The following is a 100,121-nucleotide window of genomic DNA, read 5'->3' on the forward strand; positions in this document are numbered from 1 at the left end:
ATCGCCTGCTACCAGATAATTTAGCTTGGCCGATATGCTGCTTAATATCTTACCCCCGTTTTGTTCTATGATGTCTTTTAACTCATCTCTTGACCGCTCAAAAGTACCTGATATGATAAAGGTTTTGCCTGATAATGCTTCGCTGGCTAATACAACTTCTTTCTGCTCGCTTACAAATTGTAGGCCGGCAGCTTTTAGTTTTTCTATTTCTTCACGATGTTTTTCGTTGCCGAAATATTCTATAAGGCTATGGGCAATGCGTTCACCAATTTCTTCAGCGACAATTAACTCATCTAATGTGGCGGCAACCAGGTTGTCAATGTTTTTAAAATGATGGGTTAGCTTTTTAGCAACGGTTTCGCCAATGTAGCGGATGCCTAAACCAAACAGCACTTTCTCGAAAGGCATTTGTTTTGACTTTTCAATGCCATCCAGCATGTTGTTAATGGATTTTTCGCCGAAACGGCCCATCAACTTTAGCTCATCGGCATGCTCATATAGTGTGTATAAATCGCTTATATGCCTGATGAATCCTTTTTGGTAAAGTGTTTCTATGGTTTCATCGCCCAAGCCATCAATATTCATGGCTTTGCGGCCTATAAAGTGTTGCATCTTGCCGGTGATCTGTGGCGGGCAACCTTCGTCATTAGGGCAATAAAACGCAGCTTCGCCTTCCTGGCGCTTTAATGGGGTGCCGCAAGCAGGGCATTGGGTTATATAATCAATAGTAGCTGCCGATGGGTTGCGTTTCTCCAGGTTCACCTCGATGATCTTCGGGATAATCTCGCCGCCTTTTTCAACAAACACCCAATCGCCTTCGTGCAGGTCAAGTCGCAGCATTTCGTTAGCGTTATGTAGGGTAGCACGTTTTACGGTAGTACCTGCAAGTAGTACAGGTTTTAAATTAGCAACCGGGGTTACGGCACCCGTACGGCCTACCTGGTAGGTAACGGCCAACAACTCGGTTTGTACCTGCTCTGCTTTAAATTTATAGGATATGGCCCAACGAGGCGATTTGGCGGTAAAGCCCAACTCTTGCTGTTGGCCATAGCTGTTTACTTTAATTACTATGCCATCAATATCATAACTTAAACCGAAACGCTTTTTATCCCACTCGGCAATAAAGGCCAGTACACCCTCTATATCGCTGCAAAGGCGGCTATGCTCATTAACATGAAAGCCCCAATTTTTAATGGCTTCCAGGCTTTCCCAATGGGTTTTAAATAAGGTGCGTTCTGTATATAATCCGTATAAAAAGCAATCTAAGGGGCGCTTAGCAACCTCGCCCGAGTCTTGCAGCTTTATAGTGCCTGATGCAAAATTGCGCGGGTTAGCGTATGGCGGTTCGCCGTTCTCTACACGTTCTTCGTTTAGCCGTTCAAAGGCTTTAAGGTGCATAAAAACCTCGCCGCGTATCTCAAACTCTTCCGGATAACCGCCGCCTTTTAATTGCTTGGGGATGCTTTGTATGGTGCGTACGTTGGTGGTCACTTCATCGCCTTGTGTACCATCGCCACGGGTAACGGCGCGGGCCAATTTGCCATGTTCATAAGTCAGGCTCATGGACAGGCCATCAAACTTTAGCTCGCACACATACTCAAAATTATCGCCTATGGCCTTGCGTATGCGTTGGTCAAAATCCAGCAGGTCCTGCTCATTATAGGTATTACCTAACGATAGCATGGGCCAGCGATGCTTAACCGTTTTAAACTCCTTGGTAATAAAACCGCCTACCTTTTGCGTGGGCGAGTCAGCATCCAGAAACTCCGGGAACTGTTTTTCGAGCGCTGCAAGGGCCTCTAGTTTTTTATCAAATTCAAAATCAGATATAGCGGGCATAGCCAGTACATAGTAATTATAGCTGTGCTGTTTTAGCTCTTCCGATAGGGTTTCTATTTGTTTTTTTGCTTCTGCCGATGACATGCAACGAAGATAATAAATTACTTGCGCACGTTTTTTAGGAATAAAAAAATTAAACTTTTTTGTTCCAGGGCTGTCTTTACATTAATAATTAACAAATACCATTATGAAAACATTAAGGAGAATTTTATTTGCATCAGCAGCCTTAGTACTGTTTGCTACTGCCGAAAGCAGTGCCCAGGTTTATGTGAGAACCCGTATGGTGCATCACCGTACTGTAACAACCACCCGCCCAGCACAACCATCGCCAGACCATGTTTGGGTTGAAGGCGAATGGACCCCAAGAGGCCGTACTTATGTTGAAAACCAAGGCCGTTGGGAACGCGCACCACGCCCGCATGCCGTATGGACAGCAGGCCATTGGGACCGCCGCCCACGAGGTTATGTTTGGGTATCAGGCCGCTGGAATTAATATCATTTAATTTTGAAGTGTCCGTCCGTGACTGGGGCCTTAGGCTTAGGTACAGGCGGACACTTTTTTATGTGCGGATGTGCATATATGCAGATGGTATTCATAGCCGTGCCTGATTGTGTGATTCCCTCCTAGCGGAGCAACTTTTAATGATTTCAATAGGCTTGAAATATGCGGTCATGCTGCTGACGTGTTCTCGATTGTGCAACACTTTCATTTTAATAAAGAAACGTATTAAATTTTTTGGAGAGAAGGATTAAACTTTTTTACTTTGAGCCTATCTTTGATTTACATTTATACAGCCCTATTATTAAATTATGAAAAAGCTAAAAATAATTTTAATTGCAGCTACCGCGTTAACGTTATTTGCAACTAACAGCAATGCGCAGGTAGTAGTAAAGAAACGATTGGTTGATCGCTATTCATTGTCTTATCGCCCGCCCCGCCCATCGGACAAGTATTTTTGGGTTGAGAGTGAATGGGTGCCGCAAGGAAAGTCTTATGTTGAAGTGCCGGCACATTGGGCCATCGCCCCGCATCCGCACGCGTTATGGGTGCCAGGCGAATGGAGACCCCATAAAGGTGGCTATGTTTGGTTACCTGGTATGTGGAGATAGTTTAACCTAATTTATGGAAGTGTCCGTCTGGTACAAAGCTTATAGCTTTGAACGGACGGACGCCCTGTTTTTAGCATTATAAAATCGTTTTATAATCGTATTATTGCTATAATGAAACGATTATTTACCAACCTTACCTTCCAGGTTATCCTGGCAATTATACTGGGTATTATTGTGGGGCTTTACTTTAAGCCTTTTGCACCTACAGCGCAGATGATTAGCAAAGTGTTTATCAGTTTGATAACGATGCTGATAGCGCCTATTATCTTCTTCACCATTGTACTGGGTATTGCCGGTATGAGTGATATGAAAAAGGTGGGCCGGGTAGGCGGTAAGGCGCTGCTTTACTTTGAGATTGTTACCACCTTTGCCCTTATTATAGGTGTAACCGTTGCCAATATTGTTAAACCCGGCGAGGGCTTTGTAAGCACCGTAAAGGCAGATACCAGCAAACTGGAGGTGTATCAAAAGGCTGCATCCGAGATGCATTGGGGCGATTTTTTGGCGCACATTGTACCATCGAACGCGTTTGCTGCTTTTGCCGCAGGCGATATCTTGCAGATCCTATTCTTCGCAATATTATTTGGTTTTGGGTTAAGCAAAATGGGCGACTCGGGCAAAGTAGCGATAGACCTTTTTGAAAAGCTATCTAAAGTGTTTTTTAACATGATGCACATCGTGATGAAGGTGGCCCCAATAGGCGCTTTCGGCGGGATGGCTTATACCATAAGTACTTACGGCATTAAAACGCTGCAACCGCTGGCTTTGCTGATGGCATCGGTTTATATTACCATGTTCCTGTTTATATTTGTGATATTGAATATTATTTGCCGCATTTATAAATTCAGTTTATGGCAGTATTTAAAACACGTTAAGGAAGAAATACTGATCGTGCTGGGTACTTCATCGTCAGAGTCGGCCCTGCCGGGGATGATGGAAAAGCTGGAGAAATTTGGCTGCTCCAAGTCGGTAGTGGGGTTGGTTATTCCGGCGGGATATTCGTTTAACCTCGATGGTACGACAATATATCTGTCTATGTCGGTAATATTTTTGGCGCAGGTGTTTCATATCCCGTTAACGCTGGCGCAGCAGTTAGGCATCATCGGCATATTAATGATAACCAGCAAAGGCGCGGCAGGGGTAACCGGCAGCGGCTTTATTGTGCTGACATCGACCCTTGCCGCCATAAAAGTTATCCCGGTAGAGGGTGTGGCGATATTGTTAGGGGTAGATAGGTTTATGTCGGAAGCGCGGGCCATCACCAATGTAATTGGTAACGGCGCGGCCACCATCGTCATCGCCAAAAGTGAAAAAGAATTTGATGAGGTGAAGTATCAAACGGCTATTGCAAGGTAGCGTCCGATTGTTTCAAGATGTGTCGGTTCTTTGGCGGACGAATACCGCAGTATTTATCGCGTCATTCCTCGTTTTAATAGAGCTGTATTCCTAGCGGCCATCATCCACCCGCTCAATCGCCGCGGGAAGGCCTTGTTCTTTTCCTTGATGAAAAGAACCGAAAATCAAGTCAGACGATAGGCTTCTTTGCGCTCGAGGCCTTTGCCAGGCAAAGCACGCAGAATCACGGGCTGCAATATTTTTGCCCTGCTTCGCTCGCACAAAGGCAACGCTTCAGCAAAAAGTTGCTATGCCCTTCCCTCGCGCAAGGCCAACATATTCTGCCTGCTTTCACCCGAAGCTTTTCGTCTGACGATTGGGGACAAAACCGAGATCTCGGTATTAGTGGTCAATAAAAAAGAGCAGTGGCCTGTCAGCCCACGCGGCCGGGAGTATGGCCTGCGCGGTGGCAGCGATTGGGCTGACTTGATCTTTTGGTTACTTTTGGATCAAAGCCAAAAGTAACAGCCCTTCCCGCGGCGATTGAGCGGGTGGATTTACACATTGTGCATGCTGTTTGTAAAAATGCACGAACAGCTATATCACACCACCAACAATGCACCACTTTGTAAATTTTTCATCATAACACAAAAAATTCATCCATCAAGACGTTAGCGGGTGGAAAATAATTTTAGCTTTGCGATATAAAAGAAAATCAAACTAATGAGTGTTCTCGTAAATAAAGATTCTAAAGTTATAGTTCAGGGTTTTACAGGTAATGAAGGTAGCTACCACGCATCGCAGATGATAGAGTATGGTACCCAGCTTGTTGGCGGTGTTACACCGGGTAAAGGTGGCCAAACGCATTTAGATCGCCCGGTATTTAATACCGTTGCCGATGCTGTTGCAAAAACCGGTGCCAATGTATCTATCATCTTCGTTCCGCCAGCCTTTGCTGCCGATGCGATAATGGAAGCTGCCGAAGCCGGTATTAAAGTTATTGTATGTATCACCGAAGGTATCCCAACAAAGGATATGATAGCGGTTAAAGAATATTTGACAGATAAAGATAGCCGCTTGATAGGCCCTAACTGCCCCGGCATTATTACTGCCGACGAAAGCAAGAATGGCATTATGCCGGGCTTTATCTTTAAAAAAGGTAATGTAGGTGTGGTTTCAAAATCGGGCACGTTAACTTATGAAGCGGTTGACCAGGTTGTTAAAGCCGGTTTAGGCATCACCACCGCCATAGGTATTGGTGGCGACCCCATCATTGGTACTCCAACCAAAGAAGCGGTTGAGCTGTTAATGAATGATCCGGATACACACGGTATCATCATGATAGGCGAGATAGGCGGCGGCATGGAAGCCGAAGCTGCGCTTTGGATAAAAGCAAACGGTACTAAACCGGTTGTTGGCTTTATAGCAGGTCAGACAGCGCCTCCGGGTCGCCGTATGGGCCACGCGGGTGCAATTGTTGGCGGTGCCGATGATACTGCTGCCGCGAAAATGAAGATAATGCGTGAGTGTGGTATTCGTGTTGTAGAGTCGCCTGCCGAAATTGGTGCTGCTATGGCAGAGGAATTGGCCAAATTAGCGTAAAGCTGAAAGACTAAAGCGGAAAGCTTGTATGTATTAAAATCCTGGTCAGCTTGGCCGGGATTTTTTGTTGTAAGATAAGCGCATAGGCTGTCATGCTGAGGCACTCGAAGCATGAGCGTAAAGGCCCTCGCTCACACTTCGAGTGCCTCAGTGTGACAGCCTTTTGCTTTAGTCAAACCTATGTAAACATCCATTTTAAAAACAAATCGTCCGACTGTTTTGTCGTATATTGTATAGGTAGCGGACGGACATTTATCAATCACTCATTCGCTCAATCACACATTCACTCATTAAAAAGATGGAATACAATCAATTAACGCCCGATGAAGAATGGGTAATATTACATAAAGGCACCGAGCGCCCATTTACCGGCGAATTATTAAATAACAAGGCCGAAGGTTTATACGTTTGCAAACGCTGCGATACGCCGTTGTATACGTCAGAAACTAAATTCGAGTCGCATTGCGGTTGGCCAAGTTTTGATGATGAAATACCGGGAGCAGTAAAGCGCGTACCTGACGCGGATGGCCGCCGTGTAGAAATTGTTTGCGCCAATTGCGGCGCCCACCTTGGGCACGTTTTCGAGGGCGAATATTTAACCCCCAAAAACACCCGCCACTGCGTTAATTCTTTGTCGATGAAATTTGTTCCAAAAGCATAACAAATTTTTTGCCGATAAATTTAATTATTCATTAATAGAGATTTAACATGCTATTAATCACCGATTTCTAATCTCCACAAATAATTTGTTTATAACTTATGCATGATGTGTAAAACTATCACTAACATCTAAAATACGCAACGCATATCTTTGGATTATAAGTTCTTTAAAGCTATCTAAATTATCGGTGATCCTTGCCGATAAAGAAAGAGAAACCATCTGCCAACTAAGCTTGTCGGATGGGCTGATATACACTGTTAAAGAGTCAAAAGAGGGATTTGTGGGGGTGAATGTTTAGAGTAGTTTAAGGTGATAAATTTAGTTTGTCATTTTTTAACAACAACTGCTCGGCGGCATTGTCGGCTAAAATTACCAGGGTTAGGTTAAAGAAAAATTAAGAGGTTGAACATTAAAATATAGCAAAGCGCATGGCAGAAGAAACAGAATTATTATTAAGAGAAAACAAGGATCGTTTTGTTATTCTACCTATTAAGTATCCCGAAATTTGGGAGATGTATAAAAAATGCGAAGCAAGTTTCTGGACCGCTGAAGAAATTGACCTTTCTGATGATTTAAAACATTGGGAAGCAATGAACAGTGGCGAAAAACATTTCGTATCGCACATCCTGGCATTTTTTGCCGCCAGCGATGGTATTGTGAACGAAAACCTGGCCGTGAATTTTATGAGCGAGGTACAATTGCCTGAGGCACGTTGCTTTTACGGTTTCCAGATTATGATGGAGAATATCCACTCTGAAACTTATGCTTTACTGATAGATACTTATATTAAGGACCCTACCGAAAAAGACCGTTTGTTTCACGCTATTGATACCGTACCATGTGTAGGTAAAAAGGCAGAGTGGGCCTTACGCTGGATAAACAACGGATCGTTCGCCGAGCGTTTAATTGCTTTCGCGGCGGTTGAGGGAATTTTCTTCTCAGGTAGTTTCTGCTCTATCTTCTGGTTAAAGAAACGTGGCTTAATGCCGGGCTTAACCTTTAGCAATGAATTAATATCTCGTGACGAAGGTATGCACTGCGAGTTTGCTTGTTTGTTGTATAGAATGTTAGATAACAAGCTATCAAAAGAAGCAGCTACAGCAATCATTACCGATGCGGTTGAAATTGAAAAAGAATTTATCAGCGATGCGTTACCGGTTAGTTTGATAGGTATGAACGCTAAGCTAATGAGCCAGTATATTGAGTTTGTAGCTGATCGGTGGTTGGGCGAATTAGGTTATGATAAAGTATACGGTGCAAGCAATCCGTTTGACTTTATGGAGATGATATCGCTGCAAGGCAAAACCAACTTCTTCGAGAAAAGGGTAGGCGATTATCAAAAAAGCGGTGTGTTAAATAATAACGGCGGCGACAACAAATCGTTCTCGTTAGACGAAGATTTTTAAAATAGTATCAAGTAATTAGTATCAAGTAGTGAGATTACTTAGATATTAAAAAATAGAGAGTAATAATTAATAATGGTTAGTGTCTTGCTACTAGATACTTGATACTAACTACTAATCATTAAATGCCAAGATTATGTTTGTAATTAAAAGAGATGGTAAGCAAGAGTCAGTTAAGTTTGACAAAATAACCGCACGGATTGAGAAACTGTGCTATGGTTTAAATCCCGCGTTGGTTGACCCGGTTGATGTAGCCAAAAAAGTAATTGAAGGCTTATTTGATGGCGTAACCACATCAGAGCTGGATAACCTTGCTGCAGAAACGGCGGCATCCTTAACTACCAAACACCCTGATTACGCGTTACTGGCATCGCGTATTGCAGTATCAAACTTGCATAAAAATACCATCAAATCATTCTCGGAAACAATGAAGTTGTTATACTACTATGTTGACAATAAGAATGGTAAAAACGCATCGTTATTAGCTGATGATGTTTGGCAAATAATTGAGAAAAACGCTGAAGAACTGGATAGCAGCATTATTTATGACCGCGACTTTGGTTTTGATTACTTCGGCTTTAAAACCCTGGAAAAATCATACCTTTTAAAACTGGATGGTAAAATAGCCGAGCGCCCGCAGCATTTATTTATGCGTGTATCAATTGGTATCCATAAAGAAGATATTGCAAGCGCTATAAAAACTTATAACTTAATGAGCGAGCGTTGGTTTACCCATGCTACACCAACGTTATTTAACGCGGGTACGCCAAAACCACAAATGTCGTCATGCTTTTTGTTAACCATGAAAGATGATAGTATAGACGGGATCTATGATACTTTAAAACAAACTGCTAAAATTTCGCAAAGCGCAGGCGGTATTGGCTTAAGCATCCACAATGTGCGTGCAACAGGTTCATACATCAGCGGTACTAACGGTACCAGCAACGGTATTATCCCAATGCTGCGTGTGTTTAATGATACTGCCCGTTATGTAGATCAGGGTGGTGGCAAACGTAAGGGTGCCTTCGCTATCTACCTGGAGCCTTGGCATGCAGATATCTTTGAATTTTTGGACCTGCGTAAAAACCATGGTAAAGAAGAAATGCGCGCACGCGATTTGTTCTATGCCCTTTGGGTAAGCGATTTGTTTATGCAACGCGTTGAGGCTAACGAGGACTGGAGCTTATTTTGCCCGCATGAAGCACCAGGTTTAGCAGATTGCCATGGTAAAGAATTTGAAAAACTATACAAACGTTACGAGAAAGAAGGCCGCGCCCGTAAGGTGATAAAAGCACAAGAACTTTGGTTTGCTGTATTGGATGCCCAGGTAGAAACCGGTACCCCTTACTTGTTATATAAAGATGCGGCCAACGCTAAATCAAACCAGCAAAACTTAGGTACTATCAAGAGTTCAAACTTATGTACCGAGATTTTAGAGTATACCTCTGCTGATGAAATAGCTGTTTGTAACCTGGCGTCATTAGCCTTGCCACGTTATGTACGTGAAGGTGCTTTTGATCACGAGAAATTATACGAAGTGACTTATCAGGCTACCTTAAACCTGAACAAGATCATCGATAATAACTACTACCCGGTTAAAGAGGCCGAGTATTCAAACTTGCGCCACCGCCCTATTGGTTTAGGTGTACAAGGTTTGGCTGATGCTTTCATATTATTGCGTATGCCGTTTGAAAGCCCTGAAGCTAAACAACTAAACATAGAGATCTTCGAAACCATCTACTTCGCTGCCATGACCGCGTCTAAAGACTTGGCTATTGCTGAAGGAGCTTACGAAACCTTTAAAGGTTCTCCATTATCAAAAGGACAATTCCAGTTTGATTTGTGGAAAGTAAAACCTACAAGCGGCCGTTGGGATTGGGAAAACCTGCGCTTAGATGTAATGAACCATGGTGTGCGTAACTCGTTATTAGTAGCGCCAATGCCAACTGCGTCAACTTCACAGATCCTGGGTAACAACGAGTGCTTTGAACCATATACCTCAAACATCTACACCCGCCGTGTATTAAGTGGCGAGTTTGTGATTGTAAACAAACACTTGCTGCGCGATTTAGTAAACCTTGGTTTATGGGATGGTAGCATGAAAGATAAGATCATCACTGCAAATGGTTCTGTTCAGGATATCGCCGAAATCCCACAAGAACTGAAGGACCTGTATAAAACTGTTTGGGAGATCAAGATGCGCGATATCATTGATATGGCTGCTGATCGTGGTGCTTACATTTGCCAATCGCAATCGCTTAACTTGTTCATTAATTCGCCAAATGCTTCTAAACTGACTTCAATGCACTTCTACGCATGGAAGAAAGGTTTAAAAACAGGTATGTACTACCTGCGTACACAAGCAGCATCGCAAGCGGTTAAATTTACAGTCGAAAATCAAGGCGGTAAAAATATGGAAGCAGTAATACCAGAAATAGTTAACCAGGTAGCAGACGAAATACCTGCCGGCCCATCTTGCTCAATGGAAGAAGGCTGCGTGACTTGCTCGGCGTAATTTAATCGATAGACCATAGTAAGACCATAGTTCTTGTCAAAAGAAGAAATTCAACTGACAATGGCTATGGTCTTTTTGCGTTATATTTGTTATAATGTCACCATGGACTATCGACTATGGTCCATGGACTATAAATGACCAAACACGAAATAATATCATGCGACCGTTGCGGAACCGACATTGAATGTAAAGCAAACGCTTACACCAAATGCCAATGCAGCGTGGTGCAGTTGAGTTTAAACGAGGTGCAATACATCAGTGAGAATTATGAGGGGTGTATGTGCGCGGCGTGTTTGCTGGAATTGCAGGAGGAGTATAGGGAAGTGATGGGGATAAACGGATAGGCAATTGTTTTGTTAAAAGATTGAATATTAATTATCTTTGATTTATGACAACAATAACCATAAAAGTTCCCGGTAATACTAAGGCGAAATTATCCGCTTTCGTTAAGGAGTTGGGTGGAGAGATCATTTCTGTAACTTCAAATAAATCATCAAAAAAAGCCAAACTTTTAGATGAAATAAAAGCCGGGTTAAAAGAAGTAAAAGATATAAGGGACGGGAAAGCAAAGTCGTACACCATGTCTGATCTTTTGAATGGAGAATAAAGTTCGGTTAACGGCTTTCTTCTTGAAAAAAGCCAAGCGCCTTGTGAAAAAATACCACACGCTGCAAAATAGCTTAAAGCAACTGGAGCAAACACTTATCCTAAATCCTAAAATAGGGGATAGTTATGGTTCAAATATCTACAAAGTAAGACTTGCCGACCAATCCAAAGGAAAAGGCAAAAGTGGAGGTTTCAGGGTTATTACCTATGTAATTGAAGAAACTACCAAATCAACAAATATTTATCTGATAACTATATTCGATAAGTCAGAAGAATCATCGATTGATAAGGCGGACATCAAACAAATATTAGTATCTGAAGGATTGTTGTAAATATATTATGTCAACCTTTTCTTTAAAACTACATTGCGATTTTGATCACCACTATTCTGTAATAATACAGGATGATGGCCGCGTTGCTTATGCTTATTTGTATGAAGGAGAAGATATCATCGGTGATGTTTGGCTATATAACCAACAACAAGCCCCGGCTATCTCTTTTTGGAGAATAGAAGATATGCCGTTTTTAAATCCAACCGAATACCTGTCAAAAGATGCCTCAATAAAACCAATACAAGACGAGAGTGAAGTTAGGTGCGAATGGACAGAATCGTTAAATGATGGGTTGATAGAGGTTGGTATTTATATAAGGGATAAATTCATCGCGTCGATTGCTTCCGGTTCCAAACCGGGGTGGTCGGTATTGGTGGCTAAAGATGGACCGTTGGCGTATGTATATTAACCCTATAAAAGCAAGGCTGTCACCCTGAGGCACTCGAAGGGTGAGCGTAAAGGCCTTTGCCCTCATGCTTCGAGTGCCTCAGCATGACACCCCTTTGTTTGGGTAAAAAAAGCCGCACGAATTTCTCCGTACGGCTTTCTATTAAACTGAAATTATTAACTAACAGGCTGCCTGCTAAAAATTTCGCGGGCAGCTTTGGCGGCGTCAACCATGTTTTGCAGGGCGACTTTAGTTTCTGGCCATTTACGGGTTTTTAGGCCGCAATCCGGGTTAACCCAGATGTTGCCTACAGGTAACAGGTCGGCAGCTTTTTCAAGCAAGCTCACCATCTCCTCAACAGTAGGCACACGTGGCGAGTGGATATCATAAACACCCGGGCCTATTTCGGCAGGATATTTAAAATCAGCAAAGGCTTCTAACAATTCCATTTGTGAACGAGATGTTTCAATGGTGATCACATCGGCATCCATATCGGCAATGTGCTTGATTATGTCGTTAAACTCGCTGTAGCACATGTGGGTATGGATCTGCGTTTCGTCTTTAACGCCTGCGGCCGAGATCCGGAACGCTTTAACAGCCCAATCAAGGTAAGTCGCCCAATCCGCTTTGCGTAAAGGTAAACCCTCGCGTATAGCGGGTTCATCAATTTGTATCACTTTAATGCCTGCCTGCTCCAATGCAACCACCTCATCGCGTATAGCCAAAGCTATCTGGTTGGTAGTAACAGAGCGCGGCTGATCATCGCGCACAAAACTCCACTGCAATATAGTAACCGGTCCGGTTAACATACCTTTCATTAACTTATTAGTATTGGCTTGTGCAAAACTGGTCCACTTAACGGTCATATCTGTCGGGCGGCTTACATCACCATAAATAACCGGCGGCTTAACGCAACGGCTGCCATAGCTTTGTACCCAACCATTTTTGGTAAACAGAAACCCGTCCAGTAATTCGCCAAAATATTCCACCATATCATTACGCTCAAACTCGCCGTGTACCAACACATCCAGGCCAATTTCTTCCTGCCAGCGGATGGCATCGATGGTGGCTTTGGCTATTTCGGTATCATATTGATCCTGGTCAAGTTCACCTTTTTTCAGTTTGGCACGTAGCTGGCGGATATCATCCGTTTGCGGGAAAGACCCAATGGTAGTTGTAGGGAAGAGTGGCAGCCCAAAAGTTTGCTGCTGTATTTTCTGTCTTTCGGCAAATTTGCTAAGGCGATCAGCATCCGCATCGGTAATAGCGGCGGTGCGTTGTTTAACATCCTGCTTATGGATAAGTTGGGATACATTCCGACTTGATATAGCTTTTAAATTTTCCAGTAGCAAGTCATTATTACCCTCAATTATCAGGGCCAACTCATTAACCTCATTTAGTTTCTGTCTGGCAAAAGCCATCCAGTTTTTAATTTCGGGGTTTATGGCGGTTTCCAGGTCAAGATCAAAAGGTGTATGCAGTAAGGAGCAGCTTGGCGCTATCATCACCCTATCGCTGCCAATAGCGGCTATGACGTTTTTGATATAGCCGATGGAACGTACATAATCATTCTTCCAAATATTGCGGCCATCAACCACCCCTAATGACAGGATCAAATTATCAGGCACCAAACTCAATACTTTATCCAATTGCTGCGGCGCTCGCACCAAGTCAATATGCAAGGCGTTTATAGGTAGACTAAGTGCCAGCGGCGTATTTTCATGCAAACTCTCGAAGTAAGTTGCCACCATCAGGTTTAACCCGCCAGTAGCTTTTCTTATTTCTTTATAAGCATAAGTGTAGGCATCCTTTTCTTTTTGTGTAAGATCAAGCGCCAGGAAAGGCTCATCTAATTGCACCCATTCGGCACCGTAACTTTTTAGTTTCTTTAGGATCTCGATGTAAACCGGTACCAGGTTTTTAATGAGATCGATCTTTTCAAATCCTTGCTCTTTTTCCTTTCCCAATAATAAGTACGATACGGGACCGATTAGAACCGTTTTTGGATTGCTGCCGATAGCCTTTTTAGCCAGGTTAAATTCCTCAAACACTTTGTCAGAGAATACCCTGAACTGCTGATTTGCGGTAAACTCCGGCACAATGTAATGGTAATTGGTATCAAACCATTTGGTCATTTCCATAGCGGTAATGTCCAGGCCGTCTTTTTGGTAACCGCGGGCCATGGCAAAATACAGGTCGATCTCGCTATTATCCGGATTTTTACTTAGTACCTGCGTGTACCGCTGCGGGATAACACCTAACATCAGTGAGGTATCCAGCACCTGGTCATAATAGCTAAAATCATTGCAGGGGATAAGGTCGATGCCGGCCTCTTGCTGCAGTCGCCAGTTTTGCTCGCGGATGGCGCGGGCGGCTGCAAATAATTCTTGTTTACCGGTTTTTCCGGACCAGTATTGTTCACTGGCTTTTTTGAGTTCACGATTGGCGCCCACACGTGGGTAGCCGAGATTGTTTTTGAGCATACGCATAAAACTTTTTTGGTTAAACATTAATTTGACTTAATGCTCCTTACGGTTTTCGGTATGCTTTCGTGGAAATGGTAATAAAAGACACGCGCAGAAAAATATACGGACATACAACACCCATAAAAATTCCTTTTTGTGCTCTGACTACTGCTTCAAAACGCGAAAGCATTGTCTTAAACAAATGGCAAGTATCCTGGCTTGTAACGTTGGTGCCGTCCTTCTCATCCGCGTTTGGCGGATAATGGACATTTTGGAGTTAAGGCATCAACCTATATATGTTACTTACAGTTGCGCGACAGCCCGTGATTTACACACGGTTCCTTTTTAATCCCGGTCATCATAACCGGGAACCTATCTGTTGAAATAAAGTAAAGAACTTGGGGCAAATATAGAGAAGTTAATATCAAAACAACATATATAATATGCTATGCCTTTAAAATAAGGAAGATAGATCTTGCATAAAATGACAGATAAATTTTATATTTGATTGCTCAATACCTATTAACGGCATCAAGTAAAACCGACAAACCTTGCAATTGATATGAATACTCCACTTACTTTTTTTAAAAATCTGTTCCTGGCAACCGGCGTTATCTGGTTTTTCAGTGCATTGGCAATCATTATTTTAAACCTTAATTTTGGGCCAAGAGAAATAGTGTTTACGCTGATCATTCCGTTGGCTTATGCTGTGGTGAAATTGTTTGACAGGGTGAAAGGGTAGCAAATATTTGGTAACAAATGGGGCTATCGGAGACGCAGATAGTTTCCCTAAATATACCTCGCCTGCATTGCAAGATTTAATCTTAATTTTGAGGAATAATGGCGTCCGCAGAAAATAATTATATCCTGGTAATAAATGGTAAACCTGAGGGGCCGTTTACCATTGATGGACTCAAACAGCGCCGGATAAAACCCGGTGATTTTGTGCGAACCGATGCCATGAACGATTACAAAGAGGCTCATGAAGTTGCAGAGCTGCGCCAATTGTTTGGTTTTAAGGAACAGGTGTTTCTGCAATACTTTGCCGCTTTTGATCAGCGCGCGACAGCCGCTGTGTTGGATTGGTTTTTTGTTTCGGCAGTGTGTGTTATTCCAGCGTTCCTGGTATCGATATTTATTACCGACAGGACGATCGGGCTTGGCCTTGCCGCTAGCCTGCTGATAATTATACCCGTAATGAATTTGATCTACCACATTATTATGGAAGGATCAGCAAAACAGGCTACTTTCGGCAAGCAGATATTAAAAATAAAGGTTTGCGATATGCAGGGCAAACCCATAAGCCGCAGCCATGCTGTCGGTAGGAACTTCGCCAAAGTATTTTCTATACTGACCTTATTTATCGGCTACTTGTACGCTTTTTTCAATAAACAGCAGCAATGTTTACACGATAAAATAGCGGGGACGTTGGTGATAAAGGATAGGTTGTAAAACATCCAACTAAGTTTATAACTTAGACTTAAATTATAAACCAATGAAATACCTGTACCTGATCTGCGCGCTGTTTGTCGCTACTACCACAAAAGCCCAATCTGCCAAAGACACGCTTTTACTTGCCGACCCAACCATATTTTATGAGGACGGACAATATTATCTGTACGGAACAAGCAGTAACAAAGGTTTCCCGGTTTATCAATCGTCTGACCTGGTGAATTGGCACGGCCCGACAGGAAAAGGAGAAGACGGCCATGCATTATTAATGGGCGATAGCTACGGAACGTCAAAGTTTTGGGCGCCGCAGATATTTAAAAATAAAGGCAAATATTACATGGCATACGCCGCAAATGAAGATGTAGCGATAGCCGAAAGCGACAGTCCGCTAGGCCCTTTCAAGCAAAAAACTATTAAAGCTGTATCAGGGCCCGTGCACCAGATAGATCCTTATATTTTTAAAGATACTGACGGTAAATTGTACTTGTATTTTGTACGGTTGCAAAAAGGTAACCGGGTATTTGTCGCGCCGCTAAAAGACGACCTGTCTGACATTGATACGGCCAGCGCTAAAGAGTGCGTTAACTCAAGCCTGCCCTGGGAAACTACGGCACATACCAAATGGCCTGTTTGCGAAGGCCCGACAGTTATTAAACATAAGGGCTTGTACTACCTGCTTTATTCAAGCAATGATTATCAGAATATAGATTACGCTATAGGCTATGCAACTGCAACCTCACCAATGGGGCCGTGGACAAAGAATCCAACCAACCCAATCATCGACCGCCATTTGGTAGGATTTAACGGCACCGGCCATGGCGATGTATTTACCGGCAAGGGTGGGCAATTGTATTACGTTATGCATACTCACTACAGCAACACCAAGGTGCAGCGGCGTAAAACGGCCATTATCAAACTATCCTTTACCAAAGATAAACCTGCGGCTTTAGTAGCTGATAAAGACAGTTTCCGGTTCCTGGTTAAATAATTAGGCGCTTAAAATTGCCGCGGCATAGTCACGGCATTTTAAAACTTCCTTAACATCGTCTGATCCGGCTGGGATCTTATACTCCAGCTCTATGGTCGCAGGGAACTTGTAGTGGTTCTTTTTCATCAGCAACAGTACATCTTTTATTGGGGTATCGCCTTGTCCCCACTCTGTATTGGGGCCGTTGTTAACTTTACGGTCTTTGATGTGCATGCTGGTTATGCGGGCATGGTTCTTTTCAATAAACTCAACAGTATTGGTGTTGTTGCCGGCTATATAATGGCCAATGTCCAGGTTAATACAGTTGTAATCAGATTGGCTCATGGCGGTATCCCACAAAGTAGGCGTGGCCTGGGTATGCGCATGGTAACCTACACGCATTTTATGTTTGGTAGCTATATCGCCAATGCGTTTGGTTTGGGCATCGCTTTCGGGCATTTCGCAATTGCAGTGGCTTGCACCCAATGCTTTGGCGGCGTTAAAAGCATATTCTATCTCTTCGTCAGTATTGTTAACGCCGAAAACTACGGGTTTGTAAGCATAAATGGGAACGCCCGCGTCTTTATATTTTTTGCCAATCTCTTTAAAAATATCCATTGATACCGTAGCGCGCCATTGGGCCATTGCTTTGCCAAAGTCAGCACCCGACTGTCCCGCCACACGTTTTGGCGCACCTGCACTTAACTCTGTCGCATCACCTCTTAGCTCAACACCGCTGATGTTGTCTTGTATACAATATTGCAGCATATCTTCGGCAGTAACATTTTTCATGTGGCCGTAAGAGTAGGTGGTTACACCTATCAGCACACCACCAACCAGCGAATTTGGTTTATCGGCCCCGCTAAAAAAAGATTTTGCGAAAGATGTTTTAGGCAGGATCAATGTCCCGGCGGCTGCAACTGCGCTGCTGCCAATAAACCGGCGGCGCGATAGGTGATTTGTGTTCATGATGCTTTGTTATAAATGGTTAGGCCAAATTAATAAAATTTAATAAGATATGCTATTTGCTGTAGTGATATTGTTACTTGTATAGTCATGTTGGGTGACAATGACCACAGGCTGACATGGTTAGTTTGGTTCTGTTTCCAGGAAAGCTCTTAGTTCATTGTCCAACTCATTTAAATAACTTTCTTTGTATTCAATGTCTAATAATTGTACAATTAGATGGGCTGTATTAACAATTAATATAAATGTTTTTTCATAATAGGGAAAATCAATAGACAGCTCGCTCAATGTTATTCGGTGTGTTTGACCACTAAAATGCTGGAATTGTGAAAAATACTTAAATATTTGTAATAGCATTTCATGGGTTGCAAATCCTGCCATTTTGATTCTTTCGATCTTTGCGGATTCTCCAATAAGTTTATTGGTTTGTTTTAAATTAGAGATTAAGATAGGATTACTGGTTGACCTTAATAATCGGTTGTTTTTTATCTTTCCACTGGGTATGTCGAATAATGAAGAATAATCTTTTTGTATTTGCTCTAATTGTTCCTCTAAATTGAAAGAATTATCAAGATTGTGTTCTTCATTTTCAGCGCATTCAGATTTTACAATTGTTATTATAGCATCAATAAAGTCTCTTTCAAGTATATCTATTTCGTTTTTTAATGTTTTTTGTTCTATGTCATTTATGTCTATGAAACTATGTAAGTAAAGAATGTTAATAATATCATCAATTATAGATCTGTAAATTACATTTATGGTAACTTTATATCTAACATCCTCAATTAATTTTAATATTAAGTCGTTAAGTGATTCTAGGTTTAATCGTATTTTGATCAATAACTGAGCAAAAACCCAATAATTATTTCCTTGATCGCGATGATGAATTTTAGGGAGAAAATCTTTTAAGATGTTTAAGGTTTTAGCCTGAAAATCATATAGGCGAAAAATATTATTATGACTTATCATTTTTTTACCTAGTAGTGCATCAGAATTATAATTAAATAAAACTTCTGGTTTTGTACTAATTAAAACAGACCATAATAGATTTTTATGTACTACGTCAATCATTTTAAATCTAGCTAATCGCAAATGTTTAAAATGCCAATCTAAAGGTTTATGACAATCAATATAATTGTTAAAAGCCCACGACTTTAGTTCTATTTCAAAAGGAATAATATTAGGTGATTTTTGAATCAGATTTTGAATTTCTTTATCATATATTCTAAAAATATCAATCGTGATATCTGAGAAAAGGAATACGCCGTTTGATTTTAATAAATCATACACTTGTCTATATAAACTTAATTTTTCATGCACATACCTAAGTAGATCAAAAGCGATCACCATTTCGAAACTATTTTCGTCAAAATCGAGATTGTCAATTTCTTTCAAATGGTAATAAATATTGGTCTTGGCTTTAAATATCTGCTGAAGAATATTTAATATATTTTGATCAAAGTCCACAATGTGAATTTGTGATTTTGGAAAGTTATTTAAAACATCGTTTACTATATTTTCATCATTGCTAACCACAAGCAAAATTCTATTTGGTGTGAAATTATCGGGTAAATATGTTATCAATTGCTTAAATATTTCGCTACCATTAGGCAACGAATCATTTATAACGTCATGAAACATTAACTCCAACTCATCTGATGATGGCTCATTAATCATTTTGTAATTTACGCATTATCTGTTTATTAAATGGAAATTCCTATTCCACCGCTGTCTGAAGTTTTTAACTTCAAACCACTACGCCTGTTAGTGCTCAATTTTTTTCAGACAGTAAAGGATAGTATCACCCAATATAAAATATACATTCGTTTTATTATCCGGTATCCTAAAGCCGAAACCAATTATAATATGAGAAATAAAACCTGTATACTGCTTTTAGCAATTGTTAGTTGTTTGGTTAGTGGCAATGCTATCGCGCAAAACACTAAATCATCAACCACCAAAAAATATGATGTCGCGGCATTTTTATACCCGGCTTACGCCAATGACGACCCGCGCCTACGTCCGTTTTGGCCCGCAGGCAACGGCGAATGGGAAACCGTAACCACTATGCAGCAACGTTTCCCCGGCCATTACTGGAACCGCAAACCCGTTTGGGGGCCTGTAAATGAAGCCGACCCAACTATAATGGATATGGAAATTAACGCGGCCACTAAACACGGGGTAAACGTTTTTATTTTCGACTGGTATTGGTATGATGGCCGTCCGTTTATGGAGACAACGTTGGATCATGGTTTCCTGAAAGCCGACAACGTAAACAAAATGAAGTTTTACCTGATGTGGGCCAACCATGACGTATTGAACCTTTGGGACACCCGCCTGAATAAGTATAACGAAAACAATGTGATCTGGACCGGCAGGGTAAGCCGAGATGAGTTTGAAAAGATCTGTAAACGCAATATTGAAAAGTATTTTAAACTGCCGCAATATTATAAGATAGACGGCAAGCCGGTATTTATGATCTATGATGTTCCGCAATTAATTGCAGGGCTGGGTGGGATAGAGCAAACCGTAGCCGCGCTAAAATGGTTTAAAGAAGAAACTAAACGCGCGGGTTTCCCGGGGTTAGAGTTGCAGTTAACCATGTGGTCGCAAAATACCAATTACAGTGGGTTTGATGGCAGTAAAGCTAAAAACCCCGAGAATGCCTTTGTTAAAAAACTGGGCTTTACCAGCGCCACGCATTACCAGTTTGTGCATTTTATGAATCCCAATGATGACTATATGAACATCATGGAAAAGGTGAAAAAAGAATGGGCCCGAATTGATACCGCGTACCAACTAACCTATTATCCGCATGTTAGTATTGGCTGGGATAATAGTCCGCGTACCGGCCAAAGCCCGGTTATGAAAAACAATACACCTGCAAACTTTGCCAAGGCTCTGCAAATGGCTAAAGATTATGTAGACGCGCACCCAAAACAGGCCCCGCTTATCACCATAAACAGCTGGAACGAGTGGACCGAAACCAGTTACCTGGAACCTGATAATGTGAATGGTTACGGGTATTTGGAAGCGGTTAAGAAGGTGTTTGGGGGTGATAAGTAAATCAATCTTTTTTGTCATTCTGAGCGGTAGCGAAGAATCTTGTAAAACTGATCTGTATGCGCCAAGCAGTGGCTACCTTTCGGGCATATAAGATTCTTCGCTATACTCAGAATGACAAGTGATTAAGGTCTTTTCCGCTTTCATTAACTTTTCATCCTAATTTCTTATCTTCGCTGCCCGATACGGATTGTATAAAAGTTTATGAAATTATTAGAAGGAAAAACCGCGTTAATAACCGGAGCGTCAAAAGGAATTGGACGCAAGATTGCCGAGAAGTTTGCCGAGCATGGCGCTAATGTGGCTTTTACTTATTTATCGTCTGTTGAAAAAGGACTGGCCCTGGAGCAGGAACTGCAAAGCTTTGGCACACAGGTTAAAGGCTACCAAAGCGATGCCTCTAAATTTGACGAAGCGGATAAACTGATCAATGATATTATTGCCGATTTTGGCACCTTACATATCGTAGTAAATAACGCCGGTATTACCAAAGATGGTTTGCTGATGCGTATGACCGAACAGCAGTGGGACGATGTTTTAGAGGTTAACCTAAAATCTGTTTTCAACATAACCAAAGCGGCATCAAAAATTATGATGAAAAACCGCGATGGCGTGTTCATTAACATGAGCTCGGTTGTTGGGGTAAATGGTAACGCGGGGCAGTCAAATTATTCGGCATCAAAAGCCGGTATCATCGGTTTCTCTAAATCAATAGCTAAAGAGTTAGGCTCGCGTAATATCCGTACCAACGTTATCGCGCCGGGCTTTATCCGTACAGAAATGACCGAGGTTTTAGACCCTAAAGTGGTTGAAGGCTGGGCAGCATCTATCCCGCTTAAACGTGCCGGCGAAACTGAAGACGTAGCTAACGCCTGTGTTTTCTTAGCATCTGATATGGCAACTTACATCACTGGCCAGGTTATCCCGGTTGATGGTGGAATGTTGTAGTTAGTGATTAGAGGTTGGTGATTAGTGATTAGTTAAAGAGGGGTGTCATGCAGAGGCTCTCGAAGCATGCGGGCAAAGGCCTTGCTAAAACATATTTAAAACAGCATATTTGGTATACAGATATGCTGTTTTTTTATGGGAAGATTTTTACTTTTTATTGGTGCGATAATATTATTGGGGTGCCATGATCCTAAAAAGGATTATCCAATCCCCAATAAAAAAGATATTAATGAAATTGTAAGAACGGTTATCTCACAGCAAACTGTTGTAACCAGGTTTGATTCAACGGGAATGGCTATAACAGGAAAGCCTGGTAATACCCATTTTAATTCGTTGGATAATTTTCCCTTAAATATCGATTTAAGTAGGCCTTGGAGTGCGGATGATCTATTGCTTAACCGTATTGACGGTGAAAACCTTTTTAACCAGTTAAGGAATGCTGGCTTTATGAAAGCGGATTCATTATATATTCTTTTTCAATGTCATCTTCCAAAGGGGATAAAAATTGACACTATAAAAATGCCAAACACTACATTTACCAGCGAGGCTAAAATAAACATTATAAAAAAGAGAGGTAAAAGAGAGCATTTTTACTGCTATTATTATCAAATGTCAAGACCCTTGTTTTCTTTAGATCAAAAACAAGCTTATGTAATGTTAGATAGTTATTACAATTATATGGCGGCACAAGGCTATGCTTTTTCTTTAAAGAAGATAAATGGAAAGTGGAAAATTATTTGGCAAGGTATAACATGGATGAGCTAACGCTTATCAACATTATTACACTAAACATTCACAATATTTTTGCATTTTGCAATGACAACGTAAAACGTATTACGTAACACGTTCAACCTATTAAAATGCTGTTATTTTCAATTACCTGGGGGGCTGTTTCTGGATGGTGGACGTTGGTTTGCCTGCTGTTAGGCGTGCTGTATGCCTGGTTAATGTACCGGCAGCCAACCAACCTGGCCGATAAATTTAGGTACGTGCTTTCTGCTTTTAGGGGTATCGCGGTATTTTTAATAGCGTTGCTGCTGGTGTCGCCGTTGGTGCGGTCTACCAATTATCAGCCGCAAAAACCGTTGATTTTAATAGCGCAGGATAATTCTGCATCTGTAAAACTATTCCCGGCTAAATCGACTTTAAAAGTCTCCCCTACCGGGGGAGATTTAGAGGGGGCTGGGGCTTTTGTCGATGAACTAGGCAAGCTTAAACAGCAACTGGGCGATGGCTACGATGTGCAGGAATTTAATTTCGGGCATGATGTAGCTAATGGATTATCAAAAACATTTAACGCCAAGCAAACCAATATAGCCGCTGCACTGCGCCAGTTAAATGACCGATTTGTTAACCAAAATATAGGTGCCGTAGTATTGGCAACTGACGGCATGTACAACCAGGGCGCCGACCCGCAATACGAAGCGCGTAACTTTAAAACCAACATCTACACCATAGCTCTGGGAGATACCATTGCTAAACGCGACTTGCTGATAGGCAATGTAAACTATAACAAAACCGCGTTGTTAGGTAATGATTTCGAGATAGAGATATTGGCCCAGGCCTGGCAAAGCAAAGGCGAAACCATGCACCTAAGCATTACCGAAGATGGCCGCCAGGTAAACTCACAGATTATCCCGGTGAGCAATGATGCTTTTAAAAAGATACTAACAGTTAAATTAAATGCCGATAAAAAAGGTATCCATAAATTTAATATCAGCATAACGCCAGTTAAGAATGAACTGTCTACCCAAAACAACTCGGAGACTATTTATGTAGAGGTGCTGGATGCCAAACAAAAGCTATTGTTGTTATATGATGGCCCGCATCCGGATATCAGCGTGATAAAACAGGCTATTGAGGCTAATAAAAATTACGAGTTAAAGACCAGCCTGATGTCGGACATGGGCACTTTAAAACTGAGCGATTATAGCTTAATTATACTGCACCAGCCATCACCGGCAACTTTTACCGCGTTGAAGGATCTGGTAACCAAAGGCAAAACACCAATATGGTATATGCTGGGCGCCCAGGCTGATGTTTTAAACTTTAATATGGTACAAAAACTAACCCGCATAAGTGCCGCCAGATTAGAGATGCAGGAAGTATTTGCGCAGCCGGTGCCTGATTTTTCATCATTTATCTTATCAGATTCCACCCAACAAAAAATAGCTAAGATGCCGCCCTTGCTGGCGCCATTTGGCAGTTATACCTCATCGGCAACAAACGGTGTTTTGTTTAAACAGAAGATAGGCGCGGTGCCGACAAGTTATCCGTTACTTTTATTTGGTGATGACGCGGGCAGGCGCATTGGTGTTTTTACCGGCGAGGGCCTATGGCGCTGGCAACTGGCCGAGTTTGAAATTTATGGCAATCACCATGCTTTAGAAGAATTATTTAGCCAGAGCGTACAATACCTTACCGCCAATGCCAACAGGCAGCGCTTTAGGGCTTACCCGTCAAAAAATATTTTTGATGAGGGCGAGAACGTACTGCTAAATGCCGAGCTATATAACGATGCACTGGAACTGGTTAATACACCCGATGTACGTATAGAACTTAAAAATACCGGGGGCAAAAACTACAGCTTCTTAGCTACCCGCAACGGACAAAGTTACCAACTGGATGCAGGTACACTGCCAGTAGGCGAATACACTTATGCGGCCACCACCAAACTGGGTGCCCGCCTGTTTAATGCCAATGGGCAATTAACGGTAAAGCCGCTTAACCTGGAGATCCGCCAAAGTGCGGCTAATCACCAACTATTAAGAAACCTGGCTAAGCAAAGTGGTGGCGAAATGCTACAGCCATCGCAGATCAATCGTTTGGCTGATCTGATCCGCAAGAACGAGAATGTTAAAACCCTGGTATACGAAGACAAACATTACAGCGACATGATAGATGTTAAATGGATCTTTGCGCTGATAGTGGTTTTACTGGGTGTCGAGTGGTTTTTGCGCAAGCGCGAGGGTGAGGTGTAATTTAGCGGCAACGATTGCATAGTTTTAATCGGATATATTTTATAGTTACGCCTGATACGGGTAATTTTAAATACCAATTAAAAATAAATTCATGAGCAATATCGTAAACCTTAATGGCGGTAATTCGCGTTTTTTTAAAGCCTTAATTTTACTTTTTTTAATAGCTGGGTTTGGCGTTCATGCCAAAGCACAACAGATGCTTGCTGCAACTAAACAAGCCGCCCCCGAAATATTACCCGGTAAGGGCCCGGCCGAATTTGATTTCTTTTATGCAGGGGAGGCTAAACATCGTAAGATGTACATTGTGCGCAACAGTAAGATCACCTGGTCGTACATTGATACTTTAGGCAAAGGCGAAATTAGCGATGCGGTTTTAATGAAGAACGGCAATGTGCTTTTTGCACATCAGTTTGGTGTTACGCTCATCGACAAGAACAAAAACGTGCTTTGGAACTATGACGCCCCAAAAAACCACGAAACCCATACCGCCCAACCAATAGGAAATGACCATGTAGTTTTCATCCAGAATGGCGATACTGCCAAACTGTTTGTGATGAATGTTAAAACCAATAAAATAGAGAAGCAGTTTAACCTGCAAACCAGGGGCAACGGCATCCACGGACAATTTCGCCATGCAAGGTTAACGCCTGATGGTACTATCCTGGTAGCGCATATGGACTTGGGCAAAGTGCGTGAATATGATGTTGATGGCAAACAACTGCTATCTATAGATGTGCCGGGCGTATGGTCGGTTGAGCCATTAAAGAACAACAATATATTGGTATCGGGACACGAAGGTCATCGCACATCATACGTACGGGAACTAAACCGCAAAGGCGATGTTGTTTGGGAGTACATGATGAGCGATATGCCCGATTACAGCTTCCCCGAGCCGCAAATAGCTACCCGGCTGGCCAACGGTAATACCATAGTTAACAATTGGTTTAACCAATGGGACAGCAAACTCGACCCAAAAAACTTACAGGTACAAGCAATAGAAATTACGCCCGATAAAAAAGTGATCTGGGCCCTGCGCTCATGGGCTGACCCGATGAACCTTGGTCCATCAACCACCATACAATTGTTAAATGATGCCAATGCGATAACAGAGAAAGTGCATTTTGGAGATATAAAGTAATATGCAAGACTTACGAAGTTTTAAAAACTTCGTAAGTCTTGTTCCGCAAAACACATTAACTTGCATCATGAAAAAACTGCTAAATGTTTTTATAGCATTAATTATTATTTGCAATCACTCTTTTGCGCAAAATCGCAATACTACACTAGAGGCTCGGATAAGTTATTTGGAGGAGATAAAAAATGACTCTGAATATAAAGGCCTAAATCCTTCAAAAGGATTTGCTATATCATTTATAAATAATTCTGATCAGGATATATTTATTCCTTATTTTTTAAAATTGATCCACAATAAAAGCGATATGGGGATATTTATTTCTTATTACAGGAAGGAATCGGGCGGGTATAAATTAATTCCGAGACCCTTTTCAACAGGGGATGACATAGCAGGTCTGCCAATGCTTTTAGATACATTCAATCAAAAAAACAGAACAGCCGAAAAGAAATTATTTGCGGAAATAAAGAAATATAACAAAGCCAAAAGTATAGTGAACATGGATAATATTTTAGAAAACTATAGCTCGAGGGCCTTGTTTTTAAAAGCGCATAAAGAAAGAGAATACTATATGCCAATGGAAATTTCGCCTTACGTTAGTAATATGCCGGGACGGTATAAAGTGGCTTTTGAACCCATGTTAGCTATGCCGGTTAAGGACGAATTCCCTGAATTTATTATGGGTTACAAAAAATTTATCCCCACCGCTATTAAATCCAACCCGGTTTACATTCATTTTGAACCGATGCGCAGGCCGCAAGACTAATTTAATTAACCAGGTATATGAAAGATGGTATATCTTACTTTAAATTAAAAAGCTAATTTTTTAGATATTTAACTAAACATTTCTATTTTTGTAGCAATAAAAAAATAAGCATTATGAACCCAACGCAAGAAGCAAATTCAGAACGTCATTACATATTATTAGTTATCGCTATAATTATAGGTTTGGTTGGCGTTTATTTACGCTTTGCAGATTTTAGGCATGCCTCGGCTGTAGCTAACGTTATATTGGCAATTGGTGTCGGTGTAGGGCTTAAAGCGGTGTTTACTATAGTTAAATAATACAACCTCAGTATATAAAAAAAGCGTCCCGATAAAATCGGGACGCTTTTTTTATGCCTTATGCTAACGGTCGTTTCGGGGCCGGTATTTAGAGTCGTTTAGTATCTTCTGGGCATCGTTATTTATCATTAACTCGGGCAAAGTAATATCAGGGTGCTTATCCATATATTCTTTTACAATTTGCCACCCTGTCCATGAGCCTATTTTAGGGGCAGATTCTCTACCAAACTGCGGTGTAAACGGGGCCTCACTTACATAGGTTTGAATTTTCTGGTAATCGGTTTCATACAATAAGTTCTGCTCCAGCAGGTAGGCCCAAATGGTCGATTTAAAATCTGTACACCATTTTAATTGCTGGGTAGTGTAGCCAATCTTGGTCGAATCGGGTACATCAGGTAATATCTGGTCCATAAAATAAAGTATCTTACCAGTATACACCATTTTTGCCAATAATGTTTTATCATTATCACTTTCGGGGAACATATCTTCGCGTGCTATCCCCTCAATAACACGTGGGGTAATATTATCAGGCGTAAACCGCTTGGATATATAGTGTGGAAATGCTTCAATCAATGCGGGGTAAAACCGCGAGTCGGCGCCTAAAAACAAGTCAAGCCCTATACCAAAATATCCGTCACCAACAGATGTCTGCGCTTTAAATCCCGAGAAATAGGCGTACACCTTAGGTAATTTTTTCTTCGGATAGTAATACTTGATCCGTCTGAAGGCATCGGTAAGCTCGGCGTTTTGTTTATCCATAGCGCCCGGGTATATCGAATCCACATCATGTTTAACATCTAAGTAAGGGCGACCCTTAAATACGGGCCTCAGTACGTTAAAATAAGCCGTATCGCTGGTGCTGCCGGCTTGTAGTATCTGTTCGGTATAGTCGCGGTAAAAGCTGCCGTACTTTTTTTGCATAAACGCGGCTTGCTGTAGCATGGGTTTTGTACGTAAACCGTCAAAATCGTGATCGAAGCGTTCTATCTTAACATCAATCGGTATATTGCTAACATCAATTTTTTTATTGCGGCCGCAAGCTGTAAGGAATAGGCCGATAATAAAAATGAAATAAATTTGTTTGAACTTGTAGAAGGTTGGTATCATTTTTATACTTTCAACAAAAATAACAAATTAGAAAGCACAAAGCTAAAAGACTAAAGCTAAAAGCCGCTTTTGGCTTTAGTCTTTTAGCTTTGTGCTTATATTAAATAATTTATTCTAATGAAAATAGCATTAGCGCAGCTTAACTATCACGTTGGTAACTTTGAGTCTAACACGGCACACATTATCCAACATATACAAAAAGCCCGGCAAAATGGCGCCGACCTGGTTGTATTTGCCGAGCTATGTGTTTGCGGGTATCCCGCGCGCGATTTTTTAGAGTTTAGCGAGTTTATTAATCAATGCGATATAGCGGCCCAAAAAATTGCTGCCGAGTGTACCGATATTGCCTGTATAATTGGCTTACCTATCCCCAATCATAAAACAGAAGGTAAGGAACTAAACAACTCGGCTTATTTTATTGAGAACGGCAAAGTTAAGGGTATAGTAAACAAAGCGCTGTTGCCTAACTATGATATATTTGACGAGTACCGCTATTTTGAACCATCAACCGAGTTTAGCTGTATTGAGTTTAAAGGCAAACGCATTGCGCTAACCATCTGCGAGGATTTGTGGAACACCATTGAGAACCCGCTATACATTACCCGCCCGATGGATACGCTGATAAAGCAAAACCCCGATGTGATGATAAACATTGCCGCATCGCCATTTGCTTATAACCATGACGAGGAGCGTATTGCTATTTTAAAAGATAATGCCGCCCGTTATAACCTGCCGTTGTTTTATGTTAACCACGTAGGCGCGCAGACAGAGCTGATATTTGATGGCGGATCATTAGTGTTTGATAAAACAGGCAATTTGGTTGATGAACTGCCTTATTTTGAAGAAAGCATAACTTATTATACTTTGGACGATAAAGGCGAAGTTTCTTTCGACCACCAATCGACCCTTAAAAAAGAAAGAGAAAGTGATATAGCGCAAATACACCAGGCATTAATTTTAGGCATAAGAGATTATTTCCATAAATCAGGATTTAGCCGGGCGATACTGGGATTGTCAGGCGGTATTGATTCGGCTGTGGTATGCGCTTTAGCTGCCGAAGCACTGGGTGCCGAAAATGTAATGGCTGTCTTACTGCCGTCTAAATTCTCCAGCGATCACTCTTTAAAAGACGCCGAGGACCTGGTAAACAACCTGGGTTGCATGAGCGAAACCATCGCCATAAAAAATATTACAGAATCGTTCGAGAAAGCTTTAAGCCCACAATTTAAAGACCTGCCATTTAACATTGCCGAAGAAAATATACAATCGCGCAGCCGCGCCATTTTGTTGATGGCGATGTGTAATAAGTTTGGTTTTATTTTGTTAAACACATCCAACAAAAGTGAGGCCGCCGTAGGCTACGGGACTTTATATGGCGATATGTGCGGCGGAATATCTGTTATTGGCGATGTTTATAAAACACAGGTTTTTGAGCTGGCGCGACATATTAACCGCGAACGCGAGATCATCCCCGAAAATTCTATCATCAAACCACCATCAGCCGAGTTAAGGCCCGGACAAAAAGACTCCGACTCATTACCTGAGTACGACATACTGGATAAAATATTAGCCCAATACATTGAGTATCGCTGCTCGGCAAACGAGATCATTAAAATGGGATATGATGAAGCTACGGTTCACCGGGCAATAAAGCTAATCAATCTGGCTGAGCATAAACGCTACCAAACACCGCCAATTTTGCGTGTATCGCCAAAAGCATTTGGCATGGGACGAAGGATGCCTATTGTTGGGAAATATTTGCAGTAGACCCCTCTAAACGGCGAAGCCCTCATTAACACCAAAATAATATTCGTTAATAATCTCCCCCGAAGGGAGACTTCAAAATAAAAAGGCTTCACACTTTGCGTTAGCCTCTTTTATTAATGCACCACCAACCTCATTAGTCTAGTACTTGTCCATCTTCTTAAAATTTTCAAATAAACAAGGAACTCAATAACAATTTATTAATAAAGAGTTAATCAAAACAACTTCGTAACCTTTGCGTTACATTGGTCATATAACAACATATAATTAATTATTACTATGAAAAATCACCTAATATTATTTGCAGCCGTTTTTTGCTTAGCAACTAACGCCTGCAAAAAGGACAATTCAGCGTTACTCCTTATCTGAGCAAGTCAGTCAACAGTGTAACGGTAACCACAGGGGCTGTACGGGATATGGGCACTGTTACAATTACCCAATAAAAATTCTTTTTAACTAATATTATTAAATAATTCAAAATGAAAAAACTCATCATTCTTTCCCTTTTTACATTAATCACAGTATTTACTTTTTCTTGTAAAAAGGACGACAAATCTCATACGGTAAAATATACTATTCAAGGTACGGCCAAATCAACTGTTACCTATACCGATCAATCCGGGAACGTCCAAACGGTGACCAATGCCGATGCTAGCTGGACTACCAGCTTCACTTCAACTAATCATGGATTAGTCCTTAAATTGACTGTGGTCAGTGCTGATGCCAGTAATGTGGGTGGCAAGATCTTCATTGATGATAATCAAGTTGCTCAAAGCAACGGAAACGCAAACAATATTGCTATTTCGGCGACACTGCCATAGAGTCTGATCTTACAAACAAAAAAGGCTTCTCATTTTGAGAAGCCTTTTTTGTTTGTTTTTAAAGCCCTCCCCTTCGGAGAGGGTGGGGAGGGCTGCTTATTTCCCAAACAACTCCGCTAACTTATCATCCAGATCACTGCCTCGCAGGTTTTTGGCAATTATTTTTCCATCAGGGTCAAGCAGGAAGTTAGCAGGAATTGCTTGCACAAAATATAAGGCCGCTGCCTGGTTATCGCCATATTTAAGGTCAGATACCTGTGTCCAGCTTAAGCCGTCACTTTTTATAGCCTTTTGCCAGTCGGCTTTACCGTCCGGCCTATCTAATGATACCCCCAGGATAGTAAAGTTTTTGTCTTTATATTTAGTGTAGGCCTTAACCACGTTAGGGTTTTCGGCACGGCACGGGCCGCACCACGATGCCCAAAAATCAAGCAATACGTATTTACCTCTAAATGAAGATAGCTTAACCGGCATGCCATTTACATCAGGCTGGGTAAAATCCGGTGCAATACTGCCTATAGCGGTAGCTTTTGATTGGTCAATTGAACTTTTTAACACCCGGCCAATTTCCATGTCTTTTAAAGACGCGTCAAGGCCGGTATATAAAACATCCATTTCTGCCGGGTTGGCGCCCTGTTTACCCATCATATTAATAACTATCAGGCTTATAAAGCTGGTGGGATGTGCTGTTATAAAAGTTTTAAAAACGTTATGTTGCTTGTCTTGCAAGGTTTTATACCCGATCTGCATATCATGCTGAAACTGCGGCGTGCTTTGCTGACTTTGCGGTGCAGCATTTTTTTCGTCGTTTAGTTTTTTAGCTTCGTTATTAATTGGGGCTAATTGCTGGGTTAATAATTTACTATCATCATTTATTACCGAACCGGTTATGGCCGCATTTTTTATCGAGTCTTTATCGGTAGTGATATTGGTTGTGCCTTTGTCCAGCCAAAAATTCAGGAAATCGGGTGTGTTACCCAATTTACCACTACCGGCACCCGTATGATCTATAACCAATGTTGAGTTAGAAGGCAAAAAGATATTGCCGCTAATAGTAAAATTTCCATTAATTACTAATGCAGAGTCAATAATTTTATTGGCGCCTGTCTGATAAAATAAATAGGCCCATGTCGGTTTGGTTATTGTACCTGCTTTGCCATTTATAGTAAAATTTTTTGTGGCGATTTGTGCAAAAGCCAGTGTTGGCAACAATGCTGTAATAAGAAAGAATAGTCTCTTCATGAATTAATTTAATGCTATTAAGCTTGATTAACGTATAAATTGGATAAGGATTGCCTTTTAAGTTAATTTTTGATATGTGCGCCACCAAAGATCGGGCATTTCGCCGTCTACAGCGGTTTTATAGTCCTCGTAACGGCAAGGCACTAAATGAAAACGTTCGTTTTTTGAGCCGCCCGTAGGGTAGGGTACCTGCATCCACCAACGGTCAGACTTTTTGCTTTTTACAAACACCAGCTCATGGTCGTCATGCTTTAAGCTGGTTTTATAAATAAGATATTGTGATTTTGGATGTAGCGGGAAATCTTTTTTACGGTTATAAACACCATCAATAAAATACCATATCATTTGCGATAGCAGCATGGCAGTTTGCCCGTTACTGTCATAAGCCGGGTTAAACTCATAAAAACCTATCGAGGTTAGCTTGTCATTAAATCCCGCGTAGCGACAGATCTGGCAGGCCTCCTCGCCATATAAGCCATTGGGCGTAGCGTTGGCATTAGCCGCGGCATCTGATGAGCGTATAGCGCTGATATCGAAACTCACCATATTGGCGTTGCGTATGGTAGGCTCGGCAACAGCAATATTGCCGCTGATGTTGCCCAGACGGTGCACATCAAAATATAATTTCTCCATTACCCGCAGGCTATCCTGGCTGGCAAAAAAGGTTTGATAACCCAGATTGCTGTAGTTAAACAGGTAATTAGGTTCATGCAAAAATATTTTACTGAGGAATGATGTTGATGTAGTCTCTATACTTTCGCTGGGCTCATCATCCTCCAAATCAAGGTGCGAGTCGACTACTACCAGGTCAACCTTTTGCTCCAATGTTTCATAGCCCAGGTATTGCGCATAGGTAAGATCCTGTCCGCCGCCTATTATTATGGGGATGATGTCTTTCTTAATTAATTCGGCAACTACGGTTTTAATTGCGAAGTAAGTATCAATCACGGTTTCGCCCTGGCGGATATTGCCTAAGTCGACTATTCTGGTGGTGTACGCGCCCTCGTTTAACAGGTATAGTTTTTCGCGGACATAATCAGGAGCCAAAGCACAGCCGGGATTGTTGATCGCATTGCGGTCCTCCTGCACACCGATGATGGCGATATCTGCAGGCTGTTCCAAATCGGGAAATTTATCAGTATAGAGATCTATCTTACTGCCCAAATGGCTGGTATAATAGCCGTTTTTAGGCGCGATAGCAGTTAGATCAATAGGCGTAAAAAAATCGGATAAGGACATATTTGATGTGCAAATGTGTGTGTATGCAAATATGCAGATTTTTTGGGTTTGACGATTAATAGAACATATTAAAAATATAAACATCTGCACATCCGCATATTTGCATATCCGCACATCTATACCCACATTTGCAGATACCACATCTGCACATCAAAATGATATTAGTAACAGGCGCAACAGGTTTTTTAGGATCAGAACTGGCTAAGCAATTAGCTGATCAAGGCGAGGCGGTACGCTGTACTAAACGCGCTGCTTCCACTATCCCCGCGTTGCTGGTGCCTTATACTCAACTAGAATGGGTTGATGCAGATATGCTGGACATTTTTGCATTAGAAGCCGCATTGGATGGCATAAGCCAGGTTTACCATTGCGCGGCATGGGTATCATTAAAACAGGCTGATAAAGATGCCATGATACGTACCAACGTTACCGGCACGGCCAATTTGGTTAACCTATGTCTTGAGCATGATATAAGGCTGGTACACGTAAGCTCTATAGCCGCCATAGGCCAGGCCAAGCCAGGCGAGTTAATTACCGAAAACCATCACCTTGAAATTACTACCGAAAATGACGGTTACGCCATATCAAAACTGGAAAGCGAGATGGAGGTTTGGCGCGGCATTGCCGAGGGTTTGGATGCGGTTATTGTAAATCCGTCTTTAATTATCGGCCCCAATGCCGGTGTTTTAGGCAGCGGACAGCTTTTTGAAACCGTACACAAGGGACTTAAAGTTTATACCAATGGCACGGCAGGTTTTGTTGATGTGGAGGATGTAGCCAAATGTATGATCGCGCTAATGGAAAGCGACATTACCGAACAGCGCTATATCATCAGTGCCGAAAACTGGAAGTATAAAGACATAGTTACCCTGGCCGCCAAATGTTTTAATATAAAGCCTCCCGCTATACTCGCCAAACCCTGGATGATGGAACTGGCCTGGCGCGCAGCGGCGGTTGCTGCTTTCATCAAGCGCTCTGCCCCGGCGTTGGATAAGATAGCGGCTAAATCAGCCTATCAAATTCGAGATTTTGATAACAGTAAAATTAAGGCGGCTGTAGGGATTGAGTTTAAGCCGATTAGTAAGTCGGTTGCAGAGATTTGTGAGCGATTGGGGAACTAGATATGTAAATATTTATATTTAATTATAAATTAGATAAACTAATACAAGACCTGTCAAAAATGGAAGTTGAATTTCAGATAACGAAAGAAGATTATATCGATTTTTATAAGACGCAGTTAAAGGAAAACTTTCAAAAAAGAATTCCGTTAGTTGCGGTTATATTGTTTTTTGCGACATCTGCTCTTTATAAAGATCATTTTGATTGGGTAAAAACTATAATAGTTGTTGTTAGTTATTCGCTATTGCTTTTAGTATTATTCTACTTATTGCCTCTTTTTATATTTAACAATAAATTGCGAAAGCTAATAGCAACAGACCCCGGATATTCTGAGCCGAAAAAATGGATAATTGAAGAAGATGGGCTTAGGTCTGAAGGGGTATTAACAACCGCTGTAAGAAACTGGGAAAGCTTTGCTAAGGCCAAAGTTAATAGAAAATATATTAGCCTTACCTTAATAGATAAGCGGTTTTTAATGGTTCCAAAAAGCAGTTTTGCATCAGATACCGAAGCGACTAATTTTTTTGGATTAATTCAGGCAAAAATTATTAAAGCTCAAGGATCCTCTAATTCGACTTTTGACGCATCTTCTGGTATTTATAAGAAAGATAGACCGCCTTATAAATTAGGTTTCTGGGGGTTCGTTCCTTTAATTGGTGCGATAGTGGGCACGGCTTTAATTTTATATGGAATATTTAAATATAAAGACAAGTGGCTTATCTTGATTGGTGTAGGGGCGATTTGTTTCACAATAGCAGTTTATAGTTTTTTTAATTATGCTGACAAAAGGAATTTATTTAGCGAAGGTTTTGTCGACATGGATAAGGGAACATTAAACAGCCTTGTAAAGGAGATTGAATTTTACAAAATTCAAAACGGTAAATATCCCGAAAATTTAATGCAACTAGATATTAAGAATCAACTTATAAATGTGGTAGACCCTTTAATGTCATATAACAAGAATAATATATTTAACTATCGACAGATACGTAGCGGATACACGCTTTTTTCATCAGGGATGGATCAAATACCGAACACTAAAGATGATATTTATCCTACCATACCAATAGATACTAGTAAAATGGGATTAATCATAAAAAAACAATAGTTATTTATATGGAACAATACGATCACCGCATAGACGAGTATATAAGCAAAAAAGCGGCTTTTGCCCAGCCCATATTAAAACATTTGCGCGAGCTGATGCATTCTGTTTCGCCGCAAATAATCGAAACCGTAAAATGGGGTCATCCGTTTTTTGAGTATAAAGGCGTACTTGCCAATATGGGTGGCTTTAAAGAACATTGTGTTTTTGGCTTTTGGAACAGCAGAGCTCTGTCTGATCCCAACGGCGTTTTGAAACATTCTCACGAAAGGGACGCGGCAGGTAACTTTGGCAGAATAACCAAACTGTCTGATTTACCGGATGATGCGATCCTTAAAGACTTGATTTTGCAGGCAATAGCATTAAAGGATAACAATTACAAACCAGCCACAAAAAAAGTGCCTGCTGCAAAAGCACCCATAGAAATGCCCGATTATTTTGCAACAGCATTAGCAGGTAACCAAAAAGCACTGGCCACATTCCAGGATTTTAGCCCGTCATGTAAACGCGAATATTTGGAGTGGATAACCGAGGCCAAGACCGAACCTACCCGCCAAAAACGTGTGGAAACTGCTTTAGAATGGATGGCAGAAGGTAAGTCAAGGAATTGGAAGTACAAGTAAGCCCCACCCAACCCTCCCCGGAAGGGAGGGCTTTTAAAGAAAGTTTAAAACAAAAATAAAAAGTCTCCCCTACCGGGGGAGATTTAGAGGGGGCTTTACGCTATAAAACTCTCCAATATTTTAAAACCACCTGTAGTTTCCAACTCTATTTTATCAATAGTTTTTGGCAACAAAATACATTCGCCCATTTTAACAGGGTATGCTTCGCCGTTGTATTTAATGGTATAAGCGCCTGCAAGGCAAACATGTATCACAAACGAATCCAGATTGCTGTAATCTTTGCTGGTGCTTTCGGTAGCATCTAATATACTAGTGGTGAAGTATGGGCAGCTAACCAGTTCAACCGTTTCGTTTTTTTCGGGTGTGTATTTGGTTTTGTAGTTGCCGTAGTATTTATAGTCTATTGCGGCTAATGCTTCTTCGGTATGCAGCTCGCGTTTGTTGCCGTTGGCATCAACACGGTCAAAATCATAAATACGGTAAGTAATGTCGGATGTTTGCTGTATCTCGGCTAATAATAAACCCGCACCAATGGTGTGCACGCGTCCGGCAGGTAAAAAGAAAACATCACCCTCGTTAGCGGTTTCGCGGTTCAATATGTCCATTAAATGGCCGCTATTAAATTTTTCCAGGTATTCTTCCTGCGTTAATTCTTTATTAAAACCGGCAATCAGGGTCGAACCCGGATCAGATTCAATAATGTACCACATCTCGGTTTTACCAAAAGAGTTATGGCGTTTCTTTGCCAGTTCATCATTGGGGTGTACCTGGATAGAAAGGTCCTCGTTAGCATCAATAAACTTTACTAACAATGGGAAGATATTGCCAAAGTGTTTGTACACCTTTTCGCCAACCAAATCAGCACCATATTGCTCTAACAGATCAGCCAGCGACTCGCCATTTAACGCGCCACCATTTACAATAGAAACATCCGACTTAACACCTGAAATTTCCCAGGTTTCGCCGCAGTTTGGCAGGTTGCCAAAATCTTTATGCAGATAGGTTTTTATTTTTTGACCACCCCAGATCTTGTCTTTAAAAATGGTTTTAAATTTTAATGGGTATAAAGCTGTAGACATGATAGATAAATTTTGCGCTAAGTTAGGGATTTTGGATAAGGGTGGAATAAAAGGATTACAAAAAAAGCCCATCCTTTTAAGAATGGGCTTAATATCTCGGTTCAGAGATGCCAAGTATTGCGTTTCTATTTACCTAACTTCTTCTTCAAGTTTTCGTTAATTGCTTCCAAAAACTCTTCGGTATATAAATAATCTGTACCGTGTGCAACTTTTGGCTTAATGGTGATGGCCAAATCCTTGGTCATTTTACCACTTTCAACAGTTTCAATACAAACTTCTTCTAAAGCTTTACAGAAATCTATCAACTCCTGGTTGCTGTCTAATATACCACGGAACTCTAAACCACGGGTCCATGCGAAGATAGAGGCAATAGGGTTGGTTGATGTCGGACGGCCAGCCTGGTGTTCGCGGTAGTGGCGGGTAACTGTACCGTGTGCTGCTTCTGCTTCCATAACGGTGCCATCCGGTGTAACCAGGGTAGATGTCATTAAACCTAATGAGCCAAAGCCTTGTGCTACGGTGTCAGATTGTACATCGCCATCATAGTTCTTACAAGCCCACACAAAGTTACCATTCCATTTAAGGGCCGATGCAACCATGTCATCAATTAAACGATGCTCATAAGTAATGCCGGCATCAGTAAATTTGGTTTTATAATCTGCCTGGTATATCTCTTCAAAAATATCTTTAAAACGGCCATCATATTTTTTAAGGATGGTGTTTTTGGTTGATAAATATAAAGGCCAGCCTTTCATCAACGCCTGGTTAAAGCAAGCGTGTGCAAAACCGCGGATTGATTCGTCTGTATTATACATTGCCAACGCAACGCCATCACCTTTAAAGTTAAATACCTCGAATGATTGCTCCGGGCTGCCATCCTCTGGTGTGAATTTTATAGTCAGCTTACCTTTTCCTTTGGTTAAAAAGTCGGTAGCGCGGTATTGGTCGCCAAAAGCATGACGGCCAATGCAGATAGGGGCGGTCCAGTTTGGTACCAAACGCGGTACATTGTTCATTACAATAGGCTCGCGAAAAACTGTACCGTCTAATATATTACGGATAGTTCCGTTTGGCGATTTCCACATTTGTTTCAAGCCAAACTCTTCTACACGCTGCTCATCAGGTGTTATAGTAGCACATTTAATACCCACGCCATATTGTTTTATCGCATTAGCGGCATCAATGGTAACCTGGTCGTTAGTTTCATCACGATACTCTAAACCCAGGTCATAATATTTAATATCCAGATCAAGATAAGGGACTATCAGTTTATCTTTTATAAACTTCCAGATAATGCGGGTCATTTCATCGCCATCCAGCTCAACTACCGGATTATTTACTTTAATTTTTGACATACCAGGTGTTCTGTTTTATTATTATTAATGGCGTCAAATATATAAAAATTGAAATTACCATTTAGTTTATTACTTGCCGAAATGCCAATATGTGATTATAATTTTACGTTATTATTGTTTTATTAAAGTTTGGTTGTATTTTTATCAACTATAAAAATTGTGCAAGCAAACCGATAGCGTTTTTGTATGTTATTATAATATTGTTATCAGTCTAATACAAAAACATTTAAAATACCACCTTGCCGTTATACTATTATATGATAAACCGTTTAAAAACTATTGTAATAATTGTATTTTCATGTTTATTGGGCTATACAGCAAAGGCGCAGGTAGGTAATGATTATGCACAGTATGATCTGGGTATAGGACTGGATATGAACCAAGCCTATACAGACGCGCAAACCATTAAAAGTACCAAATCGGGCCATTTTAACTTTAATTATAATGTAAGCCCATTTGTAAATTACATTATCGAGTTTCAAACCGGCACACTGCAAGGGGGCGACTCATTAACTACCACTACGGGCAGGCAGTTTACCAATACTTTTAATGCTGTTATGTTTAGGGCGCAGCTGCAGATGGGCGAGATAATAGACTACTCGCAAGGTGGTTTGGCCAATGCCTTTAAAAACGTGTACGTTTCATCAGGTGTAGGGTTTATAGTAAACCACTTAACCGAAATTAACAGGGCATCAATTCTAGTGCCCGGATTTTATACTGCCGGCGCAGACAACAGCAACGAGATACTTATACCGGCAAGGATTGGTTACGAGTTTAAATTTTATAACCGTTATAATCAGCCCGGGTTTAAAATAGATATTGGTTACCAATATAACTTTATAATGGGCGATCAATTAGATGGTTATGGTGTTGGTAAACAAAGAGACTCTTACTCTCAAATTTCTTTCGGTATTAAATTTGCCGTAGGTGGTGTTATTTCTTATAGAAAACAAATCACTTATTAATATCTTTTTTAAGCTATTAAATTGATCTTGGCAGGGTTTTTACTGTATAAACATAAATTATAAACCCATGAACAATAATCCTTTTAACAACGAAAACGATGACAGGGATAAAACCTTGAGGGACGAACTAGGCGAAACTATTGACAAAGGGCAATTGCGTTTTAATGCCGATGATAACAGCTATGAACTTGATGTGAAAAGCGATGACCCTGATTATGATCATCCTGATCCATACAATACTTCGCAGAAAAACGGAGCCGACATCAGCTCAACTTACGATGAAGCTAACCCTTATGACGCAGTTGATGAGTATATACCCAATGAGTCGTTAGAAACAGATGTTGACCAGCTAGGTATGCATATTGATGATGGCGAAAGCATTATTGTTGACCCGCTTGATGAAAGCCTGGCCCACACGCCAGAGGATGACCGTGATGATTTGGATGAAGAAGGATATCCTAAAAACGATACACCTAATATACACTAAAGCAAAAAGTCGCCCGAATCAACCAGGCGGCTTTTGTTTTGATGAAATTAATTATTTGGTAAAGGTTAAAATATAACCTGATCGTATGGTTTGCCCGCCCGCTGATGTCGTAGATGGATCAATAACCAACCAGGTCATATCTGTAGCCGATAAGGCGATTATTTGTATCTTATCATTTGCTGACCTGGCAAAAGGATCGGATGGGAATTGTATAAATAAATTAGTGCCCGATCCTGATAATGTATAAGTAGAAGGTCTGTTTGTTGATAGGCTGCTTACCACGGTGCAGGTTTTAGCAGCATCAATAAAAGTTGCGGTGGTTAGTATATTACTCGATGAAAGCGGAACGCCAAGAAAAGTATTGGTCTGATCAATAAAGATTGATTTGGTTGTCGCGTTAGTCCAAACACCTGTTAAACCGCTGTTACTTACAACTGACCCAATAGTAGTAGTGCCCGTAACCGTCCCTGTTATTCCTGTAGCGCCCGTAGTACCTGTGTTTCCGGTAGCTCCCGTAGCGCCCGTTGCTCCGATAGCGCCCGTTGCTCCGGTAGCGCCAGTGGTTCCTGTGGTTCCGGTTGATGTAGTATTAGCTTCGGTTGCCACATAATTTGGATCGCCGGGTAGTATGGGCGGGTCAAGTTTACATGCTACTAAACTTGCACTAACATAAGCTAGCGCTAAAAATAATTTGTAGAGTTTTTTCATTATAACTGGGTAACGTTAAATAAAAGTAAAGATTTTATTTAAAAAAATGGATGACTTACTATAAAATAATCAGGCTGTTATGTTATTAAGCATAAGCCTCAACTTTATTTAGTAAATGTTATCTGGTAGCCTTTATGAAAGTATTTACCACTAAGTAATGTTGAGACAGTATCAAGCGCAACCCAGGTCATGGATGTAGATGTTAAATTGGTGATCCTAACTTCGCTTGTTTTGCTGGTAAAAAATGGGTTAGGTGTAAGTTTTATATATAAAACATTATTTGATGTTGATAATTGATAAGTTTCTGTGGATGGCCCGGCGGATGCAGGCAAATCAGTATAAGTAGCGGTTTTTGCCTGGTCATCCAGCTTAACAGCAGAAAATTTATTAGGCACTCCGACACCCGATACAACTATGTTAGCCGTATCATAAAGCTGTTGTGCAGTTAGCGTTGCTTTCCATAAAGCATTTAAATAACTATCATTTAATGTTTTGCCCTTTACTACAATACCTAAAACTGTTTGTCCATCAGTAGGGTCAGTGCTACTGGTAGCTGCGGGTGTTACGGGCTTGTCAAGCTTGCATGCGTTTATTGCGATACAGGCAGCTAATGTTAATAATATCTTTGTATATCTTTTCACTTATTATCTATCAAAAAAACACTTTGTCTATAAAGATATAATTTTAGGGGTATCAATCAAAATCCAGATTGAAGCGCTTTCGCAGTTCGGCCAGCTGTGGGTTTTTTGCTGCCATGTGCTGGTATTTTTCCTGGGCCGTGTAAGGGCGTTTTACTCTTACCTGTTCATCAATGCGGGTATTAACCTCTATATTATAATTTTTAAGCGTTTGGCGCAGATAATTAAGCAACGGTGGTTTTTCGCCACGAAATAACTGCTCCTGTACCTTATTTTCAACCACTACCTCAAACACATAAGGTTGAAGCATTTTAGGTACTTCTGATATAAATATGGTGAACACGCTCATTCGGCCAGCGGCTTTTATAGTAGCGGCAAATTCATTCCAATGCTTTAAAAAATCATCAAAGCTAAAGTCTTCGGCGGCATCACCTTTTTCATAAGGGTCTTCTTCCTCGGCTATGGTTTCTTTAGTATTACCAATATCTTTTAACGATGGTATTTTTATTGATGTACTGCCGGCATTAGGTATAAATGTTGGTTTGGGTTTTTCGGCAATTACAGGTTCGGCCTTGGTTTCTATAATCTCTTTAACCGATTCAGTAATTTTTGGTGATGTGGCATAAGTTGCCGGGGCATCACTAACTATTGATACTTCGTTATTAATTGCTGCCGGTTTAGTGGCGCTTACTGCTGGGGTATCAGGTTTTTTTTTTAGCTGCTCGTTTGCATCGGGCATTACAGTTAACGGCGTGGTTTCCAGGCTAAATACCGAGAGCAGATGGCACATTTTAAGCAAAGCCAGTTCAACCTGTAAACGTTGGTTTTTACTCAGTTTATAATTAAGATCGCATTGGTTAGCAATATTCATTGCCGATAACAGGAACGATACACTTGCCGCCTGCGATTGCTGCAAATATTTAGCTTTAATACCCTCGCTAACCTCTAATAATTTTAAGGTCGATGCATCTTTAGTCACCAGCAAATTGCGAAAATGTTCTGACAGCCCCGATATAAAATGTGCGCCATCAAACCCATTGGTTAATATCTCATCAAAAAATAACAGAGTTTTAGCAGTATTTTCGGTAAGTAAACTATCGGTTATATTAAAGTAGTAATCGTAATCAAGTATATTCAAATTATCAATTACCGAGCGATAGGTAACATTAGCGTCCGAAAAGCTAACGATCTGATCGAACATGGATAACGCGTCCCTTAAACCACCATCCGCTTTTTGGGCGATGATATGCAGGCCATCAACCTCATATTTAATATTTTCTTTACCGGCTATTGATGCCAGGTGGTTAGCCATATCATCAACACCTATCCGGTTAAAATCAAAGATCTGGCAGCGCGACAGGATGGTGGGTAGTATTTTATGCTTCTCGGTAGTAGCCAGTATAAAAATGGCATAATGCGGTGGTTCTTCCAGCGTTTTCAGGAAAGCGTTAAAAGCCGCCTGCGATAGCATGTGTACCTCATCAATAATATAAACCTTGTAGCGTGCGCCTTGTGGCGGTATGCGCACTTGCTCAATCAGGCTGCGGATATCATCAACCGAGTTGTTTGATGCTGCATCCAGCTCATGTATATTAAATGAATTACCGTTTTGGAATGATTTGCATGATGGACATTCGCTGCAAGCTTCGCCATTGGGCTGTAAATTGGTACAGTTTATGGTTTTAGCAAGGATACGCGCGCAGGTAGTTTTGCCTACACCCCGCGGCCCGCAGAATAAAAAAGCCTGCGCCAACTGATTATTCTTAATAGCGTTTTTTAACGTATTAGTTATATGTTGCTGACCAACAACGGTTTCGAAAGTAGCCGGGCGATATTTGCGTGCCGAAACGATAAAATTATCCACAGCTACTAAGTTAGCAAGAAATTGCTTTACCTGAAAGTGTCAAAAAAGGATTGTTGATAAATTAGAGATTGACTTAGATAACGTCCCCGCAGTCTGTGTCCTCACAGACTGCTTTACCGGCGTTGTCTGTGGGGACACAGACAACGGGTTAGTCTTTTATTGCAAGTCATCATCCGGCAAATGGTCGTCATCCGGATCAGGGTTGGTAATGTCATATTCGCCATCAGCATTAGGCTCATTTATATCATCATTTACCTGTATGGCATGCAGGTCATCAAGATCGGCGGCTTGGTCGTCAAAATCTTCGTCTTCTTCATCGTCTTCCTGGTCACTTTCTGTTTCATCATAATCATCCCCGGGGGCTTGAAAATAGATGGTATCATACATAAATGTAGTATGATTTGCAGTTTGGCTTTCAATATATTCAAAATCCATGGCAGTGCTGTTTTGTTAAAATAATGACAATCTAAATTAGCTTAATGTTTTATCTGCAGTGTTAATTTCAGGTTTTATTTTTATTAACAAAAGTTGGTTGAGATTTATAGCTAAAATTAGGTTACTGTATTGTCTTTAATTTTACTGCACTTTATGTTGCATAAATAAAAATATCTTGCTACATTTGCAGCCCCGAATTGTCGGGTTAAATAATTAAAAATCAAAGTATAATAATGCAACAGTACGAAATCGTGATCGTTCTAACCCCGTTGTTATCAGAAGAAACTGCTAAAGAGGCAATAGCCAAATACAGCAAGACCTTAACTGATGGCGGAGCCGAAATTGTCCAGGAGGATAATTGGGGTTTGAGAAAATTAGCGTACCCTATTCAAAAGAAAACTACAGGGTACTATCACTTAACTGAATTTAAGGCTCCAGGTGATTTAATTAACAAATTGGAAGTCGAGTTAAGACGCGATGAGCGTGTTTTGCGTTTCCTTACAATTGCTTTGGACAAACATGCCATAGCTTACAATGAGAAAAAACGTAGCGGTGCCTTTAACAAGAAACCAGCTGCTAAAGTGGAGGAAGCAAACTAATGGCAAACGACCAAATTAAATACGTAACGGCCCCTAAAGTAGAGGACAATCGTAAAAAATACTGCCGTTTTAAAAAGAATGGTATTAAGTATATTGATTACAAAGACGCTAACTTTTTATTAAAGTTTATTAATGATCAGGGTAAAGTATTACCTCGCCGTTTAACCGGTACGTCATTAAAGTTTCAGCGTAAAGTGGCTCAAGCTGTTAAACGTGCGCGCCACATTGGTTTATTACCTTATGTTACAGACTCATTAAAATAATCGGGAGGTAAAAGACAATGGAAGTTATTTTAAAACAAGACATAAAAAACCTGGGCGATAAAGACGATGTAGTAACCGTTAAACCAGGATATGGCCGTAATTTTTTATTTCCTAAAGGATACGCCATATTAGCTACTGTATCTGCACGCAAAGTTTTGGCTGAAAACCTAAAACAAGCTGCATTTAAACAAGAAAAAATACGCAAGGATGCTGATGCTATTGCAACCCGTTTAGAAGGTGTTAAACTTACTATCGGTGCTAAAGCAGGCGAAACCGGAAAAATATTTGGTGCTATCAACACAATACAAATTGCTGATGCATTGAAAAAAGAAGGTTTTGACGTTGACCGTCGCCGTATTACTTTTGACCAGGAGCCAAAATTTGTTGGTGATTACACCGCAATTGTGAACCTGCATAAAGAAGTTAAGGTACAAGTACCTTTCTCGGTAGTAGCAGAGTAATTTGATTTCGGATTTCGGAATTTCGATTTCGGATTTAAAATTTTAAATATTAAAATTAAAGGTGTTGAGCATTGCTTGACACCTTTTTTTGTTTTGCTATGTGCTGTCACCAGTAAACCGCTATAATTTTTGTATATTGTATCGTTTCAAAAATCCCCAACCACCCATTTCAACAAAGCAATAACAAATTTCTGATTTGCGTAAAATACGCTCCCTCAAGTTCTTTTATTTTAATTAAGTATTTGATTATTAGATTTTTAATCATAAAACATACTACTTGTATAACGCACAATACCCGATAAATGGCATAAATTACTACCGGTAAAACCCATAATACCCGAAAATGGCCTGAAATTATTACCGGCAAAAGTAGTAATACCCGAAAAATGACTGTTTTTACTACCGACTAAAGCCCTGATACAGGTGTGATAAACTAATCCGAAATCGAACATCCGAAATCCGAAATAATACAATATTTTAGTCGCATGAAAGGTATTGGTAAACTTATCTGGCGTTTTGTTAAATTATCCCTGATATTATTTATTGGGATTACCGTGTTCTGGGTGATATTTTACCGCTTTGTAAACCCACCTGTAACCTGGCTGATGCTTACCCGTGGGTTTGAGCGCAAAGCTGCTGGTAAGGATTGGAAGATTGACAAGCAATGGCGTGACTTTGATGACATTGCCGACCCCATGAAACGCGCAGCCGTAGCTGCCGAAGATCAAAGCTTTTTAGAGAACCACGGCTTTGATTTTAACGCTATCGAAAAAGCCATACAGAAAAACTCGCGCAGCAATAAATTAATTGGAGGCAGTACCATATCACAACAAACAGCCAAGAATGTATTTTTATGGCCTGGGAGATCATGGGTGCGCAAAGGCTTTGAGGCTTATTTTACGTTGCTGATTGAGGTATTTTGGAGCAAACGCCGTATCATGGAGGTATACCTTAATGTAATTGAAATGGGGGATGGCATATATGGCGTTAATGCCGCAGCGCAAGCCTATTTCCATAAAGAGGCCTTTGACTTAACACGGGCACAGGCTGCTGCCATAGCATCAATTTTTCCAAGTCCGCTTAAATGGTCGGCTACTGATCCGACAGATTATGTGCGGCATCGACAGTATTTGATAATGAAGAATATGCGAAGATTAGGGCCGATGGATTTTTAGCCCCCTAGCCCCTTGGCGGGGAAACGATAGTACATGGGCGCAGTAGACTTACGAAGTTTTTAAAACTTCGTAAGTCTTAACGATGTAAAAGACTCAACGATATACTAAACCACCAAATCCCTAAACAACTGTATGTGCCAGCTATCTTTAAATGGCACTTCCCATTTGGTTTGCAGTTCGGTTAGATTTTGTACCAGGTTGTTATAAACTATTGTATCGGTATTTATGGTGCCTTGTTTAAGTAGGTCTTCAAATCCGTGGCGTGGCAATGAAAACACTTCATCGGCTTGTTTGTAAGCCAGGTTAAAACGATCAAACAGGTTGATGTTAAACTCGCGTTCCAAATTCTGCATAAAACGTACCGATTTATCAATAGAGCAGCCGCTGGCGCCTGCCTGCGTTTCATCAACTATTAGTATTAAAAAGCGGTTGTAGCGTATTTCGGCTTTGGCTTTAAGCTGGTTATTGTGGGCGGTCCACTCGGCAGTAAAACTGTTTAGCTGTTGTTGTATTTGCTGTACCACCTCGTCAGCCAGTTTTTTATCCGACTGATATACCCACACTCTTGAATTTTCAGAAAATTGCATGCACAAAGCTACCAAATTATTAACTTAGGGCCAGCGATTTGTTGTCATGATAAAATCAGTTCTGTCAAAAAATAAAAAAATAGCCATACTCTTCTCTGTTATACTAACCTCGGTGGCTAGTTTATGCTTCATCGCCGGTATGAACGACCAGGATTGGCTAACCTGGGGAAACAAATGCCTTGCCCAATCTTTCGACCCATCAGCAGACGTTAAAATAAAAAAATGGGAACTGGTATTAACTGACGATTCTTTTATTCGCCTGCGTAAAATATACCAAAACGGCAAACAGGAGTACTTTTCTTTTTATCTTCAGAAATTAGAAGATATGGATTACATAGGAAACGTAAACGTAGGTATCCTGCAACTTAGAGCCAAAGCAGATGACATCATCGTACAAACTTATAATGACCGTCAGGGGAATGTTGACTCGATGGCGAACGTGTTGACCATCCCCGTAAAAAATATGGAACCCGAGCGGTTGGATAGCTTGCGTGCTGCTTTGAATTATTTTAAAGCGAAGAATTTATAAACCGTTTGCCCTAACGGTAATCTCTGCAATATCCAAAACAAGAACTTCCTGCTCCTTGTCGTGATTTTTAACACCATCGCTTAGCATAGTCATGCAGAACGGGCAAGCAGCGGCAACTACTTGCGCGTTAATAGCTATAACTTCGTCAATGCGCTCCATATTAATGTCTTTGATGCCTTTCTCTGGCTCTTTAAACATTTGCGCGCCACCGGCACCACAGCATAGGCCATTGCTTTTGCAGCGTTTCATTTCAACCAGTTCGGTATCCAGTATCTCTAAAACTTTGCGTGGGGCTTCGTAAACGTTATTTCCGCGGCCCAAATAGCAAGGGTCGTGGTAAGTAATACGTTTGCCTTTAAAACTCTCGCCGCCTTCGGCCTTTAGTTTGCCGTCATCTATTAATTGTTGTATCAGTTGCGAGTGATGGATCACTTCGTAATTACCACCCAGGGCCGGATATTCGTTCTTAATCGTGTTAAAACAATGCGGGCAGCCGGTCACTATCTTTTTGATATTGTAACCATTTAATACCTCAATATTGGTCATGGCCTGCATCTGGAACAAAAACTCGTTACCCGCACGTTTAGCCGGGTCGCCGGTGCAGCTTTCTTCGGTACCTAATACAGCGTAGCTGATGCCTACATGCTCCAGTATCTTGCAGATGTCGCGTGTTATTTTTTGCGCACGCTCATCAAAACTACCGGCACAACCAACCCAGAACAGTATTTCGGGCTCTTTGCCTTCGGTAGTTAGCTGGGCCATGGTGGGTACTTTTAATTCCATAGGTTAAATAATATCGTTATTAAGTAACTCGGTAACTTCCGTTATAAACTCGTCAATGCTGCTATAATTCGAAAATGTAATAGCCGATTGGATCTCATTTAATTGGGTCAAAATATCCAGCGCTACACTTAGCGCACCGGCTTCCCAGCCCATTAAATTGGCATCCCAGTTAACACCAATCATAATCTCGTTTTCGGCCAGGTCGAGGCACCAGCTTTCCAGGAACTCGGTCAGTGGGATTTCAGTAGGCGTGTATCCTCGCCAGTCGCCTTTAGCGCAGATCTTGGCTAGCGATCTTTCACTCCAAAGTGGCACTAAATCTACATCCTCGCTTTCGGCCGAGTGCGAACTGGCCCATCCCCTTTTTTCATATAAACCCCATACCAATTTTGAGGCGGCAGTTTTTTCAATGAATGATCTATAAGCCTGATCTGTTATTTCTTTATCTTCTGACATATTCTTTCTACTGTAATTATTGGCCGTTGTTATCCGCCCAATTAAATCTATCTGCATTGCTGTATTTCCAGGGCGCGCCATTATTTTCAACGTTACCAAACATATTATTTAAGCTTACCGGTGCTTGTGATTCTTCCATTACTACGTAGCGGCGCATCTCGGTTATTATTTCCAGCGGATTAATATTTATCGGGCAGGCCTCAACGCAGGCATTGCAGGTGGTGCAGGCCCAAAGTTCTTCGCGGGTTATGTAATCGTCTAACAGGGTCTTGCCGTCCTGGTGGTCTTTACCATGCTTATCAAGGTTATTACCAACTTCGGTTATGCGGTCGCGGGTGTCCATCATAATTTTGCGGGGTGATAATAACTTACCCGTAATGTTAGCGGGGCAAACTGATGTACAGCGGCCACATTCGGTACAGGTATATGCTTCCATCAGATTTTTCCAGGTGAGGTCGGTCACATCCTTAGCGCCAAAACGGGCTACCTCGCCATTGCTTTCGGGAATAAATGACGGATCAAGCATCGCCTTAACTTCGTTAGTTACTGAGGCCATATTGGTAAACTCGCCCTTAGGCTCTAAATTAGAATACCACGTATTTGGGAAAGCCAGCAGGATATGAAAATGTTTAGAGTAGGGCAGGTAATTTAAAAAAGCTAATATGCCTATGATATGAAACCACCAGCACACTCTTTCTGTAATTGCCAATGTGCTTGGGTGTGACGATAGGATAGGACCCAATAAACTACTCACCGGGAAACTGCCCGCTTTTATATAATGGCCAAAATGTAATGCCTGTAATTTATAGTCGGCGGCGTTCATGGTTAAAAAGGCGGTCATCAGGCATATCTCTATTATCAGGATATAGTTAGCATCGCTTTTTGGCCATTGCGTCATCTCTGTGCCGCTAAAACGCTTCAGGCGTACAATGTTTCGGCGAGCCAGGAAAACTACGCAGGCCACCAATACTAATATGGCTAATACCTCAAACCCACCAATCAATAGCCCATATAAGTCGCCCAAAGGTTTTGAAAATATACGGTGCGAGCCAAACAGGCCGTCTATCATTATCTCCAGTACTTCCAGATTGATAATAATAAAACCAATGTATATAAAGAAGTGCATTATAGCAGCAACCGGGCGTTTAGTCATCTTGGTTTGGCCAAGGGCAACTTTTGTCATTACCAACCAGCGCTCGGCCGGGCGGTCAGACCTGTTAACATCACGACCCAATAAAATATTGCGCCGTATTTTACCCGCGTTTTTGCTGAAAAGGTAAATCGCTGTAATTAATATTAAGCCGAATATAATTTGTGCAATCATTATGCGTGCATAGTAATTTACTCAAAGATAGTTTTATCAATTAACTATCAAAATACCATGAAGCATTTACGGGCTTAAATGTTTTTTTTCGATTATAAATATTTGATTTACTGGACAGTTAATTATAAACACTTAAATTAAGTGATATAATTTCAAAAAAAACTACCGATAAATAAAAAAAAGGCTACATTTGCAATCCTTAAACGGTCGGTATCATAGCTCAGTCGGTAGAGCAAAGGACTGAAAATCCTTGTGTCGCTGGTTCGATCCCAGCTGATACCACAACAATCGAAAGCCTCTTAGAGAAATCTGAGAGGCTTTTTTTGTGTGGGTATATGGCGCGGTAAAACCGATCATAAGCTGAACTGACCACCGGATAGTGTTTATTACAACGAAAAATAAAATAATGTAGCTTTAAATCAATTATGTCACACCCAAAAGTGGCACTGTCTCAAAATGGTTACATTATAAATAAAAGAAGAAAACGACAGTATATTAGCAATCTTTTAAAAGTAATAACCATATGAGCAGGGTAAATTTCAGAATTGCAAAAACAGTTTCAAAATTGGCTAACATTGCTATAATGGCAATTATAGCAATGTTTATTACAAACATTGCTAATGCTCAAGTAGGGGCGAATAGACAGCAAGCAAACCAACGAAGCATAAAAACTGTTTATCCTACAAAAGATTGGGTTATATCTGACTTTGTGGTGACCGATCCGAGATTTGGTGCGAAAGCCGAGCCAGGATTTGACAACAGATCGGCTTTCCAGGCTGCTATTGATGCCGCATATAAAAACGGCGGTGGTGTAGTGTATATACCGGCGGGCAATTATGAGTTCCGCAGTACGCAAACTGCCACCAGGAACGTTAGAGTGCGTCAGGGCACTGAGCAAATAACTAAAGACTTTAATTACCAATATGTTCTGAATATCCCAACGAGTGTGCAGCTTCGCGGCGACTGGGCGGATCCTGAATTAAACAAAGGGAAAGTTCTGGGAACCATTCTTGAAGTGCGCGTTGGCAAAAACGCGCCCAATTATAATGGAACTGTTGAAAGTTGGTGGAACGACACGCAGGCTAACAATGCACTCCGCACAACTTATACCAGCATAGCCGACAGATTTATAGATATGAATTCGGGAACCGGCGTGACGAACGTGTCAATTTGGTATCCTGAACAGGATATCAACGACATAAAACCATACCCATGGACATTATTTCAGCCAGGCGGCGACTGTGTGACGATTGAACACGTAACTCTTGTAAACGCTTACAACGGTTTCTATTCTGCTCCCAGCGAACTTCATTATGTTTTAAATAGCTACATGACCGCCCTTAGTACAGGGATCGAAGTCCATGTATGCACCGACATCGGACGTATCGAGAATGTCAAAATAGACCCTAAATACTGGGCCAATTCAGGTCTTCCAGGTTCACCCTCCCTTGCGAAGGTTGCCGGGTACACGAAAGCTAACAGTACAGGATTCAATATGCACCGTTCAGATTGGGAATATGTGTCTGATTTGTATGTGTCCGATTATAAGACAGGTATGTGGGTCGGCAGAGAACCCGGTTTCTCCGATAGCCCCAATGCGCAGTTTTACGAAACTCATATCAAAAATTGCGGAACCGGTTTATATGTTCAGGCCGTCAACCCATACGGTTTGCTTATATCCAATTCTACATTTGGAGCTGAAAAAGATGGTAAGGCCGTGTATTTCTATAACGATTTCAAAACTTCTGTCCAATTCAACGGTGTAGATTTCACCGGACCTATTGTCAGCGATGGCAGCGACGGAGTTATATCCTTTGAAAGCTGTACGTTTAGCGACTACAACGAATACGCGCTTAAAATAAATAATGGTAATGTACTGCTCACCCAGTGCGATTTTAAAAAACCTGCCGGTCATGTGTTTCTGGGTTCAGACGTGAATATGCTCAAATCGGTCAACTCCGGCTATAACGGCAAATTAGAAATCAAAAATGACAGTAAATCCGCCAAAGTTGAGATCAATAATAGCAAGGAATATTTGTTTGATCCGATTCCTAAAAATGTAGTAACGGACATTAAAGTACACCCCAAGCCTGCGTCAAACAAAGTGTTAAAAGCCGATCTGCCGAGAGCAACAGGCTTTAACAACGAACAACCGGCAGAAGATGTATCGGCTCAATTGCAAACGGCGCTTAACGCAGTTGAGGCTGCCGGCGGCGGCACACTGTATCTGCCGGCTGGAAGATATTTGGTGAACAATCCTATCAAAGTTCCTTCGGGAGTTGAATTGCGAGGAACATGGGATGTACAGCATCATACCCAAAGTGGTGGTGTTGGTATATTTACAACTTATACCGGCGGTGCTGCCGGAGAAAAAGGCCCTTCTCTTATACAGCTCGGGGCAGATGCGGGTATCAGAGGATTAACTATTGCGCAGCTTAATTTAGCAACTGACGGTTTTAGCACTGAGAATCCCAGAAAGACCCCGTTCCTGATACAGGGACAAGGCCCAAATGTATATATTGTTAATGTGACTGCGGTCGGCGATAAGGGAATAGACCTCGCTTCATACAACACCAGCAGGCACTATGTTGATTATTTTGCCGGCGTATTCGCAAGAGCAGGCATTTGGGTAGGCGGAGGTGCTGAAGGTGGATTTATTCGGAATATGCAGCTAAATCCGCATTACGGATCACGACTTCCACAAGGGGGGCAGGGGTATCCGAGAGTAGCTTTGACACGTTTCATACAATCAAATTGCAGCGCGCTTAAATTCGCCGATATTAAAAGCCAGACGATTTTCAACAATTTTGTTTTTGGGTCATTCTACGGTATACATTTCCTGAAAGATGCAATAACCGGTAAGAATCCTGGAAAAATGACGGTTATAGGTCACGGTTCAGACGGATGCTCGTATTCTTTATTTGTAGAAGACGCCGACAAAAACACCAAATTAATCGCGATCAACTCCGAATTGGTTAATACACGAACAGCAGAGCCTGTCAGGTCATATGTTTTGATGGGAAGCGAAGCAAATACCAATAAAGTTCACCCTGATGCTCAACTCATCCTGTACAACAGTGCATTTTGGGGTAGTCCTACCGTAGGGGCTATCATAAATAGCGGTACAATGCGTTTTCAACAAGCAAACTTCCAACGGTCCGGTGCTCCCGGCATAGATAACAGAGGCGGAAAAGCGCATGTGTACTCTTCTTACTTCGCACAAAGAATGCCAGGGGAGGCTACCGTGGATAACGTGTATGCGAAGCTACATGCGACCGGCGTATCAACAGAGCTAACCAATAACTATTATATCTCTGGGTTTAGGGAAAATAATGCGAAACCGGGCAAGATCTATGGATCTGATATTGTTCCCGATAAGAAGTGAAATTTTTGATGTAACGCAAAAATGGTTCGATAAACACAAACTCTTGACCACAAAAACGAAAGCCACTTAGAGAAATCTGAGCGGCTTTTTTGTACTTTCATAGCTGGTAGAAACAGCTTAAACGCTTCGTAAAGCGTTTCTTTCTTTTATTGTTTGCCCAATTTTATATAAAGGCTGTTAAACAAAATGACTTGTCACAAGTCTATATATTAAAACTAAATTAAACTATGTTAAAAATTGTTAAATCATGGCTTTTTTCATAGTAACTACAGAATGTTACGTTACAATTGTTGTTATAACATCCAAAGTGATAAAATTATGGATAGGAAAGGATTTTTAGCAGCAATAGGGATGAGCGCAGCAACATTAACAGTGATTAGTTGTGCAGGGTGCGCAAAGAGTTCATCATCAGGTGGAGCAACAACTGGCCCAACCGGGGTCGACTTCACGTTAGATCTTTCATTAGCAGGCAATGCAACATTGTTAAATAATGGCGGTTATCTTGCATCAAATAATGTTTTGGTTGCCCGCACAACTGCAGGTACATATATAGCCGTTCAACAATCATGTACGCATGAAAATTATCCTTTGGTTTACCAGGGAAATTCTCGACATTTTTATTGTAATAATCATGGATCGGCATTTACTGAAGCAGGGGCAGTTATAAACTCGCCGGCTAACCGAAACCTTACTGTTTACAATACCTCAATAAGTGGTTCTGCTTTAAGAATTTACTCATAAAATTATTATCATGAAAATATTATTTGTTTCTTTTATTATAAGCCTTATGTTAAATGTTACCTGGTTGGGTGACTTTAGCCAGGCCATCCGCGAAGCACAAAAATCACATAAACTTATTTTAATAAATTTTTCAGGTTCTGATTGGTGCGGGCCATGCATACGGGAGCGTAAAGAAATTTTAGAAAAGGATGCATTTGAGAACTATGCTTCAGATCATTTGATATTGGTGCGTGCTGATTTTCCAAGACAGAAAAAGAATCAATTGTCTAAAGAGCAAACCCAATTAAATGAATTGTTAGCTGATAAGTATAATCCCGATGGGAAATTCCCTTACACTATTTTAGTGGATGAGCATGGTAAAGTATTAAAAGACTGGGACGGTTTTCCTAATGAGTCTCCTGAAAAATTCATTGAACAAATAAGGGGATTTGTCGGTTCTTCTAAATAAAACGATATGAAAAAGATACCTCGAATAAAATTATTAGCGTTAAGTATATGCGCTGCATGTGGCTTGGCATCGTGCTCAAGTGTTAAAGCCTATCAAAAAAATCGTTTAAATGATTCGGAGATGGATTTAACGGCGCGCAAATCACAAAAGTTCGAACAAAGTTTCCAATTATATCGTGAAGGCGGTTCTGGTGCAAATGGTGGAAAAAGCGGCGGTGGCTGCGGATGTAACTAGAAACGTATAACATGAGGAAGATATATTTATGTGTTGCCGCTTTATATTTAGGGATAGTTGCTTCGCATGCGCAAACCAAACAGCAAACCGTAAAAGACAGCGCCTACCAAGCCCGCAAACTTAAGATTGATGAAATTAATCTAGTTTCTGCCTACTATCATCAGGATGGCAATAACTCGGCAGTTACCGGTGGTATCGGCACAGAAAACTTAACTGATTTTGCCAATACACTTGATCTACAGCTTTCAAAATATGGCATCAATGGCTATAAGCATACTTTTTCGTTTGAATTAGGCATTGATCATTATAGCTCAGCATCATCTGATAAAATTGACCCGTTTAGCGTTTCATCAGCGTCAAGACAGGATACCCGTGTTTACCCTTCTTTAAACTGGACAGTATCAAACGATAAAACCAGTAACGCATTCGGTATAACAGGTTCTTATTCTCATGAGTTCGATTATCAGTCGTTTGGTGGCGGTATTAATTTAACCCGCCTTTCCAAAAATAAAAATACCCAGTTTGATTTTAAGGCTTCTGCTTTTTTAGATACCTGGAAAGTGATCCTTCCGGTCGAATTACGACCGGCGGGCTATGGGTCCGGATCTAATAAGGATGGCAGAGGCGGCGGATCGGTGGATAATAAACCACGAAATTCCTTTAGTACATCATTTTCACTATCGCAGGTAATTACTCAACGTCTGCAAATGGCTTTGATTGTTGAACCATCCTACCAAAAAGGCTTGTTGGCTACCGAATATCAACGAGTTTATTTCAATAGTAATTTTGCCACAGGCGTAGGGCCAACCAATAGTGTTTTTAATGAGCGGATAGAAAGTTTACCAGGCAGTCGATACAAATTACCCATAGCAGTTAGATTGAATTATTTTCTTGACGATCATTTTATTATCCGGGCCTTTTATCGTTATTATACCGATAACTGGGGCATCAGGGCTAATACAGCCGAGTTAGAAATACCGGTAAAACTGACCTCGTTTGTATCGATAAGCCCTTATTACCGTTACAACAATCAACAAGGCACACGGTACTTTGCGCCGTATGGCCAGCATAGCCCAACCGAAACTTATTACACCAGCGATTACGATCTATCTACATTAACCAGCAATTTTGTTGGCGCTAACATAAGGCTTTCTCCTCCTAACGGAGTATTAGGCTGGCAGCACTTTAATTCGTTAGAGATAAGAGCCGGGCATTATATGCGGTCAACGGGTTTAAACTCAAATATTTTAACATTGGCCATGAAGTTTAAATAAGCTTTATAATAGCCACAATTGAATTTGCTAAAGTGATTGCAGGGCTTTTCCCTCAAAGCGATGCAATAACTGCTTAATAGTCTGTTAATTACAATTACTTTTGCATGTTAGTTAAAAAAAAGGGTAAGGAGCCGGCTATTAAGTATTGTCTGATCTGTAAGTATTAGATAACAGTAGTACAAGTATATTTTTTAATAGACAATGAAAGAGCCCCAAATTTTTAAAAGAAGCACCAAGCTAATGGGCAACCGTTTTGAACTTAGCGTAGTTGCCGGGGATGAAAAATGGGCAAATGAAAAAATTGACGCCGGTATTGATGAGATAAAGCGCATTGAGAAATTACTTACCACTTTTAGCGATGATAGCGAAACCAACCAAATAAACCATAATGCGGGTATTGCACCGGTTGTGGTAAGCAGGGAAACCTTTGATCTGATAAAACGCTCCATCCGGATATCTGAAGTAACCCAGGGTGCATTTGATATTACTTACGGGTCTGTTGATAAAAAACTGTGGAACTTTGATCAGAACATGACCTCGCTGCCTGATAAAGATACCGCCAAGCAAATGGTTAGGCTTATCAACTTTAAAAATATTGTACTTGATGACAAAAAATGCACCGTTTTTTTACGTGAAACAGGGATGCGCATAGGGTTTGGTGGGATAGGTAAAGGTTATGCCGCCGAGCGCGCAAAACAAATTATGAAACAAGAGGGTGTAACCAGTGGGGTGGTCAATGCATCAGGCGATTTAAATGCCTGGGGCTTGCAACCCAACGGCAAAAAATGGACCATAGGTATTGCGAACCCTGATTCTACCCATGAAATTTTTTCGTACATGGACATTACAGACCTGGCTGTAGCCACATCCGGTAATTATGAAAAATTTATTATGGTTGATGGCAAGAAATATTCGCATACCATTAACCCGCTAACCGGCTTACCGGTTATAGGTATTAAAAGTGTAACCATCATAACAACCAATGCCGAGATTGCTGATGCAATGGCAACACCGGTAATGATCATGGGTATTAAAACAGGGCTGCACATGATTAATCAAATGAAACATATTGAGGCTATAATTATTGACGACAATAACCGCTTATATACTTCAAAAAACATAAATATTAAACAATAATCCCCCTAATTTAAATAATCAATCAAATTGTAAAACTCTCTGTATGCCTTATGGTAATGATGAGTTTTTGATGTAACTTTCCTTTACCTGCTAGTGCTGCGGCTTTCAGTCATAATAGTTATTTAACGGGATAATTGTTTATTTACGTGTAAAATGAGGGCCATGTACCGAATGTATCTGATAAGTTATATTCAACAGACTAAGAATCGTTTAATGTAGCTAAATTAGTCATTCCGAATTCCTGTTTAAACACCTTATAAATAGTATATATGAGAAGAAAACTGATCTTAATTTGTATAATAGCATTGCTGCTTTCATCATTTAAAACGCAACCACAAATTACCTGGGTTGCGCTAGGCGACTCTATTACTTATTTAAATGACCACCTGGCCGAAACCGGCAACCGTGATACCAAAGGTTACATGACCCGCGTTACAGAAAAATTACCGAACATCACCTACGTTAACCAGGGCCATAACGGGTGGACCGCCGTAGGCATTGCTAAAAGCATCGAAAAACTGGGCCTCACCAAAGCCGATGTTTATACCGTTTTTCTAGGTACCAATGATTGGTGGGGAGGCGTGCATTTGGGTACGCTTAAAGACTATACCGATAATACCGGCACCGGTACTACCAATGGCGCTTTCCGGATTATAGTTGATAAGCTACGCAGTTTAAACAGCAATGCTAAGATCATACTTATAGCCCCTATGCAACGCAGTGATTTTGTGTACATAGCCGATAAAAAAAATAATGCTTACGGATCATACAAAGACAAGAACGGACAATCGCTGGCGCAATTTGTTGACGCGGTTAATGCCATTGGCAAGCTGGAACATTTTGAGGTGGTTGACCTGTACAACAAAAGAGGAATGACAGTTAAAAAACTGGTAAAGTTTAAACGTCTGAAAGACCCGACAACTGGCGATTATAAAGATTACAAGTATCCCGATTATACAGCCATCCCGTTTAACCCGGCTACGGACGAATATCCTTATCCGCCCGAAGCTGTTAATTTAACTTATGATGGCCTGCACCCGTCTGACAAAGGTTACCAGGTTATTGCTGATATGCTGGTAAAGGTGTTTAAAAAGACCGTTGAGTAAAACCCTACGGGAATGAATACCACGCTCGAATCCTACTACTTATCCAAGCCCGAGCCTTACCAAAGCTGCCTGCTGGCTTTAAAGGACTTTATTTTGCAGGCTAACCCCGGTATTTGCCATGAGCGTAAGTTCCAGATACCTTTTTTTACGTATAAAGGGAAAAAGCTGGGCTATTTATGGCTCGACAAAAAGAAACTTAAACTGGGTTTTTGCTGGGATAAAAGTTTACAGGAGCCGACCAACGGTGCAAAGCCAAAAGACCAATACGAATCTATGCTGATAGACCCCAATGCCGACCTGCCGGTTGATATCATCCTGGAGAAGTTGAATTACTATGTTGATTTAATTGATGATGCAACTTGATCTTGTACTTACTACCCCCCTAACTGGTTTTTATTGATCAATGGACTTTGACTGGCGTTTACCTGGTAGGTGGTTATTTTATTGGCCGTGTCAACTTCTACAATGCGGTAGCCTTTATACTCGGTGCCCCAGCTGCCGCCGAAGTGCGAGTCGAACAGGTGTGGTAGTTTGCCGGTATAGCGTATGCCATCTAAATTATGGTCATGTCCGTGGAAAGCCGCTTTAACATTAGGGTAGCTATGCAGCATGTCGATGATCTCGGGGCAATTGGTAAACGTTCCTTTTTCTTCGGGGAACCATTGGTAGGGTGCTATATGCAGAATAACGAAAACTATCTTTTTGTCTTTGCACTGCTCCAGCGCTTTTTTCATGAAAGCGGGGTTGGGGCAGGTATAGCCGCCTTTGGTATCGGCGGTATTGGCAAATACAAAGGCTATGTCGCCTTTATCGACCACGTAATTATCCTCATAGCCGAATACGTTTTTCCATACAGCGGCATCTGCAAAATCATGGTTACCGGGGATGGTGTAATAAGGCACGGGCAGTTTATCCAGATAGGTTTCTTTTACTTTAGGCAGCAGGTCGGGGCGGTTATGTACCAGGTCGCCGTTGATGATAATCATATCTAGGTGGTTATCCTGGTGGTCCTTATTAAGCCATTTGATCAGGTCGCCATAAAATTTATCGCCATCAGTACCCGGCTGCGCGTAATGCCCGTCAGACGCAATGGCAAACCTAAACTTAGATTTAGCCGGCGCGTAATGCTCGCCCGCGAATACGTTAATAGCCGGCAACAGGCTTATGCCCGCCGCGCCAATTATGCCCGATGTAATGAAATTCCGCCTGCTGCTCATATTGCTTTAAAGGTTATTGATATGGATGTAGTAAAGCTACAAAAATGTTTGTTTGGTTTTAAGTTGATGTTAACAGCTTGTTATGATATTGATTGCGGCAGCAAGCTTGTTTCATAAAAGTGAAACAAACTGAAACAACGAGGTAAACCTAATTAGGTACAAGTAGCTTTTTATTCGCTTGCTCTCCCGATATATTTGCGCCAGCTTGAGGGCTATTTCCGGTTAGACAAACTTTAAATTAAGACCGGTGTACCGGCTTTAGCCGGTAGTAAAAATTACTGTTTTCCGGGCATTATACATTTTGCCGGTAGTAATTTGGGGTGTTTTTCGGGCATTGCCGGTAATACCGGTAGTAAAAATCACTGTTTTTCGAGTATTAGGGGTTATGCCGGTAGTGATTTTTTTAACTAATGTACTGAATTGCAGTTGATTGTAAAAAATAGCTATTTAAAAAGTATATAAATCGACATTGACAATTTTGTTCTTTACGACTTTTTGAAGATGCCTTACTATCTTAACAAAGATACGAAAAATCGGCCGTGTTTTTCATCGATTCTGCGCCTGGTTGGTGTTATTACGATGGGCTATAAAGTACACAGCCGGCAAGTGTATTATCACTACCGGCTGTGTGCTTGTGTTACACGCTATTAGCCATTTTAAAGTTCAGTATAAACGTAAGTGAATTTAAGGTTTCCGTCCCCAGTCCCCCCGGTAGGGTAGCCGTCGCTATCATAACTATAGGTAGTGTTAGTGATGCCGTTTACTCCCCGATCTGTGCTGATAAGATTGTTTTGTGAAAAATATTCAGGCTGGTGTATTTGAAAAGCGATGCTTTTTAAAGCCGGCGGCAGGTTGGCAAATTTACTTTTTTTATTATCATAACTGTAGGTTATAGCATATCCTTCACCTTGTTGTTTGACAACGTTATTATCATAATAAAAATAGGTAACATGGATATCCTGATGTATTTCTGTCAGTTTATCACCATTGTTAACAAAACCGTATGCAGTTCCATTAACAAAGCTGTTATTTTTATAATCTTTATATGACATTGTTTGTAATTTCCCGTCTGCATAAGCCAACTTATAAACATTCCTCACTCCATTCGGATATGATTCTTCAATAGAAAAACGTTATCGCCGTTATAGGTATAAGTAATTGTTGTACCCCCCCCCGTTTTTATCGTCGTCAGTCTTTTCTGGTCATCGTAAGTATAATCTGTAAAAGTAGTAGTGGTACCATTTGTAGCGATTACCTGGGTTAAATACTTTAATTTTTTAGCCGGTGCTTCAACGGTGCCGTTTTTTTTGCAGGCATTTAATAGTACTACAAGTACTATTAATAGTGCTAAATGGAGTTTTGTTTTCATAACGAAATGGGTTATAATGGTGTTACAAGTTAGGTTTTTTTGAAAACGTAAATTTTGATAATTAACCGCTTGTTTGTTAAGCAAATAAATGTTGCTTTGTTGTTAAATATTTTTCAGCTTAAAAAACAATAATTTGTAATTGCCAACGGGGAGTACTTTAGGATCTTTCGATTTTTTTACCGGTGCATCATTAAGCATTACAAAGTAATCTTTATATTTCCCTATTACGTAGGCCTGCGGAAATGGTGTCTTTCTGGTTTTAGACAACAGCTCTGAAAACTGCAGTACCTTTTTGCTTTCCTTATTATAAAATACATTGCGGGGGCTTGTTTTGGTTTGAAAATTAAACCTGAAGGAAACCCATTGGTCATTTATAAACAAAGAATTATTGCTGTATATAACGTTGGCATTTGCCAGTTTTCTGAAAAAATTATAGGGATCTTTCGTAGGTTCTGCATTTTTTATATCCGAATCCAACCGGTATTGGGCAGGATAATCAAGTAAATAGGCCGGTTTTGCGCCGCTGCCTGTTATGTGGTAAATTTTATCGGCCAGCATCGGGAAGAAAAACACGGAGTCTTTATAAACGTCTAACTGGTGGAGCTGAACAAAGTTGAGTTTTTGGGTGGATGGAATCACAGACAGCGCTTCCGCATTATACCTTAAAACATTTTCATCTTTTTTATATATGCCAACTCCTTTTTTATCTTGATTACTGTTTAGCAATTTAGTTACATAAATATCCTTTGCTTTCACAAAATCATATCCCCAGGCCCTGGCGTCTGCCAGTTTCAAGGTGTCTTTTATGGCTCCATCAGGCGTAAATCTAAAAACACGGTCGGCAGTTCTGTCTAATATTTCAATTAATTTCTCGTCCTCATCATAAAACGCGTCACTGATATAGGTAAATCTGCCGTCACTCATCTTTTTTTTATCGACAGACGAATTGATGGTATTGATTAGTTGTCCTTTTTTGTTAAAGATAAAAACAATACCCTGCATGCGGTCGGCAAGTATTATAGCATTGTCCAGGAAAAAGAAATTTGTTGCCCCGCTAAAATTAAAGTAATGCGAGGCAGATAAAGTTACGACACTCATGGTGTCGGCAATATCCTCGATATATTTTTTGGACGTATCAAATAAATTTATTTTTATTTTTTGCGCATAAGGGTTATCCTGGTCGGTTTGGTTGGTTTTTGCCGGGCGGCTGCAGGCAGTAAAAAACAATGCTATTACAATTATGGCGTATTTCATACAGATATAGGTTATTATATTTAAGACAAAAAGGTTAAAAAAGTTAATTCGCCATCAAACCTGATGGCGAATTACATTGGCCACTAATTTTAATAAGCGACAACAGGGTGGTTCGGAGCTGTTACATAATATCCCTGATAATTCCAATTTGGATCTGTAGCAGTTTCATTAGGCCCGCACTCTGATGTAGCAGTGTTATTTCTTACGAAATACCAAATATGATTATAAGGCGCAGTTTCATTGGCGTAAAAATCATAAGCTTCATTTCCACTGCCATAACTGGTATCCAGGTAAAACCAATCGCCGGGATACCAGCCGGTATCCGGCGAACTACCACAGTACACTGTTCCGTACATATCAGTCCATGCGGCTTTGGCAGCATTTGGGTTGTCTTTTACGCTGAAAAATAAAGAGTATTGTAAGTTACATAACAAGGCTACTACTAAAGCAGCAATGCCTATTCTTTTAGCTAATTTGTTCATAATCTTATTTTTAAAGTTTATAATATTTACGTTTGTTTTATACTTGTTTTCTTCTAATGTTGTGTGCTCCCCCCTTTCGGGGTTACCAATGTTGCAGTTTAAAACCCACGGCAAATACATTGTGCCGGGCACACGCACTTATATTGATGATTATATCAGTTTGTGTCATTTTTTTTCAGCTTTTTGAAGTGCTTGCCTTTGTTTGATAGACTCAAACAATTCTTTTTTAAGCGTATAGTCATCATGCCATACCCTGGCGTGTTCTGTAGTATAAAAGCCCAGGTAACCTATATAAATTGAGAACACCAGTATGGAGACATTTTTGTATTTTACTGATCTTATTGCGCGGTCCAGGTAGTAGGATATTAAAAAGAAAATACCTATAGATGCAATATAAGCGTATCTGTCGGCCACTATTGCCATCCTGGAAATAGGGATGATATGCAGCACAACCGCCAAATGAATGATAAAAAATGCAAGCCCAAATAAAATCCAGCGGTTTTTCCAATAATCGCGCAACGTAACAAATACGATCAATAAAATAAAAGGATAGATCCAGAACCTGGCGGGTACTGGCGAGCCAACCGGATTAGGGAAATTGTACATAAAACTTAGCTTAATAGGTATTAAGCATTTGGTAAAATACTCAACAAGCGAATAGCTGCCGAAAATTACATTTTGATAAAACGGGTAATGCTTATCGTGCGTTAATAAGCCCAGTCCGCTTGATTTTTGAGACAATAAGGTTACATACCCAAAAACCAGGCTCAGTATAAAGAAAGGCGCTTTTTCAATCCATGGTGCTTTGGTTTTAAGGTTTCTTTTTAACAGGTAATCTATCAGTAATAAACACTCGGGTAAGGTAACAGCCTGTTCTTTACTCCCAAACGAGAGGAGAAACAGCACAAAAATTAAAACCAGGTGCCAAACTTTTCTGCTTTTTAAATAACTGAGGTAAACATTCAATGCCAGTAAATAAAAAAAACTGTAAAGTAATATTTTAGAAGCCGCCATCCAGGCCACCGGCTCAACCAGGAACGGATGAATTGCCATTATAAATGCGGTACAAAAAGAAATGGTAGATATTGACGGGGGCGCAAAGCTCTTGCTTTGCGTTAAAAGATTTTTGATGAAAAAATAGACAAGTACAACATTTAATATGTGCATGATTACACTATAGGTGTGAAACCATACGGGATTATAACTATTGCCGGCCGCAGCATAAATAAGTGTAAACGACAGTTGATTTATGGGTGAGTATTGCCCATGAAAAAAATCGGTGAATATGGCGTACAAGTTATTGGCTGTTAAGCCGTTTTCGGTATAAAAATTAGTAATTACCCATTGGTCGTCCCATTTTAATTGAAACTGGTGTGAGAATACGGAGTGATAAACCAGTAATACTGATATGGTTAGACATAGGATTATAAGCGGAGTTTTATTGCGACTAACAATAGTTAAGCCTCCGAATTTCTTTTTAATTTGAATAAACGTTTGGTCTATAATATTCATAATGCATAAGTATGTTACACCAAAGCGAAGGGGAGCGCAATAGCGTATGATTAAAGCAAACTGTATTTTAGGGGAAGCAGTAAATTATAGTGCCGGTAATGATACAAAGTGTATGATAGCTATATACGCTTTGTATTATACTTGTCTATTTAAATGACTGAAATATTTAGTTATATCGGTTTATGAAATTTAAAAATTGGTGATTATAGCTTCAACGGATTCCGTTAAAACTACGCTTGTTAATTTAACTAATGAGCAAACATAAGCTGAATAATATTTAGGTTTTATCTGTAACGTCATGTAGGTAAGGTTTTTATGTTTAGTTATGCTAAGTTAACTATTTCTTTTTAAGAAAAGCAAATAATATTTTAACTTTTTCGATTTATCGCTTCTGACGCGAATTTGCAGCGATGGAAAAGAACACTGAGTACAAACATTAGCCAGCCATTAATATTTGACAAAATATTTTGACGGGAAGCATTTATCTATATATTTGTTCAACAGTGTTGAATAGATATAAACTTTGTTTTGCACTGAGCCATTATTCTACTCGAAACCAAAACTATACTCATCACCTACAATGAAAGTAAAAATAACCTTGTTATTCGCTTTGCTATCGGTAATTACTGTTAGCCGTTCAATAGCCCAAACAGCTGATAAGCCTTTATACCTTGATTATACAAAACCCGTTGAAGAGCGGGTGAAGGACCTAATATCGCGCATGACGCTGGAAGAAAAGGCAGAATACCTAAACCACGTTGGGCCGGATATTCCCAAATTTGGTATCAAGTCTGATAAATGGAACCAAAGCCTGCACGGCGTGGTGTGGACACGCCCAACTACTATGTTCCCGGTGTCCATTGCTATGGCCGCTACGTGGGACACCAAACTGGTGCATACCGAAGCTACCGCCATATCAGACGAAGCGCGTGCCATCTACAACGGCTGGCATAACGACCCAAATTTCCAGGGCGAGAAAAAAGGGTTGATCTACCGGTCGCCGGTTATCAATATAAGCCGTAACCCATACTGGGGCCGCATTAACGAGTGCTTTGGCGAAGATCCGTTTTTAACCGGCCGCATTGGTGTGGCGCATGTTACCGGTTTGCAGGGTAATGACCCGAAGTATTTAAAATTGGTATCCACCCTAAAACATTACGCGGTTAATAATGTGGAGCAAAATCGTACCGCGCGGTCTGCAACGGTTAGCGAGCGTATGCTGCATGAGTTTTGGCTGCCGCATTTTAAAGATTGTATTGTAGAGGGTGGCGCGCAATCTATCATGGCATCATATAATGCTATAAACGGCGTACCCAACAATATTAATCATATGATGCTTACCGATATTTTAAAGAACCGCTGGGGCTTTAAAGGTTTCGTGGTGTCTGATCTGGGCGGTGTCAACACCATGGTTAACGGCCACGAAAAAGGAAAAATGAGCTATGAGGAAGCCGTGGCACAATCTATCAATGCCGGTTGCGATTTTTCTGATAAAGAGTTTATGCAATACATCCCTATCGCGGTAAATAAAGGTTTGTTGACTATGGCTAAGCTGGACGAATCTGTATCGCGCGTTATGCGCGACCGCTTTTTGTTGGGTGAGTTTGATCCGCAGGACCGGGTGCCTTACAGCAAAATACCTATGAGCGTAATTGGCAATGCAGAGCATGTAAGCCTGGCACTAAAAGCCGCGCAGGAAGCCATGGTGCTGTTAACCAACAAAAACCATATACTGCCTTTAGATAAAAATAAAATTAAAACCATAGCCGTAATTGGCCCCCATGCTAATATGTTTACGGCAGGCGGTTATAGCGGTAAACCTATTGACGCGGTTAACCCGATGCAGGGTATTAAAAACCGCATGGCAACAGGTACCGAAATTATCTACGCAGCCGGGTCAGAAATAACCCATCGCCGGAACGCGCCGGAGTTTAATAAAGACGAAGAATTACAAAAAGCGGTTGATGCCGCCAAAAAAGCTGACGTAGCCATTTTATACATAGGTACCACGCTGGATATTGAAGCAGAGGGCCGTGACCGTACCTCTTTAGAATTACCTGGCAATCAGGAAGAATTGGTTAAAGCGGTTTTAGCTGTTAACCCGCGCACCATTGTTGTGTTGATGAATGCCGGCCCGCTGACTATCCCTTATATTAAAGACAATGCTCCTGCTATTTTAGAAGCCTGGTGGCCGGGCGAGCAAGGCGGCAACGCCATTGCCGATGCGCTTTTTGGTAACATCAATCCTGGTGGTAAAATGCCTTTAACCGTATATGCATCGGCAGAGCAGGTGCCATCGCAGGATGAGTATGACGTTACTAAAGGTTTTACTTATATGTATGTTAATGGCAAACCGTTGTTTCCGTTTGGGCATGGGTTAAGCTACACTACGTTTAATTACAGCAATCTGAAATTATCGGCCAAACAAATAAAAGACAGCGGTGCAATTACGGTATCTGTTGATGTAAAAAATAGCGGTAAAGTAACAGGCGATGAAGTGGTACAATTGTACATACATGATGTATCGCCAAGCTTAAAACGCCCTAACGAGGAGCTGCGTGGTTTTGAGCGTATTACTTTGGCCCCCGGGCAAACTAAAACAGTTAAACTAACCATACCGGGCAGTAAGCTGGCTTTTTATGACGAAAAGATACATGATTTTAGAGTAGAGCCCGAAATGATTGACGTAATGGTTGGCAGCTCATCGGCTGATATCAGGTTAAAATCACAATTTAGGGTAACTAATTAATTTGTTTATGACGGATGATAATAATGTTATCTCGACCCTTTTGATGCAGGTGCATGATGAGAAGGAAAACCTTTTTAACATTGGCGACCGCATAAAAAGCTTGCGCATACATCAAAAGCGTACGCTACAGGAAATTGCGGATAGCAGCGATCTATCTAAAAGTATGATCTCTAAAATAGAGAACAATCACACTGTACCGTCAATAGCCACATTGGTTAAAATTGCCAAAAGTTTGGGCACTAACATTTCTAATCTGTTAGAGCAGGATGGTTGGGCCAGGACAGTTTATACAACCCAGGCAGAGGCCTTACATAATCTGACGCTTACAGAGAAAGGATATGCTGTTTTCCCCTATGCTGCCAGTTTTCATGAAAAAAAGATGCAGCCATTTTTGTTTAGTGCTAAAAAAGGAGAGGTGGTGCCGCACCGCCTCTCGCACGAGGGCGAAGAATATGTTTTTATTATAGAAGGCGAAATGAAAATGAGTGTTGGCGAGATAGAATACATTTTAAAAAAAGGCGATAGCTTATATTTTAGCTCACTGCAAAAACATGGTATTATGCCCGTTAGCGATACCGTGGTTTATTTGGATGTTTTTGTGTAAGTAATTATAGGAGAATGAAATTTATGGCGATTTTAATCGCCCTCTTTTTTCATGCCTTTTAGCAAAGCATAAATCGCCATGGCGTGCCCGTGGCCCAGCTCAAAATCTTCTTTCAGCCATTTTATAATATCGCCGGCTTTTACAGAGGCTTTTAACTCGCCATTTTCTGTAAAGCCTTTTTGATTGGCCAACTGTCTGAAGTCATCAGGAGTTTTACCCGTTTTTGCTTGTATGTTATCTAAATAAGCTTGAAATGACATAATAGGTTGTTTTAAATATCCATATAAATATAAAGAGGAAACATAACATTATCTCATTACCATTGTAGTAATATCATTTATCTTTATAAATAAATCAATCCTAATATGGTAACTAAATATTTATATCTCTATATTATTGTTGGATCTATATTGTTGATCCTGGGCGTGTATAGGTTAATTGCAGATATGCAATTTTCTTATAGGGTTGCCGGCTCTCTATTACCATCGTTTGCCATGTTTTATTTAGCTTATAAGGTCTATAAATCAAAAAATGATGATGAGCTGATGTGAAATAATTGGTATTATGTATTGCATAGTACTATATTAATTATATATTTGTGCTGAACTTAATAATAGCGCAATGAAAAATTTGAAAATTACAGTAGCAGCATTGGGCCTGATTATACTATCATCGGCTTGCCGGATGAATAGCAGGCACGTAATTATTAGCGATGGCGATAACCATAACAGTACCAGAATAGAATACTCGGGCCGCGCTTTTTTTAATGGCGATAGTACAGCTATAACACACATAACCCCAAACGGTTATGTTAAGTATAAAAGAGATGGACAGGAGCTAATTGCCAAAGGTGATAATCACGGCGGAATAGTTTATCGCATAAACAACAGCGATGAGCAGACACATCTAAACGCAGGCGATAAAACATTTTTAGCACAAGCCGTTAAAGACATGATAAAACACGGACATAATAACGATTAATACGATAAAATAGCGCCAGGTTGGTCCATGAAAAAAGCACCCCGATTAGTCGGGATGCTTACGATTAAATTTTATAGTGATTTTTTAGATAACTTTTACATTTACCGCACTAGGGCCTTTTTTACCGTCTTCAATATCAAATGATACTTTATCGTTTTCACGAATTTCGTCGATCAGGCCGGTTGAGTGTACAAAAACATCGCTTCTGTCATTACTCTGTGAAATGAATCCAAAACCTTTTTCGGTATTGAAAAACTTTACTGTTCCTTCTTTTTGCATTATATTATTTTTGAATAAGCTCGCAAGGTAGTCATATATAGTGGCATATCTGGTTCTTTGGTCCACATTAAAACTTTTTATATTTTAAAAAGTAACTCATTTTCAATAAATTATATCTACATTTAAGCAATTCCCATACAAACCCTTAGGCATTGCCCGTTTTCTTACCTGGTGATATTTAAGCTTTGCGCTAATAATATATCAGTATAAAAATCACAATTACTACCCATTAAATATTTGCCTGCTGCAACAGGGGTGTTCCTTGTCAGCATTAAAGCTACCATCATGAGTAAAGACAGAAAAACAGTTAAAGAGAAAAAGAAAGAGCCAAGCGCTAACGCAAACAAAAAAGTATCCAGTTATCAGTCAGACAAAGGTTCGATGTCGCAATCAGATTCTTCCATAGGTAAAAAATCAAAATAATAATGAAAGAACAATCTATAGAAAATCAAACCAAAATATACCTGTATGATTTAATGAATACAGCAAAAGAGCACGGTTTTAAAGGCGAGGATAGCTGGCAATTGAGCATGGTGACAGATATCGAAAGAATAAAAATTCAAAAAGATTATTATCCAACCATAGCAACCAAGGTTATCCCCGAGTTTTTATTGCAGGTATATAATCTAACTAAACAAAGGCTTAATCAATCTTTTACCAAGCCTGATGAAGGGGCAAATAACCGCAGCGTAGTAAACAGCGAGTTGAGCTATATAGTTGCTTTTAACCCTAAGCGCCCGCGTACTTAAATAATTTAAAACAAAATACCTTATTTGTGTATTGTGTATAAGTCTTTGTAATAAGCTTCACAATTAAGCATGAACCCTTTAAACGTTAACAAATATTTCTTATTATTTATACTTGCAATATGCCTGGCACCATTCCGTGTTAAGGCATATTCTGTTTTAACGCACGAGGCTATTATTGACGCAAGCTGGGAAAAATCCCTCAAACCATTATTAAAAAAGCGATTCCCGGGATCAACCGATGCTGAATTAATGACAGCCCACTCTTATGCCTACGGCGGTAGTTTAATGACTGATATTGGTTACTCGCCTTATGGCAGCATTTATTTTACGGATCTGATACATTATGTGCGCAGCGGCGATTTTGTAAATAACTTGATCTCCGAATCGCAAGACCTAAATGAATACGCCTATGCCTTAGGCGCATTGTGCCATTATATGGCAGATAGATACGGCCATTCAATTGGTACAAACCTGGTTGTGCCTATGGTTTATCCCGAACTAAAAGAGAAATATGGCAACGTAGTAACTTACGAAGAGAACCCGATAGCACATAGCCGTGTAGAAATAGCTTTTGATGTATTACAGGTAGCGCGAGGTAATTATGCATCACAAGCCTATCATGATTTTATTGGTTTTAACGTTGCTAAACCTGTTTTAGAAAAAGCTTTCCTGAAAACTTATGGGCAGGATATTAACACCATATTTAGCGATCTGGATAAATCCATTAGTAGTTTTAGATGGGCCATAAATAGTTTAATGCCTACTATAACCCGCAGCGCCTGGATAATTAAAAAGAGCGAAATAAAGAAAAACATGCCGGGAATAACCAGCCGGAAGTTCCGCTATCGTATGCATCGTAAAAAATATTACGAAGAGTTTGGACGCGATTTTGATAAACCCAAGTTCAAAGAGCGTGTTATAGCTTTCCTGCTAACTATGGCACCAAAAGTAGGTCCGTTAAGGGTCTTCAGGTTTAAAGAGGTTGGCCCAATGGGCGAAAAGCAGTTTATAAAAAGCTTTGATACCGTAATGAATAAATATGCAGGCGCTTTAGCCGAATTAAATTATCAGAAACCAACTTTAATAAATGTTAATTTTGATACCGGTAAAAAAACGGTTTATGGCGAATATGGACTTACCGATGAGGCTTATGACAAACTGGTAGATCTGTTAAACGAAAACAAATTTGCAAGTTTAACAGCATCACTTAAACGTAATATTATAGATTTTTACAGCAAAGCTGATACTGCCGCGATTGCAAAAAAAGATTCTGCCGATTGGAAAAAAACAAGCATTGCTTTACAGCAAATAAAGATTGCCAAAGTAGTACCCGCCAATAGCTTAAAAATAACCATGACGCCCAAAGAAAAGGAAGAGGCGAAACAAGCTGAGAAAAAAAAGGAAAATAAAAGTTTGTAATGGTTAGCGTTATTTAAGGTATTTTTTTACCATATCGGTAAGATCAGTCAGATCAAAAGGTTTTCTTAAATAATTATCGGCTAATCCGGCTTTGGCAATTTCTTTGATATTGCTTACGGCTGATATGATGATAACCGGAATATGGCTGGTGGCAGGGTTGCTTTTAAGTTCGCGGCTTAGCTGCTCGCCATTGGCATCACTTTTCCATTCGGTAAGCCAGTTATCCAGCAATATTATATCCGGCGCTATCTCATTAACTGATCTCAGAATTTTTGAGTCTTCCGAAGAGATAACCTCATAGTTTTCTTCTTCCAAAACATAAACAATAGATTCCCTAATGTCTTTGTCATCCTCAATTACTAGTATCTTTTTCGCCATAGCATTATAGGTAATAATTGCAATAACAACAATGCATGGCCATTTTGTTTTACTTGCAGTAAAAATTTAGCATAATTATGACTAATAAGACAGTAAATTGATGGGAAATAGGCTGTTAAAACGTCTTGCTGTTATAGCAAATGCGGCAGCGCGGCTCATAACTGTCCTTTTCGCCCAGTAACACCTTTTCTTTGTTGGGTACTAAACGGTAGGAGTAAAGCGCCGGATTACCGCACCTAAGGCATACCGCATGTACTTTAGTAACCGATTCGGCAATAGCCATCAAGGTTGGCATAGGGCCAAATGGACGACCCTTAAAATCCATATCCAGGCCGGCAATAATTACACGTATGCCTTTATTGGCTAAAGTGGTGCAAACATCGGGTAGTTTATTATCAAAAAATTGTGCTTCATCAATACCAATTACCTGCGCGTGGCCTGCTAATAATAATATTTCTGATGATTTACTAACAGGTGTAGATGCCGCCGCAGTAGCATTGTGTGATACTACATCGCTCTCGTCATAACGCACATCCAGCTTAGGTTTAAAAATTTTAACGCTTAGTTTTGCATAACGGGCCCGGTTTATCCGCCGTATCAATTCTTCGGTCTTACCCGAAAACATGGACCCGCAAATAACTTCAATCCCGCCACCGCTTTCATTTTTTCGCTTAAAAATATCTTCGGTGAGCTGCATAGTAAACTTTAGTAAGGGTCTAATATCAGAATTTAATGCTTAATTTTGGTAAGCATTTTTTCTAAAGTATTGTAATGAAGCAACTGGAAGTATTTAATAAGATAGGTGGCATAATAAAAGAGCTTAATGACCAATATAAATACATTGAAGCTAACCCCGAAAATTTAAATGACCTGGAGTTGGAACTGTTTGTTGCCAACGCCCATTTTTTGGCAGATCATGCAGAAATACTAAGTAAACTAAACCTGCGAAGCAAAGCCTTAAAAGCCGTTGAACCCCAGAAGGTAATTGATATCGACAAGATAATTGAGCAGAAGAGGCCTACAGTTAACGAAAAGTTTTTTGAACCGGTAGTGCAGCAACCCAAACGCGACCCTACACGCGTTGAGCTTGCAAATACTACCCCAAAAGCTGATGAACCGGTGGCAAATATTGATCTTTCGACAGATACACCAAAAGACTCCTATTCATTTATAATGGAGCAACCCGAAGTTATAAGGCATGAATTGGTTGTTGACGATGATATAGACGAAAATCTTGAGGAAGAAGTAATTGAACCAGTAATAGAAGAGCCGGAGGAAGAAGAAACTTCGGAAGAATTTGTAGCTGTTGAAGAGCCAAAAGCACGTGTTAAGGAAGTTGAAAAATCCATCGCTAAAAAAGAACCTGTTAAAGACAAAGAAGAGGTTATTACCATTAATCAAAAAATATCAGCACAATTAAGCGCTAAGAATAATGTAACAGAGCAGGCAATTGCGCAGCCGGTAACCAACCTTAAACAGGCTATTACTTTAAACGATAAATTGCTGTACATAAAAGACCTTTTTAACGGTTATAACCTTGCCTATAGCGAAGCTATTGAAATATTGAACCGCTTTAACACGTTTGAAGAAGCTAACCGCTTTTTAAATAAGAACTATACTCTTAAAAACAATTGGGACAGCAAACCTGAAACATCTGATAAGTTTTTTGCACTGTTGAAGAGAAGGTATAGTTAGCCCCCTCTAAATCTCCCCGGTAGGGGAGACTTTTTTAATCACCTATTCAAAGCCTCCCTTCCGGGGGACTTACGCGTAGATCATTCCCATCCTGTTCGAATCCAGCTTTATCAGGATAAATATCATAACAGTAAAGCTTATCAGGGATGACCCCCCGTAACTTATCAGCGGCAGTGGTATACCGATTGATGGTACTATGCCGATAGTCATACCAATATTGATTACCACGTGGAAGAAGATAACGGAGGCTACACCATAAGCGTAAATGCGCGAGAAGGGGGATCGCTGTCGCTCGGCGATATAGATTATCCGCAGCACCAGCAGCAGGTATAACCCTAATACTACAACAGATCCGGCAAAGCCAAATTCCTCGCCAACGGTACAGAAAATAAAATCGGTACTTTGCTCAGGTACAAACGAGTATTTGGTTTGTGTACCCTTCATATATCCCTTACCCCAAAGTTTACCCGAGCCTATGGCTATTTTTGATTGATTAACGTTATAACCTTTTCCGCGTAGATCGTTGGTTATGCCCAGCACAATATCAATACGCACCTTTTGGTGTGGTTTTAATACTTTAGTATACAGAAACTGCACACTAAAAACAAAGGCTACCAATATACCGGCACCAGTAAGTACGGTAAGCATTAATTGCCTGTTGCGCCTGAATAATAGAATAATTATTACCGCGACTAAAATTATGCCGCCAACAATTATGGGCAGGTTATTTAATTTAATTGTTAAAACAAACAGAGCGATAAACAAGCCTTCCAATATCAAAAAGTAAGGTGATAACCCTTCGCGATACAATACGAATATTAACGAGCTAAATACTAATGTTGACCCAGCATCCGGCTGCAATAAAATCAATACCATCGGGAAAAAGATGATACCCGCAGCAATAGCGAACGACTTAATCTCGGTAACCTTTATATTGGCCCCGCTTAAATACCGGGCCAATAGCAGGCAGGTGGCAAATTTGGCAAACTCTGACGGTTGCAGCCTAAAGCCGCCCGGTAATGATATCCAGGCCTGGTTGCCGCCTACATTACGGCCTACAACAAGTACAAGCAAGAGGAGTAATACCGTTATGGTATATATAGCTGGTGCTAGTGCCGAGAGGAACCTACTCTCTAATAACAAAATAAATATCCCCAAAACAATAGCTATAATAACAAATATAAACTGCTTGCCATAGTTGGTATCCAAATCAACAAAAGAAGAATTTTTAGGGTCAAATACAGCCGAATGGATACTAAGCACCCCAATGGCACAAAGCGCCAGGTAAATGAGTACCGTTAGCCAGTCTACATTAAAAAAGAAGCTGCGCTGTTGGTTACTCATTGGCTTTTGGTTTAATGGCTGCTGTGTGTTTTGGATCTGTTACTGTTTTATTCTTTTTTGCTGCCGATTTGATTACCGCTTTTTTACGTATCGAATCTGCCTTTAGTTTTTTCAGGCTATCGGCTTTGGCTTTTTGTGCGGGCGAAATTTTATTGATAATTTCCGGTAAGAGGTTAGCATTCATATAATACTCCGGCTCGATGCCTGATGGACGGCGGGTAATGCTGTCGCGTAAATATTTTTCAACTATAAAACTGGCAATTGGTGCGGCCCAGGTAGCACCCTGTCCTGAATTTTCGACCACTACTGCTATGGCTATTTTGGGGTTTTCTCTGGGTGCAAAAGCCACAAATACCGAGTTGTCCTTACCCGACACTTGCGCGGTACCTGTTTTTCCGCACATGATTATGCCAGGTATTTTTGCCCCGGCAGCTGTACCCGCATCAACCACGCGCTGCATCCCGTCAATTACCGGTTCAAAATACTGCGCGTCTATCCCCACATAATTTTTTAGGGTATACTCTTGTTTTATGATCTTCTTACTGCCTATAGATTTTATAAGGTGCGGTTTGTAATAAAAACCACGGTTAGCAATAGTAGCTTCTATATTGGCCAATTGCAAAGGTGTAGCTGATAACTCGCCCTGCCCGATGCCTAATGAAATAACGGTGCTTGAGCGCCAACCGCCACGATGATAAAGTTTATCATAAAACTTTGCTTTGGGTAAGTTACCGCTGTTTTCGCCCGGCAGATCAAGATCAAGCCTGGAGCCCAAGCCAAACTTGGCCACATTGTTTCGCCATAAGGTAAACGTTGTATCGGTTTGTTTTGCACCGTTACGGTTTATCAATTTTTCAAACACCATATCAAAGTAACCGTTGCATGATTCGGCCACGGCGCTGCTCAGGTTAACTAATCCATGGCGCTCGTGATGAAAACAAGGTATCCTGCGATTACCGGCCTGATAATAACCCGGGCAATTGTAGGTGGTTTGTGGGGTGATAATGCCTTCCTGCATAGCAATTAACGCGCTTAATGGTTTAAACGACGAGCCCGGAGGATAAGTGCCCATTATGGGTCTTATTAAAAAAGGTTTATATGGGTCGGTATCTAATTCTTTGTAATTACCACCTCTTGCGGGGCCTACCACCATTAAGTTTGGGTTATAGGTAGGGCTGCTTACAAAAGCAAGGATCTCGCCGGTTGACGGCTCGATGGCTATAATACTGCCAACCTTATTTTGCATTAGCTTTTCGCCCAGTTTTTGGATGCGCATGTCTAATGATGATATTAAACGCTCGCCGGAAACTGCCGCCGTATCATAAGCCCCGTTGGCGTAATGGCCCTTAGCTATCCCTCTTGAGTCAACCATCATATTCCTGACACCACGTTGTCCGCGTAAAACAGTTTCATAAGCTTTTTCAACGCCGCTTATGCCCACATAATCGCCACGGTGATAATAACCGCCTGATTTGGCAATCACATTTTCTGATGCTTCGCCAATAAATCCTAAAAATTGCGCGGCCGTAGAGTCAGGATAGGTGCGGATAGGGTGAGGCACTACTTTAAATCCAGAAAACTCTGACATCCTTTCCTGGAGCGATGCATACAATTGCGGTGATAATTGCTTATCAAAAGGCGACTCGAGATTGCGGGAGTATTTTACCGCTTTTTCAATTTTGGTAACAAACTCTTCTTTGGTGATGCCTATTAATTTGCAAAACTCAAGCGTATCAATTCCTTTAACATCTTTTGGGGTAACAGTAATATCATAAACTAACTGGTTCCTCACCAATAATTTTTCATTACGGTCTAATATCGGCCCACGATCGGGAAACAGAATCTCCTGGCGGATAGCATTCTTTTTGGCATAGAACAGGTACTTATCATCAATTATCTGGATGTAAAATAACCGCCCAAGTAATACCAGTATAAGCGTTATGAAAATGCCCCCGATAACGTATCGCCGCTCAAAAAAAGTATTCATTTACGCTCTTTACTTTTATAAAATAACAAGCCCGAAACTAATATCAAAAATACTGTAAATAATGAACTTAAAACTACACGGGTTATTGTGTATTGGATCTCTGAAAAGCGGAAAACCTCCAGGTTAAAAAGAAAGAAGTGATGGAATAGGGTGAGTATAAGCGCATAAGTAAAAAACCACCTAAAGCCCATAATACTTAAAGTAGGCTCGGGCTCATTATCAAAGCCGTCTTTTTGTACGGTTATGCTTATAAATAAAATGCGAACCAGCGCCAATAATACACAAGCGGTAGTGTGCAGGCCCGGGGTATCATAAAAGGCATCAATAGTTAAGCCTAAAATAAAGGCTAGTGTAAACAGTAAAATGTTTGGCGTTTCAAACGGCAGCAGCAAAATAAAAAGAATATACAGATACGGTGTTGATAGATTATACAGTGTTATATTCTTCAACAAAAACACCTGTATAAAAACCAGCGATATAAACCGCAGTATGTTAACAATAATGGTCCTACTCATCCTTCTTCTCCTGGCCCTCCAATGCCAATTGCTCCTTAGCCAATTTGTTAATTACCACATTTACATATTGCAATTTGCCAAAATCAACAGCAAGTTCAACCTCCATGTTTAATGATGAGCCGCCTTCTTTTGTATGCAGGTTACTTACTTTGCCAATAGGGATGCCTGATGGAAATAAAGAATATTCGGTAGTAACAACCTTTTCGCCCAAGCGTGGCTGCGCATTGTTGGCAACATCAACTAATAAGCCTTTGCGGGCATCAAGATCACCGCCCCAGATAAATGACCCTATATCCTTATGATCGGCCAGCATAGCGCTTATGCGTGTTTCTTTATGTAAAACAGATTGCACCACCGACATATATTCGCTTACCAAAACAACTTTGCCCACAACACCCTGGCCGCAAATAACACCCATGCCTTTTTCAATACCGGCATGGCTGCCTTTGTTTATGGTAAGATAATTATTACGATGGTTGATAGAGTTATTGATCACGGCAGCCTCTATGAATTGGTATTGCTGCTTGTATACGGTATCGGTTATTTTATGTTTGCTAACAGAATCTATATAAAACGAAGATTTAAGCTGATTGCGCAACATTGCATTCTCGCGTGCCAAACTATCATTAACCTCGCGCAGCGAAATGTAGCTTTTTAACTGATCGGCCTGGGCATATAAATTGCTGGTGATCTTGTTTGTACTGTTTATGAAAGTAGCTTTTTGAAAAGAGTTGTATTTGACATAAATAACCAGCGCACTAACCTCAAATATAATGAACAGGAAAAACGCGTTGTACTTGCTGATGAAGATTAACAAATTACGCATTGTAAGTGATGAGTTTTGAGTGATGAGTTTTGAGAAGTAAGTAACTCATCACTCACTACCCAAAACTCACAACTAAGTTTACTGCATTAAAAATTTAAAATTACCAATATTTTTAAGAGCGGTTCCGGTTCCACGTACAACGGCTCGTAGCGGGTCTTCGGCAACATGTACGGGTAGTTTAGTTTTGGCAGATATACGTCTGTCTAACCCACGCAATAACGCGCCGCCACCGGTTAAGTATATACCGGTTTGATAAATATCTGCCGAAAGCTCGGGCGGGGTAATCTCCAATGCTTTTAATATCGCTTCTTCAATTTTCGAAATTGATTTATCCAGGCAATGCGCAATTTCTGTGTACGATACCATGATCTGCTTTGGTACGCCGGTCATTAAATCACGGCCCTGTACGGCAAAGTCGGCAGGTGGGTCGCTTAGTTCAGGTAACGCTGCACCAACCTCTATTTTAATTTTCTCGGCAGTACGGTCACCAATCATGATGTTGTGCTGGCGGCGGATATATTGTACAATGTCAGAGTCAAAATTATCTCCCGCTACGCGGATAGACTGATCGCAAACAATACCGGATAGGGCAATAACCGCTATCTCTGTGGTACCACCACCAATATCAATGATCATGTTACCCATTGGCTCTTCTACATCAATACCAATACCTACGGCTGCTGCCATTGGCTCATGTATCAGGTAAACTTCTTTGGCACCTGCTATCTCTGCCGAATCGCGCACGGCACGTTTCTCTACCTCGGTAATGCCAGATGGGATACAAATAACCATACGTAATGATGGAAAGAACCATCCTTTACCCTGGTTAATCATTTTTATCATGCCGCGTATCATGTGCTCGGCAGCGTTAAAGTCGGCAATTACACCATCTTTAAGCGGGCGTACTGTACGAATGTTATCGTGGGTTTTGCCCTCCATTTGCATGGCCTGGCGCCCAATTGCAATAACTTTGTTGGTGGTGCGGTCAAAAGCTACTATTGACGGTTCGTCAACAACAACTTTATCATTATGTATGATGAGGGTATTTGCGGTACCTAAATCTATTGCGATCTCTTGTGTGAAAAAATTAAATAAACCCATTTGTAGTTTGCTTCAAATAATTTGCAAAGGTATGATTAAGAGCACTAATTAATCTAATGAAAATCGAATTTCAAGAATTAATGCGAATTGATAAATATAACTCCTATTTCGTGCAATTCGTATTAATTTGTGTAATTAGTGCATTTTTTATTAATGTTTAAAGTGGCGTATGCCGGTAGTAACCATCGAAATGTTTTTTTGATTGCACATTTCAACAGAAAGCTTATCGTTTATTGATCCGCCCGGTTGTAGTACTGCTAGTATTCCTGCTTCTGCAGCCAGTTCAACACAATCAGGGAAAGGAAAGAAAGCATCAGATGCCATTACCGCTCCTTTTAAGTCAAACCCAAAGCTTTCAGCTTTTATAATCGCTTGTCTTAACGAATCAACCCTTGATGTTTGGCCAACGCCGCTAGCCATAAGCTGGTGGTTTTTAGCGAATACTATCGTGTTTGATTTGGTATGCTTAACAATCTTGTTTGCGAAATAAAGATCTTTTAATTCCTGTTCGGTTGGTTTGCGATCTGTTACCGCTGTCATTTGGTCAGGGCCCTCAACGGTAGCATCTTTATCCTGCTCAATAACACCATTTAACAATGTTTTAAATAGCTTATTAGGCAATTCAACCGGTTGACGAATCAGTATGATACGATTCTTTTTCCCTTGCAAAATTTGAACAGCCTCATCAGTATAAGCGGGTGCAATTAATACTTCGTAAAATATTTTGCTGATCTCGGTAGCTGTTTCCGCATCGATCTCGTCATTAGCGATGATCACTCCTCCGAATGCCGATACCGGGTCGCAGGCCAAAGCATCTATCCAGGCCTCTTTTATAAAAGAGCGACCTGCAATTCCGCAAGCGTTAGTATGTTTTAAAATAGCTACGGTTGGTTCGGTAAATTCGTCTATTAAGGCAACTGCCGCGTCAACATCAACCAGATTGTTGTATGATAATTCTTTACCATGCAATTTGGTAAACATTGCATCCAGATTGCCATAGAAAACACCTTTTTGATGGGGATTTTCGCCGTAACGTAATATCTGGCTGGTTTGTATGCTTTGTTTAAATACCGGGATAGGGTCTTCCTGGTTAAAATATTGGAAGATAGCGGTATCATAGTTAGAGGTAATGTTAAATGCCTTGTGAGCAAATTTCTTACGCTGATCTATAGTAGTTGTTCCGTTTTGTGCCTTTAGTATCTGGTCAAGCTCGGTATAATCATCTTTCGATGCTAAAATAACAACATCCTTAAAATTCTTTGCTGCTGCGCGGATAAGGGAGATACCGCCGATGTCTATCTTCTCGATCACATCATCATGGCCCGCGCCTGATTCTACTGTTTCTTCGAAAGGGTAAAGATCAACAATAACCAGGTCGATTTCAGGTATTTCGTATTGCGTTAATTGTTGTTTGTCGCTATCATTATTTCTGCGCGCTAAAATACCACCAAATACTTTTGGATGCAGAGTTTTAACACGACCGCCTAAAATAGATGGGTAAGAGGTAAGGTCCTCAACAGCAATAACATCAACCCCAAGGCTGCGTATAAAAGTTTCGGTACCACCAGTCGAGTATATGTTTACTCCAAGGCGGTTTAACTCATGAATAATAGGCTCCAGGTTATCTTTATAATAAACTGAAATAAGGGCATTTTTAATGGCAACGGACTGACTCATTTACAAGGATTTTTTTGAGCCGCAAAGGTAGTGATTAGTGATTAGAGATTAGTGGTTGAAGATGAGTTTTTTAAGAAAAAAGTAAATCAATAAAAAAACCAATTGCCTGTAGCGTTTTTAATACTAACCCCGTATTACCTAAAAACGTAAAACGACTCATGAGAAATTTATCCTACACCTTAACCTTTGTTGCCATTATGCTTGCTATTGTTAGTTCATGTAAAAAAGACAACATTAAAACCATTGCTAATAATGTACCCTTAATTGGCAAATGGAAATTAAATGCCAATTTTTTTGGCACCGGTTCTGCGCCAACCTGGCAACCTGTAGCGGCAAATGATAATCATATCGTTGTATTTAATGCAGATGGTAGCTTGGGCGGCAATGTCTATTCCCAATATTATAGCTATAAGCTAAAAGACAGCTTACTCACATTTAGTAACGCCGCCGATGGTGAACTGAGATTATTGTACACCATCAAACACGATACATTAATCATGACACCCGCCGGACCGCTCTGTATTGAAGGGTGTGCGATACGATTTATTAAACAATAGGGGTGACAGAGAATGATCGGGTCTATTATAAAGGCCTGGTTATTCTTCTGTAAAATCCAGCTCTTTGCCATAGGTCTCATCCAGAAACCAAGCCGCGGTAATACCAATGGCGAATATGATCAGCCCTGTTACCCAGCCGCCTTTAATATAACTGTTAAAAAATCCACGGGTAAATTTAAATAGCAGTATCATCAAGGGTAATGTACCCCGCACCATGTTAGGTATGCTTATACCTGCCGAAGCGCGTAGGTTGGTGCCAAACTGCTCAACACTGCTGGTTATATAAACCACATTTAAGCCGGCGCCATAACCCAGCCCCACACATATAAAATAGAACCACGCCGGGCTGCTGCCGCTTTGCAAAAAGTAAAGCACCGTAAATATTATAGCTATACTGTAAAATATAAACAGTGTTTTTTTGCGGCTTTGTAGTCTCTGGCTAAGCCAGCCCACGCTAAAATCGCCTGCGGCTATAGCCATGTACAAGTACATAATTGCAGTGCCTGGCTCAACGCCGCTTATGCCCATGGCTTTGCTAAATTGGTCGGAGAAGGTAATTAATATGCCAATAATATACCAAACCGGTAAACCTATCAATATGCATTGCATATACTTTGCAAAGCGCTTCCAGTTATTAAAAAACATCAGGAAATTACCTTTGCTTAACGTGGTTGATTCCTGTACATTTTTAAATATGCCGCTTTCCTGCACCTGAATCCGCATTAATAATAATATCAGGCCAAGTACGCCGCCAATATAGTAGCAAACGCGCCAATCAACCATCTTACTAATTAACGATGCAGCCACCACGCCGAACAAACCAAAGCCTGCAATAAGACCCGCTGCCATGCTGCGTTTTTCTTTAGGGAGTAGTTCGCTTACCAATGTTATACCGGCACCAAGTTCGCCGGCGAGGCCTATACCAGCTATAAATCGTAAAATTATGTACTGATTTAAAGTAGCGACCATACCGTTTGCAAGGTTGGCTATGGAGTATAGTAGTATAGAACCAAACAAGACTTTTAGCCGCCCTTTCTTATCACCCAGCACACCAAAAATAATTCCGCCTATTACCATGCCTATCATTTGGACGCTGATAAGCAGTTCGCCTTTAGAAAGGATATCAGCCGGATTTAAACCAAGCGATGCCAGGCTGGGTTTGCGTATAATGGCAAACAATAATAGATCATAAGTATCAACAAAAAAACCAAGCGCGCTAACAATTACGGCAAGCTGGAAGATGCTGGTTGATTGCTTTACAGTCATGGGATAAAGATTAGTTTTAGTTTATTGTGATTATTGGTGCGCTAAAAATACACCTAATCTTCAATCTCCAAACTTTAATCTTTAAAAAATCAGCTTTTCATTTTTTTGAGGAGATTCTCAATCACCTTCGGGAAGTGTAGGTGCTCCAATTGTTGGCCTTTAAACTTTATCATTTCCAGGTTATCGCCGGGCTCAATTTTAAATTTAGACTGGTGGATGATCTCGCCTTCATCAAATTGCGCGTTAACAAAATGGATGGTAATACCCGACTCTTCTTCGCCGGCATCTAAAATAGCTTGATGTACATTGTCGCCATACATGCCTTTACCGCCATATTTAGGTAATAAGGCAGGGTGTAGATTAATGATCTTGTTAGGAAAAGCCGCCAATAAGGTTGGCGGTACCAGCCATAAAAATCCGGCAAGTACAATCAAGTCAACCTGTAAGGTTTTAAGCATTCGGATGATGTCATCCGTTTCGTAAAACTCATGGCGGGTAAAAATATGCGATGGTATTTCAAAATTATCAGCACGTTGTAGTACATACGCCTGCGCATTGTTAGTTAATATCAATACAACTTCGGCTTCTGCGCTGCGTTTAAAATGCTCCATTATTTTTTGAGCATTTGATCCTGATCCTGAAGCAAAAATGGCTATACGTTTTTTCAAAATGGCAAATAAATATTAGTAATGACCCAAATATAATGGTTTAAGATTTTTAATCACTATTTGGAGGCAGCTTTTTGCCTAACAAAACCATAGCGTATAACTTTGCGCTTAGTTGTGGTGTTATAGTTTTGTATATCGCCGGTTAATAACACCAGCGAGTATTGGCCGGCATTATCAATTTTGGCATTAGTAAACGGTCTTGATTTGCCTGCCGCAGTAGTGTCCTGACATACAATATCTGAGTTTAAAAACAATTTGTTTGCTGTTATTGTCCAGTGGCCACTAGCTGTTGGTTGGTGTTTGCAATTAAAGTTGGTATAGGTACAGGTTTTATCCATATTAAATGTAAATACCTGCGTGGTATCGCATAGCGTGTTTAGGTCGGTTTCCAGTTTTGTGGTATCACCAACAGAATAAGTAACCTTAACCGATGATAGTTGCCAGGCACCGGCGCTTAATATAGTTTCTATATTGTTGATATTATCCTTTTTGCAGGAATTGCTTAACAGGTTTATCAATATTAACCCCGATATAATTAGTAGTGGTAGTTTGTTTTTCATTTAGTTTGATAGCACAAAAATAAAAATTAACGGCTATTGATGAGTAACCCAAGGCAATAATAACTGTTTTAAATCACTATTATTTTATCGCTGAGTTTTTAAGCCCCTATATTTGCCCTATGCGGATACCTTTTGAACAACTTAAAGCCGAATTTAACCGGGTACTTATCAGTCTTGATTTTCCAATTGATAAGGCAGATATATGCTCACATGTCTTCGCTGAAAACAGCCGTGATGGGGTTTACACGCACGGGCTAAACCGTTTCCCTACGTTTGTGCGCTATATAAAACAAGGGGTTATCAAAGCCCAAAACGAGCCAACTCTTGTAAACGCTTTTGGCGCTATAGAGCAATGGGATGGTAACCTGGGCGCAGGTATAATTAACGCGCGCTTTTGTATGGATAGAGCTATAAGCCTGGCAGCAGCAAACGGTATTGGTTGCGTTGCCATAAAAAATACCAACCACTGGATGCGGGGCGGCACCTACGGCTGGCAAGCTGCCGAGGCCGGTTATATAGGTATTAACTTTACCAATACGGTAGCTAATGTAGCGCCATGGGGAGGTACCACGCCAACGCTGGGTAATAATCCTTTGGTGATTTCTGTCCCACGTAAAGCGGGGCATGTGGTACTGGATATGGCTATATCGCAATACTCGTTTGGTAAAATGCTGCAGTATGAAAGTTACAGCGAGCAATTACCCGTACCCGGCGGCTACGATAAAGACGGAAACCTAAGCACCGACCCAACAGCCATCATGGCATCAAAAAGAGTACTACCCATAGGTTTTTGGAAAGGATCGGGATTAACCTTGGTGCTTGATCTGCTGGCAACTGTTTTAAGCCAGGGGCGATCTACCAAACAAATAAGTGATCAAAGTACAGAGTCGGGTGTGTCGCAAGTGTTTATTGCTATAAAACCACAAGATAGCCAACAAACCGATGACCTGATAGAAGAGATATTAAACTTTGCCAAAAGCAGTGAACGGGTTGATGCTAATAAGCCAATAAGCTATCCCGGCGAGAATACTTTAAAGACCAGGAATAAGAATATAAGTGAAGGCGTATTGGTTGATGAGAAGATTTGGGAAGAGGTTAAAGCGTTATAAGCCCCTCCCAACCCTCCCCGGAAGGGAGGGCTTTAAAATGTACCACGCCCAAAAAAGTCTCCCCTGCCGGGGGAGATTTAGAGGGGGCTTACATCATCCCCTCAAACTTCTCCCAAAAGCCATCTTTGGGTACGGGGGCAATAATTAATATAGGTTCTTTTTTTATAGGATGGATAAATTGTAATCTACGAGCGTGTAAACAAATACTTTTGCGCAGGCTGCCACGCGGGTATCCGTATTTATTATCGCCAACAATAGGGCAGCCCAAGGTTGATAATTGCACACGTATCTGGTGCGGCCGGCCAGTTATGGGGTCGACCTCTATTAAATAGTAACCATCCAATTCGCCAACCAGTTTATAATTTAACTCCGATCGCTGGCTACCTGTTACCTCGCGGTCATGTGCTTTGGTAACGTTTTTTTGTGGATTTTTTATGAGGTAGTGCACTAAAGTGCCAGCTATCGGGTTGGGGCGTTTGCGCACTACCGCATAATAGGTTTTATGCATTTCGCGGGCCTTAAACATCTTGTTTATTCGCTCTAAAGCCTTACTGGTTTTGGCAAATAATATAACGCCGCTAACGGGACGGTCCAGTCTATGTACCACTCCTAAAAAAGCGCCATTAGGCTTGTCATATTTTTTGGCGATGTATTTCTTAACCTTTTCATCCAAACTCTCATCGCCCGTATCATCAACCTGTACAATATCACCCGCGCGTTTATTTACTGCAATGAGGTGATTATCCTCATAAAGAATATCGTTATCGGTAATATCGTAGCTGGTATAATTAAACTCGGGTCGGGCCATTCTTGTAGTCGATAGTCTATGGTCCATAGTCCATAGTAAATTTATTTAATTGCCATGGTCCATTGACTATCGACCATGGACTAAAATTAATATTGCTCCTTCTCGTTCGGGAACTCTTTAGCTTTTACATCACTAACATAATTCTTAATCGCGCCGTTCATTACTTCGGCAAGGTTGGCGTATTGGCGTAAAAAGCGTGGTTTAAAACCTTTGTTAATACCCAGCATATCATGTATCACCAAAACCTGCCCATCGCAGTGCTGGCCTGCGCCAATGCCTATGGTTGGGATAACCAAACTTTCAGAAACTTCTTTAGCTAATTGCGCCGGGATCTTCTCTAGCACAATGCCAAAGCAACCCAGCTCCTGTAGTTTTAGAGCATCCTCTCTTAACTTTTGCGCTTCCACTTCTTCTTTAGCACGTACAGTGTAGGTGCCAAATTTGTAGATAGATTGCGGTGTTAAACCCAAATGCCCCATAACAGGTATACCTGCAGTTAAGATCCGGCTTACCGATTCTGCAATTTCAACACCACCTTCGATCTTCACCGCGTGTGCGCCCGATTCCTTCATGATGCGGATAGCAGATGCCAATGCCTCTTTACTATTACCCTGGTAAGTACCAAACGGCAAGTCTACAACTATCAGCGCGCGTTTAGCGGCGCGTACCACTGCCGAGGCATGGTATATCATTTGGTCCAAAGTAATAGGCAATGTGGTTTCATGACCAGCCATTACGTTCGATGCCGAATCGCCTACCAATATAATGTCCATCCCTGCAGCATCTACAATGGTCGCCATCGAGTAATCATAAGCGGTAAGCATAGCGATCTTCTCGCCATGGTTCTTCATCTCCTGCAGGGTATGCGTGGTAATTCTTTTAACTTCTTTATGAACAGACATGCTGATGTTTTTATGATTAGACAAAGGTATGATTATTTCGGATTTCGGATGTTCGATTTCGGATTGAGTATAAGCAATTATTAAAGTCTTTAATTCCTTTAATTAATGTGGTTAAATACTTCTTTATTATACACTTTAAAAACGTTACACAATCATAGATAAAGCAATAAATTGATCCAATCGGATTGCGCATTTTAACGTATTTGTTTCCGTTTAATTAATGCGTTAACAAGTCTTTGTAAAACATGAGTTATGTGCTTTAACATTAATAAACAAACCTTGTACATTTATAGATAAAGTAGTTGATTTATGCTAAGCTAAATGGCTTATTTCAATGTATTCATATCGTTTAGTTAATGTATTAAACAAGTCTTTGTAAAACATGAATTATATGCTTTAACATTCAATAAACAAGCCTTGTACATTTATAGATAAAGCAGTTGATTTATTGTAATTGGAATGTTCATTTTAACTTAGTTATTTGGCTTAATTAATATAGATAAGTAGATCTTTATAGATCATAAAATAGATAGGTTTAAATCTTACAAACAATACAGTAAAATGTTAATAACATATCGGAGTATTTTGATTGAGTTGGATGTTTTTAAACATAGTTTTTATTTAAAAATAAAATCAATCATTAAGTCAATTTAACGTGTTATCAAAAGCAATATTTTAATTAATTCGATCAATCAAAAAAATTCGAAATCGAACATCCGAAATCCGAAATTATTCCCTACTTTTGCACCGTGAATACAGGAGTTTCTTACTTCATTTTTCCAATCCAATTTTACGGCGTATCAAACCAGACCAGCCGTTATTTTAACTATTCAATTTATTTAAACAGATGACCTATTTCACCAAATTACCGGCGATATTACTTTTAGAGGACGGAACCGTATTTTATGGCAAAGCAGCCGGAAAAATTGGTACCACGGCCGGCGAAATATGTTTCAATACCGGCATGACCGGTTACCAGGAAATTTTTACCGACCCATCTTACTTCGGGCAAATAATGGTGGCCACCAACGCGCATATAGGCAACTATGGTATTGCCGATGCTGAGGTAGAGTCTGGCAACATCCAAATTGCCGGCCTGGTTTGTAAAAACTACAACATTGCTTACAGCCGTAAACAGGCCGATGAGTCTATACAAGATTATTTCCAGGAGCAAAACATAGTAGGCATATCAGACATTGATACCCGCCAGCTGGTGCGCCATATCCGTGACAAAGGCGCTATGAATGCCATCATATCGTCAGAGATATTGGATTTGGAAGAACTGAAAGCTAAACTGGCAAAAGTACCTTCAATGGATGGACTGGAACTGTCATCAAAAGTATCAACTAAAGAAACCTATACTTTCGGCGATGAAAAAGCGCCTTACCGTGTTGCGGTTTTAGACTTAGGTGTAAAGAAAAACATCCTGCGCAACTTTGACGACCGCGAGGTTTATGCCAAAGTATATCCTGCCAAAACCACCTTTGCCGAAATGGAAAAGGATTTTGCGCCAACAGGTTATTTTATATCAAACGGCCCCGGCGATCCATCGGCAATGCCTTACGCGGTTGAAACTGTAAAGGATATTTTAGCTGCTGATAAACCGATGTTCGGGATCTGTTTGGGCCACCAGTTATTGGCTTTGGCTAATGATATCCCAACCAAGAAAATGTTTAACGGTCACCGTGGCTTAAATCATCCGGTAAAAAACATCATCATTAACCATTGCGAAGTTACCTCGCAAAACCATGGTTTTGGTGTAGTACCAGAGGCGGTTAGAGCGTCCGACAAAGTAGAGATCACCCACGTTAACCTGAACGATCAATCAATAGAAGGCATCCGTGTAAAAGATAAAAAAGCATTTTCGGTACAGTATCACCCCGAGTCATCGCCCGGCCCGCATGATAGCCGTTATTTGTTTGATGATTTTATTAATTTGATGAAATAGCCCCCCTCTAAATCTCCCCCGGTAGGGGAGACTTTTTTATTTGTGATTTTGTATAGACGCGATACTTCGCGTCTCTTTTTGTTTGCAGACAATTGCCAAAGAGGGGCTGTCATGCTGAGGCACTCGAAGCATGAGCGTAAAGGCCCACCCGCATGCTTCGAGTGCCTCAGCATGACATCCTTTTTTTGTACGTTTATCTACTCACCTCCTCCATTCACCGACAATATCCCCCATTTTACCTAATAACCCTGTGTTGATTATGGTTTTGCAAGCACATTTGTATCATAAATCATCACAGAAAAACAATGACAACACTATTAACCGTACCTGCAATGCTAATACTGGCTCAATTTATTGCTCATGCTGTTGCTGCCATTCATTTGTTGGGGCATTTAGTAAAATAATAAGCATCTACCTATGTTTATTCGGATTACTGTAATAAAAGCAGTAATCCGTTAAAAAACTATTGAAAATCCAATTTTCTACACCATTTTTACAGCATGGCAAAACAATCCATAATTACCGTAAAAAACCTGATTAAAAACTATGGCGATTTTAAGGCTGTAAAAGGCATTAGCTTTGAAGTTTACGAGGGCGAAATATTTGGCTTGCTTGGCCCTAACGGTGCCGGCAAAACCACCACCCTCGAAATTATTGAAACCCTTCGCGATAAAACATCAGGCGAGATAATCGTTGATGGTTTTAATATTGATACCGATGCCGCCAGTATTAAAAAACGTATCGGCGTGCAATTGCAGGCGGCGGGCTATTACCCCAACCTTAATCTTACAGAACTGATCGAGCTTTTTTCGGGCCTTTATGGTATAGAAAGGAGCCCGGCAGAGATGCTGGAAAAAGTAGCACTGAATGATAAAGCCAAAGCTAAATACAAAGAGCTTTCGGGCGGACAAAAGCAGCGTTTCTCTATTGCTACTACTTTAATAAATAACCCACGCATAGTTTTTTTAGATGAACCAACAACTGGTCTTGACCCACAAGCACGCCGTAACCTTTGGGATTTGATCCGCGAGATTCGCGACCAGGGAACCACCGTGGTTATAACCACTCACTATATGGACGAAGCAGAAGTGCTTTGCGACCGTGTAGCCTTTATTGACGGCGGTAATATTATAGGTGTTGATACGCCCGATGCATTTATTGACAAACTAGTAGCCTCAGGCTTCGAGCGGCCAAAAGAAGTAAAACTAGCAAGCCTGGAGGACGTATTTATAAACATGACAGGTAAGGAGTGGCGGGAGGAGTAAGTAGCAGTTTTAAGTTGCAGTAGCAGCCAATGACTTAATGACCCAATGATTAATGACCAATAACCCAATGACAGATAAACCATACAGTAATTTTAAAGCAACGCTGGCTATAGCCAAGGCCAGTTTTAGGTCGATAATACGCAGCCCGTCATCGGTGGTGTTTACGTTACTTTTTCCGTTGATATTTATTTTGGTATTTGGCTTTATTAGCGGCGGTGGCGTAATATCTGTTGATGTTGGTGTGGCTAAAACCAACGATACCCTGAACCCGGTTTACCAAGCCCTGAAAAAGGTGAGCGTTATACGGTTGATACATAACCAAACGCCAGAGCAAATGGAAGCTAACCTTAAAAAGGGAAGTATTGATGCTATATTGAATATCCAAAAAAACACCACGCCGCCGTATTTTACGGTGAACATTCAGCATAGCAAAGCATCCGGCGATAAGGAAGCTATTTTAAAATCGGCATTAAATAATATTTTCTTTCAGCTAAACTCGCATATTCCTGACGCGCCGCCGCCGGTTGCTATAATTAAAGAAGCCGAGGTAGAAACCCGCGAATATAAAACCATTGATTTTATTTTACCGGGGCAATTAGGGTTCTCTTTATTAAGTACAGGTGTATTTGGTACTGCGTTTGTGTTTTTAAGTCTGCGGATAACTTTAGTAATTAAACGCTTTTTTGCCACGCCGGTAAAACGCTACAGCATAGTAATTGGCGAAGCCATTGCACGTATATCGTTCGCGCTGATAGGTGCTTTATTTATTATATTAATAGGGCATTATGCATTTGGTTTTACGCTGGTTCATGGCGTGGTCACGGTGCTTAATATGCTCTTGCTCTCGCTCATTGGCGTAGTGGTGTTTATGGGCTTTGGCTTCGTGGTATCGGGCATTGCAAAAAACGAAAGTACGGTACCACCAATAGCTAATATGATAACGTTGCCACAGTTTTTGCTATCGGGTACGTTTTTCTCTATCAATGTTTTCCCGGCTTGGTTGCAGCCTATAAGCAGGGCACTACCCTTAACTTATTTAAACGACTCATTACGTAAAGTAGCGTTCGAGGGCGCAAGCCTGGTAGACGTATCGCACCAGATATTAATTATGTGTATTTGGGGAGTGGTTGTTTATGCCGTTGCGGTTAAAACGTTTAAGTGGGAATAATACCGATTTAATCATATAAAATTAATGTTAAGATAATATATTTGCACCAGTAATTTATATTATCTTAACATGAACAAGTATAAAGTGCAAGTAATAATATTGCTTGCTTTTCTTTTTATAAACTTATCCGCGCAAGCGCAAAACAATAAAACAGGTGTTTTTGGTATAGTTACCATAGTTTTACCAGGTGATAGCGCACATCGCTGGGGCGGATATGCCGAACTGCAAACCCGATCTGACAAACCATTTAACCAGTTTTTTTATTACGAAACCAAAGCAGGCATAAGCTATGATCTGGATAACAGTTTTACTGCACTTTTAGGCACGGGCCGCTACGTTACTGATGATAATCCCGAAAATTTAAAAGTAGCAACCGAATTTAGGTTATGGGAGCAAATGACTGTTAACCAGTTTTTATACCGGATAAAGCTGGAGCACCGCTACCGCGTTGAACAACGATGGGTTAATGGGTTATATCGTAACCGCTTTCGTTATCGTTTAAATATGTTTGTGCCTTTAAATAATACCAAGATCGTGGCCAAGACTTTCTTTATATCTGTTTATGATGAGATCTTCTTGAACAACGCGGTGCCTAATTTTGAGCGTAACCGTTTCTCGGCAGCGTTGGGTTACCAGTTTAATAAGTCGATAAACGTACAGGCTGGCTGGTTAAATCAATATAATTATAGTCCAACCTTTGCTGCTGATAAAAACAATTTGGCTTTAACATTTATGTATCGCATCAACCGTAAAAATGCGAAGCTAAGAGAACACATGCCAAGTACGGACAATTAATTTGCCTTGTATATACAGCATTTATCTGTTTATTTAATTAAGGCTATCCTTTTTTTGTTTATTACCGTATAAGTGGTTACTTCGCCCCCAAACGATTAAACTTTGGTAATGAGATCTGGTGCATTTAAAATAGCCACAATTTATACTGTCGCGGGTCTTTTATGGATTGCCCTAAGCGACAAAATATTGAATTGGGCCAGCGGCGCGATGGATGTTTCGTTTGTTCTTTTTATTAGTAGTATAAAAGGCTTTGCTTACGTGTTTTTAACGGGCTTTATATTATATCGCCTTATTTTATACTATCATAGCCAATTAGAGGAAAGCGAAAAACAATACCGCAGTTATTTCGAGGCTAATCCTTCGCCCATGTGGATCTACAATCGCCGCACGTTTAATTTTACTGCTGTTAATAACGCAGCAATAGCCAAATATGGTTATACCCTGGATGAGTTTAAGAGTATGACTATTCTTGATATCCGCCCAAAAGCCGATATCGGAAAGGTGCACACGGTGGTAAAAAACCTTACCAATACTTATAATGATTCCGGTATCTGGACACACCTTAAAAAAGATGGAACACCAATACAGGTCAGGATCACTTCGCATATTATAACATCAGGCAAAGAAGACCACATTATGGCTATGGCTACAGACGTTACCGAAAGTGAAAATAAAAAATTTTAAAAGCATCGCTAAAATCCTGATTATTAAAGTTTGTAACATTAAATTTATGTTAATGTTAAAGTTAAATTCCTACATATTTAATGGAAGTTGTATATTTGAAAACTAAACGTTTTAAGTGTACTAATTACACTAAGTTATAAAACCGAATTAATCAGAAAAAAATGAGTTTAATAATTGATGTTCACGCCCGCCAGATACTTGATTCGCGCGGAAACCCTACTATAGAAGTAGATGTATTAACCGAAAATGGCTATTTAGGCCGTGCCGCTGTACCGTCTGGTGCATCAACCGGCGCGCATGAGGCTGTTGAATTGCGTGATAATGATAAGGCCGTTTACATGGGTAAAGGCGTTTTAAAAGCCGTTGCTAACGTAAACGATATTATAGCAAAAGAATTACAAGGTGTTGATGTGTTTGATCAAAACAGTATTGACCAAATAATGATCGATCTTGACGGCACACACAACAAAGCTAAGTTAGGCGCTAACGCTATTTTAGGCGTATCGCTTGCTGCCGCTAAAGCTGCCGCTCAGGAAAGCCGCCAGCCTTTATACCGCTATATTGGTGGTGTAAATGCTAACACGCTGCCATTGCCGATGATGAACATTGTTAACGGTGGTTCACACTCTGACGCGCCTATAGCGTTCCAGGAGTTTATGATCATGCCGGTTGGCGCGTCATCTTTCTCTGAAGCATTGCGTTGGGGGACAGAAGTTTTTCATAACCTTAAAAAGATCTTACATGACCGTGGTTTAACAACTACTGTTGGTGATGAAGGTGGTTTTGCCCCAACTTTTGAAGGTACCGAAGATGGTGTTGAAACCATTTTAAAAGCGATTGAAAAAGCAGGATACAAACCGGGTGTTGATATTTGTTTGGCATTTGATTGCGCTGCATCCGAGTTTTATGTAAACGGTAAATACGATTATACCAAATTTGAAGGCGCAAAAGGTGCTATCCGCACCAGTGCAGAGCAAGTAGAATATTTGGCTCAGCTGGCAGAAAAATATCCTATTATATCTATTGAAGACGGTATGGCCGAGGATGACTGGGCCGGCTGGAAATTATTAACCGAGCGTATTGGCGATAAAGTACAGTTAGTAGGGGATGATTTGTTTGTAACCAACGTAACCCGTTTACAACAAGGTATTGACGAAGATACAGCAAACTCTATCCTGGTAAAAGTTAACCAGATAGGATCATTAACAGAAACTATTAACGCGGTTAGCCTGGCGCAAACACATGGTTATACTTCGGTAATGAGTCACCGTAGTGGTGAGACTGAAGACAGCACTATTGCTGATTTAGCCGTAGCATTAAATTGCGGACAAATAAAAACCGGTTCGCTTTCACGTTCAGACAGGATAGCTAAATACAACCAGTTGTTACGTATAGAAGAAGAATTAGGCGCTAACGCTAAATTTATCGGTAAGAACTTTAAGTTTTTTAAGAAATAAGTTTTTTTAGCTGAAAGGCTAAAGCAGAAAGCTAAAAGCTTTGATATTGAAACGGCTCCGATTTATCGGGGCCGTTTTTTGTTTTACCCACTCGTCATGCCGAATTTATTTCGGCATCCCACGGGACATATAGCCTACTTTGCATGTGGGCTGCTAAACCAAGTTCAGGATGACTGATGGTAAAGTTTTATTAAATAATAAAACCGTATCTTTGCGCAAATAATTTAATACCCGTTAGCTTTACGGTTTTGATTACCGACAAACTCTTCAGATCCGCTATGCAATCGCGTTAGCACATAATAATAAGAAACAATACATGTCATTCGAAAATTTAAACTTGATTGAGCCAATTCTCAGGGCTTTAAAAACTGAGGGATATACTACACCCACGCCTATACAAGAGCAGGCTATACCAATTGTACTGCAACGCCGCGACCTTTTAGGCTGCGCGCAAACCGGTACCGGTAAAACAGCCGCTTTCTCTATACCTATTTTACAGTTATTATATCAAGATAGGCTACAGCATAAAGAGCAAAAAACCATTAAGGCGCTTATACTTACACCAACGCGCGAACTGGCTATACAAATAAACGAGAGCCTTGCCGCTTATGGTCGCCACACCGGTTTAAAACACCTGGTGATTTATGGTGGTGTATCGCAAAACCCACAGACGGAAGCCTTGCGCCGTGGTATAGATATTTTGGTAGCAACGCCGGGCCGTTTATTAGATTTAATGAACCAGCGCTTTGTGCACCTTGACCACGTTAAAATGCTGGTACTGGACGAAGCCGACCGTATGCTGGATATGGGTTTTGTTAATGATGTTAAAAAGGTTATCGCTAAGATTCCTGCTAAACGTCAAACATTATTCTTTTCGGCTACTATGCCTAAAGAGATACAGCACCTGGCCGATTCGATATTAACCAATCCTGAAAGGGTAGAGGTTACGCCCGTATCATCAACTGCTGATACTATTGCGCAGGAACTTTTTTATGTAGAGAAGAACGATAAGCGTTCATTATTAGCGCATATATTAAAAGACAAAGAAATTAAAACCGCGCTGGTATTTACCCGTACCAAACATGGTGCTGATAAAGTGGTGAAGGACCTGGTTAAAATTGGCATTACTGCCGAGGCTATCCACGGTAATAAATCGCAAAACGCGCGTCAACGTGCGTTGAACAACTTTAAGGCCCGTACAACCCGTGTGTTAATTGCTACTGATATTGCCGCCCGCGGTATTGATATTGACGAGCTGACCCACGTAATAAACTACGAGATACCCAACATACCCGAAACCTACGTACACCGTATTGGCCGTACCGGCAGGGCAGGAGCGAGTGGTATAGCCATGACCTTTTGCGACCAGGAAGAACTGGATTTTTTAAAGGATATACATAAACTGATAGGCAAAGAGATTCCTATTAATGATGCGCATCCGTACGTAATGAGTCCGCAAAGTATAGTTGCTAACCATGCGGCTGGTGCTGCTAAAGGCAAAGGTGGCGGCGGCGGTAATAAACGCGGCCGCAGTTTTGGCCGGTCTGACAGGCCTAAGCGTGCCGGTGGCAAGCCCGAAGGTAGCCTAAGTGGTGGCAGGCCAAATGGTAATAGGAGATAATTAGTGATTAAAGAGTAGCTATTCAACTAATCTTTAATCACTAATCTTCAATCTTTGTTAATAAGTTAATAAGCATATTTGTATTAGCTATAATTATTAGATAATTTTATATCAAATTACGGTTAACGTTTATGAAACGACTGATAGATCTTTTTAAAAACAAATATTTCCTGTTTACAGTAGCCTTTGTGGTTTGGATGGTGTTTTTTGATAAGAACGATCTGCTATCGCAATACCAGTACCACCAGGAAGTTAGCAAGCTAAAACAGGAACGCGATTTTTATAAAGACCAAACCGTTAAAGTAAGCAAGGATCTTGACGAGTTAACATCTGACCCCAAAAAACTAGAGAAATTTGCCCGCGAAAAATATCTGATGCGGAAGGATAATGAGGATGTTTTTGTGATAGTAAAAGAGAAGGCGCAGTAACCCAACGTCATGCCGAATTTATTTCGGCATTCCATAAAGTCATATCATTTATCGCTCAGAACTTAGGGTGCAATCGTTCTTGAGCTTGCATAAAATTGAGTTGTATCCTTCATTTCAAAATCCACCCGCTCAATCGCCGCGGGTTGGCTGTTACTTTTGGCTTGATCCAAAAGTAACCAAAAGATCAAGTCAGGCTGATCGCTGCCACTACACGAGGCCAGACTCCCGGCCGCGCGCCCTGACAGGCCTTTGCGATTCTTTTTTTGGATTGCTTATAACTACTAAAATCTTGGTTCTGGCCGAGATGTCAGACGAAAAGCTTCGGGTGAAAGCAGGTAAAACTTGCGGGGCTGTGCGGATGGAAGGGCATAGCGTCTTTTTGCCGGGGTAATGGCTTGTGCGAGTTGGAGCAAAATTATGCAGCCCGTGGTTTTACCGGCTTTGCAGGGCAAAGGCCTCGAGCGCAAAGAAGCCTATCGTCTGACTTGATTTTTGGTTCTTTTCATCAAGGAAAAGAACAAAGCCTTCCCGCGGCGATTGAGCGGGCGGATCTACACAACTAACGATACTTGTGGCCAGAAGTAATGAACAACTAATGACTATAGCAATAGCAAACAAGTTTCGTCATATTCCCTCCAAATTTCTACATTTGAAGCATGAGTATCTGTGTTGAAGGTTTAACAAAAATTTATGGCGAACAAAAGGCGGTTGATAACATCAGCTTTACTGCCGGGCCGGGTGTATTAGGCTTTTTGGGTCCTAATGGCGCTGGTAAATCAACCACCATGAAAATCCTGACCTGCTTTATCCCGCAAACCGGTGGCAAGGCGGAGGTGTGCGGATTTGATGTAACCACCCAACCTTTGGAGGTTAAACACAATATTGGCTACCTGCCCGAAAGTAACGCGCTTTATACGGATATGTATGTAAAGGAGTCGTTAAGTTTTATTGCTGATATTCATCAGATCCATGAGCCTGCAAAACGTATTGCCGATATTATTGAAATGACGGGCCTAGGTCCCGAACAGCATAAAAAGATTGGTCAATTATCAAAAGGATATCGCCAGCGGGTTGGCCTGGCGCAAGCTATTTTGCACGACCCACAAGTGTTGATATTAGATGAACCGACATCAGGGCTTGATCCTAACCAACTCATCGGCATCCGCCAGTTAATACTGGATCTGGGTAAAACAAAAACCATTATATTATCTACACATATCATGCAAGAGGTGGAGGCCGTTTGCAATCATGTTATTATCATCAATAAAGGTAAAATTGTAACAGATAGTACGCTTCAAAACCTAAAAGAAGCAAATAGTAAAACATCATTAGAAGACATATTTATCAAATTAACTAACCAATAGTATGATTTAAATAATGTTTTTATATTTGTGTAACAATTCACAATTTTTTATTTAAACCATTTTAATTCAGTTTTTTATGAAAAAAATTTTATTAGCAGCAGTATTGCTGGCAGGTGTTTCTATGAGCGGTTTTGCTCAAAAAAAATCAGATGGTAATGGTAAATTTAGTATTGGTGTTGAAGCGGGTATCCCGGTAGGGACTACATCCGATGCTTACAATTTTGCTATTGGCGGCTCATTAAAGTATGATATGCCAATAGCAACCGGAACGGATTTTACCGTATCAGCAGGTTATACTTCTTTTATGGGTAAAACTATTCTGGGCGTAAAAGTTCCTGCTGCCGGTTTTGTGCCTCTAAAAGCAGGTATTAAATACTGGTTTGCAGATGCATTTTATGGCGAAGCACAATTAGGTGCAGCCTTTAGCACACAAAGCGGTGGCGGTACAGCGTTTGCATATTCGCCTGGCATTGGTTACAAATTTAGTGATGTTGTTGATCTGGGTGTTCGTTACGAAGCTTGGTCACACAATGGTACCGTTAGCCAGGTTGCAGCCCGTTTAGGCTTTAGTTTCTAATTAATTAATAAAATTTAATCAAAGGCCCTCGATTTATCAGGGCCTTTTTGTTTTGTTCAAAAAAATCGCAGCATCCTAACCGCTAGGATATGCCATTAGCAAATATTGTTGTAATTTCGGCGTTTAACGCTTTGCTGTGTATAGTATCCTCAAAAAAGAAATAATTGCTTACCTCAGTTCATTAGTAGCGTATGTTACTATTGGCGTGTTTTTATTAGTACTGGGCCTGTTTTTATGGGTCTTCCCAGATTCATCTATTTTAGATTACGGCTACGCCGGACTGGATAGTTTATTTAGCACCGCGCCTTACCTGTTCATGTTTCTCATCCCGGCTATCACCATGCGGTCATTAGCCGAAGAGCGCAGGGAAGGCACATTCGAGCTGCTTTTAACCCGCCCGTTAAGCCACCTGCAAATTGTGTTAGGTAAGTATTTTGCCGCGGTAATATTGGTGCTGTTTGCTTTGCTGCCCACGCTTACTTATTATTATTCGGTTTATGTGCTAGGCACGCCGCAGGGCAATATTGATAGCGGAGCGGTAATAGGCTCGTACATCGGCTTGTTTTTATTGGGTGCGGCTTTCGCGGCTATTGGCTTGTTCGCATCGGCTATTACTAAAAATCAAATCATCGCTTTTACCATAGCCATTTTTCTATGTTTCTTTTTTTATAACGGATTTGATTCGTTAAGCGGATTGCTTTCCTTGCAAAGCTCAGGTATCCAAAGCTTAGGCATTACAGAGCATTATCAATCTATCAGCCGTGGTGTTTTAGATACGCGCGATCTGGCCTACTTTATCATATTAGCAGCGCTGTTTATTTGGTTCACCTTATTCGCGCTTTTAAAGCAGCAGCAAAAAAGCTTGGGTAAAAATGTTACCTCGGGTATATTCTTGTTGATCATCAGTCTTACTATTTTAACTAACCTAACCTTTACCCGGTTTGATTTTACAAAAGAAGGCCGCTACACAATTTCGCAGGCAAGCCGCAATGTTTTAGATAGCCTGGCTGCACCCGTAAAAGTCACCGTGTATTTGCAAGGCGATCTGAGCGGAGGCATGAAACGCCTGCAACGCGCCACCAATGATATGTTGACGGATCTGCAAGCCTACAGTCACCGCAAGCTGCAATTTGAGTTTGTTGATCCGCTTAAAGGCGTAGCAGCCGAACGACAAGAGCAAACTATTAATGATCTGCAAGCTCGCGGCGTGGAACCTACTGCCCTAAGCGTAAAGACGGATGACGGCGTAACACAAAAAACTATTTTCCCCGGTGCAGTAGTGTCAGCCAACGGCAAAGAAATACCGGTTAAACTACTATACCAGCAAACACAAATGGGTTTGAGTGCCGATGAGGTTTTAAATAACTCCATCCAAAATCTGGAGTACGCTTTTACATCGGCCATAAAAAAAGTAATGCGAGGGGGTAAGCCGCAAATAGGCTTTACAACGGGGCATGACGAGCTGAACGATGTGCAGTTAAATGATGCCATGAAATCTCTATCGGATGGCTTTGAGGTGGGTAGGGTTGATCTGAAAAGTATTCCGTTTGATAGTTTGCTAAAAATAAGGTTAATAGTAGTGCCCAAACCCGAAAAACCATTTACCGAGCCCGAAAAATTTAAGTTGGATCAATATCTGATGCGCGGCGGTAAAATACTTTGGGCGATAGACCAGGTTAACGCCGAGCTTGACAGCCTGCGCGGCCATGGCGGCGAACAACTGGCGTTCTCCAAACAATTAAATTTGGACGACCAGCTATTTGTTTATGGCATCCGCATAAATTATGACCTGATAGCTGACCTGAGCGCGGCGCAAATACCTATCAGTACCGGCAATATAGGTGGGCAAGCACAGATACAAATGGTGCCCTGGTTATTCTACCCCATATTTATGCCGCTGGCTAAACATCCGATAGTTAAAAATCTGGATGGAATATATGGCGAGTTTGTAAGCACCATTGATGTACTGGATACCCGTAATGTTGATAAAACCATACTGCTGGCATCATCGCCTTATAATAAAAATTTAAAGGCCCCGCACATGCTGTCGTTACAGGCTATTGAGCAGCAACCCGACCCGAAAGCTTTCCAAAGCGTACCAAAAACTACCGCCGTTTTGCTGGAGGGTAAGTTTATGTCCGACTTTAAAAACCGCCCTTTGCCCGAAGGTTTGGGCGAGAACATTGCGATACAAAACGAAAGTAAGCCAACTAAAATGATTGTAATAAGCGATGGCGATGTGTTTAAAAATCAGGTAGCTGCAGATGGATCACCCTACCCCTTGGGTTATGACCATTACAGCAAGCAAACCTATGGCAACAAAAATTTATTGCTCAATATTGCTGACTACATGACTGACGATTCGGGCCTTATCGCTTTGCGAAATAAAGAAATTAAACTACGCCTGCTTAACCGGGCAAGGGTGCGTAACGAAAAATTATACTGGCAGATTATTAATACAATTATTCCTTTGTTATTAGTGTTAATATTTGCTATTTTTCAACATTATACGCGCAAGCGAAAGTATGCTCATTAAATTTTATACTTTTGACTAATTAACACTAATTAGCCCCACCCAAACCCTCCCCGGTAGGGAGGGCTTTAAAAAGTCTCCCCTACCGGGGGAGATTTAGAGGGGGCTATATGTTTACGACTAATTAACACTGGATTTATATATGAGATTTATAGTTTCTTCATCAACATTATTTAAGCAATGGCAGTGTGTAAGCGGTGCATTAAGCAACAGTACCGTATTGGCCATAATGGAAAACTTTTTGTTTGAAATAAAGGATGGATACTTAACCATTTCGGCAACGGACCTGCAAACCAGCATGACCACCTCTTTAACTGTTGAGTCTAAAGAGAACGGACGTATTGCCATACCATCGCGCATATTGCTAGAAACTTTAAAATCATTACCAGA

102 protein-coding genes, 1 tRNA gene, 1 pseudogene and 1 riboswitch (1 of these 105 only partly in view) are annotated in these 100,121 nt (G+C 40.8%); of the genes and pseudogenes, 65 read left to right on the forward strand and 39 right to left on the reverse strand.

Annotated elements, in window-relative coordinates; translation table 11 throughout:
* Positions 1-1,923: the 5' portion of an NAD-dependent DNA ligase LigA gene (gene ligA, locus JWQ34_RS16165; protein WP_299358940.1), read on the reverse strand. The gene continues 87 nt to the left of window position 1, outside the view; the window shows 1,923 of its 2,010 coding nt (coding positions 1-1,923); the start codon lies at positions 1,921-1,923; the stop codon falls past the left edge of the window.
* A gap of 103 nt (positions 1,924-2,026) precedes the next feature.
* Here ligA and JWQ34_RS16170 point away from each other — a divergent pair, with 103 nt between their 5' ends.
* The 12 genes from JWQ34_RS16170 (at position 2,027) to JWQ34_RS16225 (ending at position 11,812) form a co-directional block, all read left to right on the forward strand.
* On the forward strand, positions 2,027-2,332 hold the full coding sequence (locus JWQ34_RS16170; RefSeq protein ID WP_299358942.1) for a hypothetical protein: 306 nt from the start codon (positions 2,027-2,029) through the stop codon (positions 2,330-2,332).
* Between the two features lie 317 nt (positions 2,333-2,649).
* Positions 2,650-2,949, forward strand: coding sequence for a hypothetical protein (locus JWQ34_RS16175; protein WP_299358944.1), 300 nt, complete (start codon positions 2,650-2,652; stop codon positions 2,947-2,949).
* A gap of 111 nt (positions 2,950-3,060) precedes the next feature.
* Positions 3,061-4,305 (forward strand): C4-dicarboxylate transporter DctA, encoded by a 1,245-nt coding sequence (gene dctA / locus JWQ34_RS16180; RefSeq protein WP_299358946.1) that lies wholly within the window; start codon positions 3,061-3,063, stop codon positions 4,303-4,305.
* A gap of 201 nt (positions 4,306-4,506) precedes the next feature.
* Positions 4,507-4,809: a hypothetical protein gene (locus tag JWQ34_RS16185; protein ID WP_299358948.1), complete on the forward strand. Its 303-nt coding sequence runs from the start codon at positions 4,507-4,509 to the stop codon at positions 4,807-4,809.
* Positions 4,810-5,007: 198 nt separating this feature from the next.
* Positions 5,008-5,886, forward strand: coding sequence for a succinate--CoA ligase subunit alpha (sucD, locus tag JWQ34_RS16190; protein WP_299358950.1), 879 nt, complete (start codon positions 5,008-5,010; stop codon positions 5,884-5,886).
* Between the two features lie 298 nt (positions 5,887-6,184).
* The gene (locus JWQ34_RS16195) at positions 6,185-6,547 is read left to right on the forward strand and encodes a methionine-R-sulfoxide reductase (RefSeq protein WP_299358952.1); all 363 of its coding nucleotides are present in this window, start codon (positions 6,185-6,187) and stop codon (positions 6,545-6,547) included.
* 428 nt (positions 6,548-6,975) lie between these two features.
* A complete protein-coding gene (locus JWQ34_RS16200) occupies positions 6,976-7,953 on the forward strand; it encodes a ribonucleoside-diphosphate reductase small subunit (RefSeq protein ID WP_299358954.1) in 978 nt (325 codons plus the stop codon).
* A 133-nt stretch (positions 7,954-8,086) separates the two neighbouring features.
* Positions 8,087-10,465, forward strand: coding sequence for a ribonucleoside-diphosphate reductase subunit alpha (locus JWQ34_RS16205; protein ID WP_299358956.1), 2,379 nt, complete (start codon positions 8,087-8,089; stop codon positions 10,463-10,465).
* Between the two features lie 134 nt (positions 10,466-10,599).
* Complete coding sequence (locus tag JWQ34_RS16210) at positions 10,600-10,809, forward strand: cysteine-rich CWC family protein (RefSeq protein WP_299358958.1); 210 nt, start codon at positions 10,600-10,602, stop codon at positions 10,807-10,809.
* A 44-nt stretch (positions 10,810-10,853) separates the two neighbouring features.
* Entirely contained in the window at positions 10,854-11,072 is a 219-nt protein-coding gene (locus JWQ34_RS16215; protein WP_299358960.1) for a hypothetical protein, read from the forward strand.
* Positions 11,062-11,403 carry a type II toxin-antitoxin system RelE/ParE family toxin gene (locus tag JWQ34_RS16220; protein ID WP_299358962.1) on the forward strand — a complete coding sequence of 114 codons (342 nt, stop codon included), beginning with the start codon at positions 11,062-11,064 and terminating at the stop codon, positions 11,401-11,403. The genes JWQ34_RS16215 and JWQ34_RS16220 overlap by 11 nt, the downstream gene beginning before the upstream one ends.
* 7 nt (positions 11,404-11,410) lie before the next feature.
* Complete coding sequence (locus JWQ34_RS16225) at positions 11,411-11,812, forward strand: hypothetical protein (RefSeq protein ID WP_299358964.1); 402 nt, start codon at positions 11,411-11,413, stop codon at positions 11,810-11,812.
* A gap of 155 nt (positions 11,813-11,967) precedes the next feature.
* Here JWQ34_RS16225 and metE read toward each other — a convergent pair whose 3' ends face one another.
* Entirely contained in the window at positions 11,968-14,274 is a 2,307-nt protein-coding gene (gene metE, locus JWQ34_RS16230; RefSeq protein ID WP_367278641.1) for a 5-methyltetrahydropteroyltriglutamate--homocysteine S-methyltransferase, read from the reverse strand.
* Between the two features lie 168 nt (positions 14,275-14,442).
* Positions 14,443-14,647, reverse strand: a riboswitch (cobalamin riboswitch).
* A gap of 171 nt (positions 14,648-14,818) precedes the next feature.
* Between metE and JWQ34_RS16235 the strand changes: the two genes are divergently transcribed.
* From JWQ34_RS16235 to JWQ34_RS16245, 3 genes are all read left to right on the forward strand, one after another.
* Entirely contained in the window at positions 14,819-14,998 is a 180-nt protein-coding gene (locus JWQ34_RS16235; protein ID WP_299358968.1) for a hypothetical protein, read from the forward strand.
* A 98-nt stretch (positions 14,999-15,096) separates the two neighbouring features.
* Positions 15,097-15,708 carry an RDD family protein gene (locus JWQ34_RS16240; protein WP_299358970.1) on the forward strand — a complete coding sequence of 204 codons (612 nt, stop codon included), beginning with the start codon at positions 15,097-15,099 and terminating at the stop codon, positions 15,706-15,708.
* Positions 15,709-15,751: 43 nt separating this feature from the next.
* On the forward strand, positions 15,752-16,696 hold the full coding sequence (locus JWQ34_RS16245) for a glycoside hydrolase family 43 protein (RefSeq protein WP_299358971.1): 945 nt from the start codon (positions 15,752-15,754) through the stop codon (positions 16,694-16,696).
* On the opposite strand, the gene JWQ34_RS16250 is transcribed toward JWQ34_RS16245, so the two are convergent.
* The gene (locus JWQ34_RS16250; protein ID WP_299358973.1) at positions 16,697-17,644 is read right to left on the reverse strand and encodes a TIM barrel protein; all 948 of its coding nucleotides are present in this window, start codon (positions 17,642-17,644) and stop codon (positions 16,697-16,699) included. It lies immediately after the preceding gene.
* Positions 17,645-17,764: 120 nt separating this feature from the next.
* A complete protein-coding gene (locus tag JWQ34_RS16255; protein ID WP_299358976.1) occupies positions 17,765-19,318 on the reverse strand; it encodes a class I SAM-dependent methyltransferase in 1,554 nt (517 codons plus the stop codon).
* Positions 19,319-19,348: 30 nt separating this feature from the next.
* On the opposite strand from JWQ34_RS16255, the gene JWQ34_RS16260 reads away from it, so the two are divergent.
* From JWQ34_RS16260 to JWQ34_RS16290, 7 genes are all read left to right on the forward strand, one after another.
* Entirely contained in the window at positions 19,349-20,707 is a 1,359-nt protein-coding gene (locus tag JWQ34_RS16260) for a glycoside hydrolase family 99-like domain-containing protein (protein WP_299358978.1), read from the forward strand.
* Positions 20,708-20,908: 201 nt separating this feature from the next.
* Positions 20,909-21,652: a 3-oxoacyl-[acyl-carrier-protein] reductase gene (fabG, locus tag JWQ34_RS16265; RefSeq protein WP_299358980.1), complete on the forward strand. Its 744-nt coding sequence runs from the start codon at positions 20,909-20,911 to the stop codon at positions 21,650-21,652.
* A gap of 135 nt (positions 21,653-21,787) precedes the next feature.
* Positions 21,788-22,417, forward strand: coding sequence for a hypothetical protein (locus JWQ34_RS16270; protein ID WP_299358982.1), 630 nt, complete (start codon positions 21,788-21,790; stop codon positions 22,415-22,417).
* A 95-nt stretch (positions 22,418-22,512) separates the two neighbouring features.
* Positions 22,513-24,633 (forward strand): hypothetical protein, encoded by a 2,121-nt coding sequence (locus JWQ34_RS16275; protein ID WP_299358984.1) that lies wholly within the window; start codon positions 22,513-22,515, stop codon positions 24,631-24,633.
* Between the two features lie 91 nt (positions 24,634-24,724).
* A complete protein-coding gene (locus tag JWQ34_RS16280; RefSeq protein WP_299358986.1) occupies positions 24,725-25,771 on the forward strand; it encodes a hypothetical protein in 1,047 nt (348 codons plus the stop codon).
* Between the two features lie 67 nt (positions 25,772-25,838).
* The gene (locus JWQ34_RS16285; protein WP_299358988.1) at positions 25,839-26,531 is read left to right on the forward strand and encodes a hypothetical protein; all 693 of its coding nucleotides are present in this window, start codon (positions 25,839-25,841) and stop codon (positions 26,529-26,531) included.
* A gap of 113 nt (positions 26,532-26,644) precedes the next feature.
* Positions 26,645-26,830, forward strand: coding sequence for a hypothetical protein (locus tag JWQ34_RS16290; RefSeq protein ID WP_299358990.1), 186 nt, complete (start codon positions 26,645-26,647; stop codon positions 26,828-26,830).
* A 63-nt stretch (positions 26,831-26,893) separates the two neighbouring features.
* On the opposite strand, the gene gldB is transcribed toward JWQ34_RS16290, so the two are convergent.
* On the reverse strand, positions 26,894-27,937 hold the full coding sequence (gene gldB, locus JWQ34_RS16295; RefSeq protein WP_299358992.1) for a gliding motility lipoprotein GldB: 1,044 nt from the start codon (positions 27,935-27,937) through the stop codon (positions 26,894-26,896).
* Positions 27,938-28,054: 117 nt separating this feature from the next.
* Here gldB and JWQ34_RS16300 point away from each other — a divergent pair, with 117 nt between their 5' ends.
* Together JWQ34_RS16300 and JWQ34_RS16305 are read left to right on the forward strand one after the other, a co-directional pair.
* A complete protein-coding gene (locus tag JWQ34_RS16300; protein WP_299358994.1) occupies positions 28,055-29,704 on the forward strand; it encodes an NAD+ synthase in 1,650 nt (549 codons plus the stop codon).
* 476 nt (positions 29,705-30,180) lie between these two features.
* Positions 30,181-30,522 (forward strand): MmpS family transport accessory protein, encoded by a 342-nt coding sequence (locus tag JWQ34_RS16305; protein WP_299358997.1) that lies wholly within the window; start codon positions 30,181-30,183, stop codon positions 30,520-30,522.
* A gap of 96 nt (positions 30,523-30,618) precedes the next feature.
* Here the strand turns inward: JWQ34_RS16305 and JWQ34_RS16310 are convergent, their stop codons facing one another.
* Positions 30,619-31,764 (reverse strand): TlpA disulfide reductase family protein, encoded by a 1,146-nt coding sequence (locus JWQ34_RS16310; protein ID WP_299358999.1) that lies wholly within the window; start codon positions 31,762-31,764, stop codon positions 30,619-30,621.
* A gap of 57 nt (positions 31,765-31,821) precedes the next feature.
* Positions 31,822-33,003 carry a formimidoylglutamase gene (locus JWQ34_RS16315; RefSeq protein ID WP_299359002.1) on the reverse strand — a complete coding sequence of 394 codons (1,182 nt, stop codon included), beginning with the start codon at positions 33,001-33,003 and terminating at the stop codon, positions 31,822-31,824.
* Between the two features lie 155 nt (positions 33,004-33,158).
* On the opposite strand from JWQ34_RS16315, the gene JWQ34_RS16320 reads away from it, so the two are divergent.
* From JWQ34_RS16320 to JWQ34_RS16330, 3 genes are read left to right on the forward strand one after another with little or no spacing between them, the layout of a single operon-like run.
* Complete coding sequence (locus tag JWQ34_RS16320; protein ID WP_299359004.1) at positions 33,159-34,124, forward strand: NAD-dependent epimerase/dehydratase family protein; 966 nt, start codon at positions 33,159-33,161, stop codon at positions 34,122-34,124.
* A gap of 59 nt (positions 34,125-34,183) precedes the next feature.
* Positions 34,184-35,230 (forward strand): tripartite tricarboxylate transporter TctB family protein, encoded by a 1,047-nt coding sequence (locus JWQ34_RS16325; RefSeq protein ID WP_299359006.1) that lies wholly within the window; start codon positions 34,184-34,186, stop codon positions 35,228-35,230.
* An 8-nt stretch (positions 35,231-35,238) separates the two neighbouring features.
* Positions 35,239-35,850 carry a YdeI family protein gene (locus JWQ34_RS16330; protein WP_299359008.1) on the forward strand — a complete coding sequence of 204 codons (612 nt, stop codon included), beginning with the start codon at positions 35,239-35,241 and terminating at the stop codon, positions 35,848-35,850.
* A gap of 95 nt (positions 35,851-35,945) precedes the next feature.
* On the opposite strand, the gene JWQ34_RS16335 is transcribed toward JWQ34_RS16330, so the two are convergent.
* Positions 35,946-36,929: a type I phosphomannose isomerase catalytic subunit gene (locus tag JWQ34_RS16335; protein ID WP_299359010.1), complete on the reverse strand. Its 984-nt coding sequence runs from the start codon at positions 36,927-36,929 to the stop codon at positions 35,946-35,948.
* A gap of 125 nt (positions 36,930-37,054) precedes the next feature.
* Entirely contained in the window at positions 37,055-38,284 is a 1,230-nt protein-coding gene (locus tag JWQ34_RS16340) for an NADP-dependent isocitrate dehydrogenase (RefSeq protein WP_299359012.1), read from the reverse strand.
* 257 nt (positions 38,285-38,541) lie between these two features.
* On the opposite strand from JWQ34_RS16340, the gene JWQ34_RS16345 reads away from it, so the two are divergent.
* Together JWQ34_RS16345 and JWQ34_RS16350 are read left to right on the forward strand one after the other, a co-directional pair.
* Positions 38,542-39,249: a hypothetical protein gene (locus JWQ34_RS16345; RefSeq protein WP_299359014.1), complete on the forward strand. Its 708-nt coding sequence runs from the start codon at positions 38,542-38,544 to the stop codon at positions 39,247-39,249.
* A 67-nt stretch (positions 39,250-39,316) separates the two neighbouring features.
* Positions 39,317-39,736 (forward strand): hypothetical protein, encoded by a 420-nt coding sequence (locus JWQ34_RS16350; RefSeq protein WP_299359016.1) that lies wholly within the window; start codon positions 39,317-39,319, stop codon positions 39,734-39,736.
* Positions 39,737-39,787: 51 nt separating this feature from the next.
* Here the strand turns inward: JWQ34_RS16350 and JWQ34_RS16355 are convergent, their stop codons facing one another.
* The 4 genes from JWQ34_RS16355 to JWQ34_RS16370 form a co-directional block, all read right to left on the reverse strand.
* Positions 39,788-40,444 carry a hypothetical protein gene (locus JWQ34_RS16355; RefSeq protein WP_299359018.1) on the reverse strand — a complete coding sequence of 219 codons (657 nt, stop codon included), beginning with the start codon at positions 40,442-40,444 and terminating at the stop codon, positions 39,788-39,790.
* Between the two features lie 104 nt (positions 40,445-40,548).
* Positions 40,549-41,085: a hypothetical protein gene (locus tag JWQ34_RS16360; protein WP_299359020.1), complete on the reverse strand. Its 537-nt coding sequence runs from the start codon at positions 41,083-41,085 to the stop codon at positions 40,549-40,551.
* Between the two features lie 52 nt (positions 41,086-41,137).
* On the reverse strand, positions 41,138-42,946 hold the full coding sequence (locus JWQ34_RS16365) for a DNA polymerase III subunit gamma/tau (protein ID WP_299359022.1): 1,809 nt from the start codon (positions 42,944-42,946) through the stop codon (positions 41,138-41,140).
* A 156-nt stretch (positions 42,947-43,102) separates the two neighbouring features.
* Complete coding sequence (locus JWQ34_RS16370; protein WP_299359024.1) at positions 43,103-43,381, reverse strand: hypothetical protein; 279 nt, start codon at positions 43,379-43,381, stop codon at positions 43,103-43,105.
* Between the two features lie 233 nt (positions 43,382-43,614).
* Between JWQ34_RS16370 and rpsF the strand changes: the two genes are divergently transcribed.
* The 3 genes from rpsF to rplI are packed head-to-tail and all read left to right on the forward strand — an operon-like array spanning position 43,615 to position 44,704.
* Entirely contained in the window at positions 43,615-43,980 is a 366-nt protein-coding gene (gene rpsF, locus JWQ34_RS16375; RefSeq protein ID WP_299359026.1) for a 30S ribosomal protein S6, read from the forward strand.
* Positions 43,980-44,243, forward strand: coding sequence for a 30S ribosomal protein S18 (gene rpsR / locus JWQ34_RS16380; RefSeq protein ID WP_067054791.1), 264 nt, complete (start codon positions 43,980-43,982; stop codon positions 44,241-44,243). The genes rpsF and rpsR overlap by 1 nt, the downstream gene beginning before the upstream one ends.
* A 17-nt stretch (positions 44,244-44,260) precedes the next feature.
* A complete protein-coding gene (gene rplI, locus JWQ34_RS16385) occupies positions 44,261-44,704 on the forward strand; it encodes a 50S ribosomal protein L9 (RefSeq protein ID WP_299359028.1) in 444 nt (147 codons plus the stop codon).
* Between the two features lie 257 nt (positions 44,705-44,961).
* On the opposite strand, the gene JWQ34_RS16390 is transcribed toward rplI, so the two are convergent.
* Positions 44,962-45,156: a hypothetical protein gene (locus JWQ34_RS16390; RefSeq protein WP_299359031.1), complete on the reverse strand. Its 195-nt coding sequence runs from the start codon at positions 45,154-45,156 to the stop codon at positions 44,962-44,964.
* A 33-nt stretch (positions 45,157-45,189) separates the two neighbouring features.
* Between JWQ34_RS16390 and mtgA the strand changes: the two genes are divergently transcribed.
* Positions 45,190-45,879, forward strand: coding sequence for a monofunctional biosynthetic peptidoglycan transglycosylase (mtgA, locus tag JWQ34_RS16395; protein WP_299359033.1), 690 nt, complete (start codon positions 45,190-45,192; stop codon positions 45,877-45,879).
* Between the two features lie 104 nt (positions 45,880-45,983).
* Here the strand turns inward: mtgA and JWQ34_RS16400 are convergent, their stop codons facing one another.
* A complete protein-coding gene (locus JWQ34_RS16400; protein ID WP_299359034.1) occupies positions 45,984-46,466 on the reverse strand; it encodes an ABC transporter ATPase in 483 nt (160 codons plus the stop codon).
* 46 nt (positions 46,467-46,512) lie between these two features.
* Here JWQ34_RS16400 and JWQ34_RS16405 point away from each other — a divergent pair, with 46 nt between their 5' ends.
* Positions 46,513-46,995 carry a hypothetical protein gene (locus JWQ34_RS16405; RefSeq protein WP_299359036.1) on the forward strand — a complete coding sequence of 161 codons (483 nt, stop codon included), beginning with the start codon at positions 46,513-46,515 and terminating at the stop codon, positions 46,993-46,995.
* Here the strand turns inward: JWQ34_RS16405 and JWQ34_RS16410 are convergent.
* From JWQ34_RS16410 to JWQ34_RS16420, 3 genes are read right to left on the reverse strand one after another with little or no spacing between them, the layout of a single operon-like run.
* Positions 46,990-47,778 carry a (Fe-S)-binding protein gene (locus tag JWQ34_RS16410; RefSeq protein WP_299359038.1) on the reverse strand — a complete coding sequence of 263 codons (789 nt, stop codon included), beginning with the start codon at positions 47,776-47,778 and terminating at the stop codon, positions 46,990-46,992. The genes JWQ34_RS16405 and JWQ34_RS16410 overlap by 6 nt on opposite strands.
* A gap of 3 nt (positions 47,779-47,781) precedes the next feature.
* Positions 47,782-48,291, reverse strand: a complete 510-nt coding sequence (locus JWQ34_RS16415) for a DUF2750 domain-containing protein (RefSeq protein WP_299359040.1) — start codon at positions 48,289-48,291, stop codon at positions 47,782-47,784.
* Positions 48,251-49,558 carry a (Fe-S)-binding protein gene (locus tag JWQ34_RS16420; protein ID WP_299359042.1) on the reverse strand — a complete coding sequence of 436 codons (1,308 nt, stop codon included), beginning with the start codon at positions 49,556-49,558 and terminating at the stop codon, positions 48,251-48,253. Before JWQ34_RS16420 ends, JWQ34_RS16415 begins: the two co-directional genes overlap by 41 nt.
* A 209-nt stretch (positions 49,559-49,767) precedes the next feature.
* Here JWQ34_RS16420 and JWQ34_RS16425 point away from each other — a divergent pair.
* From JWQ34_RS16425 to JWQ34_RS16465, 9 genes are all read left to right on the forward strand, one after another.
* A tRNA-Phe gene (locus JWQ34_RS16425) sits at positions 49,768-49,840 on the forward strand.
* Between the two features lie 301 nt (positions 49,841-50,141).
* Positions 50,142-52,943 carry a glycosyl hydrolase family 28-related protein gene (locus JWQ34_RS16430; RefSeq protein WP_299359044.1) on the forward strand — a complete coding sequence of 934 codons (2,802 nt, stop codon included), beginning with the start codon at positions 50,142-50,144 and terminating at the stop codon, positions 52,941-52,943.
* Positions 52,944-53,261: 318 nt separating this feature from the next.
* A complete protein-coding gene (locus JWQ34_RS16435; protein ID WP_299359046.1) occupies positions 53,262-53,684 on the forward strand; it encodes a ubiquinol-cytochrome c reductase iron-sulfur subunit in 423 nt (140 codons plus the stop codon).
* Between the two features lie 10 nt (positions 53,685-53,694).
* Positions 53,695-54,132 carry a thioredoxin family protein gene (locus tag JWQ34_RS16440; RefSeq protein ID WP_299359048.1) on the forward strand — a complete coding sequence of 146 codons (438 nt, stop codon included), beginning with the start codon at positions 53,695-53,697 and terminating at the stop codon, positions 54,130-54,132.
* 6 nt (positions 54,133-54,138) lie between these two features.
* Complete coding sequence (locus JWQ34_RS16445) at positions 54,139-54,366, forward strand: DUF4266 domain-containing protein (RefSeq protein ID WP_299359050.1); 228 nt, start codon at positions 54,139-54,141, stop codon at positions 54,364-54,366.
* Positions 54,367-54,377: 11 nt separating this feature from the next.
* Positions 54,378-55,640 carry a DUF3570 domain-containing protein gene (locus tag JWQ34_RS16450; RefSeq protein WP_299359052.1) on the forward strand — a complete coding sequence of 421 codons (1,263 nt, stop codon included), beginning with the start codon at positions 54,378-54,380 and terminating at the stop codon, positions 55,638-55,640.
* Positions 55,641-55,841: 201 nt separating this feature from the next.
* Positions 55,842-56,777, forward strand: a complete 936-nt coding sequence (locus JWQ34_RS16455; RefSeq protein WP_299359054.1) for an FAD:protein FMN transferase — start codon at positions 55,842-55,844, stop codon at positions 56,775-56,777.
* A 269-nt stretch (positions 56,778-57,046) separates the two neighbouring features.
* Positions 57,047-57,883 (forward strand): SGNH/GDSL hydrolase family protein, encoded by an 837-nt coding sequence (locus JWQ34_RS16460; protein ID WP_299359056.1) that lies wholly within the window; start codon positions 57,047-57,049, stop codon positions 57,881-57,883.
* A 12-nt stretch (positions 57,884-57,895) separates the two neighbouring features.
* On the forward strand, positions 57,896-58,246 hold the full coding sequence (locus JWQ34_RS16465) for a DUF1801 domain-containing protein (RefSeq protein WP_299359058.1): 351 nt from the start codon (positions 57,896-57,898) through the stop codon (positions 58,244-58,246).
* A gap of 11 nt (positions 58,247-58,257) precedes the next feature.
* Here the strand turns inward: JWQ34_RS16465 and JWQ34_RS16470 are convergent, their stop codons facing one another.
* The 6 genes from JWQ34_RS16470 to JWQ34_RS16495 form a co-directional block, all read right to left on the reverse strand.
* On the reverse strand, positions 58,258-59,100 hold the full coding sequence (locus JWQ34_RS16470) for a metallophosphoesterase (RefSeq protein WP_299359060.1): 843 nt from the start codon (positions 59,098-59,100) through the stop codon (positions 58,258-58,260).
* A gap of 656 nt (positions 59,101-59,756) precedes the next feature.
* On the reverse strand, positions 59,757-60,152 hold the full coding sequence (locus tag JWQ34_RS16475) for a hypothetical protein (RefSeq protein ID WP_299359062.1): 396 nt from the start codon (positions 60,150-60,152) through the stop codon (positions 59,757-59,759).
* A gap of 44 nt (positions 60,153-60,196) precedes the next feature.
* Positions 60,197-60,469 (reverse strand): hypothetical protein, encoded by a 273-nt coding sequence (locus tag JWQ34_RS16480; RefSeq protein ID WP_299359064.1) that lies wholly within the window; start codon positions 60,467-60,469, stop codon positions 60,197-60,199.
* 102 nt (positions 60,470-60,571) lie between these two features.
* Positions 60,572-61,723, reverse strand: a complete 1,152-nt coding sequence (locus tag JWQ34_RS16485; protein ID WP_299359066.1) for a 6-bladed beta-propeller — start codon at positions 61,721-61,723, stop codon at positions 60,572-60,574.
* 89 nt (positions 61,724-61,812) lie between these two features.
* Entirely contained in the window at positions 61,813-62,205 is a 393-nt protein-coding gene (locus JWQ34_RS16490; protein WP_299359068.1) for a hypothetical protein, read from the reverse strand.
* Positions 62,206-62,370: 165 nt separating this feature from the next.
* A complete protein-coding gene (locus JWQ34_RS16495) occupies positions 62,371-63,717 on the reverse strand; it encodes a hypothetical protein (RefSeq protein ID WP_299359070.1) in 1,347 nt (448 codons plus the stop codon).
* A gap of 580 nt (positions 63,718-64,297) precedes the next feature.
* Between JWQ34_RS16495 and JWQ34_RS16500 the strand changes: the two genes are divergently transcribed.
* Together JWQ34_RS16500 and JWQ34_RS16505 are read left to right on the forward strand one after the other, a co-directional pair.
* Positions 64,298-66,466 carry a glycoside hydrolase family 3 C-terminal domain-containing protein gene (locus JWQ34_RS16500; RefSeq protein WP_299359072.1) on the forward strand — a complete coding sequence of 723 codons (2,169 nt, stop codon included), beginning with the start codon at positions 64,298-64,300 and terminating at the stop codon, positions 66,464-66,466.
* A 7-nt stretch (positions 66,467-66,473) separates the two neighbouring features.
* Entirely contained in the window at positions 66,474-67,070 is a 597-nt protein-coding gene (locus JWQ34_RS16505; protein ID WP_299359074.1) for a helix-turn-helix domain-containing protein, read from the forward strand.
* A 32-nt stretch (positions 67,071-67,102) separates the two neighbouring features.
* Here the strand turns inward: JWQ34_RS16505 and JWQ34_RS16510 are convergent, their stop codons facing one another.
* On the reverse strand, positions 67,103-67,330 hold the full coding sequence (locus JWQ34_RS16510; protein WP_299359076.1) for a DUF4287 domain-containing protein: 228 nt from the start codon (positions 67,328-67,330) through the stop codon (positions 67,103-67,105).
* A gap of 105 nt (positions 67,331-67,435) precedes the next feature.
* Here JWQ34_RS16510 and JWQ34_RS16515 point away from each other — a divergent pair, with 105 nt between their 5' ends.
* Together JWQ34_RS16515 and JWQ34_RS16520 are read left to right on the forward strand one after the other, a co-directional pair.
* Positions 67,436-67,621: a hypothetical protein gene (locus tag JWQ34_RS16515; protein WP_299359078.1), complete on the forward strand. Its 186-nt coding sequence runs from the start codon at positions 67,436-67,438 to the stop codon at positions 67,619-67,621.
* Between the two features lie 70 nt (positions 67,622-67,691).
* A complete protein-coding gene (locus tag JWQ34_RS16520) occupies positions 67,692-68,051 on the forward strand; it encodes a hypothetical protein (protein ID WP_299359080.1) in 360 nt (119 codons plus the stop codon).
* Positions 68,052-68,135: 84 nt separating this feature from the next.
* On the opposite strand, the gene JWQ34_RS16525 is transcribed toward JWQ34_RS16520, so the two are convergent.
* Positions 68,136-68,330, reverse strand: a complete 195-nt coding sequence (locus JWQ34_RS16525) for a cold-shock protein (protein ID WP_230545146.1) — start codon at positions 68,328-68,330, stop codon at positions 68,136-68,138.
* A 285-nt stretch (positions 68,331-68,615) separates the two neighbouring features.
* Between JWQ34_RS16525 and JWQ34_RS16530 the strand changes: the two genes are divergently transcribed.
* The 3 genes from JWQ34_RS16530 (at position 68,616) to JWQ34_RS16540 (ending at position 70,498) form a co-directional block, all read left to right on the forward strand.
* On the forward strand, positions 68,616-68,753 hold the full coding sequence (locus JWQ34_RS16530) for a hypothetical protein (protein ID WP_299359085.1): 138 nt from the start codon (positions 68,616-68,618) through the stop codon (positions 68,751-68,753).
* Positions 68,754-68,755: 2 nt separating this feature from the next.
* Positions 68,756-69,079 carry a hypothetical protein gene (locus tag JWQ34_RS16535; protein WP_299359087.1) on the forward strand — a complete coding sequence of 108 codons (324 nt, stop codon included), beginning with the start codon at positions 68,756-68,758 and terminating at the stop codon, positions 69,077-69,079.
* A gap of 69 nt (positions 69,080-69,148) precedes the next feature.
* Positions 69,149-70,498 (forward strand): zinc dependent phospholipase C family protein, encoded by a 1,350-nt coding sequence (locus JWQ34_RS16540; protein ID WP_299359089.1) that lies wholly within the window; start codon positions 69,149-69,151, stop codon positions 70,496-70,498.
* Between the two features lie 9 nt (positions 70,499-70,507).
* On the opposite strand, the gene JWQ34_RS16545 is transcribed toward JWQ34_RS16540, so the two are convergent.
* Together JWQ34_RS16545 and JWQ34_RS16550 are read right to left on the reverse strand one after the other, a co-directional pair.
* The gene (locus tag JWQ34_RS16545) at positions 70,508-70,876 is read right to left on the reverse strand and encodes a response regulator (RefSeq protein WP_299359091.1); all 369 of its coding nucleotides are present in this window, start codon (positions 70,874-70,876) and stop codon (positions 70,508-70,510) included.
* Between the two features lie 115 nt (positions 70,877-70,991).
* Positions 70,992-71,573, reverse strand: coding sequence for a thymidine kinase (locus tag JWQ34_RS16550; RefSeq protein WP_299359093.1), 582 nt, complete (start codon positions 71,571-71,573; stop codon positions 70,992-70,994).
* A gap of 74 nt (positions 71,574-71,647) precedes the next feature.
* On the opposite strand from JWQ34_RS16550, the gene JWQ34_RS16555 reads away from it, so the two are divergent.
* Complete coding sequence (locus JWQ34_RS16555; RefSeq protein ID WP_299359095.1) at positions 71,648-72,571, forward strand: hypothetical protein; 924 nt, start codon at positions 71,648-71,650, stop codon at positions 72,569-72,571.
* 69 nt (positions 72,572-72,640) lie between these two features.
* Here the strand turns inward: JWQ34_RS16555 and rodA are convergent, their stop codons facing one another.
* From rodA to purH, 6 genes are all read right to left on the reverse strand, one after another.
* Positions 72,641-73,915 carry a rod shape-determining protein RodA gene (rodA, locus tag JWQ34_RS16560; RefSeq protein WP_299359097.1) on the reverse strand — a complete coding sequence of 425 codons (1,275 nt, stop codon included), beginning with the start codon at positions 73,913-73,915 and terminating at the stop codon, positions 72,641-72,643.
* Entirely contained in the window at positions 73,908-75,902 is a 1,995-nt protein-coding gene (mrdA, locus tag JWQ34_RS16565) for a penicillin-binding protein 2 (protein WP_299359099.1), read from the reverse strand. Before mrdA ends, rodA begins: the two co-directional genes overlap by 8 nt.
* Complete coding sequence (locus JWQ34_RS16570; protein WP_299359101.1) at positions 75,899-76,417, reverse strand: rod shape-determining protein MreD; 519 nt, start codon at positions 76,415-76,417, stop codon at positions 75,899-75,901. The genes mrdA and JWQ34_RS16570 overlap by 4 nt, the downstream gene beginning before the upstream one ends.
* Positions 76,410-77,243, reverse strand: coding sequence for a rod shape-determining protein MreC (gene mreC, locus JWQ34_RS16575; protein ID WP_299359103.1), 834 nt, complete (start codon positions 77,241-77,243; stop codon positions 76,410-76,412). Before mreC ends, JWQ34_RS16570 begins: the two co-directional genes overlap by 8 nt.
* Before the next feature lie 78 nt (positions 77,244-77,321).
* Positions 77,322-78,344: a rod shape-determining protein gene (locus JWQ34_RS16580; protein ID WP_214071454.1), complete on the reverse strand. Its 1,023-nt coding sequence runs from the start codon at positions 78,342-78,344 to the stop codon at positions 77,322-77,324.
* Between the two features lie 150 nt (positions 78,345-78,494).
* Positions 78,495-80,021 (reverse strand): bifunctional phosphoribosylaminoimidazolecarboxamide formyltransferase/IMP cyclohydrolase, encoded by a 1,527-nt coding sequence (gene purH, locus JWQ34_RS16585; RefSeq protein WP_299359106.1) that lies wholly within the window; start codon positions 80,019-80,021, stop codon positions 78,495-78,497.
* A 158-nt stretch (positions 80,022-80,179) separates the two neighbouring features.
* Here purH and JWQ34_RS16590 point away from each other — a divergent pair, with 158 nt between their 5' ends.
* Positions 80,180-80,578 (forward strand): hypothetical protein, encoded by a 399-nt coding sequence (locus JWQ34_RS16590; protein WP_299359108.1) that lies wholly within the window; start codon positions 80,180-80,182, stop codon positions 80,576-80,578.
* A 39-nt stretch (positions 80,579-80,617) separates the two neighbouring features.
* On the opposite strand, the gene JWQ34_RS16595 is transcribed toward JWQ34_RS16590, so the two are convergent.
* From JWQ34_RS16595 to JWQ34_RS16605, 3 genes are all read right to left on the reverse strand, one after another.
* Complete coding sequence (locus JWQ34_RS16595; RefSeq protein WP_299359110.1) at positions 80,618-81,844, reverse strand: MFS transporter; 1,227 nt, start codon at positions 81,842-81,844, stop codon at positions 80,618-80,620.
* A gap of 89 nt (positions 81,845-81,933) precedes the next feature.
* Positions 81,934-82,512, reverse strand: a complete 579-nt coding sequence (gene purN / locus JWQ34_RS16600) for a phosphoribosylglycinamide formyltransferase (RefSeq protein WP_299359112.1) — start codon at positions 82,510-82,512, stop codon at positions 81,934-81,936.
* Between the two features lie 56 nt (positions 82,513-82,568).
* Positions 82,569-83,072 carry a lipocalin family protein gene (locus JWQ34_RS16605; RefSeq protein ID WP_299359114.1) on the reverse strand — a complete coding sequence of 168 codons (504 nt, stop codon included), beginning with the start codon at positions 83,070-83,072 and terminating at the stop codon, positions 82,569-82,571.
* Positions 83,073-83,191: 119 nt separating this feature from the next.
* Here JWQ34_RS16605 and yiaK point away from each other — a divergent pair, with 119 nt between their 5' ends.
* Entirely contained in the window at positions 83,192-84,181 is a 990-nt protein-coding gene (yiaK, locus tag JWQ34_RS16610) for a 3-dehydro-L-gulonate 2-dehydrogenase (protein ID WP_299359116.1), read from the forward strand.
* A gap of 88 nt (positions 84,182-84,269) precedes the next feature.
* Here the strand turns inward: yiaK and JWQ34_RS16615 are convergent, their stop codons facing one another.
* Positions 84,270-84,989 carry an RluA family pseudouridine synthase gene (locus JWQ34_RS16615; protein ID WP_299359142.1) on the reverse strand — a complete coding sequence of 240 codons (720 nt, stop codon included), beginning with the start codon at positions 84,987-84,989 and terminating at the stop codon, positions 84,270-84,272.
* Positions 84,990-85,075: 86 nt separating this feature from the next.
* Entirely contained in the window at positions 85,076-85,891 is an 816-nt protein-coding gene (gene panB, locus JWQ34_RS16620; protein WP_299359118.1) for a 3-methyl-2-oxobutanoate hydroxymethyltransferase, read from the reverse strand.
* A gap of 847 nt (positions 85,892-86,738) precedes the next feature.
* On the opposite strand from panB, the gene carA reads away from it, so the two are divergent.
* From carA to JWQ34_RS16680, 12 genes and pseudogenes are all read left to right on the forward strand, one after another.
* The gene (carA, locus tag JWQ34_RS16625; RefSeq protein ID WP_299359120.1) at positions 86,739-87,839 is read left to right on the forward strand and encodes a glutamine-hydrolyzing carbamoyl-phosphate synthase small subunit; all 1,101 of its coding nucleotides are present in this window, start codon (positions 86,739-86,741) and stop codon (positions 87,837-87,839) included.
* 500 nt (positions 87,840-88,339) lie between these two features.
* Positions 88,340-89,104, forward strand: a complete 765-nt coding sequence (locus tag JWQ34_RS16630; protein ID WP_299359122.1) for an ABC transporter ATP-binding protein — start codon at positions 88,340-88,342, stop codon at positions 89,102-89,104.
* Between the two features lie 67 nt (positions 89,105-89,171).
* Positions 89,172-90,272, forward strand: coding sequence for an ABC transporter permease (locus JWQ34_RS16635; RefSeq protein ID WP_299359124.1), 1,101 nt, complete (start codon positions 89,172-89,174; stop codon positions 90,270-90,272).
* Between the two features lie 69 nt (positions 90,273-90,341).
* Positions 90,342-91,067, forward strand: coding sequence for a DUF2490 domain-containing protein (locus tag JWQ34_RS16640; protein WP_299359126.1), 726 nt, complete (start codon positions 90,342-90,344; stop codon positions 91,065-91,067).
* A 108-nt stretch (positions 91,068-91,175) separates the two neighbouring features.
* Positions 91,176-91,751, forward strand: a complete 576-nt coding sequence (locus JWQ34_RS16645; RefSeq protein WP_299359128.1) for a PAS domain S-box protein — start codon at positions 91,176-91,178, stop codon at positions 91,749-91,751.
* Positions 91,752-91,912: 161 nt separating this feature from the next.
* Positions 91,913-93,208 carry a phosphopyruvate hydratase gene (eno, locus tag JWQ34_RS16650; RefSeq protein ID WP_299359130.1) on the forward strand — a complete coding sequence of 432 codons (1,296 nt, stop codon included), beginning with the start codon at positions 91,913-91,915 and terminating at the stop codon, positions 93,206-93,208.
* 316 nt (positions 93,209-93,524) lie between these two features.
* Positions 93,525-94,829, forward strand: coding sequence for a DEAD/DEAH box helicase (locus tag JWQ34_RS16655; protein ID WP_299359132.1), 1,305 nt, complete (start codon positions 93,525-93,527; stop codon positions 94,827-94,829).
* Between the two features lie 131 nt (positions 94,830-94,960).
* Positions 94,961-95,257, forward strand: coding sequence for a septum formation initiator family protein (locus JWQ34_RS16660; RefSeq protein WP_299359134.1), 297 nt, complete (start codon positions 94,961-94,963; stop codon positions 95,255-95,257).
* Positions 95,258-95,913: 656 nt separating this feature from the next.
* On the forward strand, positions 95,914-96,621 hold the full coding sequence (locus JWQ34_RS16665; RefSeq protein WP_299359136.1) for an ATP-binding cassette domain-containing protein: 708 nt from the start codon (positions 95,914-95,916) through the stop codon (positions 96,619-96,621).
* A gap of 76 nt (positions 96,622-96,697) precedes the next feature.
* Positions 96,698-97,198, forward strand: coding sequence for a hypothetical protein (locus JWQ34_RS16670; protein WP_299359138.1), 501 nt, complete (start codon positions 96,698-96,700; stop codon positions 97,196-97,198).
* Positions 97,199-97,334: 136 nt separating this feature from the next.
* Positions 97,335-99,734 (forward strand): gliding motility-associated ABC transporter substrate-binding protein GldG, encoded by a 2,400-nt coding sequence (gene gldG, locus JWQ34_RS16675; protein ID WP_367278640.1) that lies wholly within the window; start codon positions 97,335-97,337, stop codon positions 99,732-99,734.
* Positions 99,735-99,873: 139 nt separating this feature from the next.
* Positions 99,874-100,121: pseudogene (locus JWQ34_RS16680) on the forward strand (DNA polymerase III subunit beta); the annotation flags it as partial.

Source organism: Mucilaginibacter sp. (assembly GCF_028288185.1).
Classification (GTDB): Bacteria; Bacteroidota; Bacteroidia; order Sphingobacteriales; family Sphingobacteriaceae; genus Mucilaginibacter.

What these genes read in the sequence shown, in the direction of transcription:
- JWQ34_RS16170 (WP_299358942.1), top strand. Translation starts at nt 2,027, where the DNA reads ATGAAAACATTAAGGAGAATTTTATTTGCATCAGCAGCCTTAGTACTG.
- JWQ34_RS16175 (WP_299358944.1), top strand. Translation starts at nt 2,650, where the DNA reads ATGAAAAAGCTAAAAATAATTTTAATTGCAGCTACCGCGTTAACGTTA.
- dctA (WP_299358946.1), top strand. Translation starts at nt 3,061, where the DNA reads ATGAAACGATTATTTACCAACCTTACCTTCCAGGTTATCCTGGCAATT.
- sucD (WP_299358950.1), top strand. Translation starts at nt 5,008, where the DNA reads ATGAGTGTTCTCGTAAATAAAGATTCTAAAGTTATAGTTCAGGGTTTT.
- JWQ34_RS16195 (WP_299358952.1), top strand. Translation starts at nt 6,185, where the DNA reads ATGGAATACAATCAATTAACGCCCGATGAAGAATGGGTAATATTACAT.
- JWQ34_RS16200 (WP_299358954.1), top strand. Translation starts at nt 6,976, where the DNA reads ATGGCAGAAGAAACAGAATTATTATTAAGAGAAAACAAGGATCGTTTT.
- JWQ34_RS16205 (WP_299358956.1), top strand. Translation starts at nt 8,087, where the DNA reads ATGTTTGTAATTAAAAGAGATGGTAAGCAAGAGTCAGTTAAGTTTGAC.
- JWQ34_RS16210 (WP_299358958.1), top strand. Translation starts at nt 10,600, where the DNA reads ATGACCAAACACGAAATAATATCATGCGACCGTTGCGGAACCGACATT.
- JWQ34_RS16215 (WP_299358960.1), top strand. Translation starts at nt 10,854, where the DNA reads ATGACAACAATAACCATAAAAGTTCCCGGTAATACTAAGGCGAAATTA.
- JWQ34_RS16220 (WP_299358962.1), top strand. Translation starts at nt 11,062, where the DNA reads ATGGAGAATAAAGTTCGGTTAACGGCTTTCTTCTTGAAAAAAGCCAAG.
- JWQ34_RS16225 (WP_299358964.1), top strand. Translation starts at nt 11,411, where the DNA reads ATGTCAACCTTTTCTTTAAAACTACATTGCGATTTTGATCACCACTAT.
- metE (WP_367278641.1), bottom strand. Translation starts at nt 14,274, where the DNA reads ATGCTCAAAAACAATCTCGGCTACCCACGTGTGGGCGCCAATCGTGAA.
- JWQ34_RS16235 (WP_299358968.1), top strand. Translation starts at nt 14,819, where the DNA reads ATGAATACTCCACTTACTTTTTTTAAAAATCTGTTCCTGGCAACCGGC.
- JWQ34_RS16240 (WP_299358970.1), top strand. Translation starts at nt 15,097, where the DNA reads ATGGCGTCCGCAGAAAATAATTATATCCTGGTAATAAATGGTAAACCT.
- JWQ34_RS16245 (WP_299358971.1), top strand. Translation starts at nt 15,752, where the DNA reads ATGAAATACCTGTACCTGATCTGCGCGCTGTTTGTCGCTACTACCACA.
- JWQ34_RS16250 (WP_299358973.1), bottom strand. Translation starts at nt 17,644, where the DNA reads ATGAACACAAATCACCTATCGCGCCGCCGGTTTATTGGCAGCAGCGCA.
- JWQ34_RS16255 (WP_299358976.1), bottom strand. Translation starts at nt 19,318, where the DNA reads ATGATTAATGAGCCATCATCAGATGAGTTGGAGTTAATGTTTCATGAC.
- JWQ34_RS16260 (WP_299358978.1), top strand. Translation starts at nt 19,349, where the DNA reads ATGGAAATTCCTATTCCACCGCTGTCTGAAGTTTTTAACTTCAAACCA.
- fabG (WP_299358980.1), top strand. Translation starts at nt 20,909, where the DNA reads ATGAAATTATTAGAAGGAAAAACCGCGTTAATAACCGGAGCGTCAAAA.
- JWQ34_RS16270 (WP_299358982.1), top strand. Translation starts at nt 21,788, where the DNA reads ATGGGAAGATTTTTACTTTTTATTGGTGCGATAATATTATTGGGGTGC.
- JWQ34_RS16275 (WP_299358984.1), top strand. Translation starts at nt 22,513, where the DNA reads ATGCTGTTATTTTCAATTACCTGGGGGGCTGTTTCTGGATGGTGGACG.
- JWQ34_RS16280 (WP_299358986.1), top strand. Translation starts at nt 24,725, where the DNA reads ATGAGCAATATCGTAAACCTTAATGGCGGTAATTCGCGTTTTTTTAAA.
- JWQ34_RS16285 (WP_299358988.1), top strand. Translation starts at nt 25,839, where the DNA reads ATGAAAAAACTGCTAAATGTTTTTATAGCATTAATTATTATTTGCAAT.
- JWQ34_RS16290 (WP_299358990.1), top strand. Translation starts at nt 26,645, where the DNA reads ATGAACCCAACGCAAGAAGCAAATTCAGAACGTCATTACATATTATTA.
- gldB (WP_299358992.1), bottom strand. Translation starts at nt 27,937, where the DNA reads ATGATACCAACCTTCTACAAGTTCAAACAAATTTATTTCATTTTTATT.
- JWQ34_RS16300 (WP_299358994.1), top strand. Translation starts at nt 28,055, where the DNA reads ATGAAAATAGCATTAGCGCAGCTTAACTATCACGTTGGTAACTTTGAG.
- JWQ34_RS16305 (WP_299358997.1), top strand. Translation starts at nt 30,181, where the DNA reads ATGAAAAAACTCATCATTCTTTCCCTTTTTACATTAATCACAGTATTT.
- JWQ34_RS16310 (WP_299358999.1), bottom strand. Translation starts at nt 31,764, where the DNA reads ATGAAGAGACTATTCTTTCTTATTACAGCATTGTTGCCAACACTGGCT.
- JWQ34_RS16315 (WP_299359002.1), bottom strand. Translation starts at nt 33,003, where the DNA reads ATGTCCTTATCCGATTTTTTTACGCCTATTGATCTAACTGCTATCGCG.
- JWQ34_RS16320 (WP_299359004.1), top strand. Translation starts at nt 33,159, where the DNA reads ATGATATTAGTAACAGGCGCAACAGGTTTTTTAGGATCAGAACTGGCT.
- JWQ34_RS16325 (WP_299359006.1), top strand. Translation starts at nt 34,184, where the DNA reads ATGGAAGTTGAATTTCAGATAACGAAAGAAGATTATATCGATTTTTAT.
- JWQ34_RS16330 (WP_299359008.1), top strand. Translation starts at nt 35,239, where the DNA reads ATGGAACAATACGATCACCGCATAGACGAGTATATAAGCAAAAAAGCG.
- JWQ34_RS16335 (WP_299359010.1), bottom strand. Translation starts at nt 36,929, where the DNA reads ATGTCTACAGCTTTATACCCATTAAAATTTAAAACCATTTTTAAAGAC.
- JWQ34_RS16340 (WP_299359012.1), bottom strand. Translation starts at nt 38,284, where the DNA reads ATGTCAAAAATTAAAGTAAATAATCCGGTAGTTGAGCTGGATGGCGAT.
- JWQ34_RS16345 (WP_299359014.1), top strand. Translation starts at nt 38,542, where the DNA reads ATGATAAACCGTTTAAAAACTATTGTAATAATTGTATTTTCATGTTTA.
- JWQ34_RS16350 (WP_299359016.1), top strand. Translation starts at nt 39,317, where the DNA reads ATGAACAATAATCCTTTTAACAACGAAAACGATGACAGGGATAAAACC.
- JWQ34_RS16355 (WP_299359018.1), bottom strand. Translation starts at nt 40,444, where the DNA reads ATGAAAAAACTCTACAAATTATTTTTAGCGCTAGCTTATGTTAGTGCA.
- JWQ34_RS16370 (WP_299359024.1), bottom strand. Translation starts at nt 43,381, where the DNA reads ATGGATTTTGAATATATTGAAAGCCAAACTGCAAATCATACTACATTT.
- rpsF (WP_299359026.1), top strand. Translation starts at nt 43,615, where the DNA reads ATGCAACAGTACGAAATCGTGATCGTTCTAACCCCGTTGTTATCAGAA.
- rpsR (WP_067054791.1), top strand. Translation starts at nt 43,980, where the DNA reads ATGGCAAACGACCAAATTAAATACGTAACGGCCCCTAAAGTAGAGGAC.
- rplI (WP_299359028.1), top strand. Translation starts at nt 44,261, where the DNA reads ATGGAAGTTATTTTAAAACAAGACATAAAAAACCTGGGCGATAAAGAC.
- JWQ34_RS16390 (WP_299359031.1), bottom strand. Translation starts at nt 45,156, where the DNA reads ATGTTCGATTTCGGATTAGTTTATCACACCTGTATCAGGGCTTTAGTC.
- mtgA (WP_299359033.1), top strand. Translation starts at nt 45,190, where the DNA reads ATGAAAGGTATTGGTAAACTTATCTGGCGTTTTGTTAAATTATCCCTG.
- JWQ34_RS16400 (WP_299359034.1), bottom strand. Translation starts at nt 46,466, where the DNA reads ATGCAATTTTCTGAAAATTCAAGAGTGTGGGTATATCAGTCGGATAAA.
- JWQ34_RS16405 (WP_299359036.1), top strand. Translation starts at nt 46,513, where the DNA reads ATGATAAAATCAGTTCTGTCAAAAAATAAAAAAATAGCCATACTCTTC.
- JWQ34_RS16410 (WP_299359038.1), bottom strand. Translation starts at nt 47,778, where the DNA reads ATGGAATTAAAAGTACCCACCATGGCCCAGCTAACTACCGAAGGCAAA.
- JWQ34_RS16415 (WP_299359040.1), bottom strand. Translation starts at nt 48,291, where the DNA reads ATGCAGATAGATTTAATTGGGCGGATAACAACGGCCAATAATTACAGT.
- JWQ34_RS16420 (WP_299359042.1), bottom strand. Translation starts at nt 49,558, where the DNA reads ATGATTGCACAAATTATATTCGGCTTAATATTAATTACAGCGATTTAC.
- JWQ34_RS16430 (WP_299359044.1), top strand. Translation starts at nt 50,142, where the DNA reads ATGGCAATTATAGCAATGTTTATTACAAACATTGCTAATGCTCAAGTA.
- JWQ34_RS16435 (WP_299359046.1), top strand. Translation starts at nt 53,262, where the DNA reads ATGGATAGGAAAGGATTTTTAGCAGCAATAGGGATGAGCGCAGCAACA.
- JWQ34_RS16440 (WP_299359048.1), top strand. Translation starts at nt 53,695, where the DNA reads ATGAAAATATTATTTGTTTCTTTTATTATAAGCCTTATGTTAAATGTT.
- JWQ34_RS16445 (WP_299359050.1), top strand. Translation starts at nt 54,139, where the DNA reads ATGAAAAAGATACCTCGAATAAAATTATTAGCGTTAAGTATATGCGCT.
- JWQ34_RS16450 (WP_299359052.1), top strand. Translation starts at nt 54,378, where the DNA reads ATGAGGAAGATATATTTATGTGTTGCCGCTTTATATTTAGGGATAGTT.
- JWQ34_RS16455 (WP_299359054.1), top strand. Translation starts at nt 55,842, where the DNA reads ATGAAAGAGCCCCAAATTTTTAAAAGAAGCACCAAGCTAATGGGCAAC.
- JWQ34_RS16460 (WP_299359056.1), top strand. Translation starts at nt 57,047, where the DNA reads ATGAGAAGAAAACTGATCTTAATTTGTATAATAGCATTGCTGCTTTCA.
- JWQ34_RS16465 (WP_299359058.1), top strand. Translation starts at nt 57,896, where the DNA reads ATGAATACCACGCTCGAATCCTACTACTTATCCAAGCCCGAGCCTTAC.
- JWQ34_RS16470 (WP_299359060.1), bottom strand. Translation starts at nt 59,100, where the DNA reads ATGAGCAGCAGGCGGAATTTCATTACATCGGGCATAATTGGCGCGGCG.
- JWQ34_RS16475 (WP_299359062.1), bottom strand. Translation starts at nt 60,152, where the DNA reads ATGTCATATAAAGATTATAAAAATAACAGCTTTGTTAATGGAACTGCA.
- JWQ34_RS16480 (WP_299359064.1), bottom strand. Translation starts at nt 60,469, where the DNA reads ATGAAAACAAAACTCCATTTAGCACTATTAATAGTACTTGTAGTACTA.
- JWQ34_RS16485 (WP_299359066.1), bottom strand. Translation starts at nt 61,723, where the DNA reads ATGAAATACGCCATAATTGTAATAGCATTGTTTTTTACTGCCTGCAGC.
- JWQ34_RS16490 (WP_299359068.1), bottom strand. Translation starts at nt 62,205, where the DNA reads ATGAACAAATTAGCTAAAAGAATAGGCATTGCTGCTTTAGTAGTAGCC.
- JWQ34_RS16495 (WP_299359070.1), bottom strand. Translation starts at nt 63,717, where the DNA reads ATGAATATTATAGACCAAACGTTTATTCAAATTAAAAAGAAATTCGGA.
- JWQ34_RS16500 (WP_299359072.1), top strand. Translation starts at nt 64,298, where the DNA reads ATGAAAGTAAAAATAACCTTGTTATTCGCTTTGCTATCGGTAATTACT.
- JWQ34_RS16505 (WP_299359074.1), top strand. Translation starts at nt 66,474, where the DNA reads ATGACGGATGATAATAATGTTATCTCGACCCTTTTGATGCAGGTGCAT.
- JWQ34_RS16510 (WP_299359076.1), bottom strand. Translation starts at nt 67,330, where the DNA reads ATGTCATTTCAAGCTTATTTAGATAACATACAAGCAAAAACGGGTAAA.
- JWQ34_RS16515 (WP_299359078.1), top strand. Translation starts at nt 67,436, where the DNA reads ATGGTAACTAAATATTTATATCTCTATATTATTGTTGGATCTATATTG.
- JWQ34_RS16520 (WP_299359080.1), top strand. Translation starts at nt 67,692, where the DNA reads ATGAAAAATTTGAAAATTACAGTAGCAGCATTGGGCCTGATTATACTA.
- JWQ34_RS16525 (WP_230545146.1), bottom strand. Translation starts at nt 68,330, where the DNA reads ATGCAAAAAGAAGGAACAGTAAAGTTTTTCAATACCGAAAAAGGTTTT.
- JWQ34_RS16530 (WP_299359085.1), top strand. Translation starts at nt 68,616, where the DNA reads ATGAGTAAAGACAGAAAAACAGTTAAAGAGAAAAAGAAAGAGCCAAGC.
- JWQ34_RS16535 (WP_299359087.1), top strand. Translation starts at nt 68,756, where the DNA reads ATGAAAGAACAATCTATAGAAAATCAAACCAAAATATACCTGTATGAT.
- JWQ34_RS16540 (WP_299359089.1), top strand. Translation starts at nt 69,149, where the DNA reads ATGAACCCTTTAAACGTTAACAAATATTTCTTATTATTTATACTTGCA.
- JWQ34_RS16545 (WP_299359091.1), bottom strand. Translation starts at nt 70,876, where the DNA reads ATGGCGAAAAAGATACTAGTAATTGAGGATGACAAAGACATTAGGGAA.
- JWQ34_RS16550 (WP_299359093.1), bottom strand. Translation starts at nt 71,573, where the DNA reads ATGCAGCTCACCGAAGATATTTTTAAGCGAAAAAATGAAAGCGGTGGC.
- JWQ34_RS16555 (WP_299359095.1), top strand. Translation starts at nt 71,648, where the DNA reads ATGAAGCAACTGGAAGTATTTAATAAGATAGGTGGCATAATAAAAGAG.
- rodA (WP_299359097.1), bottom strand. Translation starts at nt 73,915, where the DNA reads ATGAGTAACCAACAGCGCAGCTTCTTTTTTAATGTAGACTGGCTAACG.
- mrdA (WP_299359099.1), bottom strand. Translation starts at nt 75,902, where the DNA reads ATGAATACTTTTTTTGAGCGGCGATACGTTATCGGGGGCATTTTCATA.
- JWQ34_RS16570 (WP_299359101.1), bottom strand. Translation starts at nt 76,417, where the DNA reads ATGAGTAGGACCATTATTGTTAACATACTGCGGTTTATATCGCTGGTT.
- mreC (WP_299359103.1), bottom strand. Translation starts at nt 77,243, where the DNA reads ATGCGTAATTTGTTAATCTTCATCAGCAAGTACAACGCGTTTTTCCTG.
- JWQ34_RS16580 (WP_214071454.1), bottom strand. Translation starts at nt 78,344, where the DNA reads ATGGGTTTATTTAATTTTTTCACACAAGAGATCGCAATAGATTTAGGT.
- purH (WP_299359106.1), bottom strand. Translation starts at nt 80,021, where the DNA reads ATGAGTCAGTCCGTTGCCATTAAAAATGCCCTTATTTCAGTTTATTAT.
- JWQ34_RS16590 (WP_299359108.1), top strand. Translation starts at nt 80,180, where the DNA reads ATGAGAAATTTATCCTACACCTTAACCTTTGTTGCCATTATGCTTGCT.
- JWQ34_RS16595 (WP_299359110.1), bottom strand. Translation starts at nt 81,844, where the DNA reads ATGACTGTAAAGCAATCAACCAGCATCTTCCAGCTTGCCGTAATTGTT.
- JWQ34_RS16605 (WP_299359114.1), bottom strand. Translation starts at nt 83,072, where the DNA reads ATGAAAAACAAACTACCACTACTAATTATATCGGGGTTAATATTGATA.
- yiaK (WP_299359116.1), top strand. Translation starts at nt 83,192, where the DNA reads ATGCGGATACCTTTTGAACAACTTAAAGCCGAATTTAACCGGGTACTT.
- JWQ34_RS16615 (WP_299359142.1), bottom strand. Translation starts at nt 84,989, where the DNA reads ATGGCCCGACCCGAGTTTAATTATACCAGCTACGATATTACCGATAAC.
- panB (WP_299359118.1), bottom strand. Translation starts at nt 85,891, where the DNA reads ATGTCTGTTCATAAAGAAGTTAAAAGAATTACCACGCATACCCTGCAG.
- carA (WP_299359120.1), top strand. Translation starts at nt 86,739, where the DNA reads ATGACCTATTTCACCAAATTACCGGCGATATTACTTTTAGAGGACGGA.
- JWQ34_RS16630 (WP_299359122.1), top strand. Translation starts at nt 88,340, where the DNA reads ATGGCAAAACAATCCATAATTACCGTAAAAAACCTGATTAAAAACTAT.
- JWQ34_RS16635 (WP_299359124.1), top strand. Translation starts at nt 89,172, where the DNA reads ATGACAGATAAACCATACAGTAATTTTAAAGCAACGCTGGCTATAGCC.
- JWQ34_RS16640 (WP_299359126.1), top strand. Translation starts at nt 90,342, where the DNA reads ATGAACAAGTATAAAGTGCAAGTAATAATATTGCTTGCTTTTCTTTTT.
- JWQ34_RS16645 (WP_299359128.1), top strand. Translation starts at nt 91,176, where the DNA reads ATGAGATCTGGTGCATTTAAAATAGCCACAATTTATACTGTCGCGGGT.
- eno (WP_299359130.1), top strand. Translation starts at nt 91,913, where the DNA reads ATGAGTTTAATAATTGATGTTCACGCCCGCCAGATACTTGATTCGCGC.
- JWQ34_RS16655 (WP_299359132.1), top strand. Translation starts at nt 93,525, where the DNA reads ATGTCATTCGAAAATTTAAACTTGATTGAGCCAATTCTCAGGGCTTTA.
- JWQ34_RS16660 (WP_299359134.1), top strand. Translation starts at nt 94,961, where the DNA reads ATGAAACGACTGATAGATCTTTTTAAAAACAAATATTTCCTGTTTACA.
- JWQ34_RS16665 (WP_299359136.1), top strand. Translation starts at nt 95,914, where the DNA reads ATGAGTATCTGTGTTGAAGGTTTAACAAAAATTTATGGCGAACAAAAG.
- JWQ34_RS16670 (WP_299359138.1), top strand. Translation starts at nt 96,698, where the DNA reads ATGAAAAAAATTTTATTAGCAGCAGTATTGCTGGCAGGTGTTTCTATG.